Consider the following 115343-nt stretch of genomic DNA (forward strand, 5'->3'; position numbering starts at 1 on the left):
CGCTGGACCGCACCGACGGCAAGGTCCCGCGCTGGCCCAGCTTCGGCATCACCGTGACGGCCCAGCGACCGGCTCAGGGTGACGGCGACCCGAGCCCAGGGCTGGCGCCGGTGATCGATCTGCCCGGCGCTCCGCGCCTCCTGGAGAATCTCATCAACACCGCATTGCTCGGTCACGACCAGACTTATCTCCGACAGCCATCGGTCGCGGCGCGCACGATAGTGGTCGACGCGGCCGGCATCGGGTATCTGAATTTCGACATTTCCCAGGCCGATCGGAAGCGGCTTTATGACAACGGCTACGCCGCCGCAAACGAATTCCTGAATACCTGGGACTGGCCCGCTTACCTACACCGATTTCACGCGGGTTCAGCGTGAATTCAGGTGCCATGTCAATAGCGGGGGCGGGGCACTCCGTCCGCGCCGATGTTCAGGCCGGGGCACAGGTGCACCATCGCCATGTCCATCACAAAAGTGGCGGAGGCCTTGTTCACCTTCAGGGACTTGGAGATGTCGTTCACGGCATCGCCCGTCGGCTGACCGGCGTACACGAACATGTTGCAGGTCAAGCGCCCGGTCTTGAGCAGATCGGCATCGCTGCTCTGCATCCGGCCGTGCAGCTCGGTCAGATAGGCGAGCTCCGCGGCGTTGGCAGCGGCATTCGTCGGCACGCAGTCGAGCGGGTTGCCCCGTTCGGCGCACGCCGCCATCTGGCCCGTTCCGACATCAGCCGACGCGGGGGCAGAAATGCCTAGAACAGCCACCGCCAGAGCCGCCAACAACTGACCGGTGATCACACGCGCAGTCATCGCAACGACACCTCCCGACCGCCATATAAGACGCTTCCGTCAATTAATGCCCGGCACTGCCCCCGCAGCGTCCGTAACGGAATAATAAAGATTGTTCGGGCATTGCGATAACCGAACGGGAAATGAAGCTTTAACGACCTATGGCCGTAATACCGGCGAAACGGTCAGACCGCGCTCGGGGCGACAATCTGCTCGGCGAGCTGGGGCACCAGCCCGGCGGCGACCATACCCAGTTCCCCCGACGGGTCGAGCGCGTCGGGCCACGGCCCCGAAAGCGCATCGAACTCCACTTGATGACGCCCCACCGCCCGCTCCACCGCGCGCAGCGACACACTGCAGTCGCGGGCCCGACGGCCACACGCGCACTGCTGACCAGGGTGCTCGGCGCAGCCGGCCACATAACGATCGACGGCGGCGCGAAGCGTCGGATGGACAGGACGGGCCAACGCGATGCTGCGCACCTGGCCGCGGCGGCCGATCCAGCTGGCCACCACGTCTTCACCCATGTCGTCGAGGGCCTGGACGTACGCCTCCAACTCGGCCCGGGGCGTCGGGTCACCGGCGGCGGCAGGGCCGACGATTTCGATCACCGCGTGGCCCTGCCAGTCCATCGGCCGGAACCGCAATGTCCGTCGGCCGGACCGCATGACCTGACCGCCCGCGCTCACCATCGCGCCGTCCGGTTGGGCCGTGTCGAACAACCACCGCATACCGACGAGCAGTTCGGGGAGATGCCGAGTCACGACGCGCTCCGGCCGCTTCGGACCGAGCCCCTGACGTACCTCGGCCCGAGTATGTCGGCGCGGGGTGCGCAGTCCACTGGAATCCATCGTCATAGCAACCTCCCAGCAAATCCCTCTTGTCCGCCAAAGACCGACGTCCACCCCCATTAGAGCACGGGCGAAGGTGGCCGGACGATACGTCAAACGACTGACATTGGGCAGTTCTCGCTAATCTCATAGGCCTGCTCTTACGTACCGCCTGAAACGTCCGCCCCACGGGAAACGCGGGTAACACGTAAGCGTTTACCAGGCATTATTGACCATCACTACACGTAATTGCCCAGCACGACGCAATTGATCCCGTCGGTGACGCGCTGGCACTCAGCTAATAGTCCAAGAAAGTACATACCCAAGGTATGCTGCGCGCCGACGATCATCTCACCACTCGCCCGCCACCGATATTTACGTTGTCGGCAAACCACGTCCGGGACACCGGCGCAAACGGCACCGCGTCACGGCGCACACGAGCACCGCCGCGTGCGTTTGCGTGTTGGCAGCGCCTTTCCCCGGGGCAGATGCGAGACTCACGACGTGCACCCGATCCGTTCGCGCCGCAGCTTCCTGGCACTGGCCGCCGGTGCGGCCGGCGCCGCGGTCGTCGCCGCGTGCTCCAAGCCGCCGGCCTCGGGCACCGTCGCCGGCGACGGGTCGGTCACGATCAATCACGCGTTCGGCTCCACACGGGTTCCGGCACCACCGAAGAGCGTGGTGTGCGCCGGCCTCACCGGGCAGGACGAACTCCTTGCCGTCGGCGTCGTGCCGATCGCCGTGACCGAATGGTTCGGAAACCAGCTATTCGCGGTGTGGCCGTGGGCCCAGCCTGCGCTGGGGCCGGCCCAGCCTGCCGTCCTGAACCTCAACGACGGCATCCAGGTGGACAAAATCTCCGCACTGAAGCCCGATCTCATCATCGCCACCAACGCCGGACTGGACGCCGACACCTACAAGAAGCTGTCGGCGATTGCCCCGACAATCGCCCAGTCCGGCCAGGACGCCTTCTTCGAACCCTGGAAAGAGCAGGCCACCGTCATCGGCCAGGCCGTCTTCAAGGCCGACGACATGAAGCGGCTCATCGACGGCGTCGATGCGAAGTTCACCGGCGCAGGCCAGGCCAACCCGAGACTCAACGGCCGAAAGATGTTGATCGTCAACGGTCTTCCGACCGCGGACGGCATCGAGATCACACCGGCGGGCTGGCGCACCGACTTCCTGACCGAGATGGGCATTTCGATCCCGGGCGGCCTGGATTCGTTCACCAAGGGGCAACACGCTTTCGTGCCCCGCGACCAGATCGCCACGGCGCTCCGCGACGCGGACGTACTGATCTGGACGCTCGATGCCGACGAACAGCGGCCCGCGGTGCTGGCCGACCCGACGGTCGCACAATTGAGCCAGGCCAAGGCCAACCGGATCGTCTTCCCCAACAAGGACCTGTCCGCGGCGATCACGTTCGCCTCGGTGCTGTCCTACCCCGCCGTGGCCGATCAGCTGCCGCCCTTGCTGACCGCGGCGCTGGCCTGAGGTTGCACTCGCTGCCCTGCCTGCCAAGATGTTCGACGTGACCGTCGCCGAGCGCCCCGAACAGCACGCCCGCTTCGCGCAGGTCGGATCGGCCTACTATCCGATCCTGATCGCGGTGTTCACGGCGCTGGTGATCATCTCCAATGTCACCGCCACCAAGGGTGTGGCCTTCGGTCCGATCATCACCGACGGCGGCTTCATCGTCTTTCCGCTCACCTACATCATCGGCGACGTGCTGTCGGAGGTTTACGGCTTCAAGGCCGCGCGGCGCGCGATCTATCTCGGCTTCGCCATGAACATCCTTGCCGCCCTGACCTTCTGGGCGACGATCTATCTGCCGGCCGCAGACTTCTACCCGAACCAGGCGCACTTCGAGAACGTCGTGCACTCGTACACGCAGCTGATCATCGCCGGGCTCGCCGGCTTCATCGTGGGGCAGACCATCAACGCGTGGGTCGTGGTGGCCATCAAGGAGCGCACCAAGGAGAAGCACCTGTGGGCGCGGCTGGTGGGCTCGACGTTCGCCGGGCAACTCGGTGACACGCTGGTGTTCTGCGCCATCGCCGCCAACGCCATCGGCATCAGCACCGTCCACGACTTCGTCATCTACACCGGACAGGGCTGGCTGTACAAGACCGCCGTCGAGGTGATCTTCCTGCCGGTGACGTACCGGGTGATCAGCTACATCAAGCGCCATGAACCGACGTACGAATTTGCTGTCTGAGCGCTCGTTAAGGCTCTTCTGGCGAGTGCTTAAGGACGCGTTAATTAGCGGCTACCCGCGGGTAGGTTAGGGTGATGACGGTCACAGTTCAAGACGTTGACACGGCAACATCGCCAACGCTCGGCAGTATCCGCGACTACGGCGACCAGGCGCTGCTCCTGGAATTCAACAGCACCGCCGAGGTGCTGGCGTGGACCGACACGCTGAGAGCCGCGAATCTGCCCGGCATCCTCGACATCGTTCCGGCGTCGCGGACCATCCTGGTCAAAGTTGCAGCACCGCGATATCGCATACCCACCGAGCAACGGCTGTCGAAGCTACACCTCAAGGAGCTCGACAACTCCGAGGCCAGCGCCCCGCAGCAGCCCGACGTGACCATCGACGTCGTCTACGACGGGATGGACCTCGAGGAAGTCGCCAAGCTGACCGGGCTGGCTCCGGACGAGGTGATCGCCGCCCACACCGGATCGCTGTGGCGCGTCGCGTTCGGCGGCTTCACGCCCGGCTTCGCCTATCTGGTCGGTGGCGACGAGCGACTGCAGGTGCCGCGGCGCAGTGAACCGCGCACCCGGGTCCCGGCCGGCTCGGTCGCGCTGGCCGGAGAGTTCGCCGGCGTGTACCCGCGGGAGACCCCGGGCGGCTGGCAGTTGATCGGCCGCACCGACGCCACGCTGTGGGACCTCGAGCGGGAGCAGCCGGCGTTGCTGATTCCGGGTATGCACGTTCAATTCCGGGCGATCGGTTAGGAGCGCGACCATGACCGCAACACTCGAAATCCTGAAGACCGGCCCGCTCGCGCTGGTCGAGGATCTGGGCCGGCCCGGCCTGGCCCACATGGGCGTCAGCCGCTCGGGCGCCGCCGATCGCCGCTCGCACGCGCTGGCCAACCGGCTGGTGGCCAACCCGAACGATCGCGCCACCATCGAGGTGACGTTCGGCGGCTTCTCCGCCCGGGTCCACGGTGGCGGGAAAGAGGGCGTGGCGGTTGCCGTCACGGGCGCCGACGCCGACCCGTCTGCGAACGGAAAGCTCTTCGGCACCAACAGCATCCACTACGCCCATGACGGTGACGTCATCTCGCTGGGTGCACCCCACACCGGCATGCGCAGCTATGTGGCGGTCCGCGGCGGTTTCAAAGTGGACCCCGTGCTCGGATCCTGCAGCTACGACGTGATGTCCGCGATCGGCCCGCGGCCGCTGCAGGTCGGAGACATGCTGACCATCGGTGAGCACACCGCCGAGTTCCCTGAGCTGGATCAGGCGCCCGTGGCGGCCATCGCAGAGGACCTGTTGGAACTGCTGGTGGTCCCCGGTCCGCGTGACGACTGGTTCGTCGACCCCGATGCCCTGGTGCACACGGAGTGGATCGTCACCGATCGCAGCGACCGCGTCGGCATGCGGCTGAACGGCCGGCCACTGCAACACCGCTGGCCCGACCGTCAGCTGCCCAGCGAGGGCGCGACAAGGGGCGCAATTCAGGTGCCGCCCAACGGTTTACCGGTGATCCTCGGACCTGACCATCCGGTCACCGGTGGTTACCCGGTGATCGGCGTCGTCGCCGACCACGACATCGACAAGGTGGGGCAGATCCGGCCCGGACAGCACGTGCGGATGCACTGGTCCAGGCCGCGCCAACCGTTCGGTGCCTGAACCCGTACAGGCACCAGCGCGGGCTGCGCAATCCTGGTAGAACGAGGGGGTGCACCCCACGGATCTCACCCGCGTACACAACGTTCACACGGCGCGACTGGTCCACACCGCTGATCTCGATGCCGAGACCCGCGAAGGCGCGCGGCAGATGGTCATCGATGCGTACGACGGCGATTTCTCGGACGCCGACTGGGAGCACTCACTGGGCGGCATGCACGCGTTGGTCTGCCGTCACGGCGCGATCATCGCGCACGGCGCCGTGGTGCAGCGCCGGCTCATGTACCGCAACACCGCGCTGCGCTGCGGCTACGTCGAAGCTGTCGCGGTCCGCGAGGACTGGCGGGGCCAGGGGCTGGCCACGGCGGTCCTGGATGCCGTCGAGCAGGTGATCCGCGGCGCCTACGAGATCGGCGCGCTCAGCTCGTCGGATGCGGGGCGCCCGATCTACACCGCGCGCGGCTGGCTGCCGTGGCGGGGCACGACGTCCGTGCTGGCGCCGGCCGGTCTCAATCGCACGCCCGAAGACGATCACTCGCTGTTCGTGCTGCCGGTCTCGGTCGAGGTCGATACCACCGCCGACATCACCTGCGACTGGCGTGAGGGCGACGTGTGGTGAGGCCTTGCGAGGGTTTTGCGCGCAAATCCCCAGTTCAGCGCGGCGTGTGACGCAAACGTCACCGTTTCCGGGTTGGCGACACCGCTGAGCAATGGCTGGGTAACCAGCCGGAAACACGTTGTCCCTTCACTTGACGCATGAGTGATCCCGAACGGGCCCCGCTCACCGGATTTCGGGTGGCGGTGACCTCCGCACGACGTGCCGATGAGCTGTGCACCCTGCTGCGCCGCCGCGGCGCGACGGTGATTGCCGCCCCTGCCATCTCGATGGTGCCGCTGCCCGACGACGACGAGCTCCGCACCAATACCCAGGCGCTGCTCGAAGTGCCGCCTGACATTCTGATCGCCACGACCGGCATCGGATTCCGCGGCTGGATGTCCGCCGCCGACGACTGGGGTGTGTCGGGCGAACTGACCGAGGCCCTCAGCCGCGCCCGCATCGTCTCGCGCGGCCCCAAGGCCACCGGCGCGCTGCGGGCAGCGGGCCTGCCCGAGGAGTGGTCACCCGATTCCGAGTCGTCCCGCGAGGTGCTGGGCTATCTGCTCCAGGGTGGCATCTCCGGCATGCGGATCGCCGTTCAGCTGCACGGCGCCACCGATGAGTGGGACCCGTTTCCCGAGTTTCTCGATGAGCTGCGCCGTGCCGGCGCCGACGTCGTCCCGATCAGGGTGTACCGGTGGCAGCCGGTGCCGTCCGGCGGTGCCTTCGACTCGCTGGTCAGCGATATCGCCGAGCGCCGGCTCGACGCCGTCAGCTTCACCTCGGCGCCCGCGGTGGCGGCGACCCTGATGCGCGCCACCGAACTCGGCATCAATGATCAAGTGCTGGAAGCGTTCCGGAGCCAGGTGCACGCCATGTGCGTCGGCCCCGTGACAGCGCGGCCGCTGGCCCGGTTGGGTGTGCCGACCTCCGCCCCCGAGCGCATGCGCCTGGGTGCGCTGGCTCGTCACATCGCCGACGAGCTGCCCGTGCTGCAGACCCGGAAGCTGCGGGCCGCCGGACACGATCTCGAGATCCGGGGCACCTGTGTCGTGGTCGACGGTGTGGTCAAGGATCTTTCGCCGGCCGGGATGTCCATCGTGCGTGCGCTGGCGCTGCGGCCCGGCGCGGTAGTGTCACGGCAGGAACTGCTGGCCGCGCTTCCGGGTAGCGGTTCGGACACCCATGCCGTCGAGACCGCGGTGCTGCGCCTGCGAACCACGTTGGGCGACAAGGAGATTGTCGCGACGGTGGTGAAACGCGGCTACCGGCTGGCGGTCGACGACTACTCGGCGGGTGCGCTGTGAACCCCGTCCTGGTCGCGCACGGCACCCGCAAGGGTTCCGGTGTCGCGATGATCGGCGATCTGGCCGAGCGGGTCAGCGGATTGCTGGACCGCCGGGTGCACACCGCGTTCGTGGACGTCCTCGGACCCACACCGGCCGAGGTGCTGTCGGCGCTGCCGCCCGGCCCGGCCGTCGTCGTTCCGGCTTTCCTGTCGTCGGGCTACCACGTCCACAACGACATCCCCGCCGGTATCGCCGAAAGCGGCCACCGGGACGTCACAGTGGCGCCGGCGCTCGGGCCCTCGACCGCGATGGTCCGGGTGCTCGCCGACCGGCTCATCGAATCGGGCTGGCGGCCATCGGATTCCGTGGTGCTGGCCGCTGCCGGAACCTCGGACCCGCGCGCCGCCGGCGACCTGCGCCGGACGTGCGCCATGCTGTCGGCGACGCTGGGCAGCCGCGTCGAGCTCGCGTTCGCGATCAGTGGCACGCACTGGGTGGGCGACGTGGTGGCCCGGTTGCGTCGGCGCGGTGCCGAGCGGGTGGCCGTGGCGTCATACCTGTTGGCCGACGGACTCTTTCAGGACCGGCTGTACACGTGCGGGGCCGACGTGGTGACCGACCCGCTGGGCCGGCACCCGGGCGTCGCCAAGCTGGTGGCACACCGGTTCCGGACGGCCCGGTTGTCACTGGCTGCGTAGGTTTTCGGCCGAAACTCAACGGGTACCGCCCATTCGTGGGGGATATCGCGGCCCATACTGGAGACATGGCCAAGCGGACGGGCAATAACGTAGCGCTGGACACCTACCGCTTTCTGCGGGGCGGCATGGTGGTCATGGCCGTCCTGCTGGGCGCGGCGCTCGCCGTCGAGCGCGCACACGCCACGTGCTGGCAGACCTCGATCAGCGCCTACTACTTCACCACCGCGCATGCCGTGTTCATCGGCGTGCTGTTCGCCATCGGCGCCATGCTCATCGTTTACCAGGGTGCCAGCGATACCGAGAACACCCTGCTCAACCTGGCCGGCGTGCTGGCCTTCGTGATCGCCGTCGTCCCCACCACGCGGCCCGTACTGCAGTGCGGCACAGCTGATCCCGTGGCGGTGCAGACGGGATCGGCCGTGCTGTTCAACGTGTGGACGGTCGCGGTGGTGCTCGCCGGTTCGCGCGCCGCGTCGTGGTTGTTGTTCCGGCCCAAGCGGGCCGGCACCCTGCTGGGCGCCGCCGCGAGGTGGCTGCAGCGCGCGGTGCTGGGGACCGGTGTGGCGGTGCTGATCGTGGCGCCCGACTGGTTCCGGATCAACGCCCACAGCATTGCCGCGGCCGTCATGTTCGGCGCGATCGTGCTGACGGTGTTCAGCTCGGCTTTCGGCACCGCGCCGGCGTGCGGAAGTCGTTACCGTGGCGCGTACCAGACGATCTCACTGCTGATGGCCGGCACCTTGGTGACCGCCGTGGTGCTGCACCTGACCCTCGACGGCTTCAATCACGCGGTGCTGATCGCCGAGATCGCGTTGATCCTCGAGTTCACGGCGTACTGGGTATTGCAGACCATCGAGGACAACGGCTGCTCGCGCTGACCAACGCCGAAACGGCATTCCAGCAGGCGTCTACTCGGACTTTTCCTGCTGGAATGCCGTTTCGGCGGGAAAACTAGGCGGCGGCGTCGACTCCGAGCGGGCCGATCTCGACCAGCCCGGCCCACACCCGGATCGGGTAGACCGGCAGGCTCACCGAGGGATCATCAAGGCAGACACCGTCATCCAGCGCGAACGCCTGCTTCTTGATGGGGCTCTGCACGCAGGCCCGGCCCGCGCGGTCACCGACGAGTCCACGCGACATCACGGCAGCACCGGAGAACGGGTCGATGTTGCCGACGGCGTACAGCGAGCCGTCGTGCAGGCGGAACAGGGCCGCCTGCGTGCCATCCGGCAGCAGCACGCCGGCCCCGCGCCCCGGCACCAGCCGGTGGTACGAGCAGACCGCGGTCCACTCCGAACGGTCCTGGTACTGGGCAACTTCGGAAAGGTCGTTGAGCGTCATCGTGTCCTCCTGATCAGCTCTTGGCGGGCGGGACGGTGGGCATGCCGATCGGCACCTTGCGGCCGTTGCGTTCGGTGAACTCGATGGTCGGGTCGGCGACATCGGGAGCGTTGACGAACGAGACGAACTGCGACAGCTTCGCGCGGTCGTCCAGCACGCCCTTCCACTCGCAGGAGTAGCCGTCGACGTGCCGTTCCATGGCGGCTTCGAATTCGCTTGCCAGACCGAGAGAGTCGTTGCACACGACGTCGCGGACGTGGTCGAGGCCCATCTGGTCGACCCAGGGGGCGGTGCGCTGCAGCCGGTCCGCGGTGCGGATGTAGAACATCAGGAACCGGTCGATGTAGCGGACGAGCGTCTCATCGTCGAGATCGCCGGCCAGCAGCTGCGCGTGGGCGGGCGTCATGCCGCCGTTGCCGCCGACGTACAGGTTCCAGCCGGTCTCGGTGGCGATGACGCCGACGTCCTTGCCGCGCGCCTCGGCGCATTCCCGGGCGCAGCCGGAGACGCCCATCTTGATCTTGTGCGGCGACCGCAGGCCGCGGTAGCGCAGCTCCAGATCGATGGCCATCTGCACCGAATCCTGCTGTCCGTAGCGGCACCAGTCGCTACCGACACAGCTCTTGACGGTGCGCAGCGACTTGCCGTACGCCTGCCCGGATTCCATGCCGCCGTCGACCAGTCGCCGCCAGATTTCCGGCAGCTGGTCCACCCGCGCACCGAACATGTCGATGCGCTGGCCACCGGTGATCTTGGTGTAAAGGCCGAAGTCCCTGGCGATCTCGCCGATCAGGATCAACTGCTCCGGCGTGATGTCCCCGCCCGGGACGCGCGGCACGACCGAGTAGCTGCCGTTCTTCTGGATGTTGGCCAGGAAGTGGTCGTTGGAGTCCTGCAGGGCGGCCTGTTCGCCGTCGAGGATGTGGCCGCTGCTGGTCGACGCCAGGATCGAGGCGATGGCGGGTTTGCAGATGTCGCAACCCTTTCCGGTGCCGAACTTCTCGATCAGGCCGGAGAACTTCCGGATCTCGGTGGCCGAGATGATCTCGAAGAGCTCGGCCCGCGACTGCGGGAAGTGCTCGCACAGTGCCTTGGACTGCTCGACGCCCTGCGCTTCCAGCAGCTGCTTGAGCAGCGGAACACAAGAGCCGCAGGACGTTCCGGCCTTGGTGCAGGCCTTCAGGCCGGCGACGTCGGAGCAACCGCCTTCGATCGCACCGCACAGGTCGCCCTTGGTGACGTTGTTGCAGGAGCAGATCTGGGCGGCGTCGGGCAGGGCGCCCACACCGAGAGCGCTTGCGCCGTCACCGGAGCCGGCCGGGGCGATGAGCGCCAGCGGGTCGCCGGGCAGCGCCTCACCGACCATCGGGCGCAGCACACCGTACGCCGACGCGTCGCCGACCAGGATGCCACCCAGCAGGGTCTGGGCATCGTCGGACAGCACCAGCTTGGCGTAGGTCTGCTTCACCGGGTCGTTGACCACGACCTGCAGGCAGTCGGGCGTAACGCCCTGCGCGTCACCGAAACTCGCGACGTCGACGCCGAGTAGCTTCAGCTTGGTCGACATGTCGGCCTCGGGGAATTCGGCAGCGCCACCGAGCAGGCGGTCGGCGACCACCTCGGCGGTGGTGTAACCGGGGCCGACCAGGCCGTAGCACCGGCCCTCGACCGCCGCGACCTCACCGATTGCGTAGATGTCGGGATCGCTTGTCACACAGGACAGGTCCGTCAGGACGCCGCCGCGCTCGGCCAGCTCCAGGCCGGCGTCACGGGCCAGCTCGTCGCGCGGACGCACACCGGCGGCGAAGATGACCAGGCCGGCGTCGATCAGGGTGCCGTCGCTGAGCAGCACGCGGATGCCCTCGTCGAGCGGCTCGATGGCGTCGGTGCCGACATCCAGGTGCACCGAGATGCCCAGCTTGCCGATCATGCGGGCCAGCAGCGCACCGCCGGCGTCGTCGAGCTGCTGGTTCATCGGACGGGGCGCCCGCTCGACGATGTGTGCCTGCATGCCGAACTGACGCAACGCATTCGCCGCTTCCAGACCGAGCAGACCACCACCGATGACGACACCGGTGTTGTTGCCGTGGTCGGCCGATCGCTGCATGGCGGCGCGGATGCCGTCGAGGTCGTCCAGGGTGCGGTAGACGAAGCAGCCGTCGAGTTGGTGGCCGGGCACCGGCGGCACGAAAGCGTAAGAGCCCGTGGCCAACACCAGTTTGTCGTACGCGATGCCGCGGCCCGACTCGGTCACCACCGTCTTGGTGGCGCGGTCGATACCGCCGACCTTGTCGGCCAGCACGAGGTCGACGAGCCCGTCGCCGTCATAACCGTTGCCCGGCAGCGCCAGCTTCGACCGGTCCCAGTGCTCGGTGTAACCCGTGAGCCCCACCCGGTCATACGCGGCGTCCGCTTCTTCGGACAGCACTGTGATGCGCCATTGGCCCGCGGCATCCCGCGAGCGCAGCGCCTCGACGAGGCGGTGGCCGACCATTCCGTGGCCCACGACCACAAGGTTCTTCGCGTCCATGCCCCAAAAGGTAGGGAGCCGATATTGCGAATTGTTTTGCCGCGTGTGAATCGACCGTCACGCTCTTCTCACAGGCCTCGGCAAACGCCCGTGAAGTGAGTGGTCCGGGTCACAGACCTGCGGAAAGCTACCCGACGCCGGCGGGCGGGACCGTGGTCGCCGTCGTGTACGGGTTGTAGATCGTGGTCGTGGTGGTGGTCGTCCCGTAACCGGACGTGCTCGACGGCGTGTACGTGCTGGTGGTCGTCGACGTATCGTCCGTCGTCGACGTCTCCGACGTGCTTTCCGTCGTCGTCGTTGTCGTCGTCGTGGTTGTGGTCGTCGTCGTGGTGGTGGTTCGGGTCGTCGTCCGCTTGGTGGTCGGATACGTCGTCAGCACGGTGGAGTCACCGACGGGACCCGACGGCTGCTCGGACTCCTCGGAGGTCTGGACCACCTGGTAGATGAGGATGATCAGCAGGATCGCGGCGGCAACGCCGGCGGCCCACCACAATCCGTAGTTTTCGTCGGCACCGCGCTCGTGCTCGGAGTCGCTCACTGCCACCGCGCCAGCATGTCGGCGGCCACCGTGCCCAGAGCCCGCTGCAGGAACGGCCCGAAGCTGATGCGGCCGACGCCTAGCGGACCGAAGGACGCGGGATCGTCGGACTCCGGGATCGCGATGGCGTTGATCGGCAACGGCAGGTCGGCGGCCAGCCGGCGATAGGTGTCGTCGTCGTGGCGGCCCACCGGATACAGCGAGTCGGCCCCGGCATTGGCGCACAGCTTCAGGCGCTGCACAGCGCGCTCGTACCGGTCGGCTTCGTCGCCGATCTGGCGCAGGAACAGGTCGGTGCGGGCGTTGATCACCACGTGGACGCCGGAAGCGTCTGCCGCCCTGCGCAATTCACCGACCAGGTCGGCGTGCTCCTGCGCGTCGCGGATGCGGCCACCGTCCTTGTGCACGGTGTCCTCGATGTTCAGGCCGACGGCGCCCGCGGCCAGCAGTCCGGAGATCAGACGGCTCGGGGCCTCACCGTAACCGGATTCGATGTCGACGGACACCGGCACGTCGACGGCCGCGGTGATCTGGCTGACGCGCGTGGTGAGGTCGTCGAACGACATGCCCTCGCCGTCGGGCTTGCCGACCGAGTCGGCGACGGGGTGGCTACCGACCGTCAGCGCGGCGAATCCGGCGGAAACCGCGAGCGTTGCCGACCAGGCGTCCCACACGGTCGGCAGGACGACCGGATTTCCCGGCTGGTGCAGGGCCAATAGAGCTTCGGCGCGCTGCGCCAGAACCGCGTCGGACATGGTCACACCGTACCGACAGCCACTGCGGCGACATGCCGACACCGTCCCGACAAACGTGACCTGTCTCACTTTCATCTCCGGATCTGACTAGCATCCGGTGTCGTACTGTGATTTATGACACCCTTCAGCCCAAGGAGGTCGCACGATGTCCACCACCACTGAGCTCACCGAACTGCACGAGTTGATCGGCAGTTTGCGCCGGTCCGTCAGCTCGCTGGCCGCCAAATACGGGGACTCCCCCGCCACCCGCCGCATCGCGAATGACGCCGAGCGCCTGGCCGTCGACATCGAGCGGCTGGACATCGACATCGAAGAACTGGAATTCAGCCGCGGCATCAAGCAGCAGGGCCCGGCCAAGGAAAAGATCGTGATCCCTGACCACGACTACTCCAGCGAGTTCTGGCACGACCACGACGGTGGCGTCGGCGGCTGACCGACATGGGCACGACGGACCGTCGTGCCCATCACCGGCCCGTACCCACAACTTCATAGGTAGACCCTGCCCCCAACCGAAATCGAGGCTGTCTTCGTGAGCGCACCCGCCGCCAACCGTCCCGGGACCGGCGTCTTCTCCCCCACTCGTGCGCAGATACCGCAGCGCACCCTGCGGACCGATAACTGGCTCAAATCCCCGATTCTCATCGACCTGGGTTTCGCCGCGTTCGTCATCTACGCGACGGTGCGCGCCTTCCAGCGGGACCACTTCTACGTCGCGGACTACCACTACCTGACGCCGTTCTACTCGCCGTGTCTGAGCGTCAAGTGCGGTGCGGCCAGCGAGTTCTGGCCCCAGATCCTGCCGGCCGACGGACCGCTGTCACTGCTTCCCTTCGCGGCGCTGTCCCTGCCGTTCCTGCTGCTGTTCCGGCTGACGTGCTACTACTACCGCGGCGCCTACTACCGCACGGTGTGGCAGTCCCCGACGGCCTGCGCCGTCGCCGAACCGCACGCCAAGTACACCGGCGAGACGCGGTTCCCGCTGATCATCCAGAACACCCACCGCTACTTCTTCTACATCGCCGGCATCATCTCGGTGATCAACACATACGACGCGATCATCGCCTTCCAATCGCCACAGGGCTTCGGCTTCGGCCTGGGCAACATCGTCTTGCTCGTCAACGTCGTGATGCTCTGGGTGTACACGCTGTCCTGCCACTCCTGCCGCCACGTCACGGGTGGCCGGCTCAAGCACTTCTCGAAACACCCTGTGCGGTACTGGATTTGGACGCAGGTCAGCAAGCTCAACACCCGGCACAAGTTGTACGCCTGGATCACCCTCGGCACGCTGATGTTCACGGACTTCTACGTGATGGCGGTGTCGGCCGGGTGGTGGGGCGACCTGCGCTTCGTGGGATGAGCTTCGTGGTCAACGAAACGTTCTGATTTTCAACGCTATTCACGACAATTTGGAGTTATTTCATGGCTGAACTCGAACGGCACGAATACGACGTCGTCGTAATCGGAGCCGGCGGGGCGGGGTTGCGTGCGGTCATCGAGGCCCGGGAGCAGGGCCTGCGGGTCGCGGTGGTGTGTAAGTCGTTGTTCGGCAAGGCCCACACCGTCATGGCCGAAGGCGGCTGCGCCGCCTCGATGCGCAACGCGAACTCCAAGGACAGCTGGCAGGTGCACTTCGGTGACACCATGCGCGGCGGCAAGTTCCTGAACAACTGGCGCATGGCCGAGCTGCACGCCCGCGAAGCACCGGACCGCGTGTGGGAGCTGGAGACCTACGGTGCGCTGTTCGACCGCACCAAGGACGGCCGGATCAGCCAGCGCAACTTCGGTGGCCACACGTACCCGCGGCTGGCGCACGTCGGTGACCGCACCGGCCTGGAGATCATCCGCACCATGCAGCAGAAGATCGTCTCGCTGCAGCAGGAGGATTTCGCCGAGACGGGTGACTACGAGGCCCGCATCAAGGTGTTCCACGAGTGCACCATCACCGAGCTGGTGAAGGACGGCGACCGTATCGCCGGCGCGTTCGGCTACTGGCGCGAGTCGGGCCGCTTCGTGCTGTTCGAGGCACCGGCCGTGGTGCTGGCCACCGGCGGCATCGGCAAGTCGTTCAAGGTGTCGTCGAACTCCTGGGAGTACACCGGCGACGGGCACGCCCTCGCACTGCGGGCCGGCGCGACGCTGATCAACATGGAGTTCATCCAGTTCCACCCGACGGGCATGGTCTGGCCGCCCTCGGTGAAGGGCATCCTCGTCACCGAGGGTGTGCGCGGCGACGGCGGAGTGCTCAAGAACTCCGAGGGCAAGCGCTTCATGTTCGACTACATCCCCTCGGTGTTCAAAGGCCAGTACGCCGAGACCGAGGAAGAAGCCGACCAGTGGCTCAAGGACAACGACTCCGCCCGGCGCACCCCTGACCTGCTGCCGCGCGACGAGGTGGCACGCGCCATCAACTCCGAGGTCAAGGCCGGTCGCGGCACCCCGCACGGTGGCGTCTACCTCGACATCGCCTCGCGCATCCCGACCGAAGAGATCAAGAAGCGCCTGCCGTCGATGTACCACCAGTTCATGGAGCTGGCCGAGGTCGACATCACCAAGGACGAGATGGAGGTCGGTCCGACCTGCCACTACGTCATGGGTGGCATCGAGGTCGACCCCGACACCGGCGCGGCCCGGACGCCCGGCCTGTTCGCCGCGGGCGAGTGCTCGGGCGGTATGCACGGCTCCAACCGGCTCGGCGGTAACTCCCTGAGCGACCTGCTGGTGTTCGGCCGGCGCGCCGGTCTCGGTGCCGCGCAGTACGTGAAAGCGCTGCCGGCGCGGCCCGTCGTCTCCGATGAGGCGCTGACCACCGCCGCGCGGGAGGCACTGGAGCCGTTCGACGAGCACGTCGGCGCCGAGAACCCGTACACCCTGCACACCGAGTTGCAGCAGTCGATGAACGACCTGGTCGGCATCATCCGCACCAAGGAAGAGATCGAGCAGGCGCTGCTCAAGCTCGACGACCTCAAGCGCCGGATGCACAACGTCACCGTCGAGGGCCACCGGCAGTTCAACCCCGGTTGGCACCTGGCCATCGACATGCGCAACATGCTGCTCGTCAGCGAGTGCGTCGCCAAGGCCGCGCTGGCCCGCACCGAGAGCCGCGGCGGCCACACCCGTGACGACTACCCCGAGATGAGCGCCGACTGGCGCAACATCCTGCTGGTGTGCAGCGCCGGCGGTGGCGACCCGATCGTCCCCGACGTGACCGTCACCCCCGAGCAGCAGGTGCCCATGCCCGCCGAACTGCTCGCCTGCTTCGAGCTGTCCGAGCTCGAGAAGTACTACACCGACGCCGAACTGGCCGCCCATCCGGAACGGAGCTAGCGATGAGCAACAGCTACCAAGCCAATCTGCGGGTCTGGCGCGGGGACGACACCAGCGGCGGTCTCGACGACTTCAAGGTCGAGGTCAACGACGGTGAGGTGGTGCTCGACATCATCCACCGCATCCAGGCCACGCAGGCCCCGGACCTCGCGGTGCGGTGGAACTGCAAGGCCGGCAAGTGCGGCTCGTGTTCGGCGGAGGTCAACGGCCGTCCCCGGCTGATGTGCATGACGCGCATGTCGACGTTCGACCCGGCCGAGACCGTCACCATCACCCCGCTGCGGGCGTTCCCGATCATGCGCGACCTCGTCACCGACGTGTCGTTCAACTACGAAAAGGCGCGCCAGATCCCGTCTTTCGCGCCGCCGAAGGACCTCAAACCCGGCGAGTACCGGATGCAGCAGGAGGATGTCGAGCGGTCGCAGGAGTTCCGCAAGTGCATCGAGTGCTTCCTGTGCCAGAACACCTGCCACGTGGTGCGCGACCACGAGGAGAACAAGCAGGCGTTCGCCGGACCGCGCTTCCTGATGCGGGTGGCCGAGCTGGACATGCATCCTTTGGACACGCTCGACCGCAAGGACATGGCACAGGACGAGTTCGGCCTGGGCTACTGCAACATCACCAAGTGCTGCACCGAGGTCTGCCCCGAACACATCAAGATCACCGACAACGCGCTTATCCCGATGAAGGAGCGCGTCGCCGACCGCAAGTACGACCCCATCGTCTGGCTGGGGAACAAGCTCTTCCGGAGGTAGGGCAGGTCCCGGGCGTGTCGCCGCCTCCTGACATGTTCGATCTGAAGCCGTCAACTTTCCTTGACGGTCAAGGAAAGTTGACGCCTCTGACCCGAACATGCCAAGAGAGTCCGGCCGGTCCGGCAGTTCGGCTTCACATGCAGATCAGGCGGGGACGGCGATGTTTCGGCGTAGGCTCGGAAGGGCAGCCAATCCGTGACGAAAGGCAGCCAGATGGGCCAATCAGAAACGCACAGCGTCAACGACATTCGGACCGCCATCCGCGAGCTTTCCCTGCGCGCCGAACTGGCCCGTAAGGAAGGGCGGCCCGACGACGCCGCCGAACTCGAGGCGCGGGTCGCGAAGTATCGGCAGGAACTGGCCGCCAAGCCCTGAGGGATTTGTGCACGATTTTCCGCGCCACCCGCGAAAAATCGTGCACAAATCGCCAGGTTTCAGGCCTCCAAGCGGCGGAATGCGCTGCGGTGGAAGACCATCGGCTCGACATCGGGGTTGATGACGATGTCGCTGATCGCCAGGACCACGATGGTGTGATCACCGGCGGGCACCAGCTGGTCGATCGACGTCTCGAGCCACACGCTGGTGCCGTGGATGAACAGGGCGCCGTTGTCGCGAGCCTCGGTCTCCATGCCGGCGAAGCGGTCGCCGGTCTTGGCGGCCAGGGTGCGCGCCGCGGCGTCGTGCTGCTGGCCCAGCACGCTGATGCCCAGGGCCGGCAGGTCCTTGAGCTTCGGCCAGGTGGTCGACGTGTTCTGCACACAGAATGAGACCAGCGGCGGCTCCAGCGACACCGGAACGAAGGTGCTGGCGGCCAGGCCGATCTTCTCGCCGTCGGCGTGGGCCGCGATGGCGACGACGCCGATGGGGAAGTGGCCGAACGCCGCGCGCAGGGATGCCGGGCTGAGATCTGTAGAGCTCATAGTCCGTCCATCTTCACACGGCGCTCCCGGGCGCACCCAAGCAAGCGCCCGCTTGGCGGGAATGCGCTGTTACCGACCCAGGTAGCGCGACAACGAATCGTCGGCTGCCGCGGGTTTGAATCCCGTTGACTCCAACTTCTGGTTGTCGAGCACGCTGTTGCGGGGCCGCGGGGCCACCGCACCGGTCGCCGAGGCGAAATAGGCGTCGGTGCTGACGCCCGTGACGCGCGCCGGGTCGTGGCCCGTCAGCTCGAACACCCGACGGGCGATGTCAGCCCACGACATTGCCGGACCCGAACCGGTGACGTTGTACGTCCCGTAGGGGGCGCCGGTCGCGGTCAGGTGCCGGATGGCCCGCGCCAGCTCGGAGGTGAACGTCAGCCGCCCGATCTGGTCGTCCACCACCGACGGGTCGACGCCACGTTCGGCCAGCGACGCCATGGTCCGGACGAAGTTGTGGCCGTCCCCGATGACCCACGACGTCCGCAGGATGTAGTGCCGCGGCACGGTCGCGACGAGCTGGTCGCCGGCGGCCTTGGTCTGGCCGTACACCCCGAGTGGGCTGACGGCGTCGTCCTCCCGGTACGGGGACGCGGACGTGCCGTCGAAGACGTAGTCGCTGGACAGATGCACCAGCGTGAGGCCGCGGGCCGTCGCGATACGGGCCAGCGCCGCCACACCGGTGACGTTGACGGCCCAGGCGTCGACTCGCCCACTCGGGGTCTCGGCCGCATCCACCGCGGTGTACGCGGCGGCGTTGATGACGGTGTCGTAGTCCTGCCACCGCCGTGCCTTGTCCAGATCACCGGCCAGGTCCAGCTCGTCCCGCGTGGCGAACTCGACGCTCGGATCATCACCGTATTCCGCGCGCAGCGCCCGGCCGACTTGGCCATTCGCCCCCAGCACCAACGTCTTTCGCGGTGCGACGGGTTGGATGTCCGCCAGCGCGGGATGGGCCCGGTCCTTGGCCGACAGCTCGGCGCGGTCGAGCGGAATCGGCCAGTCGATGGCCAGCGTCTCGTCGGCCAGATTCACCGAAACATATTGCGCGCCAATCGAATAGTGGTCGTTGACCAGATAGACGTACGCGGTGTCGGGCAGCAGCGTCTGGAACGCGTTGCCGACCCCGCGCGGCACGAACACCGCACGTGACGGGTCCAGCTCGGCGGTGAACACCGTCCCGAACGTCGGACCGTCGCGCAGATCGACCCAGACGCCGAAGATGCGGCCCGTCGCCACCGAGACGAACTTGTCCCACGGTTCGGCGTGGATACCGCGGGTGGTGCCCGCCGCGTCGTTGAACGAGATGTTGTTCTGCACGGGCCCGAAATCCGGCAGCCCGAGCGCCGTCATCTTCTCGCGCTGCCAGTTCTCCTTGAACCAGCCGCGGTTGTCGCCGTGGACCGGCAGCTCCCAGATGGTAAGGCCGGGAATCGGTGTGGCATTGGCGGACAACGGTTTTCCGTATTCGGTCACAGGTTGTCCATCGCTCACTGGCCCTGACCGGCGTAGCGCGCCTCGGTGGCATCCTTGACCGGGCGCCACCAGGCCTCATTGTCGCGATACCAGGCGATGGTGGCGCCCAGCCCGTCGGCGAAGTCGACATACTTTGGCTGCCAACCGAGTTCGGTGCGCAGCTTGGTCGAATCGATGGCGTAGCGCAGGTCGTGACCGGCCCGGTCGGTGACGTGGTCGTAGGCGTCGGCCGGCTGCCCCATCTGCGCCAGGATCATCTCGATGACGGTCTTGTTGTCTTTTTCGCCGTTGGCGCCGATCAGGTAGGTCTCGCCGAGGCGACCCCGCTCAATGATCGTCAGCACGGCGGACGAGTGATCGTCCACGTGAATCCAGTCCCGCACATTGCGGCCCGCGCCGTAGAGCTTCGGCCGGATACCGCACAGCACGTTGGTGATCTGCCGCGGAATGAACTTCTCGACGTGCTGGTAGGACCCATAGTTGTTGGAGCAGTTGGAGATTGTGGCGCGGACGCCGAACGAGCGCACCCAGGCCCGCACCAGCAGATCACTGCCGGCCTTGGTCGACGAATACGGCGACGACGGGTTGTAGGCCGTGCGTTCGGTGAACTTCGCGGGGTCGTCGAGTTCGAGGTCGCCGTACACCTCGTCGGTCGAGATGTGGTGCAGCCGGGTGCCGTGCTTGCGGACCGACTCCAGCAGCGTGAACGTCCCGACCACGTTGGTGTGCAGGAACGGTTCTGGATCGCGCAGCGAGTTGTCGTTGTGCGATTCGGCGGCGAAGTGCACCACGACATCGGTAGTCGCCATCAGCTCGTCGACCAGCGCGGCGTCGGCGATATCCCCCAGGACGAACGTCATCCGCTGTTCTGGCAGGCCCGCAAGGGATTCGCGATTGCCCGCGTAGGTCAGCTTGTCCAGCACCGTGACGTGGTGATCGGTGTGGTCCAGGACGTATCGGACGAAGTTGGCCCCGATGAACCCCGCGCCCCCGGTGACCAGCAGCCGCGCCATCAGTATCCCCTGTCCAGCAGGTCCAGCAGGTACGTGCCGTAGCCGGACTTCACCAACGGCTCGGCGCGTACCCGCAGCTCGTCACCGCTGAGATAGCCACGCCGCCAAGCGATTTCCTCGGGCACACCGATCTTCAGACCGGTGCGACGCTCGATGGTGCGCACGAACTCGGCGGCATCCGTCATCTGGTCGAACGTTCCGGTGTCGAGCCATGCCGTCCCGCGGGGCAACACCTGCACCCGTAACCGGTTCTGCGCCAGATACGTTCGGTTGATGTCGGTGATCTCGTATTCGCCGCGGGAGCTTGGCTTCAGCTCACGCGCGATCGACACCACGTCATTGCTGTAGAAGTACAGCCCCGGCACGGCGTAGTTGCTCTTGGGCACTGCCGGCTTTTCCTCGAGCGAAACCGCCTGCCCGGCATCGTTGAATTCGATGACGCCGTACGCAGAGGGCTCGGCGACCCAGTAGCCGAAGATCGCGCCGCCGTCGACGTTGTTGAACCGCTGCAGCTGTGTGCCCAGGCCCGGGCCGTACAGCAGGTTGTCGCCGAGGACCAGCGCCACACTGTCGCCGCCGAGGAAGTCCGCGCCGATGGTGAAGGCCTGTGCCAGCCCGTCGGGCGACGGCTGCTGGGCATAGCTGATCGAGACGCCGTACTGCGATCCGTCGCCGAGCAGCCGCTCGAAACTCGGCGCGTCGAGCGGTGTCGTGATGACCAGGATGTCGGTGATCCCCGCCAGCATCAACGTGGACAACGGGTAATAGATCATCGGCTTGTCGTAGACCGGGATGAGCTGCTTGGACACCCCGGCGGTGACGGGGTGCAGTCGCGTCCCCGCGCCCCCTGCCAGGATGATGCCTTTCACCCGGCCATCCTGACATACGCGCACCGCGTCAGGTGCTCACCGAGCAGACTCCACCGCGGGCTCGGACGCCAGCGTCTTGCCGTTCTGCACGATTTCCAGGCCTGACGAGGTGACGTGGTACTCAGCCGAATCGGGATCGTTGAACGCGACGAAGCCGTCGCCGGATTCATTCACGGTCCCCAACCGGATGGTCGCGTCGTCGGACAGCCGATAGCCCAGGTAATACAGCACCCCGACGCTGCTGCGGCAGATCACGACAGCCGACTGAGCGGTACGCAGGATCATCGCGGCCTCGTCCGCTCCGGTGCACCGGGCGGCGCCGTTGTAGGTGGTGAAGCCGTGGGTGTCGGCGTCGGGCAGCACCATTCGCGCTGTCGTGGGTACCAGCGAGGTGGGCGTCTCCGGCTCGGTGGACTCGACCGACGTCACCGTCACGCCCGTCGTCTCGGGCGCGGTCGTCGTGACGTCCACCGAAGTCGTTGCGCCGCTGCGGCCGTCATGCCCACGCATCAGCACGACGCCCACGAAGACCAGGGCCACCACCAGCAGGATGCCCACCCCGGTCAGCGCCCAGGCCGTCGGGCTCATGCCGGATCGTGCCACGGCCGGCGGATCTGGTTGGCGCACAAGGCCCATGGGCGCGGCGGGCGGCGCGGACCGCAAGGTCGGCGCGCCGGGCACCGCTGGGGCCGAGGCGACGGGCGGCAGCGTCGCCGCCGCACCACGTGCCAGCGCCGCGGCGAAATCCGAACACGACGCGAAGCGGTCGGCAGGCCGGCGGGCCATCGCGATCGCCATCACGGGATCCAAGTCGGCAAGGTCCGGGCGGACCTCCGCCAGCCGCGGCACCACACCGCTCACGCGTTGACTGATGAGCACCACGGGCGTCGAATCGCCACCCGGGGGCCGGCCGGTCAGCAGCTGAAAAGCGGTGGCGGCCAAGGCGTACTGATCCGACCGACCGTCCAGCTTCTCACCCAGCAGTTGCTCCGGCGCCGCGTAGTTCGGCGTGCCGAGCGTCATGTTGGTGGACGTCAGTCCGTCGAAATCGTCGACGCGCCGGGCGATCCCGAAATCGGCCAGCAGCACCCGGCCACGGCCGGGCCCCTGCCCGCTCAACAGGATGTTCGCGGGTTTGACGTCGCGGTGCAGCAGGCCGCGGCTGTGCGCGTGATCCAGCGCGTCGGCGATCGCGGTGACGATGGCGATCACCTGGTCCCGCGGCATGCCACCGGGGCAATGCGCCCGGAGCACGTTTCCGGCATCGGAGCCGTCGACGTAGTCCATCGAGATCCACAGTCGCCCGTCGTATTCGCCGCGGTCGTGCACCCCGACGATGTGCTGATGCCACAACGTCGCCGCGGCATCGGCCTCGCGCTCGAAGCGCCGCCGGTATTCGGCGTCGGCCGACAACGATGCCGGCAGGACCTTCAGCGCGTCGGTGCGGGGCAGCCGCGGGTGCTGCACCAGGTAGACCTCGCCCATGCCGCCGGCCCCCAGTTTCCTGACCACGGTGAATCCGGCGAAGACCGATCCATCGGGTAGCGACATGGTCGGATCGTAACGGCCGAAACGCGAAAGAGCGGCCACCCGAGATGATCTCGGTTGGCCGCCTCTCGCTGAGCGGTCTAACGCTTGTCCAGGATTCCCTCGATGTTGGCGACACCGTGGATGCCGGACGTGGTGTTGCTTTCCAGGACCACGAACCCCTTACCCGCGGGGTTGCGGGTGACCAGCAGGGTTTCGTGCGCCATCGCAGCGGACTTGCCCTGCTTGTTCAGCGGCGTGACGATGTCGTCGTTCAGCTTCTTGAAGAAGTTGGCGTCGACGCTGTCCGTGATCCAGGCCCGGTACTGGTGCTTGCTGTCCTGCCACTTGTCGTTGTGGCCGGTGACCTCGACGACCTGGTCGACCCACTTGTGCTCGTCGGTGCTGACCTTGCCGGCCTTGACCGCCTGGGCGATGTCGTCACGTGCCGGGGCGTACAGCCGGGTCAGGTGGATGTGGAGCTGGTTGAGCCGACGGGCATCCGCCGAGTTGATCCCGAGCGCCCAGTCCGGGCCGCCTGTCATGAAGTGGATCGACTCGTAGGCGTGCTTGAAGTAGTTCGGCGCGTCGTTGCGCAGCAGGTTGTCGCATTCGATGCCGGTCTCGCGGACGGTCGGCACCACCAACAGGTCCTGGGTCGTCTTCATGTCCACGCCCGGATGCACAGCCCAACCGCGCGTCGAATCGTGGCCGGGCCACTGGATGTCGAAGTTCCGGCCCGGGTGCTTCGGCGAGTGCTCCCCGACGCCGTGCGCCGGCGGCTTGACGCCGTCCCAGATCGGATCGTCCTTGTGGTCGTCGCAACCCTGGTAGTGCTGCGTGCCCGTCTCGGCGTGGGCGGCAGGCGAGAGACCGAAGGCCAGCACCGGCGCTACCACCAGGGCGGCGGCGGCCGCGATACGGCGGGTGAAGCGGGAGCGGGTGGTGGTCGTGTTGGTCATGTCTTCTCCTGAAGGTTTAGGGGGTGTGCCTTGCGGCGTTGAAATAACCTTCGCGGAATCGACGCCCCAGGTCAGTCCGCTGATCGGGCCCTCGACCGGACGAAATCGGCCTCCCCCGATCGGGGGACACGCACTCCTCGGCTCGCTCGGCTCCGCTGGGCGGCGGCCCACAGCTTCTCCTGCACCCGCAGCACCACGGGTCCGGGGCTTCCTCGACCTTCCGCCGTCGACTTCGTCACCCAGATGACGCTCCATCCCCGCGATTCGAGCTCCGCTGTATGGCTGTGCACCCACTCGCGGTATCCCGGGATATCCGCGTCCTCGTCACACTCGACGGCTACCTTCCACCGCGGCCAACCCAGTGCCGCCCGTGTGCAGACCAATCCCCATTCGTCGTAGAACGGGATCTGCGTTCGCAGTCCTGGAATGCCTGTGCTGCGCAGCAACAGCCGGGTCTGCGTCTGCAGCGGAGACTCAGACCCGCCATCGGCCTGCCCCAGCGCAATCCGCAGTCGATCGACACCCCGAATTCCCCGATTGGCCGCGGCCAACTCCCACACGCGTTCCGGGTCCAGGCCGGTCGCGTTCAACAACGCATCCAGGGTCGGTACCGCCTGGTTCTCGGGCAGGAGCCGGCCAAGGTCGAACGCCGTCCGCGCCACAGTCGTCACCCGCATGCCGCCGCCGACCTCTCTCACCTCCTCTGGAGCGAGCGCATACGAATGCACGGTGAGCCCGGTCGGCGAGTGCCGGTTGGTCCGCACGACCTCGGCCGGCGCGTTCACGTCGAGCCACTGGGTGCCGTGCACGGCCGCCGCCGACAGCCCGCACAACACCGCATCGGGGCCCGCGAACAGCCACGCCGCCTCGGCGCGCAGCCTCGCCGTCAACGCCACCTCGTTGGCGAGGTAGACACCCCGGTAGATGGCGCGGTACCCGGTACGCAGCTCTCGTCTGGTCAGCAGTCCGGCGTCCAAGGCTGCGCTGCCGAGAAACGGTCGCTTCATGCGGTGAGCATGGCTGCGCCCACCGACAGATCGGATACCTCTGCCGGTGGTTACCCACAGGAATCTCACGGCCGAACACCGCGCGGGCTGCTCTCCACAACCATCCTGGTCGCAGTGCTACGACGAATGTGCATGTTCGGGTTGAGATTTCGCGGTTTTTCGGGTCAAACCTGCACATTCGTCGTAGCAGTCCGCATCGCATGCCGCACCTGACCGGCAAACCAGGTACCACCGGTCTCATGTGAGTTGAGTAACCTGGCGCCATGTCCGATGCGTCGATCCTGTCCGTGCTGCGCGAGCGCGCCGGTGCGACTCCCGACGACGTGGCCTACACCTTCACCGACTACGACCACGACTGGGACGGCGTCACCGAGAGCGTGACGTGGGCCCAGCTGTACCGTCGCACGCTCAACGTGGCGCACGAGCTCCGCATGCACGGTGTTCCCGGCGACCGCGCGCTGATCATCGCGCCGCAGGGGCTGGCCTACATCGTCGGGTTCCTGGGCGCCATGCAGGCGGGTTTCATCGCGGTGCCGCTGTCGGTGCCGCTGCCGGGCTCTCATGACGAGCGGGTCAGTGCCGTCATCACCGACACGTCGCCGACGGTCGTGCTGACCACCGCGGCCGCGTTCGACATCGCCGCGCAGAACGTGGACGACGGCGCCTCGATGGTCGCGGTGATCGCCGTCGACACCCTCGACCTGGACGCGGACCGCGACTTCGACGAAGAGGTCCCGCCGGGGCCCGATATCGCCTACCTGCAGTACACCTCCGGGTCGACGCGGCTGCCGGCCGGGGTGATGATCTCGCACCGGAACCTGCGGGTGAACGTCGAGCAGTTGCTGGCCGACCTGCTGTCGCAGCACGGTGGAGAGCTGCCGCCGGGGTCGACGCTGGTCTCGTGGCTGCCCTTCTACCACGACATGGGCCTGGTGCTCGGGATCGCGGTTCCGATCTTCTCCGGCCACAAGGGCGACCTCATGAGCCCGATCGCCTTCCTCACGCGCCCGGTCCGTTGGCTGCAGGCGCTGTCGCGGAACAACCCCGCATGGTCGGCCGCGCCGAACTTCGCGTTCGACCTCGCCACCCGCCGCGTCACCGACGAGGAGATGGCCGAGCTCGACCTCAGCGGCATTATCGGCATCAACAATGGCGCCGAACGCATCCACCCGCCCACTCTGATCAAGTTCGACGAACGCTTCGCGGCCGTCGGGTTCCGGCCCGAGATGATGGTGCCGTCGTACGGCCTGGCCGAGGCGACGCTCTACGTGGCCAGCGGTGCGCATGGCCGGCCGCCGGAAGTGGTCGAGTTCGCCGCCGACGAACTCACGCAGGGCATCGCGTTGCGCAAAGCGGGTGGGACGCCGCTCATGCGGTACGGCCGGGCGCCGTCGCCGCTGCTGGAGATCGTCGACGCCGACACCTGCCAGCTGTGCCCCGACGGCGTCGTCGGCGAAATCTGGGTCCGTGGCGACAACGTCTCCGCCGGGTACTGGCGCAAGCCCGAGCAGACCGGGTCCGCCTTCGACGCAACACTGGTCGATGCCCCCGAAGGCACGCCCGAGACGGGCTGGCTCCGGACCGGGGACCAGGGCTTCCTCTCCGACGGCGACCTGTTCATCGTGGGCCGCATCAAGGACATGCTGATCGTGCGCGGCCGCAACCACTACTCCGACGACATCGAAGCGACGGTGCAGAAGATCAGCCGCGGCCGGGTGGCGGCGATCGCCGTGACCGACGACCACACCGACCAGCTGGTCACCATCATCGAACTCAAGTCGCGCGCCGACGCCGCTGCGCTCGATGGGCTGAAAAACGATGTGGTCGCGGCGATTTCGCGGGCGCACGGGTTGCAGGTCGCCGACGTCGTGCTGGTGGAGGCCGGGTCCATCCCGACCACCACGAGCGGCAAGATGCGCCGGTCGGCCTGTGCCGAGCAGTACCGGCAAGGGCAGTTCGTCCGGTTGGACGGCTAGCCCGCGCCCCCTATGTGGATCACCCTGCTGGTGATGGCGGTCGCGGTCAGCCTGGAGCCGTTCCGCATCGGTATGTCCGTGGTCATGCTGAACCGGCCCCGTCCGCACCTGCAGCTGGCCGCGTTCCTGTGCGGCGGTTTCCTGATGGGCCTGTCCGTCGGCGCGGTGGTGCTGTTCTTCCTCGAGTCGCGGTTACCCGCTTGGGCCTCAGCACATTTCAATCTGCCGACGGTTCAGATCGTGATCGGTGTGCTGGCCCTGGTGGCCGCGTTGCTGCTGGCCGTCACGAAGGGGCGCGAACGGACCGTCCCGGACTGGCTGACCCGGCTGCTCACTGGCCGGTCGCTGTGGGTCGCCGGCGTCGCTGGCCTGGGCATCGCGCTGCCCTCGGTCGACTATCTCGCGGCGCTGGCCGTGATCGCCGCCGCACACCTCGAGGCCGGGGTTCGGATGGGTGCGCTGGTGACGTTCAACGTGGTGGCGTTCTCGTTGGTCGAGATACCCCTGCTGGCCTATTTGATCGCCCCGCAGCGCACGCGGACCGCAATGAGCAACCTGCACAACTGGATTCGCGCCCGCCAGCGGCACGAAGTCGCGGGCCTGCTGGCCGCGGTGGGCGTCGTGCTCGTCGCGGCGGGCGCGCTGGGGATCTGAGGTCCCGTTGTGGCCGCGAGTGTGCAGCCAGCGCGCCTCCAAGGCGGCAGATTCAAGCGGTCGCCGCAACAAATGTGGACGGGTCTGACAGTAGCCGGTCGAGTTCCTCGGCCGGGGTGCGCCAACCGTGGCGTTTACGGGATCGGGCGTTGAGTTCAGCGGCGACCTGGTCGAGCCATCCGGGTCCGTAGAACGACAGGTCGGTCCCTTTAGGAAAGTACTGGCGCAGAAGACCGTTGGTGTTCTCGTTGGTGCCGCGCTGCCAGGGGCTGTGCGGATCGCAGAAGTAGATCGGCAGGCCGAGGGCTTTGGTGATGTCGGCGTGCTTGGCCATCTCGCTACCTTGGTCCCAGGTCAGCGAGCGGCGCAGGATCTCGGGAATCTCCGGGATTTTGGCGCTCATCGCGGCGGCCAACGTCGCGGCGGTGTGATCGCCCGGCAGGTGCAGCAGCACCACGAACCCGGTGGTGCGCTCCACCAGGGTGCCGATCGCCGAACCTGATGCGGTGCTGCCCAGGATCAGGTCCCCTTCCCAATGCCCCGGGACCGCCCGATCATCAGCCTCTTTCGGGCGGTCGCTGATGCTGACCATGTCTTTGATTTTGCTTCCGGTTTCGTTGCGGCCCTGCGGTTTCCGTCGAACCCGGCCCGTGCGCAGGGCTTCTTTGACGATGCGGGCCAGCTCACCGCGCGGCTGTACATACAGCGCTTGGTAGATCGTTTCGTGGGACACCCACATCTCCGGATCGTCGGGAAAATCAAGGCGCAGTCGGCCCGCGATCTGCGCCGGGCTGTCGTGCTTTTCTAAGCGTGCCACGACCTGCTCCAGCAGGGCAGGGTTGGACTCCAACTTGCGAGCCTTGGGTCGCTTGGCGTTGGTGGTGGCCACCTCCTGAGCCACCCAGGCCCGATATCCGCTGGTGGTGGCTCCACGTTTGCGTTCCTGGTGGATCGTGGTCCGGGACCGCCCCAGAGCCGCTGCGGCCTCGGTGACGGTCGCGCCGGCGGTCAGCAACTGCTCGAGGCGCCACCGCTCGATAAACGACAACGGCCCCCGCGAGACCCCGGGATCGAGTTCGACCACGGCGCATGACGGATCATCGGTAGGAGCGGGGGTTTTCGGCACGAATCCAGCCTGAGCGACCCACCGCCGGCCCTGGTTCTCTGACACGCCCGCGACCACTGCGGCGTCGGCCACAGTGGCACCGGCATGCATCTCCTGCCAGAACGACGCTTTCACCGCACCCGAATACCGCGTGCCGCAATGCCGCGGATCGGTTTGATACCCAGCTTCTTTGGCCCATCGCCGACCCGTCGCACCACTCACCCCTGCCACGGTTCCAGCCGCCGTCGGTGACAGCCCCGACCTCAACGCCGCATCGAAAGCATCCCGCACCGACTGCGGAACACCATAACTACCCAAATGACTCCAACGCCTCGGATGCATCGAACAACACCTCTCAAATCAGGTGTTGTGACGACCCCTTGAATCTGCCGGCGATTTAGACGCCCTGTGTGCACGCTCGGTGCGCCGCGCCGAAGCCGCCCGGCCCCTAGTGCGCGCTCGGCCCGTGGCTCAGCACGTAGTTGATGCCCGACATCAGCTGTGACACCGGGTCGGCGGCACCACCGAAGGCGGCCTGGGTGGCCGGGGCGGTGGCTGCGGCGGGGTCGTAGCCGTTGACGGGATCGACGGTGACGGGTGCGGTCGCCGGGTCGTCGTTGCGCGAATATCCGGCATCCACCATGGGTTTCATCACGGCGTCGAGGTGATTCATGTCCGCTTCGGACATGCCGAGGTACTTGAACGGCACGACGAGCGGCAGGTGCTGCTCGGGGATCATGTACGTCGTCGTCGTCGCGCCGCGGGAGTTGACGGTCTTGATGACGTTCTGCGGCGGCACGTTCTTCGGGTTGGTGAACGCCACCGCGGTATGGCCGGTGGCCAGGCCGACGACGGCGTTCGCGAGCGCCATCAGATTGTCCGGGCGGTCCGGCCAGTCGGCGATGCTGTCGTACGCGGAGATGAATTGGTAAGTGTCGTACTGACTGTCGACCACCGGCGGCATCAGGAAGTCGAGCGCGGGGACCGTGCTGCCGACGGGGTAGGTCTGCCGCAGGAAGCTCTGCGTCCACGGGTTGATGGCGAGCGGGTCACCGTAGGTGGCGAACGACAGCTCGTTCGGTGGCGGCGCGGCCGGGTCGTACGCGAGCCGGTCCTGCACGGCGTGCACGACCATGGCGCCCTCGGACAGGCCGATCACCGTGCCGGGGCCGCCGGCCTGAACGCGGTTGATGACGTTGTTCTTACCGACCTCGACGGACTCACCGATGCTGGGTCCGTTCAAGCCGATCTCGGGCATCTTCTGATGTAGCTCGTCGATGCCCGGGATGACGCTGAGCACGTGGCCCTGCACCTGGCCGGCGGGGTAGTCGACGATCTCTCGATTGAGACCCGGGAACCAGTCGGCGCCCGTACGACGGATGTACTCGTCGTACGGGATGCCCATGACGTGCGCGCCGCCGAGTGCGTACCCACGGCCGGGGGTGCCGATCGGCGGGATGGCCGGCACGAGCGGGCCGCCGGAGCCGGCGTCAGAGCTGGAACCGGGACCGGTCCAGGGCTCGTCGGCCGTCGCGATCCAGTCGGCGAGGGGCCCGGAAGCACCGACCGTCAACAGCGTGGTGGCAATCGCCAACGAGCTGGCAAGTCGCTTGTTCATACGTTGCTCCCCTGCGGTTTCGGGCGGGACGGCCACCAGTTCGCTTCTCCGACGAGCGTGGCCATGGCAGGCACGGTGATGGTCCGCACCAGGAAGGTGTCCAGCAGGATGCCGGCGCCGATGACGAAGCCGCCCTGGATCACGGTACCGATGCTGGAGAACAGCAGACCCCACATGGAGGCCGCGAAGATCAGGCCGGCCGCGGTGATGACGCCGCCGGTCGACGACAGCGTGCGGATGATGCCGTACCGCATGCCGTGTGGCGATTCGTCACGCATGCGCGAGACGAACAGCATGTTGTAGTCGGCGCCGACCGCGACGAGCACCACGAAAGCCAGTGGTGGAACGGTCCAGTGCAGCGGCTGGTGGAACAGGTACTGGAACACCACGACGCCGATGCCGAGCGCCGCGAAGTACGAAAGCACCACGGAGCCAACCAGATACAGCGGCGCGATCAGCGACCGCAGCAACAGCATCAGAATCAGCAGCACCACCGCGACGGTGACGATGATGATGAACCGGATGTCGTTCTGGTAGTAGTCGCGGGTGTCCTTGAGCGCCACGGGATAGCCGCCCATCGACACCGTGGCATCCGACAGCGACGTGTTCGGCTGGGCGCCGCGGGCGGTGTCGCGGATGGTGTTGACCTGGTCCATCGCCGCGGCGCTGAACGGGTCGAGTTTGGTGAGGACGAGGTAGCGCACCGAGTGCCCGTCGGGCGAGATGAACATCTTGGACGCCGACTTGAAGGCCTCGAGCTGCAGCACCTCAGGCGGGATGTTGAAGCCAGCCTGGGTCGGGCCGCCCGCGTTCTGTTTCATCGACAGCAGGAAGGCCCCGGCCTGGTCGAGGCCCGATCGCATCAGCTGGATCTGTTCGACGACCTCGTCGACCCCGTTGGCGACTTCGCGGCTGCCGCTCGCCGACCTATCGGCGCCCTGGCGGAGCTTGGTCAGATTGGCCTGCGCGCCCGCGGGACTGTCCATCCCCATGGTGCGCATGACCTTCGTCAGGTTGGTCATCGCACTCTGGAGTTGCTGCACCGATGCGTTGAGCGTCTTCTGGTCCTGCATGGTCTGCAGCTGTCCGGCGAGCTTGTTGATCTCGTCGATGGTGCCGTCCTGGCGCGCTTCTTCCAGACGCTGGAAGTGGCCGCGGGTTTCGGCGCACGACAGGTCGAGGTCGCACACCGCGTTGTTCTGCAGCGCCGCCAGCACCGGGCCGACCCAGCCGAACATGTCTTTGGCCGCCGTGTAATTCAGCCCCAGGGTGTTGCCCAGCTTGCTGACGCTGTTGACGAGCTTGGCCGCGACCTCCACGTTCTGCACCAGCTTGTTGCCGCCGTACTGGCTGCGGATCGCGGTGAAGGCGTCGAGCGTCGTCTGCAGTTGCGTGGCGATCTGGCCGACCTGGCCGCGCACGTCGGCGAGGTTGGTCGCGAGGGTGTCGGCGCCCTTGGCCAGCCGGTTGATGTCGTTGGTGCGCTGGCCGATCATGCCCGCGCCCTCGGTCAGCCGGTCCCCGACCAGACCCGCCTGGAAGGTGGCCCGGAACTCCGGCGGCACCTCGCCGAGGGGGCGGGTGATGCCGCTGACCATGGCGACGTCCGGCAATTGGCTGATGCGTGACGCCATCTGCTCGAGGTCGGCGAGAGCCTGCGGGGAGCGCAGGTCGCGCGGCGATTGGACGAGGACGTACGACGGCACCGATTGGTTGACGTTGAAGTGGCTCTCGAGCGCGGCGTACCCGATGGAGCTCGGGGCCGACGCTGCGACGGCCTTGCGGTCGTCGTAGTTGAACTTTGCGAAGCCCGCGGCGCTGGCCAGCAGGAGCAGCACCAGCAGGCTGGCCACCAGGTGCAGCCGCGGCCGGCGGACGATGCGCGCACCGGACCGGCGCCACAGCTGCGCGGTGATCTCGTTGCGCGGCTTGATCCAGCCACGCGGCCCGACGAGCGTGATGATGGCGGGCAGCAGCGTGACCGCGGCGAGGAACGCCACCAGGATGCCGATGGCCGACGAGACGCCGACCGTGGAGAAGACGCCCATCTTGGCGAAGCTGATGCCGAGGAAGGTGACGCCGACGGTCGCGGCCGACGCCGTGATGACCTTGCCGACAGAGCCCAGCGCGCGCCGCACGGCGTCGGTGGATTCCAGGCCCTGCCGCACATAGTCGTGGTAGCGGCTGATCAGGAACACCGCGTAGTCGGTGCCCGCGCCGAAGATCATGGCGCTCAACAGGATGATGGCCTGGTTCGACACTCCCAGCCCGGTCAGCTGGGACAACCCGGCGACCGTCGCCTGCGCGATCACCAGCGACATGCCGATGCCGGCGAGCGGCAGCATCATCGTCACGGGATTGCGGTAGACGACCAGCAGCACGAGCAGCACCAGGACCGCGATGGCGATCTCGATGGGCATCCGGTCCTTCTCACCGGCGACGGTGAGGTCGGCGACGGTGGCCGCGGGTCCGGAGAGGTGGATCTTCAGCGGGCTGCCGGCGGTGCTGTGCCGCACGATGTCGGCCACCCGGTTGTAGGCGGCGTACGACTGCGGTGTCCCCAGCGCGCCGGCCAGGCCGACGGGCAGCACCCAGGCCTTCTTGTCCTTGCTGGTCATGAAGTTGCGCAGCGGCGGGGTGCTGATGAAGTCCTGCATCATGACGACGTCGTGCGGGTCGTCGCGCAGAGCGTCCACCAACTTGCGGTAGGTGGCTTCGTCGTTGCGATCCAGGCCGCGGTCGTTGATCAGGACGACGAGCAGCAGGTCGTCGGTACCGGGTTCCTTGAAGGCCTCGGTCATGTGCCGGGCGGCGACGTTCGACGGCGCATCGGCGGGCAGCATCGCCAGTGGATGCTTCTGGGCCATCTCGTTGAGGCTGGGGACGGCCAGGGGCAGGGCCACCGCGAGCGTGATCCACAGGCCGATCACCGCCCAAGGCCACCGCACCACAAAATCGGCTAGCCGTCGCAAGTGGTCACCAGTTCCCGCCGTCGGCGATCCGCGTGCAGACCGACTTCATCGCCTCCAGGTACCGGGTCACGGACTTCTTGGCGATGGGGTTGTCCGGGTACATGACCTCCATGACCGTGCCGCCCTCGTAGCGGAAGACGTAGATGGTCAGCTGGTAGGAGTACCGGCCATCGGAGTAGATGCCGATGTTGTTGGCGTATCCCATCTCGGTGGCGGCCAGGATGGTGTTGAGCGGCGCCGCGCCGCCGTGCAGGAAGTTCGACACCGGGAAGTTGGGCCGCGGCCAGTCCAGCCACGGTGCGAGCTCCAGGACGCGGTAGTACGGAACCCGCGCCATGTTGAGGTTGCCGTCGAACGACTCCTGCGCCGCCCAAGCGGCTTCGTTGAAGGTCGCCGCGGCGATCGGCACGGTGATGGGCACCAGTCCCGTGAACCAGCCCTGCGTCATGAAGTTGTCCGACGTGCGCCGGGTGTCACGCGGGGTGAGGCCGTAATACGTTGCAGCACCGGTCAATTCGTGCTCGACCTGGGCCATGCAGGCGAACAGGCCGCCGACGAAGCGGGCGCCGGCCGCCTCACAGGCAGCCTCGAACCGCGCCGTCTGCTCGGGGTCCATGAGCGATTCGCCGACCATGTCGCCGACCGACGGCTCCATGGCGTTCCCCAACGGCAACGGGAACTCCGGCATGCTGTTGTTGTTGTTCTCAGCAAACTCGATCCAGGCCTGCACCTCGGGAGAGTCGACGGTCAGCGCCGAGGTGCGCTCGTGCTCCTGGACGCACCATTCGTCGAAGCTGCCGGCGTCGGGCAGAGCAAACGCTGAGCCCCCTGTTGTCAATGCTGTGTACCGGCCATGAGCCTCCAGCATCGTGATGCCGATGAGCGCCGCGTCGCCGTGGACGTGGTCGATGGCCGCGTAGAAGTTGAAGCTGTCTTCGCTCTGGACGATGCCGAAGGAGAAGCAGCCCCACTCGAGCGGCGTGGGGATGTCCACGAGGTGCTTGCGGACGTCCTCGACCGCCAGTTCACCGTGGTTGACGGGCTCGAACTCGAGGTCATCGGGGTCGGTGAGGGTGTGCCGGAGGATGTCGCCGTCGCCGGTGTACTCGAACCAGCTGCGGTAGGTGTCGTGCCTGCGCAGATAGGAGTTCAGCGCTTCGTTCATGGCCGCGATGTCGCACTGACCAGGGACTTCGCACGTCGCGATGATCTGCCGGGAGTACTCCAGGCCCGAGCCCGTGCGCTCGACGACACCGCGGATGTGCTGGCCCTGCATGTAGCTGACCGGCACCGAACTCACAGGTGCCCGCCGGGCCACTTCGCGAGCCGCCTCGGTGGGGTGCCAGGAGGTCAGAACACCTGGGATCGGCGTCCAATCATCGATCTTTCCGATCGTGATCTTCCCGATTCGCAATTACTTTCCTCCCAGGTTTGGGCACACAGAGGCCCGGCAACACTGTTGGCGCCATCAACATACCCCGGCAACCTTTGCCGGCGCCGTTACGCCTGGTGGGGCGGTCCGCGCTGACCAACCACCACCGGCGCACATAATCCTCGTGCTTCAGCAACCTACATGTAATACTGGCCCGCAGAAGATGAGCTGGCCGTGGCCGTTCGGAAGATCAACTGGCCATTCATGACTGAGCCGGCCGTCAAGTAGATCTGCCGACCAATCGTCGAGGCCGGCCGTTCGCAACATAAATTCTGGCGCTGAACACGGTCTCCTGCGCGGGATCGGACGTCACCGGCAAAACGCGGAGGACAGCTTTTTCATGGCAACGATCGAAGGTCCGGAAACGTCCAGCTTCGCGATCGTCGGGTACGCCGCCCGCTTCCCCGGAGCCACCGACGCCGAATCCTTCTGGGAGATGCTGCGCGAAGGCCGGGACGCCGTATCCGAGGTGCCACAAGACCGGTGGGACGTCGACGAGTTCTTCGATGCCGACCCGGACGCCCGCGGCAAGATCATCACGCGCCGCGCCGGCTTCCTCGATGACGCCGTCGGGTTCGACGCTCCCTTCTTCGGGGTGTCCACCCGCGAAGCCAAGATGATGGACCCGCAGCAGCGGTTGCTGCTGGAGATGGCGTGGCGCGCCGTCGAACACTCAGGCACGGCGCCGTCCGCCCTGGCCAACACGCAGACGGGCGTGTTCATCGGTCTGGCAACGCACGACTACCTGGGCATGGCCTCGGGCGAGCTGACCTACCCGGAGATCGAGGCCTACATGGCCATCGGTACCTCAGGCGCCGCGGCAGCCGGCCGCATCAGCTACCGGCTGGGCCTGCAGGGTCCGGCCGTCACCGTCGACACCGCCTGCAGTTCGTCGCTGGTGGCCGTCCACCAGGCGTGCCAGGCGCTGCAGCTCGGTGAGTGCGATCTCGCGCTGGCCGGTGGCGCCAACGTCATCCTGAGCCCGGCGACCATGATCACCTTCTCGCAGTCGCGCATGCTGGCCCCGGACGGCAAGTGCAAGACGTTCGACGCCTCCGCCGACGGCTATGTGCGCGGCGAGGGCTGTGGCGTCATCGTCGTGAAGCGACTGGAAGACGCGGTGCGCGACGGCGACCGGATCCGGGCCGTCATCCGCGGCAGCGCCATCAACCAGGACGGCGCCTCGGGTGGCCTGACCGTCCCCAATGGTGTTGCGCAGCAACGTGTTATCGCCGAAGCGCTGGAGCGCGCGGGCCTGTCGCCTGCCGACGTCGGCTACTTGGAGGCGCACGGCACCGGCACGTCGCTGGGTGACCCGATCGAGGTGCAGGCCGCGGCCGCGGCCTACGGCACCGGGCACGACGCCGACAACCCGCTGCTGATCGGCTCGGTGAAGACGAACATCGGGCACCTGGAGGCCGCCGCGGGCGTCGCCGGCATCATCAAGGTCATCCTGTCGCTCGAGCATCAGGAACTGCCCAAGCACCTGCACTTCAAGAACCCGTCGCCGCACATCCCGTGGGACCGCATCCCGGTGAAGGTCGTCGACGAGGCCACCACCTGGGAACGCGGCGACCGGCCGCGCGTCGCGGGCATCAGCTCGTTCGGCTTCTCCGGCACCAATGCCCATGTCCTGCTTGAGGAAGCACCCGCCGCCGCGCCGGCGCAGGCACCGGCCGAGGAGCCTGACGACCGGCGCTTCATGGTGCTGCCGCTGTCGGCCCGAACCCCGGCCGCGCTGCTGCAGTCGGCCGAGGACTACCGCACCTGGCTGACCGCGCACCCCGAGGCCACCCTCTCGGACGTCTGCATCACCGCGGGTGCGGGCCGCGCCCACTTCGAGCACCGTGCCGCGCTCGTGGTCAATTCCCTGGATTCCGCGCGCGAATTGCTCGGCGCGCTGGCCGACGACCGCCCGGCGCCGGGCCTGGTGCGCGGCACGTCCGCCGACAAGCCGAAGACCGCCTGGCTGTTCCCCGGTCAGGGCAGCCAGTTCGCCGGCATGGCCAAGGAGCTGTTCGAGACCGAGCCGGTGTTCGCCGAGACCGTGAAGCAGTGCGCGGCCGCAGTCGCCGATGTGCTCGAAAAGCCTTTGCTGGACGTCATTTTCGAAGGTCCGGATGAGACGTTGCGCCTCACCAGCTACGCCCAGCCGGCGATCTTCGCCGTCGAGATGGGCCTGGCGCGGCTGTGGCAGTCGTGGGGTTTCGAGCCCGACGTCGTGCTCGGCCACAGCGTCGGCCAGTACACCGCGGCCTGCGTCGCCGGGGTGTTCAGCCTCGAAGACGGCATGCGCCTGCTCGCCGAGCGCGGTCGCCTGTTCGGGAACCTGCCCCCGGGCGGCCGGATGGCGGCGATCTTCGCCGCACCCGAGCGCGTCGAGCGGCTGACCGACGAATACCCCCGCCTCTCGGTCGCCGCGTACAACGGCGCCAACACCGTGCTCTCCGGTCCGGGCGCCGACCTGGAACGCGCTGTCGCCGGGCTGACCGGTGACGGCATCCGCTGCGACTGGCTGGAGACCAGCCACGCCTTCCACTCGGCGCTGCTGGACCCGGCGCTCGACGAATTCGAGTCGTACGCAAACCAATTCACGTTCAATGCGCCGCAGCGCATCCTGGTGTGCAACCGCACCGGTGACACCCTGGGGCGCACCGCCAAGCTCGACGGCCAGTACTGGCGCCGGCACGCACGTCAGCCCGTCGAGTTCTCCAAGGGCGTCGAGACGCTCGCCAAGCTCGGTTGCGCGGTACTGCTCGAAGTCGGCCCGCAGCCGATCCTGACCGCCGCGGCCCTGCGCGCCTGGCCCGACCCGACGAGCGCACCGCGCGCCATTGCGTCGTTGCGCCGCAAGGGCGCCGACCACCGGCAGATCACCGAGGCGCTGGCCACCACCTACACCGCCGGCCACCTGCCCGACTTCGCCGCCGTCCGGCCCGGCTCGGCCCACAATGTCGATCTGCCGACCTACCCCTTCCAGCGCAAGGCGTACTGGTTCCGCGACGAGCGCGTCGCACCGTCCGCCACGGCGCACATGGGCGGGGCGACCACCGAGGCCGTCCGCCTGCTCGAAGACGGCCGCATCGATGAGCTCGCCACCTTGCTGGGCGGCACCGATGAATCGACGACCGCAGTGCTGAACAAGCTTGCGGCCCAGCACAACCGGCAGCGCACCGCGCAATCCGTCTCGGACGCCCGGTACGAAATCCGCTGGGACAAGATCGCGGCCGGAGCGCCCGCGGAGGTCGGCGAGGGCTCCGCGTGGGTCGTCATCAGCGACGACGCGGCCGTGCTCGCGCCGCTGACCGAGGCCCTGACCCGGGCCGGCCACCGGCACCGCGTTCTCGGGTTGCTGAGCTCCGACGCCGACGAGCAGCAGCTGGAGGCCGACCTGCGCGCGGCTGTCGAGGAGGAGCCGACGCTGCGCATCCTGCACGTCGCCGGGCTCGATGCCGACCGGGCTTCCATGCAGGCCGTGCTGCGGGTGCAGCACCATGTCCTCAGCGGCACGCAGCGCCTGTTCCGCGCGGCGGCCGCCGCCGAGCTGCGGGCGCCCATCTGGGTGATCACCCGTGGTGCACAACGCGTTACCGACACCGACACCGTCGCACCCGAGCAGACGGGTCTGTGGGGCTTCGGCCGTTCGGCAGCGCTGGAATACCCCCAGGTGTGGGGCGGTCTGGCCGACCTGGCCGAGGGCAGCACCGAGGAATGGTCGCGGTTGCTCACCCAGGTGATCGCGGCGCCGCGCGGCGAAGACCAGATCGCGCTGCGCGCCGAGGGGGTGCACGTGCCGCGCCTGGTCCGCCGTACCGGGCAGCCGAACCCGACTCAGCTGGAATTGCGCACTGACGCAACGTATCTGGTGACCGGTGGCCTGGGTTCGCTCGGCCTGGAGATCGCGGGTCACCTGGCCGCGCACGGCGCCCGGAATCTGGTACTGACCAGCCGGCGCGCGCCGAGTGAGGCAGCGCAGCAGCGCATTGACGCACTGCGCGAGCAGTACGGCTGCCAGACGCGTGTCGTCACCGCCGATGTCGCCAATCCGCACGACGTCGCCCGCCTGATGTCGACCCTGCGCGCCGAACTGCCGCCGCTGGCCGGTGTCGTGCACGCCGCCGGCGAGAACAGCACCACGCCGCTGGCCACCCTGGAAGACGCCGAGCTGGAGCGCGTCTTCTCCGGGAAGGTCTGGGGCGCTTGGTACCTGAGTGAAGCCGTCACCGACCTGAAGCTGGACTTCTTCCTGTCCACGTCGTCGATCTCGGCGGTGTGGGGCAGCTACGGCCAGACCGCCTACAGCGCCGCCAACGCGTTCCTCGACGGCCTGACCTGGCGCCTGCGTGAGCAGGGCGTGCCCGGCATGAGCGTCAACTTCGGCCCTTGGGGGGCGGGCGGGAACGGCCACGCCGCCGGTATGGCCGACCCCGATGCCCGCGCCCAGTTGGAGCGCCGCGGCGTCCGCACCCTGTCCCCCGCCGACGCCCTCACCGGCATGGCCGACGTCATGGTGGCCGGTGGCAACCCCGCGGAAGCCGTTGTGGCACGCATGGATTGGGCCAAGTTCCTGCCGATCTACTCGCAGGCCGGGTCCCGGGCCCTGCTCGCCGAGGTCGCGCGCGAGGTGCCCGAATCCGCGACCGCCGGCGCCGTCGGCGCGTCCGGCAACACCCGACTGGTCGAGCAGCTCATCGCCGCGCCGGTGCAGCAGCGCAAGAAGCTGGTCCTGGAGTACCTGCGGGACGCCGTCGCCGAGGTGACGCGCATCGAGGCCTCCGAGATCCGCGAGGAGACCGGGTTCTTCGACCTCGGCATGGACTCGCTGATGGCCGTCGAACTGCGTCGCCGCCTGGAACAGGGTGTCGGCAAGGAACTTCCGGCGACCCTCGCCATGGACCACCCGCGCCTCACTGACGTCGCGGACTACCTGCTCAGTGACATCCTCAACCTCAGCGAGAAAGCCGGGACCAAGGCCGTCACCGAGCTCAAGTCGCTCGCCGCTGCCGACGAGCCCATCGCCATCGTCTCGGTGGCGTGCCGTTTCCCGGGTTCGCCCGATCCGGATGCGTTCTGGCAGGTGCTTTCTCAGGGTGTCGACGCCATCAGCGAGATCCCCGAGGACCGCTTCGACGTCGACGAGTTCTACGACCCCGACGCCATGACGCCGGGAAAGATTTACACCCGCTCCGGTGGCTACCTCGACAGCGTCGACACCTTCGATCCGGAGTTCTTCGGCATCTCGCCGCGCGAGGCCGTGTGGATCGACCCGCAGCAGCGGCTGATGCTCGAGATCGCCTGGGAAGGCCTCGAGCGAGCCGGCTACGCGCCGGCGGCGTTGCGCGGCAGCCGAACCGGCGTGTTCATCGGCGTCGGCGCCAACGAGTACTCGCACCTGCTGTCGGGCGGCTCGGTCGAGAATCTCGAACCGCACTTCATCACCGGTAACGCGCTCAACGCCATCGCCGGTCGCGTGTCGTTCACGCTGGGCCTGGAAGGTCCGGCCATGGCGGTCGACACCGCCTGCAGCTCGTCGCTGGTCGCGGTTCACCAGGCCGTACAGGCCCTGCACGCCGGTGACTGCGACATGGCTCTGGCCGGTGGCGTCAACGTGCTGCTGAGCCCGGCGTCCATCGTCGCGGCGTCCCGTGCGCGGATGCTGGCGCCCGACGGCCGCTGCAAGACGTTCGACGCCGCCGCCGACGGCTACGTCCGCGGTGAAGGCTGCGGTGTCCTGGTGCTCAAGCGGCTCAGCGACGCGCAGCGCGACGGCGACCGCATCGCCGCGGTCATCCGCAGCACCGCCGTCAACCAGGACGGTGCGTCCAGCGGCCTCACCGTCCCCAATGGTGGTGCGCAGCAACGACTCATCAACACCGCGCTGGCCCGGGCCGGTCTCAGCGGCGGCGACGTCGACTACCTCGAAGCCCACGGCACCGGCACCCCGCTCGGCGACCCGATCGAGGTCCAGGCCGCGGCCGCCGCGTACGGCGCCGGCCGTGATGCCAACCGGCCGCTGCTCATGGGCACCGCCAAGACCAACATCGGGCACCTCGAATCCGCGGCCGGCGTCGCCGGTCTGGTCAAGGTCGTGTTGTCGCTCGAGCACGAAATGCTCCCGCAGACCCTGCATTTCAACAAGCCGTCGCCGCACATCCCGTGGGACTCGCTGCCCGTCCAGGTGGTCGACAAGCCCACCCCGTGGCACACCGACGGCCGTCCGCGTCGCGCCGGTGTGAGCTCCTTCGGCTTCACCGGCACCAACGCGCACGTGCTGCTGGAAGAGGCACCGGTGATCACCGCCGATGACGACGTCACGGATGAGACCACACCGGAAACCCCTGCCGCCGAACCGATCAGCGTCCTGCCGCTGTCGGCGCGCTCGGCCCAAGGCCTGACGGCGCTCGCCCAGCGGTACCGCGACTGGCTCGAAGCGCACCCCGACGCCTCGATCGCCGACGTCTGCTTCACCGCCGGTTCGGGACGTTCGCACTTCGAGCACCGCGCCGCGGTGGTCGCGAACACCGTCCACGACGCCAAGAACCTGCTGGAAGACCTGGTGGCGAACAAGCTGCGGCCGGGCGTGCTCAAGGGCGAATGCACCGAACCGCCGACCACGGCGTGGTTCTTCCCCGGCCAGGGCAGCCAGTACCCGGGCATGGCGCGCGAATTGTTCGACACCGAACCCGTTTTCGCCGACGTGGTGCGCCGGTGCGCGCAGGCGGTCGATCCGATCCTGCCGCGCCCGCTGCTGGAGGTCATGTTCGGCAACGATCGGGAAGCGGCAGAGACGCTGCGCAACACCGCGTTCGCGCAGCCCGCGATCTTCGCCGTCGAGATGGGCCTGGCCCGGTTGTGGCAGTCGTGGGGCATCGAGCCCGACGCGGTGCTGGGCCACAGCGTCGGTCAGTACGCGGCGGCCTGTGTGGCCGGCGTGTTCAGCCTCGAGGACGGCGCCCGGCTGATCGCCGAGCGCGGCCGGCTGTTCGCCAGCCTGCCGGCCGGTGGTCGCATGGTGGCGGTGTTCGCCGATCCCGAATACGTGGAACGCGCCGCCGAGGCGTACCCGCGAGTGTCGGTCGGTGCGTACAACGGCCGCAACACCGTGCTGTCGGGCCCGGCCGAGGATCTGGAGCAGATCGTCACCGCCTGCAGCGAGGACGCCACGCGCTGCACCTGGCTCGAGACCAGCCACGCGTTCCACTCCGAGCTGCTGGATCCGGTGCTCGACGAATTCGAGTCCTTCGCAACGCAGTTCCAGTTCGCGACGCCCACGTTGCCGCTGATCTGCAACCGCACCGGCGCGGTCCTCAACGCCGAGACGCCGATCGACGCGCTGTACTGGCGGCGGCATTCCCGTCAGCCCGTGCAGTTCACCGAGAGCGTCAAGACCGTGGCGGCGCTGGGGTGCTCGGTGCTGATGGAGATCGGTCCGCAGCCGATCCTGACTGCGGCCGCGCTGCAGTGCTGGCCCGAGGGCGCCGAGACCCCGCGGGCCATCGTGTCCCTGCGCAAGGGCGCCAACGCGCAGCGGCAGATCACCGAAGCGCTTGCCACGACGTACATCTGCGGGCACCGGCCGGACTTCGCGGTGAAGAACCGCGGAAACCGCGTGGAGCTGCCGACGTACCCGTTCCAGCGGCGCCGCTTCTGGCCCAAGACCGCGAATGTCGTGGGCATGAGCTCCGGCGGGGCGGCGGCCACGTCCGGAATCCTGGGCAGTGCCAAGGATCTGGCCACCGGCGACACGATCTACAGCAATGTGTTGTCGGTCAAGACGCAGCCGTGGCTGTCGCATCACGTCATCTACGGCACCGTCGTGGTGCCGGGCGCGACGTACGCGGCCATGGCCCTGGCGTCGGTCGGCGCACCGGCGCGGGTGAAGGAAGTCTTCTTCTACGAGCCGATCATCCTGCCCGACAAGGCGTCTCGTGAGACCCAGCTGACCATCCGCACCCTCGAGGGCGGCGAAGGCTGGAAGTTCCAGGTCCACAGCCGCCCGAACGGCGTGCGGGAAGCCGAGTGGTCGCTCAACGCCGACGGCACCCTGCTGGCCGGCGCCGACGAGGCCGACGCGTCCGACAACATCCCGGGTTCGATGGAGGACGTCGTCGAGCGCATGGAGCGGCTGCGTCCGCAGCAGCTGTTCGAGACCTTCAACGACATGGAATTGGCCTGGGGCCCAACGTGGTCCACGTCGCTCAAGTCGCTGTGGGTGCGTGACGGCATGGCCATCGGTGACGTGTCGGTCGGTGACGAGCTCGCCGAGCACCTCAGCACCGAGCCCATCCATCCCGTCCTGCTGGACCTCTGCACCGGTGTGGCCTTCCCGGCCTTCCCGGCGCTGCTGGCCGCCGAGCACGGCATGCACGACCTGTTCCTGCCGCTGCGGTACGGCCAGGTCGAGCTGCGCGAGAAGATGCCGCGGCGCTTCTACGCGCGGGCACGCTGGCACACCAGTGAGTTGACCAACGAGACGCAGGTCTTCGACATCGACTTCCTCGATCGCGACGGCAAGCGCCTCGGTGGCATCACCGAGTTCACCGTGAAGCGGGCACCGCGTGAGGCGCTGATGCGCGGGCTCGGTGGCGACACCACCCGCCTGCTGTACACGCTGGGCTGGCAAGAAGGTGCGGCACCAGCCGCTGCCGACGAGGCCGAAACCAAGACCACCGGCACCTGGCTGGTCGCGGGATTCGACGAGTTGGCCGCCGGTCTCCCCGGCGCCGTCAAGCTCGACCAGACCCTGGACGCCGCCGCCTGGCAGCAGGCGATCACCACGGCAGCCGAGGCGGGCGCGCCCGTCGCCGGAATCGTCTGGCGCGCTTCGGGCTACGAGGACGCCGACGTCGCGGCCCGCCTCGAGACCGAGGTCGGCACCGTGCTGGCGGGCATGCAGACCGCACTCGCCGAGGAGAAGCTGAACCTCACCGGCGGCCTGTGGATCGTCACCGAGCGCGCTGTGGCCACCGAGCCCGGCGAGCCCGTCGACCCCGTGCAGGCCGCACTGTGGGGCCTGGGGCGCACCGTCATCAACGAGCAGCCGACCCTGCGGCTCAAGCTCGTCGACCTCGACGGCGCCGACGACAACGCCACCAACTGGCTGACCGGCATCCTGGGCACTCCCGTCACCGAGTCCGAATTCGCACTGCGGCAAGGCAAGTTCCTCGTGCCACGGCTCATGCACTGGGCGCGCAGCGGCCACCTGCCGATGCCGCGTTCGGACGACTACGTGCTGGCTCCCACCGAGCGTGGCGCGATCGACAACCTGCGGCTGACCGAGAAAGACGTGACGCCGCCGGAGCCGCACGAGGTGCAGGTCCGGATCGAGGCCGCCGGCCTCAACTTCCGCGACGTGCTCAACGTACTGGGCCTGTACCCGGGCGATCCGGGGCCCATCGGTGGCGACCTGTGCGGTGTCATCACCGAATTGGGTTCGGAGGTCACCCGATTCGAGGTCGGGCAGCGGGTGTTCGGCTCCATGCAGGGCGCCTTCTCCAGCCGGCTCAACGTGCCGGAGCAGCTGCTCGCCGTCGTCCCCGAGGGCATCAACCCGGTCGACGCGGCGACGCTGCCCGCCGCCGCGCTGACGGTCCGGCTGGCGTTCGACTGGGCGCAGCTCAAGCCGGGCGACCGCGTGCTGATCCACGCCGCCAGTGGTGGTGTCGGGTTGGCCGCGGTGCAGATGGCGCGCCAGAAGGGCGCGATCGTCTTCGCCACCGCCAGCACCTACAAGCGCGCGACGCTACGCAAGATGGGTGTGGAGCACGTCTACGACTCGCGCACAACCGATTTCGCGGATCAGATTCTCGCCGACACCAACGGCGAGGGCGTCGACGTGGTGCTCAACAGCCTCACCAACGAGGGCTTCGTCGAGGCCACGGTGCGCGCGACCGCCCAGGGCGGCCGGTTCGCCGAGATCGCCAAGCGCGACATCTGGACCCCCGAGCGCATGGCTGAGGTCCGGCCGGACATCAACTACGAGATCGTCGCGCTCGACGTCACGATGATGACCGATCCGGCGCACATCCAGCGGCTCATGGAAGAGGTCGCCGACGGACTGGCCAAGGGTGAGTGGACTCCGGTGCCTGCCGAGGTCTACCCGCTGACCGAGGCCAAGACCGCGTTCCGCCGCATGCAGCAGGCCCGGCACATCGGCAAGATCGTGGTGCAGATGCCGAAACCGCTGCAGCCGCACGGGGATCGGACCTACCTGGTCACCGGTGGCCTCGGAGCGCTGGGTCTGCACACCGCGGCGTACCTGGCCCAGCTGGGTGCCGGCGACATCGTGCTGACCAGCCGGCGCGAGCCGGATGCCGACGCGCAGCGCGCCATCGACGCCATGATGGAGCGCTTCCACTGCCGGGTGCATGTCTTCTCCGGCGACGTCGGTGACGAGGCCTCGGTTGCGGCGTTGCTCGACCGGATCCGCACGGAACTGCCGCCGCTGGCCGGTGTGGCGCACCTGGCGGGTGTGCTCGACGATGCGCTGCTCCCCCAGCAGGATCTGGAGCGCTTCCGGAAGACACTGGGCCCCAAGGCCTATGGCGCGCTGCACCTGCACAAGTTGACGCAGGACGACGATCTGGACTTCTTCATCGTCTACTCGTCGGCGTCGGCAGTGCTCGGTTCACCGGCGCAGGGCAACTACGCCACCGCCAACGCGCTGCTCGACGGCCTCGTCGCGCACCGCCGGGCGCTGGGTCTGCCGGCGACGGCCGTGAACTTCGGTCCGTGGGGCCGGGGCGGCATGGCCAGCTCGCAGGCCGCCACCGCGAACCTCAGCGCGCAGGGCATGATGCCGCTCGAGCCGTCGGCGGCCCTGGCCGCCCTCGGCGAGGTGATCCGGCACGGCGCCGCGCAGGCGACGGTCCTCAAGGCCAACTGGCAGCGGGCCGCCAAGATGCTCGGCGGCATCCGTCCGCCGCTGCTCGACCAGGTGTTGCCGACCAGCGACGCGGCAGCGACCGGCGACAGCGAGCTGCTCCGCCAGCTGCAGGAGATTCCCGACGCCCAGCGCGCCGGGTTCATCACCGAGTTCCTGCAGAAGGAGGTGCAGGGCTTCCTGCGCCTGGCGCAGCCGCCCGCGGCCACGAGCCGGTTCCTCGATCTGGGCACCGACTCACTGATGGCAGTCGAGCTCCGCAACCGGTTGTTCGGTCAGTTCGGCGGCAAGTTCGACATCAGTCCGACGGCGATCTTCGACTACCCGACCCTCGGCGAACTCGCCGGGCACCTGGCGTCGCAGCTGCCGCCGTCGGATGCGCCGGAGGTGGCGGTTGAGGCGTCGGCTGAGGCGGATTCGACCGCGGAGGTTGCGGCGCCTGCCGAGGCCGTCGGCGAGGCCGAGCCCGAGGCGCCTGCCGCACAGGAGTGACAACTGTGACGGGTGTGCACGCGGTCTGACCCGGCCGCGTGCACGCCCTCCGGCCGCGCCGTTAGCCCCGCCAGACCTGGTCAGAAATTGTCCACACCCGCGTCAATAAGTTATTGACGTGCACCGCCAATTCTGTCACACTCCTATGAGGATCGATCTCATCGGCGGAAGGCTCGGACCATGTCTGTTCTCGCGATGCATGTTTCGAACACCAAGACCAAGCTGCAGGTCGGCGCTGCCGCTTGCGCGGTCGCTGGGGCCGCCGTCCTGACTCCGGTAGCGCAAGCGGATATCTCCGCGCCGGCGCCGCTCGCGCCAGTGACACACATCCTGGACAACATCGCACAGGCGCCGCTGGTCTTCGCGCCACAGGACCTCAACACCTGGTGGCAGAACGATCCGTGGTGGTGGATCGGACCGGGATCGAACCCCAACCCGGGGGCGCCCATCCTGGTGGGGACATTCACGCCCCTGTCGATCATCCCCGGTTTCCTGCAGGATCCGTGGAAGCGGCTGACGCAGAACATCAATTTCTCGGCGTGCTTCCTCGGCGCGGGATTGAAAGTCGGGCCCTACGGCACGGTCACTCTTTCCCTGACACGAGGCTGCTAGACGCAGCGGGGACGCCAGATAACGGTGATTCACCCTAAATACCTCCTGCGACTGTTCGCCTGCGCCCCGCTGAGGAAAGTGCCAATGAGTGCCGGACAACGCTGACTCCGCGGTGGCTGACGCCCCGGAAACCCCCAACCACAGGAAATGGTTGCAGCGACATCGCCGCTCGGTCGTCTTGACGGTGTTGACACTCGGCTTGTTGTTGGGCCTCGTGAGCTGGTTGGCAGTGGAAGCCTTCTCGGCAAAACAGAATTTGCAGCAAGCGCGGTCGGAAGCAATGCAGGCTAAAGACGCCCTGTCGAAGGGGCATGCCGACGCAGCTGTGCAGCATGCCAACGCCGTACAGGCTCACGCCCGGAAAGCCAGCGATGCCACAGAGTCCATTCCGTGGGCGTTGGCCGCCAAACTGCCGTGGTTGGGCAGCCCTTTCGAAACCGGCCAGCAGATGTCGAAAGTCATCCTCGGATTTGCCAATGACGTGTTGACACCCGCCTCACACATCGGGCTGGCCCTGGCACCGGACAAGCTATTTGCAGGCAGTCGTCTGGACGTACACACGCTGCGGAACGAAGAGCCCACGCTTGCCAGATTATCGTTGGAAGCCAAACGATTTGACGCGGAGGCAAAGGCAGTCACCAAGCCCGCATATCTCTCCGAAGTCGCCGACGCCCGAGACAAACTACAAAGTCAAATCTCCACGGTTGCGAGGATTCTGGATACCGCCGCGCTCGCTGCACGTATAGCACCGGCGATGATGGGCGCAGATGGTCCTACCACCTATTTCATGGGATTCCAGACGAACGCTGAGGCCCGTGGCACGGGCGGCATTACAGGCGGTTTTGGCATCTTGCACTTCGACGACGGCGCACCAAGCGTCAGCACACTCGGCCCTGACAACGATCTTTCCGGCCTATTCCAGCCAGTCGACCTAGGGCCCGAGTACTCGGCCGAATATGCGTGGGCCAATGCCGGCACTGACATCCGCAATAGCAATATGAGCTCGCACTTTCCATACGCGGCGCAGATTTGGCGGTCGATGTGGGCACAGAAGTCGGGATCGAACGTTGACGGCGCAATCGCGATTGACCCCGTCGCATTGAGTTACATCCTCGGCGCCATCGGCCACGTCACGATGCCTGACGGCGAAGAAATAACGAAAGACAACGTGGTCCAGTTGACGGAGTCGACCGCCTACAGCCGCTTTCCTTTGGACCAGAGCGCGCGCAAGCAGTACCTGCAGGACATCGCCGCCGAAATCGTGAAGAAGATGACTTCTTCCATACAATCGCCACACCAGCTGCTCGCCGCTCTCGGAAAAGCGGTGGGCGAACGGCGGATCGCAGTCTGGAGTTCCTCCGAGATCTCTCAGGCACTCCTAGAGCAGACGCCCCTGGCACACCAGATTCCCGATGACGCAGCACCCTACGCTGAGTTCGTTGCCAACAACCTGGCCGGCAACAAGATGGACTACTACCTGAAGAGAGAGATCACCTACACGGCCGATCAATGCGGAGGGCCCACGCGAAACTCCACCGTAACACTCAAATTGACAAATGACGCCCCCGACACGGAATTACCGGATTACGTTGCAGGCGTTGGAGGTCTGAGCTCTAACGTCAAGCTGACGATGCCAAGGGGCTCAATGCTGACTTCTATCAAACTGATAGCGACAAAAGGTTCCAAGTTGGAGACCGCATTCGCGAACGGCCAATTGGCGCCGGTCTTCGCAGGCGTCGAGCGCGGGCATCCAGTGTTCGAACTTCAAGTAGTCATCCCTCCCAAGCAGTCTGGGGTCCTCACCTTTCACCTAACCGAGCCGACATCCCCCGGCGCCGCACGGGTTCCAATTCAGCCACTTATCGACCATGTCGTTCCCGACGTTCGTGTACCTAACTGCCGTTAGCTCTACCGCTTGACGAGGAACAGTCGTCCCTACGGTCGACAGCCGCTGCGCCCGCAGTCAATTCCCTTGGCCAACACCGAACGGCGCGCCCACACCGCCACGAGCAGAGCAGGAGCGCCATGCAATCTGTCACTAGGGCCTGCGACTGAAGCACTTGCGCCGTAAAGACCCGGCAAGCACACATGACTGCACAAATCGACCTCTTTCTGAGCCGAGTTCCTGAATGATAAAACCGGGCACGGCCCGTGAGTCAGTTCAGATTTCACCAGCACATGTTGCTCGGACAGAAGCCGAAGGAATCAGATGGCGATCAAGTCACCGCGACTACGCATGATGTTCGCGGTAGCCGCTGCCGTCGCACCCCAGCGGGTAAAGCACTTCATCTACCGACAGGTATTCGGCTGGGACATTCACCCCACTGCACGCTTCGGACTGTCCGTGATCAACGTCGACCACCTGAGCGCAGCGGAGGGCGTCGAGATATCGCACCTGAACATGATCAAAGGATGCGACCACGTGCTCCTGGGAGTGCGAGCGACGATCGGGCCGCTGAACTGGATTACCTCGCCACCCCGGTCGGCCGGCTTCTTTCCCGCCTCGCCTCAACGGCGACCGGGACTAGACCTAGGCGACGAGGCCGCGATCACAACGCGGCACATCTTGTACTGCTCTGACGAGGTTGTGATCGAGCCGTACGCAATCCTGGGCGGGCTGCGGAGCCTCGTAGTCACACATGGGCCGGACTACATAACCTGTCGCCAGCTGACGGCGCCGGTCCGAATCGGCCACCACTCCATCGTTGCCGCCAGCTGCACATTGCTTGCAGGGAGCTCCGTCCCACCGCGCTGCATTGTGGCCGCTGGCACGACTGTGCCCAGGCCGCTGGAAGATGAATTGACCCTCTATGCGGGGACACCTGCCCGCAAGGTCAAGAAGCTGCCCGAGGATGCCGGGCTCTTTCATCGCAAGCTGGGACGCTTTCTCTAGGCGATCGCCGCTCACGGAAACGGGCTCAATAGACGCCGCCGCTTCCTCCAAATGAGTATTGACGCCATCGATAAAAATTTCGGCGAACCGCCTTCGCCCGCCAGTCTGGCGACGTAGCATCGGCCCATGCCAATGCCCCGCGTGGCCCGGCAATCGGCCTCAAACCGGGCGATCTCACCCAGCGGCCGTAACCACATATTCGGAGGTGCGCCGTCGTGAAAGCTTCTTCTCACCGCCGCGCCGCGGCGATCGCTGTTCTCATGACAACTGCCGGGGCGTCGCTCATTGGCGGCGGTATCGCCTCGGCAGGAGATCCCCTCGTCGGGATGAACTGGGCCGATGCGTCGGCCCAAATCACTAAGTGGAAAATGCACCCCGTTTTCTCGACCGTCGTCGGCGACGTGGTAGCACTTGATAAATGCATCGTGACGTCGTGGCGAAGAGATCTGAAGGCGGCAAAGGTATTTTTAGCTTTGGATTGCAACGAACAAGTCGCGACAGCAACTAGCCCGGGCCGTTCAGCAGGAACGCCAACCGGCAGCGCGATAAAAAAACACAATGCAATCGTGCAAGAGCTACGAGCCCACCCAGAGCTATGCTTGAAATTACGGGACCAGCAACCAGACTTGTTCAAAGGCGACAAGCGCCCAGAAGGGTGCGAGGGCACTCCCTAGGCGCGATGGCATGTACGCTCATGCACTTAAGAGAATCCGCGAGGACGATGCCATCTTGAACAGCCGCGACTTATTGCATCGCTTTTATCCCGAGTCTAATGTGAGCGGATTCAGCCATGCCGACGGCATGGTGACGTTTTACGCCCAAATCGCTTCTGTCCTCAAACCGACTGACATTGTCCTCGATTTCGGATCTGGCCGCGGCGAACCATTGCTAGACGATGAGGTTGCCTTCCGTCGCAACCTGTCAAACCTTCAGGGAAGATGTGCCCGTCTGGATGGCTGCGACATCGACGATGCAGTGCTTGAGCACCCATTCCTTGATGCAGCCAAAGTGATACAGGTTGGCGCTCCGCTTCCTTATTCGGATTCGCAGTTCGACTTGATCGTCGCCCGCTGGGTATTCGAGCATATTGACGATCCGCTATTTACGGCTCATGAATTGATTCGAATCCTGAAGCCCGGGGGCCTCATCGCCGCGATTACACCGAACAAGTTTGGATATCTCGCGCTTTCCGCCAGATCGGTACCGAATAAGCTACACACTCGAACGTTGGCAGCTGTTCAGCCTGGGCGCAAGCCTCAAGACGTGTTCCCGACCCGCTACAAGCTGAACAGAAGGTCGACGCTGCAACAGACATTTGGCGACTCCGCCGATGTTTTCGTTGCGTACGGCTCGTCAGAACCCGCATATCATTTTGGCAATCCATTTCTCTATCGAGGCGTGAAGTGGCTCGACAAACATCTGCCGGAAACCTTCCAGCCGATTCTTTTTGCATACATTAGGAAAAAGCCGCGAGCCTAGTTCGAAGCGCGTTAATGGCTGCGGCCGCTGCCATCTGGCTCAATACGGGGCTTAAACAAATCCGTGTCATTCGGACTTTCTCAATAATCCGAGCTAGCCTGGTGCAGTGCGCCGCGACGACTCGCTCAACGACCAGCCTGGCCGATCAGGGTTGTCCAGGCGGATGGTCTTCACGTCGGGTATAGCCGCGGCCTTCGGAAGTGCGATTGCGAGTTGCACCAAACCCCGCCCCCCTTCTGAACCGCCACCCACACTTGATGCCACGAGTGGGCAGATCTCAATCGGCGGCCAACCCGTGGCCGGATTCGCGGTTGTCACGGACAGGCAATTCGAAGGTGGAGCCGATCCCCAAGCGAAAAGAGATTCGGGACCGGCGATCCGCGCGGCAGTTGCCACGGGCAAGCCCGTGTATCTACCACCCGGCGCATATCTTTACAGTGGACCGGGCATCGATCACCACTCGCCGGTCATTGTTGGTGCCGGGCAAGGTTCGACGACCGTCACGTTGTCACCGGATACCCATTTCATCGACTCGAACCAGCGCTGGTTACGTCTCAACCTGACTGGTATCCGCTTTAACGGCGGAATCGGCCATGTGCGCAATAGGTACCGCGATTCGAACGTCAACGATTTTCATGTGGTCTCAGATTGCGCCTTCATCGGCTACAGCGGTTGCAGTATCTCGACGAACAGCGTCGATAATCCGTACTGGAAGATCAACCGCAACATCTTTCGGGCGGCCAACTTCGGCACATCGATGGGAATCGCGCTTTCCGGACTCACCGATGGAACGTCCATCGCCGATAACTCATTTCTCTCGAACCGGGTGCACATCAAACTTTGCGAGGGCGGCAACAACACCTACATCACCAACAACGACTTCCTCCGATTCGGCCCTCCCGAAGGATTCCCTCGCACAGACGTTTGGTTCGTACCCGCGCAGACTGATGTGAACGCCGGCGGCGGAATGGTCTTGAGCCGCTGCAAGTTCGGCAATGAAAACCTCGACTCCCATGATCACCACATCGTCTACGCGGACGAGTCGTCTGGTGACTGGAACGGTGGCCGCTGGCCCCTCCTCGAGCAGGCATCTGCGCGCTGGATCACCGGCCATACCATCACTGACGTCTATTCGAACGGCATTGGTGACAACGCCCGCATTCCCCTTATCCGATCTACGACGTCGAACATCGTCGGAGGTTCGTACGGCCCCATCACTCAGGGCGGTAACTCCGGAGCCTCGATATTGTCCACAATTGAACCGCTGCGCGATAACGGCATCAGTAATCGTTTCGGTCCGCTATTACGCGCCAATAGCATTTTGGGCCCCCTTCCGGAACTTGTTGTTTCCGACCACAACTGATGCTGCAGTGCGGCATTCGCCGCGTCGGCATTCACGCGAACCACTCGATGTGAGCGTCGTGCCGAGTCTCGTCGTCGCCCAGATGATCAAGCAGGAGAACGATCTTCCATTTCGACTCACTGAGTGGCTCACCCGGGTCCTGACCCCAAGTGTTGGACACGCTGAATCCCGCAAGATTGGCGGGGGAAGCGAGATGATCGACACCGATGGCAAGGAAGAATTACCCGGACGAGTTCAAGCGGGATGCGGTGGCGCTGTACCGAGACACTGAGGGCGCGACGATCACCGCGATCGCTGACGAGCTCGGCATCAGTGGGGTGACGCTGTCGGCCTGGTGCAAGGCCGCTGGGGTGCCGATCCGGCACCGTAGCCCGAGTTCTGCCGGTGAGCCGGCACCGGGCGAGCAGACCCCGGACCAGGAGCTGGCCCGGCTACGCGCCGAGAACAGGGCGTTACGCGCCACCGAGGCCCGGTTGGCCACCGAGCGTGACATCCTGCGGTCGGCGGCCAAATATTTCGCCGGGGAGACGAACTGGTGAGCCGCTTCCAGTTCGTCGCCGACCACCTGCACACCTACCCGGTGAAGTGGCTATGCGCAGTCGTCGAGATCGCGCGTTCCTCGTTCTACGCCTGGTTGGCCGCTGCCGACGGCCGAGCCGCCCGCATCGCCGCTGACCAGGAGCTGGCCGCACGTATCCGCACCGTGCACGACGAAGACAACACCTACGGGGCACCGCGGATCACCGCCGAACTCAACGACGGTGCACCCGACGGTGAGCGGGTCAACCACAAGCGGGTGGCCCGGGTGATGAGGGTGCCGGGATCGCCGGCTACCGCCGGCGACGACGCGTGAAAACGACCACCCCGGATCCGGCGAATCAGAAGGTCCCGGACCTGCTCGGGCGGGACTTCACCGCGACCGCACCCAATGTGAAGTACGTCGGCGACATCACCTACCTACCCTTGGCCACCGGGGCGAATCTGTATCTCGCGACAGTGATCGACTGCTTCTCCGGCCGGGTCGCGGGGTGGGCGATCGCTGAGCACATGCGCACTGAACTGGTCGAAGATGCCCTCAAAGCCGCTGACGCGTTACGGGGCTCGCTGGCCGGTGCGATATTCCACTCAGATTGTCGCTTGCCAGGGTGATGGGACCACCTGATTGCCAGGGGGATGGGACCACCGTGGCGCGTTATTGAGGATGCTCGTCGGCGGGGTCTGGGTCAAGCTGAGGGCGGGTCCGTTGGCGGTAGGACGGTCCTTCGATGACCAGGGTGTGCGCGGCGGAGGTCAGTCGGTCGATGGCTGATTGGGCGAGCAGGGTGTCGGCGGTCATGGTCAGCCATTCGGCGGGCTCGCGGTTCGACGTCATGATCGTGGTCTTGGCGCGGTGGCGCTCGACGACGATTTCGTAGAAGTCGCTGGTTTCGGTGGCGTCGAGGGGGCGTAGCGCGAAGTCGTCGATGATCAGAACGTCGACGGCGGCCAGGCGGCGGATCTCGGCGTCGACGGTGTGGTCGAGGCGGGCGGCGCGCAGCCGGGTGAACAGTTTGTCGGCGCGGCCGAACACGACGGTGTGTCTGCGTCGAATAGCCATGTTTCCCAATGCTGTTGCCAGATGCGTCTTGCCAACGCCGACGGGCCCGAGGACGATCGCGGACTGGCCGGCATCGAGGAACCGTAGCGAGGTGAGATCACCGAGCAGGGTGCGGTCATAGCGCAGGTCGCCGTGGGCGGTCCAGGTATCAAACCGCATGCTCGGATCGAGTCCGGCTTTGGCCGCTCGTAGTGCCGCGGAGCGGGATTCGCGTCGGGAGACCTCGTCAGCCAGCAGTGTTTCCAGGAAGCCGATGTGGCTGAGTTTGTGTTGTCGGGCCAAGGCGGCGCGTTCGGGCAGGGTGTCAGCCAGTGCACCGAGCTTGAGGGCTTTGAGCAGTCGGAGCAGATCAGCGCCGATCGGGTCGGTAGCTCCACGGGCGGTGGTAGTCATGTCAGCGGTTCTCCTCGGAAACGATGGTCAATGATGTTGGGGTGGAGTTGAATTCGGAAGGATCACGGGCGAAGCGGGTCGCGGTGTGACCGACCGCTTTCGGCAGGGCCGGGGAGCTGGTCTCGGTGGCACGCTCGAGCATGGAGGCGATCTTGTTCACCGAGACGACATCGAGATCCAGCGACAATGAACAGGCCTGTTCGACCCGGTCGGCGCCGTAGCGGCGCACCAGACCCAGCAGCCGGTAGACGGTACGCATCTTCGTCCAGGGCAGCCGGTCATCGAGGATGCGTTCGGCGTAGATCCCGACGTTGGGGCCGTGCGCGGCGCAGGTGGCGATCAATGTCGTCACATCGCGCAGCGCGTAGCCGGTCTTGTGTTCGGGCAGATCAGCGGGGTCGGTGCTGCGCCCACCGGCCGGTTGGCGGGGATGGACCTTGACCAGCACGCCGCGGCGATAGAACTTCACCAGCTCGGTGTCGGCGCGCACGTCCAGGTACTGACCGATCCAGCATTCGGGCAGCGAATACAGGGCCTTGGCGACCTCGGCGTGGAAGTCGCGGTGGACCTTGACCGTCTTGAACACCGGCACGTCATAGACCTGCGGCACCGCCAACAGCCGGGGCTGCTCTTCGTCGGTGAACACCTCCAGCGGGCGTGCGCAGGTGGTGCCGTGGGTGCGGGTGCCCGCAGTGTCACGACACCACGCTGTGGCGGCGTCCTGCGCCTGCTGCAGACTGGTGAATGTTTCTCCGTCCCAGAAGTTTCGCCGCACGTACTGCACGGCGCGTTCCACCCGTGGCTTGTCTTTCGGCGAGGCCACCCTGGCGGGGTCGGTCAGAAACCCGCTATGCCCGGCGTAGTCCAGCCAGCCCTGGCTGAACTGCGGGTTGACCGCGTCCGCGGCGGCGATCACCGGTTTGAGGTTGTCGGGGATCAGCACGGCGAACACCCCGCCGAAGAACTCCCAGGCCGCCTCGCAGCCGGCGATCACCGCGGCCAGGGTCTGCGAGTACGACAACCACACGAACATGTGCCGGGAGTACACCGCGGTGAAGATCAGCGCGTGCACCTTGCGGCGGCGCCCGTCAGCAGCGTCGGTGAGCATCCCCAGGTAGCCGAAGTCGACCTGGCACTCCACTCCGGGATCGCCATCAGCGACCCGCACCGTGAGGTCTTTGCGGCCGAAACCGCAACGCTGGCTGGCGAATCGGTGCAACGTCCGATACGGCACCACACACCCCTGCCGGGCCAACAGGGTGTGGATCTTCGTGACCGTCAACGGCCGATGCTCACCGGTGCCGGCCACCCAGGCGGTGATCTGATCTTCGAAGCCCACCAGCTGCTCCCACGCCGCCCCGTGGCCATCGGGGCGCACCGGACGCACCGCCTCGGCAACCATCCCGATCAACGCATCATCGACCGCGCTGACGTCGGCGTCGCGACGCAAACCCGCCGCCTGGGCGGCCTCGACGTAGCGGCGCACCGTCTTGCGGTCCAGGCCGCAATGCGCGGCAATGCTGCGGTACCCCGGCGCCGGCAGTCCCACCACCCCCAGCCACACCCGCAGCACTTCCCTGATCTCATTCACACTGACCTCCCGAAAAGCCATGCCCGCCGACCTCCGTGACCTTGAGCCGTCACGGCGATCGAACGAACAAATGAAAAGACCACCGACGCGACGCGCCGGTGGTCCCATAACTGGCAATCCAGGTGGTCCCATCACCCTGGCAAAAATCAGGTCACACTGGTCCCATCCTCATGGCAGACGACACTCAGATCACGGAAGTCAGTACACCTCAAAGGATTTCGCGACACTCTGCGCAGATCTGGGCGTCGTCCAGTCGATGGGTGGGGTGGGGTCAAGTGCCGATAACGCGCTCGCCGAATCGTTCAACGCCTCCCTCAAACGCGAGATCCTGCAGGACCGCAGCCAGTGGCCCGACGCTGCTACCTGCCGCCGTGAAGTGTTCCGCTGGCTGGTCCGCTACAACCTGAAACGGAGGCACTCCCGCTGCCGCTATTCCAGCCCGGCCGGCTACGAAAACACCCACACATTCGTTACGCTGCCAGAAGCTGCTTAATCCAAATCCCGTGTCCACCATCCGGGGTCAAGGCCCCCCTGCAACAATCGATCAGTCCACGAAAGGAGGCGCATTGACTGAGAACAAGTTTCAGGATCTGACCCTGTTCAAGTCGCCAGACAGTCAACGAGGACGTCCAGCCTGGTTCGTCCAGTTATGGTGGATAGTCGATGCGTTACTCGTACGTCCCACGCCACAATTCTTGTATGCGTGGCGGCGTGGCGTGCTTCGCCTGTTCGGCGCAACGATCGGGAAGGGTGTCCTGATCCGCCCGGGCGTCCGCGTCACCTATCCATGGAAACTCATTGTGGGAGACCACTGTTGGATCGGCGACAATGCCGTCATCTACACCATTGACCAGGTCACCTTGGGTGATCAGGTCGTTGTCTCCCAAGAGGCATATCTATGCGCTGGCACTCACGACCCTCGTGATGTGTCGTTCCCCGTCGTTGCGTCGCCCGTCACCATAGAACCCGAGTGCTGGATCGCCGCCCGTGCCTTCGTCGGACCTGGCGTACGTATCGGAAGAGGCGCGGTAGTCGGCGCCTGTTCTGTCGTTCAGTCCGACGTCCCACCAGCCACAGTCGTCGCGGGATTCCCAGCTCGCGCCATACAGAAACGCAAGCCACGCCTTCGGCCGGCGGACAGCTTCGACAAAAAACCCAACGGACTACGGACAGCAGACACGAAATGAATGCAGATGAGCTACTTGCGGCCCTGAACCTTCCACCGCGATCGGACACCAACTTGCCGTTCGATGAGCTTGGCGTCGACAGCTGGAATCTCGTCGAGTTGCGCGCGACGCTGGAGACACGTCACGGAATCCGGCTCTCCGACGAAGATTGGCTGGAGATCGAGAGCCCGGGCGACGTACTACGGCTACTACGGTGAACCGAACTGTCAAGGTAGGCATGCCACAGATGGCGTTGGGATGCCTATCCGAGAACTGGCTTCTCAAGGAACTGGGCGATCTGCACTGGGACACGTTGTGTAGTTCACTGAAGAGCACTTCGCGCGATCTGGTCGATTCCCAAGGCCGTCGGCTATACGCAACCTTTGTCCGTATCCGCATCGACCTAGATGGAACTCTCAGGGATTTTGGTGAAGGCGACGAAATCAGCTTCTGCGCCGAGATGATGCGGTTCGGTCGCTCCACAGTCCAGAGTACGATCGCCATCCAGGGCCCGAAATCATCCGGTACAGCGAGCCTTCTGACAACATTCTCAGTGCGTACGAGAGCTGACAGCAATGCCCTTCTGAAGAGCGAGCCAATGGGGGATTACCACGACATTGAGGCTGCCTCAGATATCAGCCCCTTCTTCAAGGAATACTCAGCAGTCCGTGCCGAGTTCGGTCGATACACCGGACACCCTCAGCCGGGCCCCGAGGACACGTACCAGATCAACCCATTCGTAGACTCCAATGGCGCAAACCTGCTCTATTTTGCTGCATACCAAAGTATTTCGGATCTCCTCACATTGAGAAGCCATCCCGAGGAGACAAATGTGTCGACCAGCAGTCGTGACATCTATTTCTTCCGCAACACTGATCTGGGCGACACCGTGTACCGACTGCCGGTGGCACGTATTCTCCGCGGATCGGGCAGCGTAGACAGTGCACACCTTCTCATCCGCTCCGATGGCCAGTGCCTCGCCTATGTGAACACCGTCAAGGAGCCCTGACCGCCGGCTCGCGCCCGTACAGTTGCTCAAGTTTCCGGGCCACAGAGTCCATGCTGAACTCGCGCACCGCAGTCGATCTCGCCTTGTCACCCATCGAGATGCGGCGTTCCTGATCTTCGATGAGGCTGCGCAACGCGGCCACTAACGACTGCTGGCTGTCGTCCACCACGATGCCGCACCCGGTCCGCTCCACCATTTCCGCGAGTCCGCAACTCTTGGTGATCACAACCGGTAGTCCGACCGACAGAGCCTCCAGAACTGACATCGGGTATGGCTCGTCAACCGACGGCAAGACGTAGATGGATGCCCGTTGCATTCGGCGAACAGTCTCGCTCGGTGGTGCGGCGCCCTCCCACCGAATTCTGTTGGCCCGCTGCGCAACCGCTATCGATGTTTGGACTCCTTCGAGTTCACCCTCGTCCGGTCCCACCAGAGTGAACACCGCGGGTATTCCTTCGTCGAGCAACTCAACTGCGGCGGCGACGAACGCTAATGGCCTTTTCCTCTTGTGTAGACGTGCCAGGTACAGCACCTCGATGCGGTCGCCGGGAGCGGTTTCCGCTAGTTTGCCACCGTACTGAGGTACTCCATTGGCGAGGTGCTCTGTGCGGCAACACTTCTGTATATGCAGGAGCTCCGTTCGTTCGGCTTCGGTCAGGTACAGCACTGCGGCAGCTTGACGAAGCACACGTTTGGTCAGCAGAACATCCAGAAGCCTGGCCAGGGTGCGACGCGAGCGGTCTATCATGCCGTGCGTCTGAAGTACAACGTGCTTTCCGAGGAGCATGGCTAATGCTGCTGCAGGCAGCGTCACGCAATCCCGTGCCGCATGAACGTGCACAACATCAAACGTCCGCCGGTTCCGGATCATCCACATGAACGTCGCCGGCGCGGCTAACCCGGCGAATCCAACGCCGGGTAGGACGGTACGCGCCTTGCTCAGGTGGACCGGTGTGCCTTCAATACAGTCCGGTGGCACGTCATATCCGCGATAGCTTCCAACTATCCGTACCTCGTGCCCCCGGGCCCGCAGCTGGCGTGCCTGGTTGAACGCGACACGGACCGGTCCACCGTACGCGCCATCAGCACTAACCAGCGTGACGATCTGGAGGATGTTCATAGCTACTTTCTCGGCCTTCGGTGCTATCGACCGCGCGCGGTGCCGGTCAGTACTTCTGTGATCCGTGGGGCAATTCGCTCGGCAAGATAAACGGCACCGGCGTCGGTGGGATGAATGTGGTCCGCGCCGATCAAATCAGGTCGATTGGTGAACCATCCCTCCTGAATCGGATCAACAAACACAGCCCCGGCGTTTAGCGCGTGGGCCCTTATGACGTCGCGCACAGCCAGAACTGCACGCTCGGGGTTTCGGCCTGGCCACACTGGGCCGATGACAACGAGCCTCGCGCGTGGTGCACGCTCGTGGACCAGTTCGAATGCCTGCCGCACGGCAATCGACACTTCGTTGATCGGCTCACCTGTGTCATTCATTCCCCCAAAAATGACCACCACCTTGTCGTCGGGTCGGACGGCCTCCTTGATGAGGTCTGAAAAGGCAGCCTGAGTCAGTCCCTTATGAAGGTATCCGGTACCTCCGACCGCGCTGATTTCAGGCGCAACCCTTACGCCTTGCTCTCGCATAAGGCGCCACGCCACCTCCGGCCAACTGTATTCACCAACCCCGCCTTGAGAGCTCCCCTGCGTATACGAATCCCCGATCACGGCCACCGCCGGTACTCGATATGACGCCCACCCAGCCAGCACCAGCGCCACCAACGCCAACACCACCACCGATGCCCCGGCTAGCGTCCACCCGAGGCCCGGCCTTTGGTCGAAGGTCCACTTCAACGCAACCCGGCCATAACATCCGCGCCAGCATGTCCTGAGAGGTTGCTGACATCTGGCGAGCTACTCTCCACGCGATTCCGCAACAGAAACGAGGCAAATAGCGCGAACAAGGCGACTGAAAATACACGCCACACCATTCGCGACGAGTACTCCATCGACAGAACGGAAATCAGCAGCGACAGCGCCAGCGGTACGAACACCACAGATTGGAATCGGCTGCGTTGCAAGTTGTATGAGCAGTAGCAACACACCCAGCTAAACAGCATGAATAGTGCCATTTGTCCGGCCGCGCCGGTAGCTCCGAACCAGCTTCCGGCGAAGGACAGCGGAACCCAGTCGTACGGCCAGTAGCGCTCCAGCTCCATCGGCAAGCCAGTACCAGGAAGGATGTTCGCGTTTCCGATCAACACCGGAAGCCCAACATCGTAGATGACCGAATGCTCCGCCAATGGATACGAGGTGAAAATTGAGGCCAAAAGTTGTTTCATCGGCACAAGTAGAGAATCCGTTGAAGCGACCGCGTCTTGAACGAACGCAGCGGCCACCGACGGCAAATTGATCAGACCATGCGGCACGTATCGAGCCTTCAGCACAACGCCGAAAGTGAAAATCGCCAGAGCAATCAATCCGCTGGCGACCGTTAGAGCCATCGGTCTGAGCTGGCGTTCTTTGAAGCATCGATTGATGATGAGCACGGCACCCAACAGCGGAAAGGCCAATGCGGTACGGCTACCGACGCCCGCGAGACCGATGAACCATACGGTGGACATCACGTATATCGCGATACGCCATCTGCGGCGCCGCTCTATCGTCGATTGTCCGAGTGCAACCAGCCCCAGAACTAGACCAACAGGAAATGCCGCACGAAGTAGAAAGAGATTGCCGTCGGACTCAAGGTAATACTGGCGACTAAAGAAGCTGGGCCCACTGCCGATTACAAACAGCACGAAACTCACGACCACTGCCACCAGAGTTATGACGGTAATTCGCTCTGACGGATTCGTATCCTCCTTGAGCTCTCGCAGTGAGTCCGGCATTCGAGGAACTAGAAATGCGGACACACCGCTCCCGATGCACGCCCACAGAAAGGCCTTCACCGCTAACGAATCGGCAAACGGTGCGGCATCGATATCGGCGGGCAGGCCAGCTCCGCCTACGTACTTTGCCCACTCCCACACTGGTCCGCCCAAGGATGCGATCAACATGACCACCGACATGGCCACTGCAGGTGCGGCCGCCGAGGTTCTGACCACGATCGCCCATATGGCGGCACAGGTCGTGGCCACCGCGATCACGAACAGCAGACTATTGGGCATTAGGCTTGCCGCCGGACGGATCGGTCGGGCGTCCAGACAAGGCCCCATCGAGTTCCGAGACTTCCCCCGACTCGTTCTGCACCAGCGAGTTTGGCGATTTACGACCGTCATCTTCCAGCACGTCGATGACGGGCCATGGATTCGGAGAATGCGTAGCGGAGGCGGGTGCCGATGACCTTTTTGAGGTCCACCGGCCACGGACGATCAGCAGCCCATCGGCCGCGTGGCCGTTGAGATTGAGGAGTTCATTGACTTCGGCAACGGACCGAACGCTAGTGAAGTTGCGGCGTCCGACGATGACGGTCTCAAACGTATGTCCGCGAAGCGCCGTCGCCTCGACCGGATTATCCAACAGCGCCGGCGCTTCGATGAGTGTGATCCCCGGTTCGTCGAGAGCTTCCCCATCGACATCCACCAATTGGACCACCCGGACAGGGATCTGCCGGGCGCGGGAAGCCTCGGCAAGCTTGTCGACGAATTCGTGGCACCCGTCCGCCGGCGTAGCTGAAGTCAGCAACACCCGGCCGTCCGTCCCGCTCCGGCGGTGAAGCAACGCCAGTATCCGCTGGAGGTCATTCGATCCGGTCTTCATCGAGATCGCTTGTACATAAGGGAGATGGAGCAGCTTCCGAACGGCGCGCGGTGAAGTCACAACCGGGTTTCGTCGCCGGTACCAGCCGATGAAAGCGAGTCCGATGAGGCCACCCGCAACTGTGGTGGCGATGACCACGTACCACGGTGCCAGTCCCTTCCGCTCTGCGGTAATGGCATCAGGCGGGCCGAGCATGGTCAGCGTGGGACCCTGACGTAGGCCGCTCTGATCCTCCACAGACTTCGCGAAATCCGGTAGAACGCGCACATATGCCCGGGCGCCCGACAGCGCCGCTTCGGGAGTCGGCCCGCTTACTTCGAGCTCGACCAGTGGCGTGGCGTGGACACCCTTCGCTTTGACGCGACGCCTGAGTGTGTCCGCGGAAACCTGTTCATTCATTTCGGCAGCGGCAGCGCGCGCTAGCGGTTCACTTTCCATCAATGACAAATACAGCTTCGCCCGGTTTTCGGCATATTGCGTTCCCATAACCGCGTCAGATGTACTACTCGCCCTTGGAGGTGCAGCGTAAAATACTGCCTTGGCGACATACTTGTTCTCGGGGATGGCAACGATAACGATCCCGGCGGCGAATCCGAGAATAAGCCCTACCAGTAGCACCAGCCATGTAGTGCCCAACAACTGACGAACTCGATTTCTCATGAGGCCGCTCCCCTGCGCGTTTCGGTCAAAATCCTAGATTCGCTACCCGGCCGGCGGTGCACCTGGAATCACCCCTTCGTTCGGAGATGGCGTAATTGCATCAGCTTGCGCAGTCCCAGACACCGGTCGATCGAGCACGCTCGACACAAGGGGCGCCAAAGCGGCGGCGATCGTCTGATGTCCCTCATCTGTCGGGCGGGACCCGTCCGAACCCACCAAACCGGGCTTGTCGAACCAGTGATCCGAGATTGGATCGACGAAGGTTGCGCCGCCCGCCTCGGCGGCAGCCTTCACCGCGTCGCGCGCTTGTAGTAGCTGCAGGGGTGGTTGGTCGTTGAGCCAGGATGGTCCAACTACCAACAACGCAGCTCCGGGCGCCTTCTGGTGAACGGTCACATAAGTGTCTGCCGCCGCGGTGAGAATGTCGTGCGGCGTCGCGGTCATGTCATTGCGGCTACCGGCAATTACAACGACCTTTGCTTCAGGCGTCACCATCGTTCGCACCTGGTCGGGGAAAGTCGCGAGACCGCCCCTGATGACGTAGCCCGAACCTCCGGAGTTTTCGGTCACTACCCGAATCGGATGATCTGCTGCCAGTAATGCGGCAACTTGGGCAGTCCAGTTCTTCTCGCCCTCACCACCTTGGTCTGATCCCGCAGTGAAATCTCCGATAAACACAACAGTGGCCAGTCCGGCCGGCAACGACGGTGCCGTTGATGTACCAACGGCTATGCCCGGAAAACGTTGTGGGGCTTTGGTTTCCTTCGCCCATCGATCCACCGCCACGGCCAGGATCACGACGGTGATGACCAGGAAGATCACCGCGGCATTGCCGAAGGCTTTTGACATCAGCCCACCTTTTCCAAACGGACGGCCGTGCTAAGTCTCGGCATCGCACCTTTATCCCTCACCTGCGTTCGCCTCACAATCGCAATCCCATACAGCGCAGTGATGAACGCACTCCCGGCCAGTCCCCAACCGATGGCAGTCGGCCTGGTGAAGATAGCCCCCACGATTGCGCAAGCGCCCAGTTGAAGGCCTAGCTGAATTGCCTTGACTCGGGCCAGTATCGCGCTCAAGCCGCGCGCCTGCAGATAGCTGAAGACGCTCACCACCCAACACAACATTGCGGACTCGCAACCGATGTAGGGCACCAAGTCGGTCGCGGGCTGCCAGTTCGATCCGAGGATCGCCGCACCTATCGTGGGAGGAGTCAGCACAAGCACACCCGTGGCGATCAGGGTCAGGCCCGACATCACAAATGATGTCTTTCCCAACAAGCGCCATTGGTCGCCGGCCGAGCTAGCCGCCCGGCGCGCATGCGGTACGAACACTAAGGGCAGTGCACCCACCAGCATCCCGATCGGGCCGAACAGAGCCCAGGCGCCACGCAGACCCGCCGCCGCGGTGGAACCCACCAGCGCAGTCGCAATGACCAAGACCAGTGCGACGCCAAGTTGGTTGGCTGCCCAAACGCCCCCAAATCGGACTCGGGCACGCCAGTACGTCAACCACCAGCCCACAAGCCTCCGCGATCGAAACGTTACACCCGTTGCGGCCAAGGGGATAGCAACCGCAATGACCGCGCCGATCCCCCAGTAGCCGACAGCCCATAGCGGTGACACTTTGGTACTGAGCAGATTTGCGACAAACAAGGCTGCCATCCAGGCGACCCAAAAGCCATCCGACAGCACGCCGACGGCCGGCCGGCCCAATGCTATGCAGGCCATCCTCAGCACATCCTGGATCAGTGCGAAAGGAACGGCGAGGGCGTATGCCAGCGCAATGGTCCATTCGCCTACAACCGCCCCCGTTACCAACAACGCGGGTGCCGCAGCGACGACGGATGTCAGAACTGCCCACGACATGGCATAGCCGGATTCGGCGAGAATCGAATGCCGATCCATGTTGCTTACCAACAGCACTGGAGTCCCGAGTCCACCACGGTTGAAGCCAAGGAATGTGGATACGATAGCTACCAGAATTCCTATTTTGGCGAATTGGTCCACACTCGAAACCTGGCCGAGCACAAAGAGCATCAGGGCATTGCTGGCACTCGACAGAATCTGGTCGATCGTGGTGAGCGCAGCCGCGCCGCCCCCAGCGAGTGGAGGTGCACCATGACCGGAATGGCGGCCCACGGTACCAACGTGGCCGATTGCAGCATTCATTGGTCGGCGGCGGCAACCGGGGCACGAACAGGATTCGCCGGCATCGATTCGGTCGTAGCCCGCTGGAGGGCTCGCAGACTCTCCTCGGTCACCACTACTACGCCAGCCAGCCGGCATTCGAGCGCGTCCAGTGTCATCGAGGCTTCTACGAGATCTGAAAGTAAAGTGGATCGTAGAGTCACTACGAGCAAGCAGGCGTCGACGAAACCACTCAAGGCAGCACTGACGGGCGATGTAAGAATGGGCGGCGCCGCCACGACCAGCTGGCCGTCATCTCCACCGATCGGCAATTCCAAACCGGAATGGCTGGCACGAATCAGCAATTCGTCCAGGCGTGCCCCGTCTGATCCGACTGAGACACTTTCTGCGTTGCGGACTTCCGTTGAGTGCAAGCAGGCTTGCCACGACGAGGTTCCGGCAAGAAAGTCAGACAATCCGGACCCTTGGTCGTCTTGCCCCTCAGAGTGAATCGCGTTTACCAGTACGGTTGCTCGGCCATACGATGCGAACCCTCCGGCAAGCCCTCGCACCACCGCCAGTGTCGGCGCTGACGCGTCGACACCGCTAACCATCAATCGGGCTCCTCCAAGGTCCTCGTTTGTGATGCACTCGACAGCTAGTTTCCTAAAGCTCTCCTGTGCGTCCCGCCCATCGGCGCCGTCGAACGCAACAACGCCGCGGTACCGCATGCCGACTCTGGCGAGCTGACCCGGATTGCGCAGGACCTGGTCCATTCTGTCCCGATAGAGAGCGATCACGATTCCCACCGCCAAGCCAGCCAAGGCGGCCAGCGCTGCTGCGGTAATGGGATTGTTGGCCCTGCTCACCTCTGGCGGGTCGCTGGTCAGCCGGACCGCAGTCAACGATCCATCCCGGCCTGGCTGTTCGATCTCTTTGACATAGTCTGCGAAGACCTGCGCGACCATTGTCACGATCCGCGCTGCATCGTCAGGGGTTTTGGCTTTTGCCGTCAGGACGACCATAGGTACAGCGGCCGAGATGCGGGCATCTAGTGAGGTCTCAATCAATTCAGGCGTGAAGCGCGGACCCAGTGCGGTCGCGGCCCGTGCGGCGATCTCCGGGCCGCGCAGCAGCTGCGCGTAGGTGGGCGCGCGGAGCTGGGCGATCCGTTCACCGTTGTAGGCGTCCATTGCGGTGCCCAAGCTGCCGAACGTCGAAATCATGATGCGTGCCTGCGCGCGGTACTGGACAGGCCCAGCAAGGGTCCATGCGAGCGCGAGTGACACCGCCAGCAGAACCGCTGACACAATCACACGCCATCTCTCACCTACGATTCGCCAGATTTCCTGGACTTCCATCTTTCACCTGCCTCACTGCGAATGCACGTCATGTTTACGGAGTTCATCCCGCTTCGACGTACGTAAAGTACGAACGATCATCGGTGGCCGCATTTTTTTGGTAAACCTCGAAACTCACGATACTGCCGCGATTCGAAGAAATCCGAGGATCACTATGCACACGTGAACGCCCATCCGGTCCCGAAACCTTGGCGATTCCGGTCTCGTAGTTTATTTCGATGTTCACTTCGTATTCTTTGCCGAAATCGAGCGGCTTATCAAATTTGACGCTATCCAAAGTATCCAGCCGACTGTCATTGATCACGCCGAAGTCGATGTTCGTCGGAGTAATTGCCACATGGCAGGGCGAGGTTAAGTGCGCCATCGGATTGCCCGACTTAGGTGGGGGGTCGGTGTGAACCAGAATGATCGCTGCACCGTTGCCCGTTCTGGAGTCCGAACCACCCGGCGTTGAATCTCCGTCAAAGAAGCCAAATTTGGCGGTAATCGTCGTCACGGCGCCAGGAAGGTCCGCGGACAGATACCCGGCAGCGGTACCATCAGCAAGGGCTTTGTTGGTTAACTTGCCATCGATTACGTCCAGGCTGGCACCCGCAGCACCGTTGCTCGAACGGGACCATTCACGGCCATTCTCTGCCTTGGGTGTCGCGCCATTCGGTGTCGCAGCGAAGTTCCCGATGAGCGCTGGTGCGTGCTTTTGATCGTTCGGCAGGCGGCTGATTCCCCACACGGCCACCAGCACCACCACGACCGAAATCGCGCCAAATATGTACCCGACCGCTAAATCACGCGAAGACCACCTTGAAATCTTCGTCATGCCGCTGAACCTCTCGTTGGTGTGCGGTCAAACTTTATCGCTACATCGCTCGGGCGATATAGCTTTCGACGATTGGACGTCACCAGGTCAGCGAGAGCCATGGTCTGTCGGAAGCGTCTGCAAATAGGATTCATCATTTGCAGTTTCCAATAGCAGACACATCGTCGGAAGTATCGACTACCCTCGTCAGGGCTAATTCGATCAAGCGTGTGTCGAACTGCGACTCATAAAACGACGCGCTCAGGTGCAGTTGCGCGCCCACTCGGTTCGTAGCGAGCGTAATTTGGTTGGAGAACCCGACCGGCGCAAAACGCAGATAGAGACGGTCATGGTCGGACTGCCAGCGGATTTTCTGCGCCGCTGCCAGTTCACCGTGATCAGTTACGACAAGTTTTGCGAACCGATTCGCACACCGCTGGACGACAGGGCCTCGCGACGAATGCAGCATGTCGGCGACAGTTGCCATGCCGAACCTCACGAGTGACCGACATCCAGTTGTGTACTCCGCCATTGCGGCAGCAATCGAGGAGGCTAGGAACGGTGGCGACACAGGAATCGAAGCGACCCCGACAAAGTTCGAAAGCGTGCCGACTCCTGCAGGAAGGTGACGACTTAGGTCCACCATCACACCGATGTCGGGATCCGTCCGGATGCCTACCGAATTCAGCGCCCGCAAGATCGACGCCGTAACCAGCGCCAAGATCGTGACGCCGGGCGATGTGGCGTCGCGCTGAGCACGGAGTTTCGTCAAAAAGTCGACTTCGCTGCGCGCGTATACAAGTTGCCGAGGCTCATCGAATGTTCCGTTGGTAACTGGTGGGGTCGGTCTCCGGCGTAGTTCATCCATGGCGCGCGCCATCGCAGCGGGGTGCGTACGCACCTCATGGGCGAAGGCCCGCAAGCCGACCCTGTGAGCCATGTAAGCGGGCGGCGGATCGGCGAAGCCCGGCGAATCGGAGGTAATCGCCGCTATTAATTCTGTCATCAGGCGCCCGCCACCGAGGCCATGATCGAACTCGAACAAGAGGAACGGCGCGGCCAGGTGTATATGCATCGGGGTGAGTCGTGACGTCGGGACCGGAAAGTCGGCAATGACCCGCGCAGTTCCCTGACGTCAAGGCGCGGGCCTTCAGTAACTACCACGGTCTCGGCTGTACGGTCGAACGCCCAACTTACGTCCGACGGATCGGGAATCAGACCTATTCGGCTCTGCGGACCGCGAGAAGCAATAACCTGCAGTCGTTTCCGAAGAGCCGGCAGGTCATCCATGTTGTCGAGCGGTCCGACCAAATATCGGGCGCGATGGCCTGCATACAAGCGATCGTTGCGAGTCACTCTGACGTTCATGACTGGTCACCACAGCCAGCGGAAGCCGGCACACCGGTGAAACGATCGCGAATCCAGTTCCAGATGACATCGGTATGACCCAGATTCGAATGACCGGCGCCTTCAATCTCAAGATGCCGGATATGACCGCCAAGCTTGCAGCTTCGCTCCACTGCAGCGTTCACCCACGCCGGCGGTATGGATTCATCCTTCGATCCGTTCATTACCAGCATCGGAACCGCAAGGGGCGCTTGAGGTAGCGCGATGCGTCGAAGCGCGTCTCTGAGCGCTGTCGCATCTGCAGCGGTCGCTGGTCGCACATCGTCAACCTTTGTGTGCAACCGCGCCGACGTTGCGTCAGGACCGCACCCAGTGATGACCGCCAGGTCTCGAGCCGCTTGGCCACGCAAGTAATGATCGCCGACCACCGTGCTGTCATATCGCGACAATCCATCGATGACGTACGGCATTAGCGAGGTCTGCCACGGCGTCAAGGTCCGACTCAAAGCGCGATCAGCTAGGCCGCTCATGTTGACCGCTGGAGACAACGCCACTGTGCCCACCAATTGCAGGCCATCACCGTAGCGGCTGTTCAACTCGTTCACCGCCCACGCTGCTTGTCCCCCCTGAGAAGGACCCACGGCCACCCATTGATCCGACTCCGCGCCATACAGGTCCCGCAGCCCACGGACTGAGTCGATGACGTTGAACGCCGCCGTCCGCGGCTCAAGATACGGGTGTATTCCCTGGTCGCCCAGCCCTTCGTAATCAGTGGCAGCGACGGCGTACCCCTGCTTCAACAGGCTGGCCACCATTCCAACCTCGCCGTCCAAATCTGGGCTGTCGGAAGGGGCGCAGCCGTGCTGGGTACCAGTTGTTCCATGCGCCAAGGCGACAACCGGCCAACCAGACGCGGGTGGTTGGCCCAACGGCTCAAAAAATGCCCCAGATACTTCGGTGCGCGCTCCATTAATTCCCGAAGTTGACTGATAGATCGCGCGCCGCGCTCTACCTGCGTGGGCCGCCAAGGCCGCCGGCAAAGCTTCGAACGCAGAATCAGAGAGAATTCGGCCTCGGCCATCACGCACCTGATCCGAGATCACAGGTACCGCGGCTACAAGCGGCGCGTCGTCGGCAGAGGTGGTGACACGAGCGCCGACGTCGCCAGACGTACATCCACTACTGAATGTGGCGACGGCGGTCACCACCACCGTGACGGCGCACCACAACCGCACGCCTCGGCGAGGTCGCGGACTCGCGGAATACCCAGCAGTTGCCGCTTTATCCTCAGGTACTGCAATGGGTTCCGCGCTCACAGCTGACGATCGCTCCCTGACCCTGTTTCCGAACGCCGCTGTTCCAACTGGCGCGTGCGTCGCTTTCCGCAATCTGCGGTGGCTACCACTCAACGAGCAAAATGTACGCATTATCAGTCGCTCATCTCACCGAACTGGCGCACCGCTAGCGAGTAAGAACCAATATGGACGAACCTCCAAGGAGCCTCACAGCAAAGTCCTCGTTGATTGCGCGCAGAGCACGCCGCGGCGCGTTGAGCATTCGCGTACGCAATCGGCGCCTAGTGCCTGGAAGGACCTCTGCGCCATGGGTGTATTTCCAATCAACAATTTCATATCCGCAATCCGCGAGAACCGCCAATGCTGTGTCTTTGAAGAAGTAGTGCAGATGGCCGATGAGTTCTCGTGCATATAGGATTGGTTTTCCCCGCAGCAGACCCTGGACCGACAAGTCCAGCGGGATGTGAAAAACTTTCAGCGGGGCTAGCGGCCTGATCGCCTTGAGAAATGCCATGTAATCTTCAACGTGTTCAAATACGTCGATCGCCATGATCAGATCCGGAGATACCGTCGAAGAAGTCAGGTAATCCGCATGATGAAATCGGACCTGGTCGCTCGCTTTGCCCGCCGCAATTGCATAAGCCTGCGGCGAGATATCGTAGCCCTCCAGAAGTGCTGAAGGGAATGTGTCGCGCAAATTGACCAGGATTTCACCTGAGCCCATGCCGATCTCCACAATGTGTTCGGGCACAACATCATTGCGCCCGAGGAGGTCCGCTATCCATCGCGCCTTGATCGGACCGTCTTCGGCATGCCAATCCGGAATATGTTCGAGATACTCACCACTCGTGTAGAAATTCTCAGTCACTCTGTGTCTGCCATCGTCGACCGGACTCCCATGCCGGCGCGGACAGGTCAGGCTGCGCCTATCGCAGTTTAGCCCGCCATCCTCGTCGGTACGCAGAATCCGTCGACTTCGCCGAGGGTTGCGGGCTGGTTCCTCCACCGACTCTCGAGAGTCGCATGGGGCACACTGGCCCAAACTGTCACGTGCGCAACTATCTGAGAGCACGGTGCCTCGAATAACGTCTGTAGTTCTCCGAGCATCGACGGTCGTCTCGGTGGTCGATTCGGTCCTCGACGCCTCTCCACGAATCAATATGCCCCCTCGGCACGCGCAACAGCACCGACGGTCTTGAGAATGATCCCGACGTCGGTGATCATCGACCAGTTGTCGACGTAGGAGAGATCGAGACGCACAGACTTCTCCCAGGAGAGGTTCGATCGCCCGCTGATCTGCCACAGCCCGGTCACTCCTGGTTTGACGAGGAGCTTCCGCTTGATATCGCCGTTGTAGGACTCGACTTCACGGCGCAACGGCGGCCGGGGGCCGACTACGCTCATGTCCTGTTTGAGCACATTGATGAACTGAGGAAGTTCATCAATGCTGTAGCGGCGCAACACCCTACCGATTGGGGTCACTCGGGGGTCTTCACGCATCTTGAACATAACCCCGCCATCGATCTCATTGGATGCGAGGTAATCACTAAGGCGGGCTTCCGCATCAACGACCATGCTTCGGAACTTGATCATGGTGAACGGCTTGCCATCCAGACCGATGCGTTCTGCTCGGTAGAAGACCGGGCCCCGGCTCGTCAGCTTGATGGCGATCGCCGCAAGCAAGAGTAGGGGTGCAGTGCCTATCAGCGCGGCCAAGGCGAATCCAAAGTCGAATGCCTTTTTCTGGAAACGCTTGGCGCCGCGATATTGTGGCGGCTCGACATGGAGCAGCGGCATCCCCGCCACCGGCGTCATCGCCAGACGCGCACCGGCCACATCGAGTAGTCCGGGCGACACCACCAAGTCGACGTCACGCTCTTCGAGACGCCAAGTCAGCCTTTGGATTCCGGAACATCCGAAGTGTTCTGCGTCGGTCAGGGCGACGGTATCGGCAGCACACGTGGCACCGAGCGCGTCCAACGCATCGATCTCGTCACCAAGAACTGGTACTACCGTGTCGCCGACCGTGATGAGATCACCGCGGGAACCGGGCTCGCCCGGCACTCCAGCACCAACCACCACGAACCCGTCGCCAGGGTCGTTCATGAGCGCGTCAGCCAAGACGGCTACTGCCTGCCGATCGCCGATGGCGAGAACCCGGGTTTGGCAATCGCCGGAAAGTCGTCGGGCGCGGACTCTCCGCCGCCACAGTTTTCTTCCTAGGAGGAGTCCACACGTCCCCAGCGGAAACGCGAAAGCGAGGTATCCCCTTGCAATATCCACTCGCGAGAGCAACGCGACAATCGCAACGGCGCCAAACGTCCAGAACGATGCCGCGACGACTCGTCGATACTCCTCGATCCCACTTCCGAGTATTGGCCCAGAACGGGCGTGATACAAACTCAGCGCACCAAGCCACAGGCTGGCCAAGAGCACCGAATACACCGTCAAATACGCCGAAGCCACAGGGGCGTAGGCGCTCTCGCGACCGAACCGAGCCCATTGGGCGAACAACACGGCCAGAACTACCGCCGCTGTGTCGGTCATCAGTACGCGGCGAGCCAAAGAGTGCTGCCACACGGGACGCGTGTTCAACTGCTGTGTACGCGGACTCGTAATGCCCACGACGGGTTTGGGAGTTCGCGTGAACGCGAACGTCGAGAGCGTCATCGACCACCCCACATATCCAACCCCCGGTGCTGATTGCCGTTGCAGAATCTAGAACGCCGCAATCCTCAGCCGGCGGCCAATGTGATGAGGCGCCGACGCCGCGGTTGCCCCCATCAAAACTCCACACCAACCCTCGTACGCATCTATCGCTGCCTCCGGTTGCAGAGTGCGACGCGCGAACGCCTGGCCGGCGGCACCAAGGCGGGCCCGGAGCGCAGGGTCCGCTGCCAGCATCTCGACTCCATGCACCAGAGCCTCCGGATCCCCTCCACTGACCACGACCCCACCTGAGGAGGTATTGACCTCACACGCCGTGGCACTTCGCGATTCCGTAGCAGCCAAAACCGGCTTGCCTGCAGCAAAGTACGACGTGAGCTTGCTCGGTACCGCCATCTCGGCTATGCCTGGAAGCTCGTTCACCAACAGGATGTCTGCTGCGCTCAACAGCGCCCCGAACTTGTCATCTGAGACCGGCGGGATGAATTGCACGGTGGGCACGTCACAGGCCAGTTCCTGCAACGCAGCCCGACGATTTCCATCACCTACGAGGACAAAGTGTGGCGCTCTTTCCGCCGCTTGCCGATGAGCCAGACGCCCAGCCGAGATGACTGACTCCAACCCCTGCTTAACACCCATGTTCCCGGCATGCATGACGATGACTTTGTCTTCACACCAACCGAATTCGCGTCGGATGTCGGCGCTCCGGTAGGCCGTCGGGCTATTGTCCACATGGCTCCAGTTGCGGATCACCGTGATTTTATCCTCGCGGATTCCCAACTTCTTTATCGATTCGGCAAATCGGTCGTGAATCACACTGACACCGTTTGCGTTTCGTAAGACTGAGGACTCAAGGTCCATCGTCATCTTTGCCGCGCGACCGCCCATTTGAGAGGTTTCGACAACAGCGTGGCTATAGATATCCTGGACGATTACGCCGACTGGAATCCTCGCGGCGCGCGCTTTAGCGACGACGGCAGCGGCGGACAACAACGCGGGACTGACAGCGATGACGACGTCAGGGTGACCCCAGTGACTTGCCATTGCCATGCGCGAGAACGACAGTTCCATGTGCACTCGAGCGCCAGCTGTTGGCAGGCTAGGAACGAAATGAGGCACTCGCTTGACGCGGACGTTGCGAAGGACGGCGGTCTCACCGCGGCTACCACGATACTCGTCGGCTATCCGCCAGGCCGGGTAGTGCGGCAGTCCCGTCAATACCCTGACGCTGTGCCCTCTTGATGCCAGTCCCTCTGCCAAACCCGTTGTGTACGGCGCGATGCCGGTCGTTTCGGGCCAGTAGTTGAGACCGACGATGAGAATTTTCATACGAGCCACTTTCAGAGCATCACGAAACCAGAGAGTCCGCCACGCGTATTCGCAATACGCAAGCGTCGCAGTCACATTCGCTGCAGGTCGGGGCTCACTGCGCGATATACCAGCCCGAAGTCATCGTTGCCCCGTCACCGATCACCATTCGAACGAAGTGGCTGCCTCACCTAGCTCGAGCTTGGACACCGTGTGAGCTCGAACTCTGTTGGCACCAGCCACAACTCACACGTGGTTTCCCTGCACCGTGTCGTCATCCACAGGCCACAGCCACTAGCCGGCTTGCCTCCTCCCGACAGGACCGGTGGCAATACCCCTACGGGGGCGCCACCCGCGTCTCCAATGTATTGACCTTAGCGTTATTTACCCGGTCCGGGCCGGTTTTGAGCAAGGGAATTGCCGCTACTCGCGCCGCAGTCAGCTCCGTAGATGCTGCAGGTTCTTGCGGTACCAGTCGACAGTGGACGAGATACCTTCCCGGAGGCCGATGCGCGGGCTCCACCCGGTCTCACGGAGCAAGGACACATCGAGAAGCTTCTGGGGCGTGCCGTCGGGCTTGGTTGTGTCCCAGCGTGTTTCACCGGTATAGCCGACGGTCTCAGCGACTATCGAAGCGATTTCCGCAATCGTGCAGTCCTCACCGGTGCCGATGTTCACCTGCAGGTCGCCGTCGTAGTTCTCCAACAGATGCAAGCAGGCGGACGCCATGTCGTCGACGTGAAGGAACTCCCGGCGCGGCGATCCGGTGCCCCAGTTGGTCACCGTTGCCACCCCGGCTCTGACGGCCTCGTCGTACCGACGTATCAGCGCTGGCAGTACATGCGAACCTTGTGGAGAGAAATTATCTTCTGGCCCATAGAGATTCGTCGGCATGGCTGAAATCCACGGCAGCCCGTACTGACGCCGGGCCGATTGGACGTGGATGATGCCGGCGATCTTCGCGATCGCGTACGCGTCGTTGGTTTCCTCGAGAGGCCCGGTAAGCAGACAATCCTCGTGGATGGGCTGGGGGGCCATTCGCGGGTAGATGCACGATGAGCCCAGGAACAGCAGGCGCTGCGTTCCAGAGGCGGCCGCCGCATCCAGCACGTTGACCTGGATGCGCACGTTGTCGGACAGAAAGTCCACGGGAAAGGTGCTGTTCGCGAGGATGCCACCCACCTTGGCCGCCGCGAGGATGACAACTTCCGGTTTGGCATCGGCAAAGAAGTCGAACACCGAATCGCGTTCACGGAGGTCGAGTTCGTCGGACCGCTTACCGATCAGGTTCGTAAATCCCCGATTTTCAAGCGCCCGCCAGAGTGCTGAACCGACCAAGCCGCGGTGTCCGGCCACGAACAGTGGCGCATCACGATCCAGTGCTGCCGGCGCGAACGCACCAGTCACTCCGGGGCTCCCCATCCGTCAAGTTTCACCCGGTCGACCCACGGAGTGCCGCTGTGGGCGACAGATTCGATATCGGCGTCCACCATTATCTGAGCCAGCTCGCGAGTCTTCACCCTGGGGGTCCAGCCGAGCACCTTCTGCGCCTTGTCCGCACATCCGATCAACGAGTCGACCTCGGTCGGACGCAGGTAGCGATCATCGAACTCGACGTGCTCTTGCCAATCCAACCCCGCATGCGCGAACGCGAATTCGACGAAATCACGCACCGTGTAATCGGTGCCGGTAGCAAGCACGAAATCTTCGGGCTCATCGGCTTGCAACATGCGCCACATACCTTCGACGAATTCCGGTGCATAACCCCAGTCACGCACCGCATCCATGTTCCCCAGGTACAAGTGACGCTGCCTGCCGGCCTTGATGTTTGCGACAGCACGCGTGATCTTGCGGGTCACGAACGTTTCGCCTCGGCGGGGGGATTCATGGTTGAACAAGATGCCGTTCACCGCGAACATGCCGTATGCCTCACGGTAGTTGCGAGTCACCCAGTACGAATAAACCTTCGCTGCGCCATACGGCGACCGCGGATAGAAAGGAGTCTCTTCATTCTGGGGCGGCGGGGCGGCACCGAACATTTCCGAGCTGGAAGCTTGGTAGTACCGACAATCCAAGCCGACCTTGCGTACCGCCTCCAGCAGACGCATCGATCCGAGACCCGTGGTGTTTCCCGTGTATTCGGGATCGTCGAAACTCACCCGCACGTGGGACTGCGCTCCGAGGTTGTACACCTCATCTGGTCGAATGTCCTGCAGCAGCGTGGCCAGACGACTGCCTTCTGTGAGGTCTCCATAGTGCAGGAACAAGCGGGCTTCAGGATCGTGCGGATCTCGGTACAGGTGCTCTAGGCGGACCGTGTTGAAGGTCGACGCCCGCCGGATCAGCCCATGAACTTCGTACCCTTTATTCAGCAGGAGTTCCGCCAGGTACGAACCGTCCTGTCCGGTGACACCGGTGATCAATGCCTTCTTCGTCACGTCGGACTTCCCATCGGTTCCAAGAGCGGGAATTTGCTGAGGCCAGGCATTAATTGCGGCTGCTTGGTCTCTGGGTCGCAGCGTAGCCAGACTTCAGTGACGTGGTCGTAAATTTGAAATACTCGTCATTTGCGCTGGTTGAGACCACACCGACAGGCCTTGACGCGCGCTTAGGTAGAGCCCTCGTGAGCCGGTCGCGCAAGCGCCTCGACGGGCACAGGGTCGCCACATCAAGCCGACTGCCAATCCCCTGCCACCGCCTCCGTCAGCAAATCGACCAACGTGCGGGGATTGTTGCGCAGTCTCACCGCGGATTTACCGCTGCTACGTCGCCTGAGTACACAAAGTGCCGCTCAACCGAGACACGGAACCGTACGAGCAAACTTGAAAGATGGCCAACCGGGTGGTTGCTGACGCGATCTTCAGCTAAGCTGACGGAAACCACATGGACGCCCAACCCACCTGCGGACGTCGCAGAGCGCCAAACGGCTTTGAATTTCTGACGAGGCTACAGGAGTGCTACGAGTGAAGAAGATCGCAGCTTCTACGTCGATGCTCTTGGCTGTAAGAAAAGGCCTGATGCGCGTCCCTGCAATTTCGGCGGCAGTCGCCGACTACGAGGCTCGTTCCGATGCGATGGAACGCAACCGGCGCACCGAACTCGAGTGGTGGCCTGAATCGACTAGCGCGCGTCGCTCCGTGCAGCTAACCCCAACCGGTGTCCTGGTCAGCTAGCCCCTTCGAGTAGAACCGTTCGCGAGCGCAAGGCTCGCAGACAGGCAATCCTCACCCCGGACCTACTCACGCCCACCGCGTCGCCTCGACCTTGGCCGGCAGCGGCGCATGCAGCGGCACATCGAGTCCGTCGTAGATGCCCGGCTTCTGGGTCGCAAGCCACTCGATCGCGCCGAGCAGCCGGTTGGCCGCCGTGGTGTTGCCGCCGTCGGCACGCGTGCCCCCGGGCACGTCGGCGCGGACCACGATCGTGAGCTGCGGATCGCCGTCGATGATCACGCGGTGATCGCCCACGCCCTCGTCAGGCTGCGGCCAATCCGGCGCGCAGGACGGGTCGATACGGGTGATGTGTTCGATGATCACGCGCTGCGCACCCTGCGACCATCCGATGACCTCCAGCCGGAACGCGCCCTGGGTGCCGGCTTCGAAGCGGCCCATGGCGTTCTCGACGGCTTCGGTCAGCGGCAGCCGCTCGCAGGTTTCGGTGATGTCGTCGATCTCGATGCCCAGCCCACGGCCGATCAGCCGGACGTTGCCGCCCCACACCATGGTCGGGATGGTCGGGATCAGCATCAGCGGCGTCTCCTCCATCGAACCGCCGAAACCGCAGCGCACGCGTACGGCTTCGGGCTGGTTGTACGTGGAGTAGTCGAAGATCTCCTGGCACCGGATGGTCTTGATCCGGGTGCACAGGCCGGCCGCCGTCACGGCGAGCGCGTCGTTGCCCCAGCCGGGGTCGACACCCGACACCAGCAACGAGGCGTTGCCGGTGGCCGCCGCGTCGGAGAGCCGCTCGGCCCATTCGGCCGGCGCCGAAGCGGGGTCATACAGGGAGTACAGCGACGGCGTCACGACGTGCTTACCGGCCCGCAGACAGCGCTCGATATCGGCGATGGCCTCCTCCGGGCGGATGTCTCCGGAAGACATATAGGCGACGGCGTCGCAGTCCGCGAGGGCCGCGTCGATGTCGGTGGTGGCGACCTTCCCGGTCGCGGTGTCGAGCTTGGCGAACGTCGCCGCGTCGCGGCCGGCTTTGTCCGAACTGGAGGTGATGACCGCCGTCAGCTCGAGCCCCGGGAACGCGACCGCCGATCGGATCGCCGTGGCCCCCATGTTGCCTGTACCCCACACCGCTACCCGACGCATACCTCACATAACCACGGCATGGTGACCCGCCTCACAGCGACCCCCCAGGATTGTCGTCGGACCGCGGTCTTCCGAGGCTGGGATCGCGGCGATTGCAAGCCTTCGCATCCACCACGAAGACGCCACAACACGGCTCCCATTGACCCCAACTGACACGTCCTCCCCAGTTCCGGAAGTTTCCGGTGGCGGACATCACATTCGGACTAAACTGCAGGTCAGCGGCCATAAACCGGCTTCGAAACCACCCCGTTCAACCACTGGGTTGGTTAGCTACGAAAAATTTGCTCTTGACTGCTTTGCGATGAAGTTACCCGGCGGTATAGTTAGCCCCAGTTACTGGTGGGTAACTTAGCCCTGAGTACCCAACCCCTACAGTCCATCTCATCGAGGAGAAATCGTGGGCCACTACAAGAGCAACGTCCGTGACCAGGTGTTCAACCTGTTCGAGGTCTTCGGCGTAGACAAGGCGATGGGTGAAGGCAAGTTCGCCGACCTGGATGCCGACACCGCCGGTGAAATGCTCAACGAGATCGCGCGCCTCGCCGAGGGCCCGATCGCCGATTCGTTCGCCGACGGCGACCGCAACCCGCCGGTCTTCGACCCCGCGACCCACACCGTCACGCTTCCCGAGCCTTTCAAGAAGTCGATGCGCGCGCTGCTCGACGGCGGCTGGGACAAGGTCGGTCTGAAAGAGGAGCTCGGCGGCATGCCGATGCCCCGCGCACTGCAGTGGGCCCTGATCGAGCACGTACTCGGTGCCAACCCCGCCGCCTACATGTACGCCATGGGCTCGGGCATGTGCGAAATCTTCTACAACAACGGCACCGACGAGCAGAAGAAGTGGGCCGTCCTCGCTGCCGAGCGCGGCTGGGGCGCCACCATGGTGCTGACCGAGCCCGACGCCGGCTCCGACGTGGGCGCCGGCCGCACCAAGGCCACCCAGCAGCCCGACGGCACCTGGCACATCGACGGTGTGAAGCGATTCATCACCTCGGCCGACTCGGACGACCTGTTCGAAAACATCATGCACCTGGTCCTGGCCCGCCCCGAGGGCGCCGGCCCGGGCACCAAGGGTCTGTCGCTGTTCTTCGTGCCGAAGTTCCACTTCGACCCCGAGACCGGTGAGCCCGGCGAGCGCAACGGCGCCTTCGTCACCAACGTCGAGCACAAGATGGGCCTGAAGGTTTCGGCCACCTGTGAGCTCACGCTCGGCCAGCACGGCACCCCCGCCGTCGGTTGGCTCGTCGGTGAGGTGCACAACGGCATTGCGCAGATGTTCGACGTCATCGAGCAGGCCCGCATGATGGTCGGCACCAAGGCCATCGCGACCCTGTCGACCGGCTACCTGAACGCTCTCGAGTACGCCAAGACCCGCATCCAGGGTGCTGACCTGACCCAGATGATGGACAAGACCGCTCCGCGCGTCACGATCATGCACCACCCGGACGTTCGTCGGGCGCTGCTGACCCAGAAATCCTACGCCGAGGGCCTGCGCGCCGTGTACCTGTACACCGCGTCGTTCCAGGATCCCGAGGTCGCCAAGGCCGTTCACGGTGTGGACGCCGAGCTGGCCTTCAAGGTCAACGACCTGATGCTCCCGATCGTCAAGGGTGTCGGCTCCGAGCGGGCCTACGAGAAGCTGACCGAGTCGCTGCAGACCTTCGGTGGTTCCGGCTTCCTGCAGGACTACCCGGTCGAGCAGTACATCCGTGACGCGAAGATCGACTCGCTGTACGAAGGCACCACCGCCATCCAGGCGCAGGACTTCTTCTTCCGCAAGATCATCCGCGACAAGGGCCAGGCCCTGGCGTTCGTCGCCGGCGAGATCGAGCAGCTGATCAAGAACCAGGACGGCAACGGCCGCCTGAAGGCCGAGCGCGAGCTGCTCGCCACCGCCCTGGGCGACGTCCAGAGCATGGCCGCCAGCCTGACCGGCTACCTGATGGCCGCTCAGGAAGACCCGAAGTCCATCTACAAGGTGGGCCTGGGCTCGGTGCGCTTCCTGCTGGCCGTCGGTGACCTGGTCATCGGCTGGCTGCTGCTGAAGCAGGCCGCGGTCGCCATCAAGGCGCTCGACGAGGGCGCCACCGGCGACGACCGCGCGTTCTACGAGGGCAAGATCGCGTCGGCGTCGTTCTTCGCCAAGAACATGCTGCCGCTGCTGACCAGCGTTCGCTCGGTCATCGAGTCCGTCGACAACGAGGCCATGGAGCTGGACGAAGCGTCCTTCTGATCCTCACCAAGAACAGCAGCCCCCGGCATTCGCCGGGGGCTGCTGTTTTTGGCTGTGCGCCAGCGCAGAACTCTTGCGAGTCGGCGCCTGCGTAGACGCACACCCAACGCGAGGGCGTCCCCTCGTCCCGTTGACCGTGCGCCACAGCAGAACTTCTATGAGTAGCCGTCTGCCAAGACGCACAGTCAACGCATGAGGTCCAGCGGAGGCCCTGGAAAAGGCGGCGTGCGCCCGGCAACTCCGAGTCCTGGCCGCCAGAGGCGATTCCACTCGCGCTCCACCCGCGCAATCACGGACGCCTTGCGATGCCCTGCGGCAACCCTGACATGGGTCCACCCGACTTGCGCGATGTAGTCGGCACGCTCGATGTCGTAGGCGAGCGACTCAGCATGTTGCGCACCGTCGTACTCGACCGCAAGCATCAGTTCCTCCCAGCCCATGTCGAGGAAATACTTCGGGTTGCCGTCGGGCCCAGGTACCGGTATCTGAGTCTGAGGTTTGGGAAACCCCGCGCCGATCAACGTCAATCGCAATCGAGTTTCCTGCGGCGAATGGCCGCCGGGGTCGAACAAGCCCAGCGCCGGCTCCAGTTGCCTCAAGCCCCTGGCATGCGGGTGGCGCGTAGCCAGCGCCAGAACATCGTCGGCCGTGAATCCGGTAGCTCGAGCCAGGGCGTCGAGGCGCGCCACAGCAGATCCGATCAGCTCCCGACGGCCAAGGTCGAACGCCGTCCGCTCCACGCTGGTGACGAGCAACCCGTCGACGCGGGTGACCTCGTCGCCGTAGACCAGGTCGCGGCGAGTGACCACGCCGCGAGGTGCGCGGATTTTGGCGCTGATCAGTTCAATGCGAATGTCGTCGGCCACCCAACTCGCGCCATGAAGAGCTGACGCAGCGGCTCCCGCGACGACGCCTTCCCGACCCGTCCACAACCACGCGGCTGTCGTGCGCTGCTGGAGCGACAGCTCTGTCCGCTTGTCCACGTAGATCTTCGGCATGAGCAGCCGGTAGTAGCGGCTGAGCTCGTAGCGGTTGAGCATGCCGGAGGCCAGGGCCTCGCTACCGACGAATGGTTCGGTCATAGCGACACCGTCTCCGCGGCCGCAGACATCTACTGCAGTGTCAGCCACACCGGAGGCGGCGCTTGTGGACGGATCGCGAACTGTGGATAGCCTGCGCCCGCGTGATGCCGGACGCACACTCGATCCCCGGCCATCTCCGCACCGGTTGACTGTGCGCCACAGCCGACTTTCTGCGAGTGGAGGCCTGCCAAGGCGCACGGTGAACTCCCGGGATCATTGACTGTGCGCCACAGCAGAATCTCTGCGAGTAGCCGTCTGCCAAGCCGCACGATCAACGCCTCGGCGCCCCGCGAGCCGAGCCGCGACCCGAGCCCCGCCCAGCCCGGCCCGGCCCGCGAGCCCCAACTACTCAGGCAGGCGCTGACTGATCTCGAAGGCCAAGCACAGCTCGGCGACGTCGCGGGGGCGGGACAGGGACCGTCCCGTCCGCTCCTCGATGCGATGCAGCCGGTGCCGAATAGTGTTGGGGTGACAGAAGATTGCGGCGGCGGCTTCATTGGCGGAGCCGCCGGCGTCGAGCCACGCCTGGAAGGTCTGGGACAGCACGGCCCGCTCCTCGGCGGGCAGCCCACGCAGCCCGCCGAGTACCGATTCCTCGATCCGGTTCATCACCTCCGGCGCACTGACGGCGGCGAACGCCAGTGGCGCGTCGTCGAAGGCGCAGACGAAGCCATCACGGCTCGGCCGGCCGGCCACCGCCAGCCGGGCCAGACGCAGGCCCTCACCCGTCTCCGCCAAACTTGCGAACGCCGGGCTCAGGCCGACGCGCGCCGTCGCGATCTTGCGCAGCACCTCGACCAGCACGCCGTACGTCGCGTCCTGCCGCAGGTGCACGACGCCGACCTGCAGGTCGGGCAGCAGGCGCCAGGCCGAGCGGATGTCGCGGGCCGCGAGCTTGCTCGCGATCTCGGGTAGCCCGAGCTTGCCGATGGCCGGAATCTCCGCCGCCGCAACCACATACGGACCCGTCGTGGGCAGTCCCAGCAGATCGGCTGCCTCCCAGAGACTCTGGTTGTCGGTGATGCGCCCGAGCAGCACCGCCTCGACCAGAGCCGACCGCTCCTCTTCCCGATCCATGATCTGGCTGGTGAGCTGCTCGCGGTAGGCGCCGGTCATCGCCTGGGTGAACTCGTCCTGGCTCAGGAAGATGCGCGCACTGGCCTCGAGGATGGATTCGGTCGGGATGCCGGCCTCCCGCGCGGCGGCGACGCTGCTCTCCCACATGAAGCGGAAACCGATGCGATAGGCCGTCATCACCGCGGCCAACGGGATGCCCTCGACGGCGCGTTGCCGGCCGGTCGCTTCCGCCGGCGACAGGTCGGCCTCGCCGTCAGCGCAGAGGGTGTGGAACACGAAAGTCATGTTGGCGACGCAACTTTCGCGCACGTTGTCGCGCGCCGACGGGGTGGTGCGGTAGCCGTCGATGCGGCTGTAGATGCGGTCGGCCAGTTGCTCGCCGAGAGTCTCCACGCGCGTCAGCATGATCCGGCTGAGTTCCCGCATGTGCTCCTCGACCCCGGCCATCAGCCAACCTTAGGCGAGGCGCCGATTGTGGCCGGTCACATTTGGCGGTGGTCACTGTTGTTCCCGCCACCATCGCCTCTGGGACCGCGCGGAATCACGCTTGATACATGACCAACCTGAGCCAGAACCTCGTCGCCAGCGCCACCCGCCGCCCCGACAGCGTCGCGCTGCGCTGCGACGACCAGACCTACACGTACGCCCAGTTCGACGACGCCGCCGCCCGCGTCGCCACGCTGCTGCGGCAGGCCGGCATCGAACCGGGTGACCGCGTGGGCGTCATGCTGCCGAACGGTCCGGCCTTCGCCGCCGCGTTCTACGGGATCCTGTACGCCGGCGCCGTCGCGGTGCCGATGAACCCGCTGCTCAAGGCGCCCGAGATCGAGTTCTACCTCTCCAACACCACGGCGAAGGCCCTGTTCGCCCCGCCGGCCTTCGCCGACGAAGCGCGGGCCGGTGCCGCCGCGGCGAGCGCGGGCTGGTGGATCGTCGACGACGCCGGGTTGGCGGCGCTGATCGCGGACCTCCCGGCCCAACCGGCGCCGGTCGAGCGCGCCGGCGACGACACCGCCGTCGTCCTGCACACGTCGGGTACGACGGGCAAGCCCAAGGGCGCCGAGCTGACCCACGGCGGCCTGGGCCGTAATGCCGACGTCTGCGTGCGGACGCTGCTAAACATCGGGCCCGACGACGTCGTCATGGGTTGCCTGCCGCTGTTCCATGTGTTCGGCCTGACGTGTGGCCTGAACTCGGCAGTGCTGGCCGGTGCGACGCTGAGCCTGCTGCCGCGCTTCGACCCGGCCCGGACGCTCGAGTTGATCGAGCGCGACGGCGTCACCATCTTCGAGGGCGTGCCGACCATGTACTCGGCACTGCTGGCCGCGGCCGGCACGACGTCGACGGACACGCTGCGGATCGCCGTCTCGGGCGGCGCCGCGATCCCGGTACAGGTGCTGCAGGACTTCGAGAAGACTTTCGACTGCCCCGTGCTGGAGGGCTACGGCCTGTCCGAGACCTCGCCGGTGGCGGCGTTCAACCACCCGAACCGGCCGCGCAAGCCCGGTTCGATCGGTACGCCGGTCGAGGGGGTCGAGATGCGCGTGGTCGACAACGACGGCGCCGAGGTGGCGCAGGGCGAGCCCGGCGAAATCCAGATCCGCGGACACAACGTCATGAAGGGCTACTGGAACCTGCCCGAGGCCACCGCGGAAGCCATCAACGCCGACGGCTGGTTCGCCACCGGCGACATCGCCCGTACCGATGAAGACGGCTACTACTACATCGTCGATCGCAAGAAGGCGCTCATCATCCGTGGCGGTTTCAACGTCTACCCACGCGAGATCGAAGAGGTGCTGTACACGCACCCGGCGGTCGCCGAGGCGGCTGTCGTGGGCATCCCGCATGACTCGCTCGGCGAGGAGGTCGGCGCCGCCGTCAGCCTCAAGCCCGGCATCGAGGTCGCCGCCGACGAACTCCGCGAGTTCGTCAAGAGCCAGGTGGCCGCCTACAAGTACCCGCGACGCATCTGGTTCCTCGACGACCTGCCCAAGGGCCCGACCGGGAAGCTCCTCCGTCGCGAAATCACCATTCCCGCAAGCGAAAGCGACAACTGACATGGCAACCCTGCACCCCGACGAGCTTGCGGCACCACTCGACCTGCTCCTGACGAGCGCCACCAAACCGTTCGCCCGCCGGATGCTGCCCGACCAGACGTGGGCCCGCATGGCCGTCAGCCTGGCCAAACAGCCCGGCACTCTGCTGGAGCGTGGCAAGGAGCTGGCCGGCGAGCTCGGCAGCATCGCTTCCGGGGAGTCCGACCGCGCCCCACAGCGCGCCGACAAGCGCTTCAGCGACCCTGCGTGGCAACAGAATCCGCTACTGCACCGCATCATGCAGGGCTACCTGGCCGCGTCGGACACCGCCGAGAAGCTGTTCTCCGACGCCGACCTGGACTGGCGCGACGAAGCGCGGATGCGGTTCGTCTTCGACAACGCCATCGAAGGCCTGGCGCCCACCAACAACCCGCTGATCAGCCCGCTCGGCTGGAAAGCGATGATCGACACCGGCGGGCTCAGCGCCGTCCGCGGCCTGAAAGCCTTTGCCCGCGACATCATGTCGTCGCCGCGGGTGCCCGCCATGGTCGAGCCGGACGCCTACACCGTCGGCGAGACGGTCGCCGTCACCAAAGGCGCTGTGGTGCTGCAGACCCGGATGTTCGAGCTCATCCAGTACGCACCCCAGACCCCGACCGTGCACACCGTGCCGCTGCTGATGGTGCCGCCGGTGATCAACAAGTACTACATCATGGACATCGCTCCGGGGCGCAGCATGATCGAGTACTTCGTGCAGCAGGGCCAGCAGGTGTTCGCGATCTCGTGGCGCAATCCGCAAGCCCGGCACAAGGATTGGGACATCAATGCCTATGGCGCGGCGATCATCGAGGCCATTGACGCGGTGCGCGCCATCACCGGCGCGGCCGGCACCCATCTGATGGCGAGCTGCTCGGGCGGCATCATCACCGCCATGACCGCGGCACACCTGGCCGAGAGCGGCGACGGCGACAAGGTCGCGAGCCTCACGCTGGCCGTGACGGTGCTGGACCAGGACCGGGCCGGATTCGCCTCTGCCGCAATGAGTGACCGTGCGGCGCAAGCCGCCATCGCCACGTCGGCCCGCAAGGGCTACCTGGACGGCAAGGCCATGGCCGAGATGTTCGCGTGGCTGCGACCGACCGATCTGGTGTGGCGCTACTGGGTGAACAACTACGTGCAGGGCCGCAGCCCCGCGGCGTTCGACGTGCTGTTCTGGAACGCCGACACCACCCGCATGACGGCCGCCCTGCACCGCGACATGGTGATGATGGGCCTGCACAATTCGCTGGTGACTCCAGGCGCGGTGAGCATGCTCGGCACGCCCGTCGACCTGTCCAAGATCACCTGCGACGCCTACGTCATCGGTGGCATCGCCGACCACATCTCGCCGTGGCAGGCCACCTACCGCAGCGCGAAGTTGTTGGGCAGCAAGGACAACCGCTATGTACTGTCCACCAGCGGCCACATCGCGGCACTGGTCAACCCGCCGGGCAACCCGAAGGCGTCGTACCGGATCGGCCAGGTCGCCGACGGAACGCCGGAGGAATGGCTCACCGAGGCCGAGAAGTCCAGCGATTCTTGGTGGCCCGACTACGTCACGTGGCTGGCCGAGCGCAGCGGCGACCACGTCGACGCCCCCAAGACGCTGGGCGCCGATGGCTTCCTCGCCACCGGTCCGGCGCCCGGCACGTACGTGCTGCAGAAATGACGGTCACCGAGCGGTACGTGTCGGTCTGCGGCCAGCGCCTGCGGGTTCGCGTCGACCGCGGTCGCGACATGGGCGCGGTTCCTCTGGTGCTGTGCAACGGCATCGGCGCGAGCCTGGAGGTGCTCGACCCCTTCGTCGAGCACTTGCCGGGCACCGTGATCCGGTTCGACGTGCCCGGCACCGGCGGGTCGCCAACCTCCTTCGCGCCCTACGGCTTTCCCTACCTGGCCTGGGTGCTGGGCCGGCTGCTGAACAAGCTGGGGTTCACCGTGGTCGACATCCTGGGCCTGTCCTGGGGTGGGGCGCTGGCGCAGCAATTCGCATTCCAGAACCCGCGCCGCTGCCGGCGGCTGGTGCTGGTGGCCACCGGGACGGGCGCGGTGATGGTGCCCGGGCATCCGCGCGTGCTCGCGAAAATGGTTACGCCGAAGCGGTTCTCGAATGCCGCGTACGCCGCCTCGATCGCCGGTGAACTCTACGGTGGCACCGTGCGGCAGCACGGCGACGACATCGCCAAGCTGTTCCTGCAGCAGCTGCACGCCGGCTCGAAGGTCGGCTACGTGCATCAACTGCTGGCCGGCGCGGTGTGGACGAGCATCCACGCGCTGCCTGCGGTCCGTCAGGAAACGCTGATCGTGGCGGGCACCGACGACCCGATCATCCCCGTCGCCAACGCCCGCATCATGAACTTCCTACTGCCGCACTCGCATCTGCATTTGCACTCCGGCGGGCACGTCGACCTCATCACCAATGCCGGCGAGCTGGCGCCGGTGATCACTCAGTTCCTCAACGAGCCCGGGGCACGCGCCTGACCGGGTGCCGCGGCGCCGCCCGGTGGAGCTCTCTCCCTCGGCACATGCGATCTGGAGCGGTCAACTTTCCTTGACCGTCAAGGCAAGTTGACCGCTCCCGGCGAGAGTTCTGTAGAGAGACAGTCCCTCCGGCCCCGTCCCCTCGGCAAACCTCAGCCGGCCCGGTCTCGGAACCGGCTGTGCAGCGCCTGCTTGGAGACGCCGAGAACCCTCGCTATCTCGGGCCACGTCCACCCAGCAGCCCGAGCCCGAACGACGGCCTGGTCGTAGCGCTCCTTCGCGGCGTCCAGCCCGTCGCGCGCTTCGGCCAACGCGCGCAAGCTGTTTCCACTGTAGAAATCGGCCAGCACCGGATCGGGTTCGGGTTCGGGCTCCTCGAACACGTCGTCATCGGGCACGTCGTCGTAGATGCCATTGAGGGCGCGGTAGGCATCCTCCTCGCCCAGGAGATTCACCAGCGCACGACGACCCAGCTCACGCATGTACGGGTCGTCACTCGGTCCACCCATGTTTCCCTCCCCAGAGATGTTCGGGAAGTATGCGCCCGGGCACCGACAGCTTCTGCGGACGAGCACCTGTCTCTGGGACATGTTCGATCTGGTCCGGTCAACTTGCATTGACGGTCAACGAAAGTTGACCGTGCCAAATCGCATGTGCCGCAGGAGAGGCGACACGCCAATGCCCGACACGCCGACGACCGCAGGCAAAGGCGGTGGGCGGATCGGACAGGCTCAGGCGGCGCGGGCCGGACAGGCTCAGGCGTCGGTCGGGGGGCGGGGCTCAGGCGACGACGCCGCCGACGAGATGGCCGACGAGGTAGGTGGCACTCAGGGCCAGCGCACCACCGATGACGTTGCGTGCCACGGCCTTTCCGACCGGCGCACCGCCGAGCCGGGCCGACACCACGCCGGTGATCGCCAATGCCAGCAGCACCGCGAACATGGTGACCGGAACGCGGAGCGCCGTCGGGGGCAGCAGGATCGCCACCAACGGCAACAGCGCGCCGATGGTGAACGACACCGCCGACGAGAAGGCCGCCGCCCATGGGTTGGCCAGATCGCCTGGCGTGATGCCCAACTCGACGACCGCATGCGCGGCGAACGCATTGTGGTCGGTCAGTTCCTCGGCCGCGGTGCGGGCCGTCGACACCGACAGTCCGCGCCCCTCCAACAGGCCGGCCAACTCATCGAGTTCGGCGGCGGGGTCTTCCTTGAGCTCGCGCTTCTCCTTGGCCAGCAAGGCCTGTTCGGTGTCGCGCTGCGAGCTCACCGACACGTACTCGCCCAACGCCATCGATATCGCGCCGGCCACCAGCCCGGCCATGCCGGCGGTGAAGATCGGCCCTCGTTCGGCCGTCGCGGCCGCGACACCGACGACGATGCCGGCAGTCGACACGATGCCGTCATTGGCGCCGAGCACGCCGGCGCGCAACCAGTTCAGCTTTGACGCAACCGAACCCGCGTGGGGCTCTGCTTCATGGGACGAGATCGCCATTCCTGCAACGCTATGCGGGCGCGCGGCGATCCGCCAGCCAATGAAGCCTTGCCAAACCTGCTCAGGATTCCAGTTTTTTGAGCACCGCGCGGGTGCGGGCCCGGCCTTCGGCCGACGGATCGAAGGTCACGCCGACGTATTCGTCGACACCGGCGGCTTCGAGTTCGGCCAGCCGATCACGCACCGTCTGCTCGTCGCCGATGATCGCGATGTCCTCCGGACCGGCGTAGCCCTCGCGGTCGAGCATGGCCCGGTACGACGGCAGGTAGCCGTACATCGCGAACTGCTCGGCGGCCTGCTTGCGGGCGCCGTCGACGTCGTCGGTCACGGCAACCGGAATGGCGGCGACCACCCGCACCGCGTCGGCGCGACCGGCGTCGGCGGCGGCTTGGCGCAACGTCGGACCGACATGGCCCGCAAGGGTTTTCGGCCCGGTCATCCAGGTGACGGTGCCCGAGGACCGGCGCCCGGCGATCTGCAGCAGCTTCGGCCCGAGCGCGGCGATGTACACGGGCGGCGTCGGTGCCCCGGGGATCATCAGCGCGCCGCGCGTGGTCACCGTCTCGCCGGTGGCGTCGGCCTTCTCGCCGCTCAGCAGCGGCAGCAGGCCGTCCAGGTATTCGTTGAGCCGGCGCACTGGCTTGTCCCACGGGATGCCCCACATGCCCTCGGTGACGGCCTGGTGCGTCATCCCGAGCCCGAGCAGCAGTCGGCCGCCCGCCATCTGGCTGATGGTCAGCGCGCGCTGCGCCAGCAGCATCGGAAGCTGATTCTGAATCGGCAGCACGCCGGTGCCGACCTCGATGCCGTCGACCTCCCGCAATCCGACCGTCAGCACGGTGAGAAGGTCTGGCTCGTAAGGCATCTGGGCGAACCAGGCCCGGCGGAAGCCCTCGTCACGCAGCTGGGCGAGGTACGCGACGGTGTCGTCGACAGGCGATTTGAGACCACTCAACGAACCGAAAATGCTGATCTGCACGGGATGCTCCTTGAGGCCGGATTGGGTCACCTGTTTGTATCGAACCATGACTTCCCAGCGAGTAGTGAAGGCGGATCACGCATGAGTACGGATGCGCCCGAGACTGCCCGGCTGCAATATTTCGGGCCCAACTGGTTCGCCTCGGTGATGGGCACCGGCATCGTCGCCACCGCGGCCGCGTCGCTGCCCGTGCACCTGCCGGGCCTGCGGGGCTTTGCCGAAGGCGTCTGGGTGATCGCCACCGCTCTGCTGGTGCTGCTGATCGTCGCGGTGTCGGTGCAGTGGGTGCGCCACCCGACGGTGGCGCGCAGCCAGGTGCGCAACCCGCAGATGACGCACTTCTACGGCGCGGCGCCGATGGCGCTGATGACCGTCGGCCTCGGCGCGCTGTTGATCGGCAAGGACCTGATCGGCACGCGCTTCGCCGTCGACCTCGACTGGATCCTGTGGACCGCGGGCACCATCGGCGGTCTGTTCACCGCGATGACCATTCCGTTCCTGATGTTCACGCAGCTGGAAGTCGGGCCGGACGCCGCATTCGGCGGCTGGCTCATGCCCGTCGTGCCGCCGATGGTGTCGGCGGCGTCGGGGGCGCTGCTGCTGCCGCACCTGCCGTCGGGCACCGCCCGCACCACGATGTTCTACGGCTGCTTCGCGATGTTCGGGCTGTCGCTGATCGCGGCGCTGATCATCATCACGATGATCTGGAGCCGGCTCGCGCACTACGGCACCTCGGGATCGGCGCGCGTGCCGACACTGTGGATCGTGCTGGGCCCGCTGGGGCAGGGCATCACCGCCGCGGGACTGCTGGGGACGGCGGCGGCTTCGGCCATCAGCCCGGAGCTGGCGTCGGGCATGAACATCTTCGCGGTGCTGTTCGGCGTTCCGGTGTGGGGTTTCGCGGTGCTGTGGATCAGCCTGGCCAGCGCACTGACGGTGCGGACCATGCGGCGCGGCATGCCTTTCGCCCTGACGTGGTGGAGCCTGACGTTCCCCGTCGGCACGTTCGTCACGGGCACATCGCAACTCGCCGCACACACCGGGCTGCCGGCCTTCCGCGTCGCCGCGGTCCTGGCGTACGTCTTCCTGCTGTGCACCTGGGCGCTGGTTGCGGTACGGACGCTGCGTGGCAGTGTCGGAGGCAGCCTGTTCACCCCGCCACCTGCCCCGGCAGCCATCCACAAGGACCCGAAATGATCGACACTGCTCGGGTGTACGACCCGGTTGATCCCGCCCAGCCGCCCCGGGTGACGGTGGACCGCTTGTGGCCCCGGGGAATTCACAAGGAAGACCCCCGGGTCGGCACCTGGATGCCGCACGTCGCACCCTCGAACGAACTGCGCAAGTGGTATCACGCGCATCTGGACCAGTACGACGACTTCGCGGCCCGCTACCGCGAGGAGCTCGCCGACTCAGAGGACTTGGCCAAGCTCCGGGCGATGGGACCCGTCACGCTGACGACCGCTGCCAAGGACGTCGCCATCAGCCATGTGCCGATCTTGGCGGCGCTCCTCTGAGCCTTTCGCGCCGCGGTCAGCAGGTGTCGCCGGTGGTGCCCCCGTAGGTGGCGATCTTGTATTCGGTGGCGGCCAGCGAGAGGGTGAGTTCGCGGATCTGGCGGCGGATGGTGTCGCGATGTTCCAACAGCATGTCCAGTCGTTCGGGCACGGTCTGCTCGCCGCTGTCCACGAGTGCGATGTAGTGCTGCAGATCGCGAATAGCCATGCCGGACAACCGCATCCGGGTGAGGAAGACAAGCCGACGTACCGCCTCGGGTTGGTAGCTGCGGTGGCCGCTGCTGTCGCGGTCGACCTCGACCAGGCCGGCACGCTCGTAATAGCGCAGGGTGTGCGCGGAGACGTCGAGCAGATCGGCAACTTCGGTGATCGTCATCGGCTTGCTGACGCCGTCGGTGTCCGCGAGCCGGTGGATCACCTCGATCGACATCGGGCCGTCCATCTCGCCGAGCGCGGCGAGCGCCCTGTTCATCAGGTCGTCGGTGGAGGACATACTCGATCCTAGATCGGCCGCGCTGACGCGGAGACGTCCGCGAAGTCGGCACTGCGGGCCAGCTCTGCCCACCGGCCGACCTCGTCCAAACCGCGTTGGTAGGTCGCCGTGAGCCGCTCGACGGCCTCGGCGCCCAGCGGCAGCCGCAGCGGCACGTCCTCGGAGCGGACCAGGGACACGATGATCCGTGCGGCCGCGACGGGGTCGCCTTCCTGCTTCCCGTCCGCGCCGGCCATGTCGGCGCGGACGTCGCCCAGGACTTCCCGGTAAGTCGGCGAGGCAGCGGTGAAGTCGAGCACCTCGGCGGCGTTGAAGGCGGTGCGGAACCGGCTCGGCTCGACCAGCATCACCCGGATCCCGAACGGCGCGACCTCGCCGGCCACGGCCTCCGACCAGCCCTCCAACGCGAACTTCGACGCCGAGTACGTCGAGACCCCGGGGAACGACATCCGGCCGCCCTGGCTGCTCATCTGGACGATCGTCCCGCTGCGCTGCGCCCGCATGACCGGCAACGCCGCGCGCACCAACGCAGCGGGACCGAACAGATGCAGGTCCATCAGGTCACGCAGTTGCGCGTCGGTGACTTCCTCGGCGGCGCCGACGATGGCCCGCCCGGCGTTGTTCACCAGGACGTCGAGCCGACCGTAGCGGTCGACGGTCGCCTGGATGAGCCCGGCGGCTCCGCTCACGTCTCGGACATCGAACGCAACGGCGGCGAAGCGGTCGCCGTAGGTGGCGCTCAGCTCGGCCACGCTGTCCGGGTTTCGGACCGCGGCGACGACGTGGTCGCCCTCCGCCAGGGCGGCCTCGGCCAGTGCGCGTCCCAGCCCCTTCGAGGCGCCGGTGATGAGCCAGGTCCGTGGTGACGTAGAAGTTGTCATGGCCGCGACGCTAAGAGTTCGAGCGCGCTCGAACGCAAGCCCTGGCGGCCCTGCCGAGGGATTTGTGCACGAAAATCCGCGGCCGGCGCGGAAAATCGTGCACAAATCCCCACGGGAAACGAGAGTGCCCCGTGCCTCCGTCAGGTCGGGGGTCGGACGGAAACACGAGGCACTAGGGGTATCGCTACGACTTCGCGTGGCGTTACAGGCCCGCGGAAAATTATGGAAATGGCCGCAAAACCGCTGGTTCGGCGGCCATTCCTACATCGCTCAGGCTTCCAGGATTGCCGTGACGCCCTGTCCACCTGCGGCGCAGATGGAGATCAGGCCACGAACCGGCTTGCCGGTCTCCTTCTTCTTCTCGGCGAGCTGCTTGGCCAGCTGGGCCACGATGCGGCCGCCGGTCGCGGCGAACGGGTGGCCCGCGGCCAGCGACGAGCCGTTGACGTTGAGCTTCGACCGGTCGATGGAGCCGAGCGGCGCGTCCAGGCCGAGGCGGCCCTTGCAGTACTCCGGCGATTCCCAGGCCGCCAGCGTGGCCAGCACGACGGAGGCGAAGGCCTCGTGGATCTCGTAGAAGTCGAAGTCCTGCAGCGTCAGGCCGTTGCGGGCCAGCAGGCGCGGCACGGCGTATGTCGGGGCCATGAGCAGGCCGTCCGTGCCGTTGACGTAGTCGACGGCGGCGGTCTCGGAGTCGACGAAGTAGGCCAGCACCGGGATGTTGTGCTCAGCGGCCCACTCATCGGTCGACAGCAGCGCCACCGAGGCGCCGTCGGTCAGCGGGGTCGAGTTGCCGGCGGTCATGGTGGCGTCGCCCAGCTTCACGCCGAAGACGGGCTTGAGCTTGGCCAGCTTCTCGGTCGACGAGTCGGCGCGCAGGTTGTTGTCGCGGTACAGGCCCAGGAATGGGCTGACCAGGTCGTCGAAGAAACCGCGGTCATAGGCGGCGGCCATGTTCTGATGGCTGGCGGCGGCCAGGGCGTCCTGGTCGGTGCGCTTGACGCCCATCTCCTTGGCGGTCTGGGCGGCGTGCTCGCCCATCGACAGACCGGTGCGGGCCTCGCTGTTGACCGGGATCTCGACGCCGACGGCGGCGGGCAGCTTGCCGACGAGCTTCAGGCGGTCGACGTTCGACTTGGCGCGGCGCAGGCTCAGCAGCACCCGGCGCAGGTCGTTGCCGAGAGCGATCGGCGCGTCCGACGCGGTGTCCACACCACCGGCAGCGGCCACCTGGTAGCGGCCGGCAGCGATGCCGTCAGCGGCCGCGATGGCCGACTGCAGGCCGGTGCCACAGGCCTGCTGCAGGTCGAAGGCCGGCGTGTAGGGCGACAGCGAGGTGCCGAGCACACATTCGCGCATGAGATTGAAATCACGGCTGTGCTTGAGGACGGCGCCGCCGATGACCATGTCGAGCTTCTCGCCCTTGAGGTTGAAGCGGTCGATCAGGCCGTCCAGGGCCGCGGTGAACATGTCCTGGTTGGAGGCGTTTGCGTACGCACCGTCGGATCGTGCGAAGGGAATGCGGTTACCACCCAGGACGGCCACACGGCGGCGGCTGTTGGTCTCGGCCACGGTATTTCTCCAGTTCGTTGACGTTCGATGACTGAGGCAAGATGTTGCTTGACGCCTATATTACCCACCGTTCTTACTCTGGAGTAAGTTCGTCTCTGACAAGACGGTTCCGTCTATACGACACACGTCCGCAGAAAGGTCCGCAATGGCTGACGTCCTCTCCCAAGTCCTCACCTCTGGTCCGGGTTCGTTCCTGGCCAAGCAGCTCGGCGTGCCGCAGCCCCAGCCGCTGCGCCGCTACAAGGCGGGCGAGCCCGCCCTGGCCGGTCCGCTCCTGATCGGCGGCGAAGGCCGCGTGGCCGAGCCGCTGCGCGCCGCCCTCGCCGACGACTACGACCTCGTGGGCAACAACGTGGGCGGCCGCTGGGCCGACTCGTTCGGCGGCCTGCTGTTCGACGCCACCGGCATCACCAAGCCCGAGCAGCTCAAGCAGCTCCACCAGTTCTTCACCCCGGTCCTGCGCAACCTGGCCGCCAACAGCCGCGTCGTCGTCGTCGGCACCACGCCTGACGAGACCGACAGCATCGACGAGCGCATCGCCCAGCGCGCCCTCGAAGGCTTCACCCGCTCGCTCGGCAAGGAGCTGCAGCGCGGCGCCACCATCGGGCTCGTCTACCTGTCGGCCAAGGCCTCGCCCGCCGCATCGGGCATCGAGTCGACCGTCCGCTTCCTGCTGTCGGGCAAGTCGGCGTACGTCGACGGCCAGGTGTTCTACGTCGGCGCCGCCGACTCCGTCGCCCCGGCCGACTGGGACAAGCCGCTGGCCGGCAAGGTCGCGCTGGTGACCGGCGCCGCCCGCGGCATCGGCGCCGAGATCGCCCGCGTGTTCGCGCGGGACGGCGCGGCCGTCGTCGCCATCGACGTCCCGCAGGCCGCCGACGCGCTGGCCGAGACCGCCGCCGCGGTCGGTGGCACCGCGCTGGCTCTGGACGTGACGGCCGACGACGCAGTGCAGCAGATCGTCGCGCACCTCACCGAGCACCACGGCGGCAAGGCCGACGTCCTGGTCAACAACGCCGGCATCACCCGCGACAAGCTGCTCGCCAACATGGACGACGCCCGCTGGGACTCGGTGATCGCCGTGAACCTGCTTGCGCCGCAACGTCTTGCGCAGGGCCTGGTGGAGAACGGCACCATCGGTGAGGGTGGACGCATCGTGGGCCTGTCCTCGATGGCCGGTATCGCCGGTAACCGCGGCCAGACCAACTACGCCGCCACCAAGGCCGGCATGATCGGCATGACCGACGCGTACGCCGAGGTGTTCGGCGAGAAGGGCGTCACCATCAACGCCGTCGCGCCGGGCTTCATCGAGACCAAGATGACCGACGCCATCCCGCTGGCCACCCGCGAGGTGGGCCGTCGCCTCAACTCGCTGTTCCAGGGCGGCCTGCCGGTCGACGTCGCCGAGCTGATCGCCTACTTCGCCAGCCCCGCGTCGAATGCCGTCACCGGCAACACGATTCGGGTCTGCGGCCAGGCCCTGTTGGGAGCCTGAAATGTCGCAGCCCAGCGGTCTTGTGAACATGGCACGAGCGGTGGCGGGTGCGCTGCCGTTCGTGTCGCGCGGCTCCACCCTGCCGGCCCGCACCGTCACGGTGTCGGGCCTGACCATCGACCCGAAGAATGTCGCCGAGTACGCCGCGGTGACCGGGCTGCGGTTCGGCGACACCGTGCCGCTGACCTACCCGTTCGCGCTGACCTTCCCGACCATGATGTCGTTGGTCACCGGATTCGATTTCCCTTTCGCCGCAATGGGTTCGGTGCACATCGAGAACCACATCACGCAGTACCGTCCGATCAAGGTGACCGACGAACTGGACGTGGCGGTCCGTGCGGAAAACCTGCGCGAGCACCGCAAGGGCCTGCTCGTCGACATCATCACGGACGTCAAGGTCGGCAATGACCTGGTGTGGAACCAGATCACCACGTTCCTGCACCAGCAGCGGACCAGCCTGTCGGGTGAGCCGAAGCCGGAGCCGGTCAAGCAGCCGAAGCTGCCACCGCCCAACGCGGTCATCAGCATCACACCGGGGCAGATTCGCCACTACGCCGATGTCGGCGGCGACCACAACCCGATCCACACCAGCTCCATCGGCGCCAAGCTCTTCGGCTTCCCGACCGCCATCGCGCACGGAATGTTCAGCGCCGCAGCGGTACTGGCCAACATCGAGGGTCAGCTGCCGGACGCGGTGAAGTATTCCGTGAAGTTCGGCAAGCCCGTGCTGCTGCCGGCCAAGGTGGGGCTGTACGTCGAGCCCATCGACGGTGGCTGGGAGCTGGCGCTGCGCAACCTGTCGAAGGGCTACCCGCACCTGACGGCGACGGTCACCGAGCTGTAGCTCGCCGCGGGTGCTTTGTGCGCCCGGGCGTGTCGGCTCTCCTGTGGCACTTGCGATTTGGAGCCGTCAACTTTCCTTGACTGTCAGGGAAAGTTGACGGCTCCGGGCGAGAGATGTGGGTAGGCAGCGGCCGAGCTCGCGCCGGCCCCCTCACTCATACCGACCGAACCCGCGGATGCCGGGATCGTCGGCGATCCTGAAGGTCGACAGCCCCACGTTGGTGCCCTCACCGCCGCCGACCGTGGTGAGCGTGCCCTTGTCGTTGACGAGCACGATGTTGACGTGCTGGCCCTTCGGGCTCGGCTTGTCGTAGAGCACCATGTCGCCGGGCAGTGGCGAGTAGTCCGTCGGCTCCCAGCGTCCCTCGGCGCGCAGGTAGTCAGTGAGGGTCATGACACCCGGGATGCGCCAATGCCCGGAGTTGGGATTGGTGAAGGGTCTTCCGGATTCCCGCATCACCCAGCTGGTGAAGTCCGCGCACCACGGCTCGTCGTTGCCCTCGGAGTACTTGGACATACCCGATTGGGCTGCGTACTCCTGCGCCAAAATGTGCACGACGGCCGCCCGACCAGGGCTCAGCGTCGAGGTGTCCACCGCTGGGAAGTCCGGACGCGCGACATGCTCGCGGTAGCCGCGATACCCGGCCAGGGCGCCGACGCCCGCCAGCACCAGGGCGGCGACGACCAGCAGGATGCGTCCCGCCTGTTTGTGCATGCTTTCCAGATTAGGTGACCGAAGTGAGGCTGCCCGTCGGCAATTTCAGGTCTTCGCGAGTTACGGCGGCAGGAGCTGGACCGACGGGCGGCCGGTGTCGTCGACCGAGACGTCTGCCGCGACACCGTAGACCGACGAAATGAGTTCGGCGGTAAGCACTTCGGCGGGTGTGCCGGCCGCGACAACCCGTCCCTCGTCGAGGATGACGAGCCGGTCGCAGAACAACGCCGCGAGGGTGAGATCGTGCAGCGTCACCACCGCTGTCACGGGCAGCGCGCGGATGAGCGCAAGCAACTCGAACTGGTGCCGGATGTCGAGGTGGTTGGTGGGTTCGTCGAGCAGCAGTTCGCGGGGCTCCTGCGCGAGTGCCCGGGCGATCTGCACGCGCTGCTGCTCGCCGCCGGACAACGTGCGCCAATCCCGGTCGCGCATGGCCGACGTCTCGGTCTGCTCCAGGGCACGCTCGACCGCGCGCTGGTCGGCAGCGGTGTCACCAGACCAGATGCCGCGGTGCGGAATTCGGCCCAGTCGCACGATCTGTTCGACGGTGAGATCCAGCTCCGTGCTGACCTGCTGTTCGACCACTGCGACGCGTTGTGCCACAGCGCGCCGACGATGGTCGACGAGCGGGCGCCCGTCGAGCAGGACGGCGCCACCGTCGGGCCGTCGCAGGCCGGCGAGCAACCGCAGCAGCGACGACTTGCCGGCGCCGTTGGGTCCGAGCAGCCCGAGTGTCTCACCGTCGGCGACGGCCAGCGACACCCCATCGATGACCAGCTTCCCGCCGGCCGACCAGCTGACCGATTCCGCGGTCAGCGCGCCCTTCATCGAATCCTCCTGCGCCGAGCCAGAATCCACATGAAGATCGGCACCCCGACGAGCGCCGTCACCACGCCGACCGGCAACTCCTGCGGCGCGAACACCGTGCGGGCCGCGGCGTCGACCCAGACCAGGAAGATGGCGCCGGTGATCGCGGTGACCGGAAGCAAGCGCCGGTGCGACGGTCCGACAATCATCCGCGCCGCATGCGGTAGCACCAGTCCGACGAAACCGATTGCGCCGGCGGCACTCACGAGCACGGCCGTCAACAACGCCGTCGTCATGAGCAGGATGATGCGGACCCGCCGCACCGAGACACCGAGCGCGGCGGCCGCATCACGACCGAACGCGAACGCGTCCAACGCATCTGACTGCAGCCAGCAGACCGCCAGGCAGGCCGCGCAGACGAGGCCACACAGCGCCACCTGAGACCAGCCGGCCCCGGCCAGCGAGCCGAGCAACCAGAACAGCACCCCGCGGGTCTGCTGCGCGTCGGCTGACGAGAACACCACGATTGCCGTTGCCGCCGAGAACAGCTGGGTGCCGGCGACTCCGGCCAGCAATACTCGGTCCTGCCCACCGCCGGACACCGCGGCGAGAGCGAGGACCAGAGCGAACGCGAGCACGGCGCCGACGAATGCACCGCCGGACAGCGTCAGGGCGCCGCCGATACCCGTCACGACGACCAGCACTGCTCCCGTCGACGCACCGGAGGATATGCCCAGCATGAAGGGGTCGGCCAACGGGTTGCGCATCAGCGACTGCAGGATCGCCCCACAGATACCCAGCCCCGCGCCACAGATCGCGGCCAACAGGGCGCGTGGCAGCCGCAACTCCCATACGATACCGTCGTCGATCGGCGCGATGTTCGCCTGACGACCCCAAACATGTTGCGCGACGACGGCATACACGTCACCGAAGCCGAGCTCGGCCGGCCCGATGATCATGGCCGCGGCGACCGACAGCGCCAGGAGCCCGAAACCGAGCATCACCATTCCGGCGGCGCGCACAGCTGTCAGGACTTCCCGCCGAGCCCGAACGAGCGCAGCCCGGAAGCGACGGTCTCCATCGCGTCGACGTTGCGCAGCGACGGATCCATCGCGCTGGCCGGCAAGACGATCCACCGCCGCTCCCGCACGGCCTTCAACTTGCTTGCCGCCGGGTCGGTTTCGAGGAACTTGATCTTGTCAGCGACGCTGTCACCGTCCTTGCCCCGGGTGAGATCGGCGAGGACCAGCACGTCGGGGTCGCGCTGCAGGATCGCTTCCCACGAAATCTCCGGCCACAGCTGCCGGTTGTCGGCGAACGCGTTGTGCGCTCCCACCGCCGTGGTGATGATGCCCGGCGCTCCACAGCAGCCCGCGATGTACGGCGTTCTGGTACCGGCGTACCACCACATCAGGGTGACGTCGTCGGCCTTGAGTCCGCTGGTCGCTGTCGCCATGCGCGCCCGCAGCGTCGAAACCAGCTTGTCACCACGCTCAGTGACGCCGAAAACCTTCGCAATATCACTGATTTCGGCATACAGGTCGTCGAGCGTCAGCGCGCGTTGTTGCGCCGCGTCCTGGCCGCCGCACTCGCTGGAGGACTGATACGTCGGCACTCCGAGCCGCTCGAACCGATCCCGCGGGGCCACACCTTGATCGGTGAACGACCAGTCGAACGTCGCGTACACGAAGTCTGGTTTCTCTGTCAGCACCCGCTCGAACGACGGGAAATCCCGGCTCAGCACAGGCACTTTGGCGTTGTCGGCGGCGAGGTCGGGCCGGACGTCGTCGCTCCAGGACGCGGTGCCGGCCATCCGGTCGGCGAGCCCGAGCGCCAGGAGCAGCTCGGAGGCCGGCTGATTGATCGAAACCGCGCGCCGCGGTGGCGCTTTCACCGTCACCGTTCGCCCGCAGTTCTCGAGGGTGACGGAATAGCCGGCGGTTCCGGCGTCGACAGTTCCGGTCGCTCGCGGTCCGCCACATGAGCAGACGAGTGAAACGAGCAGTGCGACAAGCACAATGGTGCGTCGAGACACGGCGGCGCCTTCCGATCCGGGACTCGGTTCGCGGAGTCCATGCGTGGGCGGGTCCTCGCGCCGCCAGGCCGCGAGAGCCCGAGCCAGCAGGTCTTCGGACTCGGGATCATCCAGGCCGGAGCGCCTTCCCAGCCCACGTGGGGCCAGTGGCCGTTGCTCCGCCTGTCCCCCTTACCGCTGCGCGTCAGTTCCGGGTTCGCACCGGATTCCCTGACCCAACCGCGTTGGGTTCGACTGGCTCGAATCGGACCATACCAGCGCCGCGGCGGGGCCGCGCCGGCGTGTCGCTGCCGGCGGCGTGTCGTCCTCTCCTGTGGCACATGCGATTTGGAGTGGTCAACTTTCCTTGACGCGTCAGGGAAAGTTGACGGCTCCCGGCGAAAGGTGCCAAGGGAGAGAGCCCCGGACGGGCTGACGGTCCGCGAATGTGCGACAAACCTACGACTCGGCGCGCTTACCCTTCAGGCCACGCCAGAAGAGGTTGATCATCAGCTCGGTGGCATCGTTGACGTCGGTGTCGCCGGCGCTGACGCGGGACGCGATGGCCTCACCGGCACCCACCAGGGCCACGGCCATCATCTCGAAGTCGCTGTCGGGCTCCGGGTTTCGGGTACCGGCGCTGAGCAGCCGCGCCACCAGGTCGATGATCTTCTCGCGGCCCTCGCGCACGGTGTGGGCGAACGCCTGCGAGCTGGTGGCCTGTGTGTAGAGCACGATCCACGATGCCCGGTTGCGGTCGATGTACGTCATGAACGACAGCACCGCGTTGCGCAGCAGGTCACGCGGGCTCTGGGCGAAGTTGATGTCGGCCCGGACGGTGTCGACGAACCGCGTGAGCTCGCGGTCCAGGCACGCCGCGAACAGCTCTTCCTTCGAGCCGTAGTAGAGGTACAGCATCGGTTTCGAGATCTCGGCCTGCGCGGCGATCGCGTCCATCGAGGTCTCGTGATAGCCGTTCACCGAGAACATCTGCACGGCGGCGTCGAGCATCTGCTGTTCGCGGACGGCCCGCGGCAGCCGCTTGGTTCCACCTGCCATCAGAACAGGGTATGCAACGAGCAGCTCACTTCACGCATTTCGCGCCCGGCCCCTTCATGGCCGCCACCCGCAGCACCGACTTGTCGATCTGCGCCTGGTCCAGCTGCCCGGCCTTCGCGGCCGCCTCCAGCTTGTCCAGCACGTCGGAGATGCCGTCGGTCGTGATCCACAGGGCGACGTCGGCGCCGGCCTGCAGTGCCTTGAGCGCCGCGTCGGCCACGCCGAAGTGCTGGGTGATGGCGGCCATGCCGGTCAGATCGTCGGTGAACACCACACCGTCGAACGGCGGGCCGCCGTACTCACCGCTGCGCAGCAGGTCGTAGGCCGGCTTGCTCAGGCTCGCCGGGTCGTCCCCGAGCGTCAGGCCCGGCACCTGCAGGTGACCGACCATGACGGCGACGGGCTCCTGCGTCGTCAGCGTCCGGTACGGCACCAGGTCGTTGTCCTTCAGCGCCTCCAGCGGCGGCGTCTTCACGCCACCGGTGTGCGAGTCGCCCGAGCCGTGCCCGTGCCCCGGGAAGTGCTTGAGCACCGGAACCAGCCCCGCCTCGCGCAGGCCCGCGGCGTAGGCGCCGGCGTACTCGGTCACCTTCTGCGGGTCCGCGCCGAAGGAACGGTCGCCGATGACCTCGTCGTCGGGTTCTTCGGTGACGTCGGCGTCGGGCGCGAAGTCGACGGTGATGCCGAACTTGTCCTTCATCTGCAGCCCGCGGTCCTTGGCGATGGCCTGCACCTCGGCGGGGGTCTTGGTCGCGGCGAGCACGCGCGCCGACTCCTGCGGGCCGATCAGCTTCTTCAGCCGGGACACCCGGCCGCCCTCCTCGTCGATGCTGACCGCCAGCGGCAGCGCGCCAGATGCGGCCTGCAGCGCGGGGATCGAACCGTCCGACAGCATCGACAGGTCCGTCCAGCTACCGATGAAGATGCCGCCGACCTGCTGCTGCGTCACCGCGGCACGGGCATCGGCGGCGTCCTTGACGCCGACCATCAGCAGCTGCGCCAGCTTCTGCCGCAGCGTGAGGGTGCTGAGCAGCGCGTGCGGATCGCACGGCGGGGCGGTCGGTGCGGGCGCGTCCATCGGCTTGCTCGACGACGCGGTGCTCGAGGCCGCGCTGGTCGTGCTGGATGCGGCCGGCTTGTCGGAGGACGACGAGCAACCGGCGACCAATCCGGACACCAGTGCGAGCGCGCCGAGGGTTCGGGTGAGGGACATGGGGTCCGAGCCTAGCCGTGCGACGAGTCACGCAACCGGGGCACATTGGTCCCGCGATGACCTGCACGCAGGCCGGCGAACACGGAAGCAGGCAGGTCGCCATGCTAGTTTGGGCGCCATGGACCGCTTCCTCGTGCCCGCCGGAGCCAGCATCGTGGTCGGTCTGTTGCTCGGCGCCGCAGCGGTCTTCGGCACCACGCTGATGCTGGAGCAGGACACCAAGCCGACGCTGCAATCGGGCGATCCAGCGTCATCGGTGCTCAACCGGGTCGAATACGGCAACCGCAGCTGATCCCGCAGCGCCGCTCTCCCGGCGCTGCTTATGGGTCGTCAGCGCGGCCGCACTGGTCCTGACGTTCGCCCAGTCACCGGGCCGGGTCTCGCCCGACACCAAACTCGATCTCACCGCCAACCCCGCACGCTTCCTGGCGCGGGCGGCGAATCTGTGGAGCAGCGACCTCCCCTTCGGCCAGTCGCAGAACCAGGCCTACGGCTACCTGTTCCCGCACGGCACGTTCTTCCTCGCCGGTGACGTCATCGGCCTGCCCGGCTGGGTGACGCAGCGGCTGTGGTGGGCGTTGCTGCTCGTCGTCGGCTTCTGGGGCGTCATCAGGGTCGCCGAGGCGCTCGGCATCGGGAGCCGGTCGTCGCGCGTGCTCGCCGCCGTGGCGTTCGCGCTGTCCCCGCGGGCGCTGACGACGCTGGGCGCCATCTCCTCCGAGACCCTGCCGATGATGCTGGCGCCGTGGGTGCTGCTGCCGGTGATCCTGGCGCTGCGCGGTGACTCGGGGATTTGTGCACGATTTTCCGCGGTGAGCGCGGAAAATCGTGCACAAATCACGCCTGGAATCCGGCAGCTGGCCGCGCGCTCGGCCGTCGCCGTCGCGCTGATGGGCGCGGTGAACGCCGTCGCGACGCTGACGGGCTGCCTGGCCGCGATCATCTGGTGGGCCGCGCACCGGCCCAACCGGCGCTGGTGGCGCTTCACGGCCTGGTGGTTCGGCTGCACGCTGCTCGCGATCCTGTGGTGGGCCGTGGCGCTGCTGCTGCTCGGCCGGATCAGTCCGCCGTTCCTGGACTTCATCGAATCGTCGGGCGTCACGACGCAGTGGCTGTCACTGACCGAGGTGCTGCGCGGCACCTACGGCTGGACGGCGTTCGTCGCGACCAACGCGACGGCCGGTTCGTCGCTGGTGACCGGTTCGGTCGCGGTCCTGGCCACCACGCTGGTGGCCGCCGGCGGCATGGCGGGCCTGGCGATGCGGGGCATGCCGGCCCGCGGGCGGCTCATCTCGATGCTGCTGTTCGGGCTGCTGCTGCTCGCGGTCGCGTACGCGGGCGGGCTGGGCTCGCCCATCGCGCACCAGGTGCGGGCCTTCCTCGATGCCGGCGGCACCCCGCTGCGCAACGTGCACAAACTCGAACCCGTGCTGCGACTGCCGCTGGCGCTGGGCCTGGCCCACGTGCTGGGCCGGATTCCCCTGCCGGGCACCGCGCCGCGGCGGGAGTGGATCAACGCGTTCGCGCACCTCGAGCGGGACAAGCGGATGGCCGTGGCCGTCGTGCTGCTGACGGCACTGGTCGCCGGGACGTCGTTGGCGTGGACGGGCCGGCTCGCCGCGCCGGGTGCCTACCGCGCCATCCCGCAGTACTGGCACCAGACCGCGGACTGGCTCGACGCGCACAACGCCGAGACCCCGGGCCGCGTGCTTGTCGCGCCGGGCGCGCCGTTCGCCAACCAGGTCTGGGGGAACACGCACGACGAGCCGCTGCAGGTCCTCGAACGCGGCGCGTGGGGTGTGCGGGACTCGATTCCGCTGACACCGCCCGAGACCATCCGGGCGCTGGACTCCGTGCAACGCCTGTTCGCCACCGGGCGGCCGTCCGCCGGATTGGCCGATACCCTGGCCCGCCAAGGCATTTCGTTCGTCGTAGTGCGCAACGACCTGGACCCCGACAACTCGCGGTCGGCGCGACCGCTGCTGGTGCACCGGGCCTTGGAAGGTTCCCGGGGGCTCACGAAAGTCGCGCAGTTCGGCGATCCCGTCGGCCCGGGCACGCTGGACGGGTTCGTCTCCGACAGTGGCCTGCGGCCGCGCTACCCCGCCGTCGAGATCTACCGTGTGACGGGCGGCGCCACCACCGTGCCGTACCTCGCCGACACCGACACCATGGCCCGCGTCGACGGCGGACCCGAATCGCTGCTGCGCATCGACGAACGTCGCCGCCTGATGGGTCGAAACCCGTTGGGCCCCATGATCTTGACGCAGGACGCGCAACGCGCCGGACTGCCGGTGCCCGAGGTGACCGTCACCGACACCCCGCTCGCCCGCGAGACCGACTACGGACGCGTCGACGATCACTCGTCGGCAGTGCGCGCTCCCGACGACCCGCGGCGCACCTTCAACCGCGTCATGGACTACCCCAGCCCCGGCGCCACGACCGCGTACGGCCAGTGGCCGGGCGGACGGATCACCACATCCAGTTCGTCGTCCGACTCCACCGCGCTGCCCAACGTGGCGACGGCGGCCGGGCCAGCCGCGGCGATCGACGGCGACACCTCGACCAGCTGGGTGTCGAGCTCGCTGCAAACCGCTGTGGGGCAATGGCTTCAGGTCGACTTCGACCATCCGGTGACCAACGCGACCATCACCCTGACACCCAGCGCCACCGCCGTCGGCGCCCAGGTACGCCGCATCGAAGTCGCAACAGCCAACGGCACCAGCACAATTCGCTTCGATCAGCCCGGCAAGCCATTGACCGCGGCCCTGCCCTACGGCGAGACATCCTGGGTCCGGTTCACCGCGACCGGCACCGACGACGGCTCGCCCGGCGTGCAGTTCGGCATCACCGACTTCTCCGTGACGCAGTACGACGCGTCCGGCTTCGCCCACGCCGTGAGCCTGCGGCACACCGTCGACGTACCCGGCCCGCCGGCAGGATCGGCTGTCGCGCAATGGGATTTGGGCAACGATCAGCAGGGCCGGCCCGGCTGCGCCCAGGGCCCGAACGGGGTCCGGTGCGCCGCCACCATGGCGCAGTCGCCCGAAGAGCCCGTCAACATGAGCCGCACCCTCACCGTGCCGACGCCGACGGCCGTCGTCCCCACGATCTGGGTGCAGGCCCGGCAGGGGCCGCACCTGGCCGACCTGGTGAGCCAGCCCGGCACCACCCGGGCGTCCGGCGATTCGGATGTCATCGACGTCGAGGGATCGGCCTACGCCGCCACCGACGGCGATCCGCGCACCGCCTGGGTCGCGCCGCAGGGCATCGTCCAGTTCCGGGCCGGCGCCAACCTGACCGTGCACCTGCCGGCGCCGACGACCGTCAGCGCCCTGCGACTCACGCCCAGCGCCTCCGAGCTGCCTGCGCATCCGACCGTCGTCGCCGTCGACCTCGGCAACGGACCGCAGGTGCGACGCATCGGCGACGGCCCGCAGACCATCAAGCTCAGCCCCGCGAAAACCGACACCATCAAGCTGTCGATCCTCGACTGGCACGACCTGATCGACCGCACGTCACTGGGATTCGACCAGGTGAAGCCGCCCGGCCTCGCCGAGGTCACCGCCCTTGACGACCGCGGCGCGCCGATCGCCCCCGCCGACGCGGCCGCCAACCGGCGCCGCGCCATCACGCTGCCGTGTGGCCGCGGGCCGATCGTCGCGATCGCCGGCCAGTTCCTGCAGACCTCGGTGCACACCACCGTCGGCGCGCTCCTGGACAGCGAGCCCATCGCGGCCCAGCCCTGCCAATCCGCGCCGCTGCAACTGCCCGCCGGGAAACAGGAGCTGCTGATCAGCCCCGGCCCGTTCTTCACCGTCGTCGGCGCCCGCCTGACCGGCCCGCTCGCCGCCCACATCCACAGTGCCCCAACGACTCCCGCGCAGCTGAAGACATGGACCTCCGATCACCGCGAGGTGGACGTGACGCCGTCTCCGGCGCAGCGGGTGCTCGTCGTGCCCGAGAGCGTCAACCCCGGCTGGACCGCCCACACCGCCAACGGCGCCATCCTCACGCCGGTGACCATCAACGGCTGGCAGCAAGGCTGGGTGCTGCCGGCCGGCACCGCGGGCATCGTCACACTGACATTCGGGCTGAACACCCCGTACCGCATCGGGTTGTTCGGCGGGCTCGCACTGCTACCGCTCCTGGCGCTCCTGGCGCTGCTACCGATGCGGCGCCGCGTCGATGACGAGCCGACGCAGACCTGGCAGCCGGGGCCCGCGCTCGTCGGCGTGGCCCTCGTCGGATTCGGTTTCCTGGTGGCCGGATTCGCGGGTCTGGCGACCGTCGGGGCAGCCATCGGCATCCGATACCTGCTGCGGTCGCAGGAGCGGTGGCTCGACGGCTGGACCGTCATCGCCTCGGCGAGCGGCCTCATCGGTGCCGGCGCGGTGCTCAGCGCGTACCCGTGGCGCTCGGTGGACGGCTACGTCGGGCATTCGCCGTGGGTGCAGTTCCTGGCGCTCATCTCGGTGGCGACGCTGGCGGCGTCGTTGTGGGATGCGCCTATCCGACCGCGGCGGGCTCCGGAACGTCGGTGATCGCGCTGTCGCGCGGTGACGGGGCGTGCCGGGATTCCCAGCGGCGCAGCAGCTCACGGCAGGGTGACTCGATCAGCCCGTAGCTGACGGCGGCGATCGCGAACCCGAAAATCCAGGTCAGGATCAACACGATCGGCATGTGGCCGTTGAACGGGAACTCGCCGATCACCGGGAACACCATGGCCAGCGCCGCCAGGTGCCAGATGAACAGACCGTAGGACCAGCGGCCCAGCGTCACCATCGTGGTGCTGCCGAGGATGCGGTGCGGCGTCCCGGGTGCGTCCAGCACCAGCGGTGCCAGCAGTGCCCCGGCGACCACGGCGCCCATCGCCGTCTTGACCACGACCTGGCCGACGGTGCCCGGCGCGAGTCCGATGTTGCCGGCCAGCGGCGTCGCCGCGATGACGAACGCCACCCCGGCGATGGCCGCCATCACCCAGCGGCGCCGGGCCAGCTGATGCATGCGGCCGACAGGCATGACCGTCAGCTCCGCCAGCAGCATGCCGGCGGCGAACCACGAGAACAGCGCCGGCAGCCAGTTCATCTGGTTGACGCCGAAGGGCAGGTGCCACGGCAGCGCGGGCCACGCGAAGCTCGCCACCGCCAGCGCCGCGATCGCGGGCACGCGCCAGTCCACCGGCAGCCGGCGCGCCAGCAGTGCCAGCAGCGGCAAGACGAGATAGAAGGAGACCTCGACGGCCAGGCTCCACATCTGCGTGAGCCCGGCAGTCAGCGTCAGGGGTACATAAACCTGGGTGAGCGTGAGGTTGGCGAGCCACACCGTGAGGTCGGCGTGGGCGTCGGGCAGCAGCGCCAGGATCACCACGACGGCCACCAGGTAGCCCGGCATGATGCGGACGATGCGCGAGCGCAGGTAGTGGCCCGTCGGCGGCCGGTGCCGCAGACCCCGCGCGGCGGCGGCGTGCCCTCGCCACAACAGGAAGCCCGACAGCGCGAAGAACACCGCGACCGCCAGGTCGAAACGGGTGAACAACCGGCCGTACCAGCCGCTGCTGTTGGCGGTCTGGAACGCCACGTGCGTGAGGACGACGCCCATGGCGGCACAGGCGCGCATGCCCTCGACGGCGGGCAGGAAACTGCGGGTGCCGCTCACCTCAGCACTGCCCGCGGTGTCGTGTCCCTGGTCGCCCACGACCCCAGTGTGCCGGGTGCCCGGTCTCGTCGGCGAATCTCACGCTGACCCGCACACCACTCTGAGGGTGTGCCTTAGTAAGGGCTGTTAGGGTCAGTCGGGTTGCTGTGTGGCTGGCAGACAAAGTAAGGAGCACGGGTTGAACCGCGCTGTGGGGTTGCGAATCGCGGCATGCGTGTTGATGGGGCTCGGCGCTGCCCTGCTGATTGCTGCTCTGCTGTTGACTACTTATACGTCGGGCAAAATCGCCAAGATTCCGCTCGACATCGACACCACGCTGGTCAGCAACGGCACCGGGACCGCGCTGGACCCCGCGTCGCTGCTGGGCGAGAAGTTCGTCGTCAACAAGAACGTGCCGCTGGTGCTGCAGCGCCAGATCAGCGTCGAGAACCCGGCGAACGCCGACGTGGTGACGCTGCAGGTCGGTAACACCGTGCGCCGCACCGACAAGCAACAGGACAACGGCCTGCTGCTGGCGCTCGTCGACACCGTGACGCTCAACCGCACCACCGCCGCCGCGGTGACGGGTGCGGCCGGCTCGGTGCAGAAGCCGCGCACCATCGAGGACCAGAACCCGCCGACCAACATCGCGCTGCCCCACACCGGGCTGAGCTACCGCTTCCCGTTCAGCACGGAGAAGAAGACCTACCAGGTATTCGACCCGATCGCGCAGAAGGCGTACGACGCCAACTACGAGGGCGAAGAAGACGTCAACGGCCTCTCGGTCTACAAGTTCACCCAGAACGTCGGCTTCGACGCCGACGGCAAGCTGGTCGAGCCCATCAAGTATTCGTCGCTGTACGACAAGGACGAAGACGGTTCCGTGACCGCCCGCGCCGAACTGTGGGGCGTGCAGTCCGCCGAGCCGACCGACCCGATCACCATGCAGCGCTACTACGCGGCTGCGCGCACCTTCTGGGTGGACCCGGTGTCCGGCACCATCGTCAAGGAGAAGGACCGCGGCTTCCACTACTACTCGCGCGACGCCCTCAAGCCCGAGGTGACGTTCGCCGACTACACCGTCACCTCCAACGAGCAGACGGTCGAGTCGCAGGTCGCCGCCGCCCACGACGAGCGCGACAAGCTGGCCCTGTGGGACCGCATCCTGCCCATCACCTTCGGCGGTCTGGGACTGGTGTTCCTGGTCGGTGGCGTGCTGCTGGCCGGCTACAGCCTGCGGTCGCAGGCCGCGCTGATCGATCCGGGCCTCGACGCCGCCGGGCATGGCTTCTTCGGCCGGCGCGACACCGATTCCGGACCGATGCCCGCCGCTGAGGCCATGACCGAGAAGCTGCCCACCCAGCGGCCGACCGACCTGCCACCGGACCGGATCTGATCGCTTTTCGTCGTGCCCTGCCGGCGCTGTACGCGCTGGGGCTGACGCTCGCTGTCACCGCGCCACTGCTGGCGCCCGGTTATCTGCTGCTGCGTGACGCGGTCTCGACGCCGCGGTCCTACCTGTCCGACGCTGCCCTGGGCCTGTCCGAGGCCGCACCCCGGGCCCTGCCGCAGGACTTCTTCCTGGCCGTCCTCTCGCCCGTCGTCGACGGCGGCGTGCTGGTCAAGGCGCTGACGATCCTCGGCTTGTGGTTCGCCGGCTGGGGCGCGGCGAAGCTGGCCGCCGCCGTTCTCGACGCCGGTCTCGGCGGACAGCTGGTGGCCGTCACCGTCGCGGTGTGGAACCCCTACGTCGCCGAGCGCCTGTTGCAGGGGCACTGGAGCCTGCTGGTCGGCTACGGCTGCCTGCCGTGTGTCGCCCTCTCCAGTGATTTGTGCACGATTTCTCGCGGTGAGCGCGGAAAAACGTGCACAAATCCCTGGGGCCTGGTGTTTTGGGTGGCGCTGGCCGGGCTGACGCCGACGGGTCTGCTGCTGGCGCTGGTCGTGGCGCTGGTGTGTTCGCGGACCTGGCGCGGCGTGTGGGTGGCGTTGGCCGCGTCGGTCGGAGCCGCGCTGCCCTGGCTGGTGGCGACGGTCGTCGCCCGCTCGGTGCTGCCGGTGGCGAGCGCCGGTGTGCCGGCGTTCGCGGCGCGGGCAGAGCCGGGACTCGGGACGCTGGGCAGCCTGGCCGGGCTCGGTGGCATCTGGAACGCGGGCGCGATACCGGCGTCCCGCACGACGCTGTGGGCCCTGGTCGGGACCGTCGCGCTGCTGGCCGTGGTGGCCTGTGGCGCGCGGAAGGCGTGGTCCGTGGCCGCGGCGCGGCCGCTGCTGGTGCTCGCGGTCGTCGCCGTGGTGGTGCCCGCGCTGCTGGCGACCGATCCCGGGTCGGCATTCCTCGACTGGCTGATCCGGACCGTGCCCAGCACCGGTGTGCTGCGCGACGGCCAGAAGTGGGTGGCCCTGGCGATGCCGGGCTATGCCCTGGCCGGAGCCGCCGCGGTGGCGGTGCTGCGACGCTGGCTGCCAACGGCTTTCGCTGCCGCGGGCTGCTGTGTGGTGGTGCTGGCGGCACTGCCCGACCTGGCCGGGGGCGTCGGCGGCCAGCTGCGGTCGGTGCAATACCCAGCCGGCTGGTATTCGGTTGCGGCACAGATCAATTCCGACCCGAAACCCGTTGCGGTGCTGCCGCCCGACGTCATCCGGCAGTTCCCCTGGGCCGGCCCCGCCGCGGTGCTGGACCCGCTGCCCCGCTGGGTTTCCGCCGACGTGCTGGCGACCGGGGACCTCGTGATCGGCGGACGGACCGTGCCCGGCGAAGGCGTGCGGGCTCGGCGCGTGCAGGACCTGCTGTTGCGGGGCGCCGACGTGCACCAACTGGCCGCGGCTGGGGTTGGCTGGGTGGTCGTGGAGGGCTCAGCTCCCCCGCTATCGCTACCGATTGTCTACCGGGACAACGACATTGCGTTGTACCGCGTGGGCGGGACGACGACCGCGGCGTCTGGTCGGGCGCTGCTGGTCGCCGCGCACGTGGTGTGGTTGGGCATGCTGATCGGCGCCCTGGCCGCGATGGCCGTTCAGCGGTGGCGGGGACTCAGTACGCCCCGTCGCCGCGTGCCACCACCGTCAACGTCTTGAGGATGATCCCGACGTCGGTGAGCATCGACCAGTTGTCGACGTACGAAAGGTCAAGGCGCACAGCCTTGTCCCACGTTAGGTCGGACCGGCCGCTGATCTGCCAGAGCCCTGTCACGCCCGGTTTGACGAGCAGCTTGCGCCTGATGTCGCCGTTGTAGGTCTCGACCTCCCGGCGCAGCGGCGGCCGGGGTCCGACGACGCTCATGTCCTGCTTGAGCACGTTGATGAACTGCGGAAGCTCGTCGATGCTGTAGCGGCGCAACACCTTTCCGACCAGTGTCACCCGCGGATCGTCGCGCATCTTGAACATGACACCGCCGGCCATCTCGTTCGACGGCAGCAGGTCGTCGAGCCGCTCCTCCGCGTCGACCACCATGCTGCGGAACTTGATCATGGTGAACGGCTCGCCGTCCAATCCGATGCGTTCCGACCGGTAGAACACCGGACCACGGCTCGTCATCTTGATGGCGATCGCCGTGAGCACGAGCAACGGCGCCGTCCCGATCAGCGCCGCCAGCGCGAATCCGAAGTCGAACGCCTTCTTCAGGAAGCTTTTGGCACCGTGGTACTGCGGCTTCTCCACGTGCAGCAGCGGCATGCCGGCCACCGGCCGCATCGCCAGCCGCGCGCCCGCCACGTCGAGCAGGCCGGGCGACACCACCAGGTCGACGTCGGACGCCTCGAGCCGCCAGGTGAGCCGCTGGATTCCGGCGACACCGAAATGTTCAGCGTCGGTCAGCGCCACGGTGTCGGCGGCGCAGCGGTCGCCGAGCGCGCCGAGGGCGTCGTTCTCGTCGCCGAAGATCGGGATCACCCGGTCCCCGATCCTGATGACGTCACCGCGCGCGCCCGGGTCGCCCGGGATGCCGGCGCCGACCACCACGTAACCGTCGCCGGGATCGTTCATGAGCTCGGTCGCGAGGACCGCGATGGCGTCCCGATCACCAATGGCGAGAACAGATGTCAGGCATTCGCCCGCATGCCGGCGGGCACGAACCCGGCGCCGCCACAGCTTGCGGCCGATGAGCAGCCCGATGGTGCCCAGTGGGAAGGCCAAGGCCAGGTAACCGCGTGCGATCTCGAGCCGCGCCAGCAGGGCCACGATCGCGATCACGCCGAACGTCCAGAAGGACGCGGCGACCACGCGGCGATACTCCTCGATGCCACAGCCGAGGATCGACGCGGAGCGGGCGTGATGCAAGTTCAGGACGCCCAGCCACAGGCAGGCCAGCACCAGCGAGTACCCGGTATAGAGCATGGAGGCCGAAGGGCCGTAACCCGCTCCGCCGAATCGGACCCATTGCGCGAACAGCATCGCGAGGACGATGGCCACGGCGTCGGTGATCAGCACGCGACGCGCGTAATGCGGCTGCCAGACCGTGCGTGAACTCGGAAGCCGGGTGAGCCCGAACGTCGAAAGCGTCATCGGCAACTCCACATGCTCAACTCCTCAGACCTGGTGGGACATCGATGGAGCGGAATATCCAATTACATTGAATGAGAACGGAGTTCGAACGCACTGCATCACCGGACCCAGTTGCCTGGATCCGCAAAATTCGAGGGACACCCGAAAGCCGGAACCCGAAGGGCGGCCCTCATTGCTATTAAATTTGACTTGGCCGTCAGTTTATGCGGCAGGGCGATGTCCAACAGCAAAACGGCAGATTTGGCTCGTCGTCACGAAGAATTTCCGGAATTGCCGTTGACGTCGGGCGACGGCGCCGCGAGACGGTTCAGACGATCCCGTTGACGAACTTGCCGTCGCGGACGGCCTCGGCAACGGTCCGCATCGCGGAAGCGCTTTGCGGCCACGAGAATTCGGCGGCCCGCACCTGCGCCTTGGTGCCCAGCTGATCGCGCAGGACGGCGTCGGTCAGTAGGGTCTCGAGCGCCGTCACCAAACCGCGGTGGTCGTCGACCAGCAGACCCGTGACGCCGTCGACGATCGAGTCGGTCAAGCCGCCCGAGGAGCGGTAGCCGATGGTCGGCACGCCGTGCTGCGCGGCCTCGATGACGGCCAGCGCCCAGCCTTCCTTGCGCGACGGCAGCGCGTGCACCCAAGCCTGTTGCAGCACTTCGTGTTTAGTGTCTTCATCGACGTGGCCATGGAACGTCACCGCCGAGCTGATGCCCAGCCGCCGGGCGTGCGCGACCAACCGCTCGTCCCACCAACCACCGCCGACGACGTCCAGGCGCAGCCCGGGCACCACCGGCGCCAGCAGCGCGACGGCGTCGAGCACGTCCTCGATCTGCTTGTGCGGCACCAACCGCGACAGCACCACGATGCGCGGCTCCGCCGCCCGGGGCAGCGACAGGGACGCCGCGGGCGCGAGGTCCACACCGTTGCGCACGACAGCGATCCGCGAAGCGTCGACGCCCAGATCCACGAGGTCCCGGGCCGACGGCAGCGACACCGTCACGTACTGGTTGTTGCGGTGCAGCCGGGGCGAGAGCCGCGACTCCACGAACCACCCGAACTTGCTCATCACGCGCCCAGCTACCGGCCACTGGTCGCGGTGGCAGTGATGTACCAGCACCATCGCGCGCCGGCCGTAGGCCAGGCGAGCCAGGAAGGGGATGCCGTTCTGCGAATCGATCACCACATCCGGCCGGACGCCGCGCAGCGGGCCCAGCCCGACGCGGGCCAGCACCATCGCCAGCCCGGCCCAGATGTAGACCGACAGCCGGCCACCGCCGCGGCTGATCCGGATGCCGTCGACGACCTCGGTGCGCGACGCCCCGCGATAGCGGGCGGTCCGCAGCGTCACCCGCACGCCGGACTCCGCCAGCTGTGCGCCGATGCGCTGCAGATACGTCTCGCTCCCGCCACCCTGGGGATGGCCGGTGTCGCGCCAGCAGAGCAGCAGCACCGACCGGATCTCGTCAGGAGATCCAGCAGGCTGCTGGGGGTGGTCTGGCATCGAATGAAGGGTACCGGTCAGTAGGGTTGCGGAGTGAATCGCCGGGCAGCCAAACGACTGGTCACCACGCGTAAGCGGGCCACCCTCGCGCGCTCGATCCGACTGCTCGGCGAGTTCCGTTTCGAGCAGAGCGACCCGGCCCGCTTCTACGGCGGCCTCGCCAGCGACACCGTCGCGCTCGTGGACGGTCTGTGGCGCGACCTCAACGGCACCGCCCCCGACGGCATGACGGTGCTCGACGTCGGCGGCGGCCCGGGCTACTTCGCCACCGAATTCTCCAGCGCCGGAATGACATACATCGGCGTCGAGCCCGACCCTCGCGAGATGCACGCGGGTCCGGCCGCGCAACCCGATGGCGCCGGTAGCTTCGTGCGCGCCTCGGGCATGGCGCTGCCGTTCGCCGACGACAGCGTCGATGTCTGTTTGTCGTCGAACGTCGCCGAACACGTCCCCGAACCGTGGCTGATGGGCCGGGAGATGCTGCGGGTCACCCGGCCGGGCGGGCTGGTGATCCTGTCGTACACGGTGTGGCTCGGGCCCTTCGGTGGGCACGAGATGGGGCTGACGCACTACCTCGGCGGCCGGCGGGCCGCCGAGATGTACACCCGCAAACACGGCCGCCGGCCGAAGAACGACTACGGATCGTCGTTGTTCGCGGTGTCTGCCGCAGCTGGGCTGGAGTGGGCGCGCAGCACGGGGGCGCTGGTCGCCGCATTCCCCCGCTACCACCCGCAATGGGCCTGGCGTGCGACTTCTGTACCGGTGTTACAGGAGTTCTTGACGAGCAACCTGGTGTTGGTGCTCCGGCCCAGCTGAATGACCTAATTGGAACATGTTCTCGTTTGGCCGAAAACTCGGTAGTGTGACGGCCATGACACAGAGCACGGCTTTCAAAACCGAGTGGGATCAGCTGTTCATCGGCGGTCAGTGGACCGCACCCGCGACGTCGGACGTCATCGCGGTGCACTCCCCGGCCACCGGCGAGCTCGTCGGCAAGGTGCCGCTGGCCTCGAAGGCCGATGTGGATGCCGCCTGTGCCGCCGCCCGCAAGGCGTTCGACGAGGGCCCGTGGCCCAAGATGTCGCCGGCCGAGCGCGCCGCGGTGATCGCCGAGGCGTCGCGCATCATGACCGAGCGCGCCGATGAGCTGAAGTTCCTGCTCGCCGCCGAGACCGGCCAGCCGCCGAGCATCGTCGACATGATGCAGTACGGCGCCGCCATGTCGTCGTTCAACTACTACGCCGGCGCCGCCGACAAGTTCCAGTGGAGCGACATCCGCGACGGCATCTACGGCCAGACCCTGGTGACCCGCGAGCCCATCGGGGTCGTCGCCGCCGTCGCCGCGTGGAACGTCCCCTTCTTCCTGGCCGCCAACAAGCTGGGTCCGGCACTGCTCGCCGGCTGCACCGTCGTGCTCAAGCCCGCAGCCGAGACGCCGCTGTCGGTGTTCGCGATGGCGCAGGCCTTCGCCGACGCCGGCCTGCCCGAGGGCGTGCTGTCGATCGTGCCGGGTGGCCCCGAGACCGGCCGCGCGCTGACCGCCAACCCCGAGATCGACAAGTTCACCTTCACCGGCAGCTCGGCTGTCGGCAAGGAGATCGGCAAGGTCGCCGCTGAGCGCCTCAAGCCCTGCACCCTGGAACTCGGCGGCAAGTCCGCGGCGATCATCCTCGAGGACGCCGACCTGGACTCCACCCTTCCGATGCTGCTGTTCTCGGGCC

General features: G+C 66.1%; 93 protein-coding genes, 2 pseudogenes and 1 riboswitch (2 of these 96 running past the window's edge). Of the genes and pseudogenes, 43 read left to right on the forward strand and 52 right to left on the reverse strand.

Annotated features, from left to right (window positions below):
* On the forward strand, positions 1–377 hold the final stretch of the coding sequence (locus G6N46_RS16540) for a patatin-like phospholipase family protein (RefSeq protein ID WP_061001473.1). The gene continues 682 nt to the left of window position 1, outside the view; 377 of the gene's 1059 nt are visible here — the last part of the coding sequence; its start codon lies beyond the left edge, outside the window; the stop codon is at positions 375–377.
* Positions 378–391: 14 nt separating this feature from the next.
* On the opposite strand, the gene G6N46_RS16545 is transcribed toward G6N46_RS16540, so the two are convergent.
* Both G6N46_RS16545 and G6N46_RS16550 read right to left on the reverse strand, forming a co-directional pair.
* Positions 392–796, reverse strand: a complete 405-nt coding sequence (locus G6N46_RS16545) for a DUF732 domain-containing protein (protein WP_162563373.1) — start codon at positions 794–796, stop codon at positions 392–394.
* A 176-nt stretch (positions 797–972) separates the two neighbouring features.
* Complete coding sequence (locus G6N46_RS16550) at positions 973–1644, reverse strand: hypothetical protein (protein ID WP_138247718.1); 672 nt, start codon at positions 1642–1644, stop codon at positions 973–975.
* A 477-nt stretch (positions 1645–2121) separates the two neighbouring features.
* On the opposite strand from G6N46_RS16550, the gene G6N46_RS16555 reads away from it, so the two are divergent.
* The 8 genes from G6N46_RS16555 to G6N46_RS16590 all read left to right on the forward strand — a co-directional run bounded on the left by G6N46_RS16555 (position 2122) and on the right by G6N46_RS16590 (position 8945).
* Entirely contained in the window at positions 2122–3111 is a 990-nt protein-coding gene (locus tag G6N46_RS16555) for an ABC transporter substrate-binding protein (protein ID WP_061001470.1), read from the forward strand.
* Between the two features lie 28 nt (positions 3112–3139).
* Entirely contained in the window at positions 3140–3835 is a 696-nt protein-coding gene (locus tag G6N46_RS16560; RefSeq protein ID WP_061001469.1) for a queuosine precursor transporter, read from the forward strand.
* A gap of 74 nt (positions 3836–3909) precedes the next feature.
* Positions 3910–4581, forward strand: a complete 672-nt coding sequence (locus G6N46_RS16565) for a 5-oxoprolinase subunit B family protein (RefSeq protein ID WP_061001468.1) — start codon at positions 3910–3912, stop codon at positions 4579–4581.
* Between the two features lie 10 nt (positions 4582–4591).
* Positions 4592–5485, forward strand: coding sequence for a 5-oxoprolinase/urea amidolyase family protein (locus G6N46_RS16570; protein WP_061001467.1), 894 nt, complete (start codon positions 4592–4594; stop codon positions 5483–5485).
* 49 nt (positions 5486–5534) lie between these two features.
* Positions 5535–6101, forward strand: a complete 567-nt coding sequence (locus tag G6N46_RS16575; protein WP_061001466.1) for a GNAT family N-acetyltransferase — start codon at positions 5535–5537, stop codon at positions 6099–6101.
* Between the two features lie 137 nt (positions 6102–6238).
* Positions 6239–7387 (forward strand): uroporphyrinogen-III synthase, encoded by a 1149-nt coding sequence (locus G6N46_RS16580; protein WP_138247717.1) that lies wholly within the window; start codon positions 6239–6241, stop codon positions 7385–7387.
* Positions 7384–8067: a sirohydrochlorin chelatase gene (locus tag G6N46_RS16585; RefSeq protein ID WP_138247716.1), complete on the forward strand. Its 684-nt coding sequence runs from the start codon at positions 7384–7386 to the stop codon at positions 8065–8067. Before G6N46_RS16580 ends, G6N46_RS16585 begins: the two co-directional genes overlap by 4 nt.
* Before the next feature lie 65 nt (positions 8068–8132).
* Positions 8133–8945, forward strand: coding sequence for a hypothetical protein (locus tag G6N46_RS16590; protein WP_163692827.1), 813 nt, complete (start codon positions 8133–8135; stop codon positions 8943–8945).
* 73 nt (positions 8946–9018) lie between these two features.
* On the opposite strand, the gene nirD is transcribed toward G6N46_RS16590, so the two are convergent.
* The 4 genes from nirD to G6N46_RS16610 form a co-directional block, all read right to left on the reverse strand.
* Positions 9019–9408 carry a nitrite reductase small subunit NirD gene (nirD, locus tag G6N46_RS16595; protein ID WP_138247714.1) on the reverse strand — a complete coding sequence of 130 codons (390 nt, stop codon included), beginning with the start codon at positions 9406–9408 and terminating at the stop codon, positions 9019–9021.
* A 13-nt stretch (positions 9409–9421) separates the two neighbouring features.
* The gene (gene nirB / locus G6N46_RS16600; RefSeq protein ID WP_138247713.1) at positions 9422–11938 is read right to left on the reverse strand and encodes a nitrite reductase large subunit NirB; all 2517 of its coding nucleotides are present in this window, start codon (positions 11936–11938) and stop codon (positions 9422–9424) included.
* A gap of 127 nt (positions 11939–12065) precedes the next feature.
* Positions 12066–12482 carry a hypothetical protein gene (locus G6N46_RS16605; RefSeq protein WP_162563371.1) on the reverse strand — a complete coding sequence of 139 codons (417 nt, stop codon included), beginning with the start codon at positions 12480–12482 and terminating at the stop codon, positions 12066–12068.
* Positions 12473–13231, reverse strand: coding sequence for an isocitrate lyase/PEP mutase family protein (locus tag G6N46_RS16610; RefSeq protein ID WP_138247712.1), 759 nt, complete (start codon positions 13229–13231; stop codon positions 12473–12475). Before G6N46_RS16610 ends, G6N46_RS16605 begins: the two co-directional genes overlap by 10 nt.
* A 145-nt stretch (positions 13232–13376) precedes the next feature.
* On the opposite strand from G6N46_RS16610, the gene G6N46_RS16615 reads away from it, so the two are divergent.
* The 5 genes from G6N46_RS16615 (at position 13377) to G6N46_RS16635 (ending at position 17685) form a co-directional block, all read left to right on the forward strand.
* Complete coding sequence (locus G6N46_RS16615) at positions 13377–13664, forward strand: Rv0250c family protein (RefSeq protein ID WP_061001457.1); 288 nt, start codon at positions 13377–13379, stop codon at positions 13662–13664.
* Positions 13665–13760: 96 nt separating this feature from the next.
* Complete coding sequence (locus G6N46_RS16620) at positions 13761–14588, forward strand: succinate dehydrogenase subunit SdhC (protein WP_138247711.1); 828 nt, start codon at positions 13761–13763, stop codon at positions 14586–14588.
* A gap of 62 nt (positions 14589–14650) precedes the next feature.
* Positions 14651–16555, forward strand: a complete 1905-nt coding sequence (locus G6N46_RS16625; RefSeq protein ID WP_138247710.1) for a fumarate reductase/succinate dehydrogenase flavoprotein subunit — start codon at positions 14651–14653, stop codon at positions 16553–16555.
* A 2-nt stretch (positions 16556–16557) separates the two neighbouring features.
* On the forward strand, positions 16558–17310 hold the full coding sequence (locus tag G6N46_RS16630; RefSeq protein WP_138247709.1) for a succinate dehydrogenase/fumarate reductase iron-sulfur subunit: 753 nt from the start codon (positions 16558–16560) through the stop codon (positions 17308–17310).
* A gap of 195 nt (positions 17311–17505) precedes the next feature.
* Entirely contained in the window at positions 17506–17685 is a 180-nt protein-coding gene (locus G6N46_RS16635; RefSeq protein WP_061001454.1) for a hypothetical protein, read from the forward strand.
* 59 nt (positions 17686–17744) lie between these two features.
* Here the strand turns inward: G6N46_RS16635 and G6N46_RS16640 are convergent, their stop codons facing one another.
* The 7 genes from G6N46_RS16640 to G6N46_RS16670 form a co-directional block, all read right to left on the reverse strand.
* Positions 17745–18230 (reverse strand): flavin reductase family protein, encoded by a 486-nt coding sequence (locus G6N46_RS16640; protein ID WP_138247708.1) that lies wholly within the window; start codon positions 18228–18230, stop codon positions 17745–17747.
* 69 nt (positions 18231–18299) lie between these two features.
* Positions 18300–19706 (reverse strand): sugar nucleotide-binding protein, encoded by a 1407-nt coding sequence (locus G6N46_RS16645; protein WP_138247707.1) that lies wholly within the window; start codon positions 19704–19706, stop codon positions 18300–18302.
* Positions 19707–19720: 14 nt separating this feature from the next.
* Positions 19721–20719, reverse strand: coding sequence for a dTDP-glucose 4,6-dehydratase (rfbB, locus tag G6N46_RS16650; protein ID WP_138247706.1), 999 nt, complete (start codon positions 20717–20719; stop codon positions 19721–19723).
* A complete protein-coding gene (rfbA, locus tag G6N46_RS16655) occupies positions 20719–21588 on the reverse strand; it encodes a glucose-1-phosphate thymidylyltransferase RfbA (RefSeq protein ID WP_138247705.1) in 870 nt (289 codons plus the stop codon). The genes rfbB and rfbA overlap by 1 nt, the downstream gene beginning before the upstream one ends.
* Before the next feature lie 36 nt (positions 21589–21624).
* Positions 21625–23139: a serine/threonine-protein kinase gene (locus G6N46_RS16660; RefSeq protein WP_138247704.1), complete on the reverse strand. Its 1515-nt coding sequence runs from the start codon at positions 23137–23139 to the stop codon at positions 21625–21627.
* Positions 23140–23216: 77 nt separating this feature from the next.
* Complete coding sequence (locus tag G6N46_RS16665) at positions 23217–24077, reverse strand: CDP-diacylglycerol diphosphatase (protein WP_138247703.1); 861 nt, start codon at positions 24075–24077, stop codon at positions 23217–23219.
* A gap of 71 nt (positions 24078–24148) precedes the next feature.
* Positions 24149–25084 (reverse strand): type IV toxin-antitoxin system AbiEi family antitoxin domain-containing protein, encoded by a 936-nt coding sequence (locus G6N46_RS16670; RefSeq protein WP_174814057.1) that lies wholly within the window; start codon positions 25082–25084, stop codon positions 24149–24151.
* Between the two features lie 263 nt (positions 25085–25347).
* Between G6N46_RS16670 and G6N46_RS16675 the strand changes: the two genes are divergently transcribed.
* Both G6N46_RS16675 and G6N46_RS16680 read left to right on the forward strand, forming a co-directional pair.
* Positions 25348–27060: an AMP-binding protein gene (locus tag G6N46_RS16675; protein ID WP_138247702.1), complete on the forward strand. Its 1713-nt coding sequence runs from the start codon at positions 25348–25350 to the stop codon at positions 27058–27060.
* Between the two features lie 12 nt (positions 27061–27072).
* A complete protein-coding gene (locus G6N46_RS16680; protein ID WP_138247701.1) occupies positions 27073–27714 on the forward strand; it encodes a GAP family protein in 642 nt (213 codons plus the stop codon).
* A gap of 52 nt (positions 27715–27766) precedes the next feature.
* On the opposite strand, the gene G6N46_RS16685 is transcribed toward G6N46_RS16680, so the two are convergent.
* The 4 genes from G6N46_RS16685 to G6N46_RS16700 all read right to left on the reverse strand — a co-directional run bounded on the left by G6N46_RS16685 (position 27767) and on the right by G6N46_RS16700 (position 34823).
* Positions 27767–28930: an IS30 family transposase gene (locus tag G6N46_RS16685; RefSeq protein ID WP_234880499.1), complete on the reverse strand. Its 1164-nt coding sequence runs from the start codon at positions 28928–28930 to the stop codon at positions 27767–27769.
* A 337-nt stretch (positions 28931–29267) separates the two neighbouring features.
* Positions 29268–30437 (reverse strand): acyltransferase PE, encoded by a 1170-nt coding sequence (gene pe / locus G6N46_RS16690; protein WP_133425846.1) that lies wholly within the window; start codon positions 30435–30437, stop codon positions 29268–29270.
* On the reverse strand, positions 30434–33409 hold the full coding sequence (locus G6N46_RS16695) for an MMPL/RND family transporter (protein WP_138247700.1): 2976 nt from the start codon (positions 33407–33409) through the stop codon (positions 30434–30436). Before G6N46_RS16695 ends, pe begins: the two co-directional genes overlap by 4 nt.
* 4 nt (positions 33410–33413) lie before the next feature.
* The gene (locus G6N46_RS16700; RefSeq protein ID WP_138247699.1) at positions 33414–34823 is read right to left on the reverse strand and encodes a condensation domain-containing protein; all 1410 of its coding nucleotides are present in this window, start codon (positions 34821–34823) and stop codon (positions 33414–33416) included.
* Positions 34824–35181: 358 nt separating this feature from the next.
* On the opposite strand from G6N46_RS16700, the gene G6N46_RS16705 reads away from it, so the two are divergent.
* From G6N46_RS16705 to G6N46_RS28685, 8 genes and pseudogenes are all read left to right on the forward strand, one after another.
* Positions 35182–46215 (forward strand): type I polyketide synthase, encoded by an 11034-nt coding sequence (locus G6N46_RS16705; RefSeq protein ID WP_138247698.1) that lies wholly within the window; start codon positions 35182–35184, stop codon positions 46213–46215.
* Positions 46216–46395: 180 nt separating this feature from the next.
* Positions 46396–46827, forward strand: coding sequence for a hypothetical protein (locus tag G6N46_RS16710; protein WP_234880496.1), 432 nt, complete (start codon positions 46396–46398; stop codon positions 46825–46827).
* A gap of 88 nt (positions 46828–46915) precedes the next feature.
* Positions 46916–48733, forward strand: a complete 1818-nt coding sequence (locus G6N46_RS16715) for a DUF4012 domain-containing protein (protein WP_234880494.1) — start codon at positions 46916–46918, stop codon at positions 48731–48733.
* 303 nt (positions 48734–49036) lie between these two features.
* A complete protein-coding gene (locus G6N46_RS16720) occupies positions 49037–49720 on the forward strand; it encodes an acyltransferase (RefSeq protein ID WP_138247697.1) in 684 nt (227 codons plus the stop codon).
* Between the two features lie 215 nt (positions 49721–49935).
* Positions 49936–50394, forward strand: a complete 459-nt coding sequence (locus tag G6N46_RS16725) for a hypothetical protein (protein WP_138247696.1) — start codon at positions 49936–49938, stop codon at positions 50392–50394.
* Between the two features lie 55 nt (positions 50395–50449).
* Positions 50450–51199: a class I SAM-dependent methyltransferase gene (locus G6N46_RS16730; RefSeq protein ID WP_234880493.1), complete on the forward strand. Its 750-nt coding sequence runs from the start codon at positions 50450–50452 to the stop codon at positions 51197–51199.
* 106 nt (positions 51200–51305) lie between these two features.
* Positions 51306–52562 carry a glycosyl hydrolase family 28-related protein gene (locus G6N46_RS16735; protein ID WP_138247694.1) on the forward strand — a complete coding sequence of 419 codons (1257 nt, stop codon included), beginning with the start codon at positions 51306–51308 and terminating at the stop codon, positions 52560–52562.
* A 206-nt stretch (positions 52563–52768) separates the two neighbouring features.
* A pseudogene (locus G6N46_RS28685) lies at positions 52769–53693 on the forward strand (IS3 family transposase); the annotation flags it as partial.
* A 61-nt stretch (positions 53694–53754) separates the two neighbouring features.
* Here G6N46_RS28685 and G6N46_RS16755 read toward each other — a convergent pair.
* Both G6N46_RS16755 and istA read right to left on the reverse strand, forming a co-directional pair.
* The gene (locus G6N46_RS16755) at positions 53755–54552 is read right to left on the reverse strand and encodes an ATP-binding protein (RefSeq protein WP_138247680.1); all 798 of its coding nucleotides are present in this window, start codon (positions 54550–54552) and stop codon (positions 53755–53757) included.
* A 1-nt stretch (position 54553) separates the two neighbouring features.
* Positions 54554–56164: an IS21 family transposase gene (gene istA / locus G6N46_RS16760; protein ID WP_138247679.1), complete on the reverse strand. Its 1611-nt coding sequence runs from the start codon at positions 56162–56164 to the stop codon at positions 54554–54556.
* Between the two features lie 160 nt (positions 56165–56324).
* On the opposite strand from istA, the pseudogene G6N46_RS16765 reads away from it, so the two are divergent.
* The 4 genes and pseudogenes from G6N46_RS16765 to G6N46_RS16780 all read left to right on the forward strand — a co-directional run.
* Positions 56325–56636 (forward strand): annotated as a pseudogene (locus G6N46_RS16765) (transposase); the annotation flags it as partial.
* 73 nt (positions 56637–56709) lie between these two features.
* Complete coding sequence (locus tag G6N46_RS16770) at positions 56710–57330, forward strand: WcaF family extracellular polysaccharide biosynthesis acetyltransferase (RefSeq protein WP_138247678.1); 621 nt, start codon at positions 56710–56712, stop codon at positions 57328–57330.
* Positions 57327–57527 (forward strand): acyl carrier protein, encoded by a 201-nt coding sequence (locus tag G6N46_RS16775; RefSeq protein WP_138247677.1) that lies wholly within the window; start codon positions 57327–57329, stop codon positions 57525–57527. Before G6N46_RS16770 ends, G6N46_RS16775 begins: the two co-directional genes overlap by 4 nt.
* Complete coding sequence (locus tag G6N46_RS16780) at positions 57524–58318, forward strand: Pnap_2097 family protein (protein WP_138247676.1); 795 nt, start codon at positions 57524–57526, stop codon at positions 58316–58318. Before G6N46_RS16775 ends, G6N46_RS16780 begins: the two co-directional genes overlap by 4 nt.
* On the opposite strand, the gene G6N46_RS16785 is transcribed toward G6N46_RS16780, so the two are convergent.
* From G6N46_RS16785 to gmd, 15 genes are all read right to left on the reverse strand, one after another.
* Positions 58305–59438, reverse strand: coding sequence for a glycosyltransferase (locus G6N46_RS16785; RefSeq protein WP_138247675.1), 1134 nt, complete (start codon positions 59436–59438; stop codon positions 58305–58307). The two genes, G6N46_RS16780 and G6N46_RS16785, sit on opposite strands and share 14 nt — an antisense overlap.
* Before the next feature lie 23 nt (positions 59439–59461).
* Entirely contained in the window at positions 59462–60091 is a 630-nt protein-coding gene (locus G6N46_RS16790) for an SGNH/GDSL hydrolase family protein (protein ID WP_163692833.1), read from the reverse strand.
* Positions 60092–60162: 71 nt separating this feature from the next.
* On the reverse strand, positions 60163–61461 hold the full coding sequence (locus tag G6N46_RS16795) for a hypothetical protein (RefSeq protein ID WP_138247673.1): 1299 nt from the start codon (positions 61459–61461) through the stop codon (positions 60163–60165).
* 10 nt (positions 61462–61471) lie between these two features.
* On the reverse strand, positions 61472–62734 hold the full coding sequence (locus tag G6N46_RS16800; protein ID WP_138247672.1) for a YveK family protein: 1263 nt from the start codon (positions 62732–62734) through the stop codon (positions 61472–61474).
* A gap of 42 nt (positions 62735–62776) precedes the next feature.
* Positions 62777–63583, reverse strand: coding sequence for an SGNH/GDSL hydrolase family protein (locus G6N46_RS16805; RefSeq protein ID WP_138247671.1), 807 nt, complete (start codon positions 63581–63583; stop codon positions 62777–62779).
* Positions 63583–64875 (reverse strand): MATE family efflux transporter, encoded by a 1293-nt coding sequence (locus G6N46_RS16810; protein WP_138247670.1) that lies wholly within the window; start codon positions 64873–64875, stop codon positions 63583–63585. Before G6N46_RS16810 ends, G6N46_RS16805 begins: the two co-directional genes overlap by 1 nt.
* Before the next feature lie 26 nt (positions 64876–64901).
* Positions 64902–66224: a hypothetical protein gene (locus tag G6N46_RS16815; RefSeq protein ID WP_138247669.1), complete on the reverse strand. Its 1323-nt coding sequence runs from the start codon at positions 66222–66224 to the stop codon at positions 64902–64904.
* Between the two features lie 43 nt (positions 66225–66267).
* On the reverse strand, positions 66268–67041 hold the full coding sequence (locus tag G6N46_RS16820) for a hypothetical protein (protein ID WP_138247668.1): 774 nt from the start codon (positions 67039–67041) through the stop codon (positions 66268–66270).
* Between the two features lie 133 nt (positions 67042–67174).
* Positions 67175–68095 (reverse strand): hypothetical protein, encoded by a 921-nt coding sequence (locus G6N46_RS16825; protein ID WP_138247667.1) that lies wholly within the window; start codon positions 68093–68095, stop codon positions 67175–67177.
* A 289-nt stretch (positions 68096–68384) separates the two neighbouring features.
* Entirely contained in the window at positions 68385–69179 is a 795-nt protein-coding gene (locus G6N46_RS16830) for a lipase family protein (protein ID WP_163692835.1), read from the reverse strand.
* Between the two features lie 649 nt (positions 69180–69828).
* Positions 69829–70530, reverse strand: coding sequence for a methyltransferase domain-containing protein (locus G6N46_RS16835; protein ID WP_138247665.1), 702 nt, complete (start codon positions 70528–70530; stop codon positions 69829–69831).
* Positions 70531–70817: 287 nt separating this feature from the next.
* A complete protein-coding gene (locus G6N46_RS16840) occupies positions 70818–72332 on the reverse strand; it encodes a sugar transferase (RefSeq protein WP_138247664.1) in 1515 nt (504 codons plus the stop codon).
* 48 nt (positions 72333–72380) lie between these two features.
* Entirely contained in the window at positions 72381–73658 is a 1278-nt protein-coding gene (locus G6N46_RS16845) for a glycosyltransferase family 4 protein (protein ID WP_138247663.1), read from the reverse strand.
* Positions 73659–74075: 417 nt separating this feature from the next.
* Positions 74076–75044: a GDP-L-fucose synthase family protein gene (locus G6N46_RS16850; protein WP_235688649.1), complete on the reverse strand. Its 969-nt coding sequence runs from the start codon at positions 75042–75044 to the stop codon at positions 74076–74078.
* Complete coding sequence (gene gmd, locus G6N46_RS16855) at positions 75041–76075, reverse strand: GDP-mannose 4,6-dehydratase (RefSeq protein WP_064859339.1); 1035 nt, start codon at positions 76073–76075, stop codon at positions 75041–75043. The genes G6N46_RS16850 and gmd overlap by 4 nt, the downstream gene beginning before the upstream one ends.
* 525 nt (positions 76076–76600) lie before the next feature.
* On the opposite strand from gmd, the gene G6N46_RS16860 reads away from it, so the two are divergent.
* On the forward strand, positions 76601–76810 hold the full coding sequence (locus G6N46_RS16860; RefSeq protein WP_138247661.1) for a hypothetical protein: 210 nt from the start codon (positions 76601–76603) through the stop codon (positions 76808–76810).
* 66 nt (positions 76811–76876) lie between these two features.
* On the opposite strand, the gene G6N46_RS16865 is transcribed toward G6N46_RS16860, so the two are convergent.
* Complete coding sequence (locus G6N46_RS16865; protein WP_138247660.1) at positions 76877–77956, reverse strand: NAD(P)H-dependent amine dehydrogenase family protein; 1080 nt, start codon at positions 77954–77956, stop codon at positions 76877–76879.
* Positions 77957–78353: 397 nt separating this feature from the next.
* On the opposite strand from G6N46_RS16865, the gene G6N46_RS16870 reads away from it, so the two are divergent.
* On the forward strand, positions 78354–80189 hold the full coding sequence (locus tag G6N46_RS16870) for an acyl-CoA dehydrogenase (RefSeq protein ID WP_138247659.1): 1836 nt from the start codon (positions 78354–78356) through the stop codon (positions 80187–80189).
* Between the two features lie 185 nt (positions 80190–80374).
* Here the strand turns inward: G6N46_RS16870 and G6N46_RS16875 are convergent, their stop codons facing one another.
* Positions 80375–81271, reverse strand: a complete 897-nt coding sequence (locus tag G6N46_RS16875; protein WP_064859343.1) for a DUF559 domain-containing protein — start codon at positions 81269–81271, stop codon at positions 80375–80377.
* Positions 81272–81616: 345 nt separating this feature from the next.
* Positions 81617–82795 (reverse strand): PucR family transcriptional regulator, encoded by a 1179-nt coding sequence (locus G6N46_RS16880; protein WP_138247658.1) that lies wholly within the window; start codon positions 82793–82795, stop codon positions 81617–81619.
* Positions 82796–82902: 107 nt separating this feature from the next.
* Here G6N46_RS16880 and G6N46_RS16885 point away from each other — a divergent pair, with 107 nt between their 5' ends.
* Genes G6N46_RS16885 through phaZ form a run of 3 tightly spaced genes read left to right on the forward strand, consistent with a single transcriptional unit; the run spans position 82903 to position 86904 of the window.
* Positions 82903–84405 (forward strand): long-chain-fatty-acid--CoA ligase, encoded by a 1503-nt coding sequence (locus tag G6N46_RS16885; RefSeq protein ID WP_138247657.1) that lies wholly within the window; start codon positions 82903–82905, stop codon positions 84403–84405.
* Between the two features lies 1 nt (position 84406).
* Entirely contained in the window at positions 84407–86092 is a 1686-nt protein-coding gene (locus G6N46_RS16890; protein ID WP_138247656.1) for a PHA/PHB synthase family protein, read from the forward strand.
* A complete protein-coding gene (gene phaZ, locus G6N46_RS16895; RefSeq protein WP_138247655.1) occupies positions 86089–86904 on the forward strand; it encodes a poly(3-hydroxyalkanoate) depolymerase in 816 nt (271 codons plus the stop codon). Before G6N46_RS16890 ends, phaZ begins: the two co-directional genes overlap by 4 nt.
* Before the next feature lie 152 nt (positions 86905–87056).
* Here the strand turns inward: phaZ and G6N46_RS16900 are convergent, their stop codons facing one another.
* From G6N46_RS16900 to G6N46_RS16910, 3 genes are all read right to left on the reverse strand, one after another.
* Complete coding sequence (locus tag G6N46_RS16900) at positions 87057–87413, reverse strand: helix-turn-helix domain-containing protein (protein WP_234880481.1); 357 nt, start codon at positions 87411–87413, stop codon at positions 87057–87059.
* 271 nt (positions 87414–87684) lie between these two features.
* A complete protein-coding gene (locus G6N46_RS16905; RefSeq protein ID WP_138247654.1) occupies positions 87685–88398 on the reverse strand; it encodes a VIT1/CCC1 transporter family protein in 714 nt (237 codons plus the stop codon).
* A gap of 61 nt (positions 88399–88459) precedes the next feature.
* Positions 88460–89425 (reverse strand): TIGR03564 family F420-dependent LLM class oxidoreductase, encoded by a 966-nt coding sequence (locus G6N46_RS16910; protein WP_174814058.1) that lies wholly within the window; start codon positions 89423–89425, stop codon positions 88460–88462.
* A gap of 33 nt (positions 89426–89458) precedes the next feature.
* Between G6N46_RS16910 and G6N46_RS16915 the strand changes: the two genes are divergently transcribed.
* Both G6N46_RS16915 and G6N46_RS16920 read left to right on the forward strand, forming a co-directional pair.
* Positions 89459–90574 carry a TDT family transporter gene (locus G6N46_RS16915; RefSeq protein ID WP_135357722.1) on the forward strand — a complete coding sequence of 372 codons (1116 nt, stop codon included), beginning with the start codon at positions 89459–89461 and terminating at the stop codon, positions 90572–90574.
* Complete coding sequence (locus tag G6N46_RS16920; protein WP_064859351.1) at positions 90571–90894, forward strand: DUF488 domain-containing protein; 324 nt, start codon at positions 90571–90573, stop codon at positions 90892–90894. The genes G6N46_RS16915 and G6N46_RS16920 overlap by 4 nt, the downstream gene beginning before the upstream one ends.
* Positions 90895–90910: 16 nt before the next feature.
* Here G6N46_RS16920 and G6N46_RS16925 read toward each other — a convergent pair whose 3' ends face one another.
* From G6N46_RS16925 to G6N46_RS16935, 3 genes are all read right to left on the reverse strand, one after another.
* The gene (locus tag G6N46_RS16925; RefSeq protein WP_138247652.1) at positions 90911–91387 is read right to left on the reverse strand and encodes a MerR family transcriptional regulator; all 477 of its coding nucleotides are present in this window, start codon (positions 91385–91387) and stop codon (positions 90911–90913) included.
* Between the two features lie 8 nt (positions 91388–91395).
* Positions 91396–92268 carry an SDR family NAD(P)-dependent oxidoreductase gene (locus G6N46_RS16930; protein ID WP_138247651.1) on the reverse strand — a complete coding sequence of 291 codons (873 nt, stop codon included), beginning with the start codon at positions 92266–92268 and terminating at the stop codon, positions 91396–91398.
* Between the two features lie 270 nt (positions 92269–92538).
* On the reverse strand, positions 92539–93840 hold the full coding sequence (locus tag G6N46_RS16935) for an acetyl-CoA C-acetyltransferase (protein ID WP_020103466.1): 1302 nt from the start codon (positions 93838–93840) through the stop codon (positions 92539–92541).
* A gap of 145 nt (positions 93841–93985) precedes the next feature.
* On the opposite strand from G6N46_RS16935, the gene G6N46_RS16940 reads away from it, so the two are divergent.
* Together G6N46_RS16940 and G6N46_RS16945 are read left to right on the forward strand one after the other, a co-directional pair.
* Positions 93986–95335, forward strand: a complete 1350-nt coding sequence (locus G6N46_RS16940; protein WP_138247650.1) for a 3-oxoacyl-ACP reductase — start codon at positions 93986–93988, stop codon at positions 95333–95335.
* A 1-nt stretch (position 95336) separates the two neighbouring features.
* Positions 95337–96179: a MaoC/PaaZ C-terminal domain-containing protein gene (locus tag G6N46_RS16945; protein WP_138247649.1), complete on the forward strand. Its 843-nt coding sequence runs from the start codon at positions 95337–95339 to the stop codon at positions 96177–96179.
* Positions 96180–96329: 150 nt separating this feature from the next.
* On the opposite strand, the gene G6N46_RS16950 is transcribed toward G6N46_RS16945, so the two are convergent.
* From G6N46_RS16950 to G6N46_RS16975, 6 genes are all read right to left on the reverse strand, one after another.
* Positions 96330–96893 carry a CHAP domain-containing protein gene (locus tag G6N46_RS16950; RefSeq protein ID WP_138247648.1) on the reverse strand — a complete coding sequence of 188 codons (564 nt, stop codon included), beginning with the start codon at positions 96891–96893 and terminating at the stop codon, positions 96330–96332.
* A 60-nt stretch (positions 96894–96953) separates the two neighbouring features.
* Complete coding sequence (locus G6N46_RS16955) at positions 96954–97721, reverse strand: ABC transporter ATP-binding protein (RefSeq protein ID WP_138247647.1); 768 nt, start codon at positions 97719–97721, stop codon at positions 96954–96956.
* Positions 97718–98707 (reverse strand): FecCD family ABC transporter permease, encoded by a 990-nt coding sequence (locus tag G6N46_RS16960; protein ID WP_138247691.1) that lies wholly within the window; start codon positions 98705–98707, stop codon positions 97718–97720. The genes G6N46_RS16955 and G6N46_RS16960 overlap by 4 nt, the downstream gene beginning before the upstream one ends.
* A gap of 20 nt (positions 98708–98727) precedes the next feature.
* The gene (locus G6N46_RS16965) at positions 98728–99735 is read right to left on the reverse strand and encodes an ABC transporter substrate-binding protein (protein WP_138247646.1); all 1008 of its coding nucleotides are present in this window, start codon (positions 99733–99735) and stop codon (positions 98728–98730) included.
* 68 nt (positions 99736–99803) lie between these two features.
* Positions 99804–99989: riboswitch (cobalamin riboswitch) on the reverse strand.
* A 184-nt stretch (positions 99990–100173) separates the two neighbouring features.
* Positions 100174–100773: a TetR/AcrR family transcriptional regulator gene (locus G6N46_RS16970; protein WP_020103459.1), complete on the reverse strand. Its 600-nt coding sequence runs from the start codon at positions 100771–100773 to the stop codon at positions 100174–100176.
* A 25-nt stretch (positions 100774–100798) separates the two neighbouring features.
* Complete coding sequence (locus tag G6N46_RS16975) at positions 100799–101986, reverse strand: glycoside hydrolase family 3 N-terminal domain-containing protein (protein ID WP_138247645.1); 1188 nt, start codon at positions 101984–101986, stop codon at positions 100799–100801.
* 118 nt (positions 101987–102104) lie between these two features.
* Here G6N46_RS16975 and G6N46_RS16980 point away from each other — a divergent pair, with 118 nt between their 5' ends.
* Together G6N46_RS16980 and G6N46_RS16985 are read left to right on the forward strand one after the other, a co-directional pair.
* Positions 102105–102278 (forward strand): DUF2613 domain-containing protein, encoded by a 174-nt coding sequence (locus tag G6N46_RS16980; protein WP_020103457.1) that lies wholly within the window; start codon positions 102105–102107, stop codon positions 102276–102278.
* Positions 102229–106530: an alpha-(1->3)-arabinofuranosyltransferase gene (locus G6N46_RS16985; RefSeq protein WP_174814135.1), complete on the forward strand. Its 4302-nt coding sequence runs from the start codon at positions 102229–102231 to the stop codon at positions 106528–106530. Before G6N46_RS16980 ends, G6N46_RS16985 begins: the two co-directional genes overlap by 50 nt.
* Here the strand turns inward: G6N46_RS16985 and G6N46_RS16990 are convergent.
* The gene (locus G6N46_RS16990) at positions 106496–107605 is read right to left on the reverse strand and encodes an acyltransferase family protein (protein ID WP_234880490.1); all 1110 of its coding nucleotides are present in this window, start codon (positions 107603–107605) and stop codon (positions 106496–106498) included. The two genes, G6N46_RS16985 and G6N46_RS16990, sit on opposite strands and share 35 nt — an antisense overlap.
* Before the next feature lie 217 nt (positions 107606–107822).
* Between G6N46_RS16990 and G6N46_RS16995 the strand changes: the two genes are divergently transcribed.
* Positions 107823–109019 (forward strand): cell envelope lipid trafficking protein PgfA, encoded by a 1197-nt coding sequence (locus tag G6N46_RS16995; protein ID WP_138247642.1) that lies wholly within the window; start codon positions 107823–107825, stop codon positions 109017–109019.
* A 17-nt stretch (positions 109020–109036) separates the two neighbouring features.
* Positions 109037–110701, forward strand: a complete 1665-nt coding sequence (locus G6N46_RS17000; RefSeq protein WP_234880489.1) for an MmpA family trehalose lipid delivery protein — start codon at positions 109037–109039, stop codon at positions 110699–110701.
* Here the strand turns inward: G6N46_RS17000 and G6N46_RS17005 are convergent.
* Complete coding sequence (locus G6N46_RS17005; protein WP_226520376.1) at positions 110658–112127, reverse strand: sugar transferase; 1470 nt, start codon at positions 112125–112127, stop codon at positions 110658–110660. The genes G6N46_RS17000 and G6N46_RS17005 overlap by 44 nt on opposite strands.
* 307 nt (positions 112128–112434) lie before the next feature.
* Complete coding sequence (locus G6N46_RS17010) at positions 112435–113622, reverse strand: glycosyltransferase family 4 protein (protein ID WP_138247639.1); 1188 nt, start codon at positions 113620–113622, stop codon at positions 112435–112437.
* A 57-nt stretch (positions 113623–113679) separates the two neighbouring features.
* Here G6N46_RS17010 and G6N46_RS17015 point away from each other — a divergent pair, with 57 nt between their 5' ends.
* On the forward strand, positions 113680–114438 hold the full coding sequence (locus G6N46_RS17015) for a class I SAM-dependent methyltransferase (RefSeq protein WP_061006844.1): 759 nt from the start codon (positions 113680–113682) through the stop codon (positions 114436–114438).
* A 55-nt stretch (positions 114439–114493) separates the two neighbouring features.
* On the forward strand, positions 114494–115343 hold the 5' portion of the coding sequence (locus G6N46_RS17020) for an aldehyde dehydrogenase (protein ID WP_163692837.1). The gene runs 623 nt beyond the window's last position; the window shows 850 of its 1473 coding nt (coding positions 1–850); the start codon lies at positions 114494–114496; its stop codon lies off the right edge, out of view.

This window comes from Mycolicibacterium phocaicum, assembly GCF_010731115.1.
GTDB lineage: Bacteria > Actinomycetota > Actinomycetes > Mycobacteriales > Mycobacteriaceae > Mycobacterium > Mycobacterium phocaicum.

Excerpts from the sequence above, each read along its gene's own strand:
- G6N46_RS16975 (WP_138247645.1), bottom strand. The coding sequence starts at position 101,986 with ATGTCCCTCACCCGAACCCTCGGCGCGCTCGCACTGGTGTCCGGATTG.
- G6N46_RS16755 (WP_138247680.1), bottom strand. The coding sequence starts at position 54,552 with ATGACTACCACCGCCCGTGGAGCTACCGACCCGATCGGCGCTGATCTG.
- G6N46_RS16970 (WP_020103459.1), bottom strand. The coding sequence starts at position 100,773 with ATGGCAGGTGGAACCAAGCGGCTGCCGCGGGCCGTCCGCGAACAGCAG.
- G6N46_RS16925 (WP_138247652.1), bottom strand. The coding sequence starts at position 91,387 with ATGTCCTCCACCGACGACCTGATGAACAGGGCGCTCGCCGCGCTCGGC.
- pe (WP_133425846.1), bottom strand. The coding sequence starts at position 30,437 with ATGAACAAGCGACTTGCCAGCTCGTTGGCGATTGCCACCACGCTGTTG.
- G6N46_RS16930 (WP_138247651.1), bottom strand. The coding sequence starts at position 92,268 with ATGACAACTTCTACGTCACCACGGACCTGGCTCATCACCGGCGCCTCG.
- G6N46_RS16805 (WP_138247671.1), bottom strand. The coding sequence starts at position 63,583 with ATGTCAAAAGCCTTCGGCAATGCCGCGGTGATCTTCCTGGTCATCACC.
- G6N46_RS16815 (WP_138247669.1), bottom strand. The coding sequence starts at position 66,224 with ATGGAAGTCCAGGAAATCTGGCGAATCGTAGGTGAGAGATGGCGTGTG.
- G6N46_RS16665 (WP_138247703.1), bottom strand. The coding sequence starts at position 24,077 with ATGACCAACACGACCACCACCCGCTCCCGCTTCACCCGCCGTATCGCG.
- G6N46_RS16705 (WP_138247698.1), top strand. The coding sequence starts at position 35,182 with ATGGCAACGATCGAAGGTCCGGAAACGTCCAGCTTCGCGATCGTCGGG.
- G6N46_RS16660 (WP_138247704.1), bottom strand. The coding sequence starts at position 23,139 with ATGTCGCTACCCGATGGATCGGTCTTCGCCGGATTCACCGTGGTCAGG.
- G6N46_RS16610 (WP_138247712.1), bottom strand. The coding sequence starts at position 13,231 with ATGTCCGACGCGGTTCTGGCGCAGCGCGCCGAAGCTCTATTGGCCCTG.
- G6N46_RS16885 (WP_138247657.1), top strand. The coding sequence starts at position 82,903 with ATGACCAACCTGAGCCAGAACCTCGTCGCCAGCGCCACCCGCCGCCCC.
- istA (WP_138247679.1), bottom strand. The coding sequence starts at position 56,164 with ATGGCTTTTCGGGAGGTCAGTGTGAATGAGATCAGGGAAGTGCTGCGG.
- nirD (WP_138247714.1), bottom strand. The coding sequence starts at position 9,408 with ATGACGCTCAACGACCTTTCCGAAGTTGCCCAGTACCAGGACCGTTCG.
- rfbB (WP_138247706.1), bottom strand. The coding sequence starts at position 20,719 with ATGGCGCGGCTGCTGGTCACCGGGGGCGCGGGGTTCATCGGGGCCAAC.
- G6N46_RS16845 (WP_138247663.1), bottom strand. The coding sequence starts at position 73,658 with ATGAAAATTCTCATCGTCGGTCTCAACTACTGGCCCGAAACGACCGGC.
- G6N46_RS16825 (WP_138247667.1), bottom strand. The coding sequence starts at position 68,095 with ATGCATATACACCTGGCCGCGCCGTTCCTCTTGTTCGAGTTCGATCAT.
- phaZ (WP_138247655.1), top strand. The coding sequence starts at position 86,089 with ATGACGGTCACCGAGCGGTACGTGTCGGTCTGCGGCCAGCGCCTGCGG.
- G6N46_RS16675 (WP_138247702.1), top strand. The coding sequence starts at position 25,348 with ATGTCCGATGCGTCGATCCTGTCCGTGCTGCGCGAGCGCGCCGGTGCG.
- G6N46_RS17005 (WP_226520376.1), bottom strand. The coding sequence starts at position 112,127 with ATGACGCTTTCGACGTTCGGGCTCACCCGGCTTCCGAGTTCACGCACG.
- G6N46_RS16680 (WP_138247701.1), top strand. The coding sequence starts at position 27,073 with ATGTGGATCACCCTGCTGGTGATGGCGGTCGCGGTCAGCCTGGAGCCG.
- G6N46_RS16775 (WP_138247677.1), top strand. The coding sequence starts at position 57,327 with ATGAATGCAGATGAGCTACTTGCGGCCCTGAACCTTCCACCGCGATCG.
- G6N46_RS16570 (WP_061001467.1), top strand. The coding sequence starts at position 4,592 with ATGACCGCAACACTCGAAATCCTGAAGACCGGCCCGCTCGCGCTGGTC.
- G6N46_RS16630 (WP_138247709.1), top strand. The coding sequence starts at position 16,558 with ATGAGCAACAGCTACCAAGCCAATCTGCGGGTCTGGCGCGGGGACGAC.
- G6N46_RS16955 (WP_138247647.1), bottom strand. The coding sequence starts at position 97,721 with ATGAAGGGCGCGCTGACCGCGGAATCGGTCAGCTGGTCGGCCGGCGGG.
- G6N46_RS16550 (WP_138247718.1), bottom strand. The coding sequence starts at position 1,644 with ATGACGATGGATTCCAGTGGACTGCGCACCCCGCGCCGACATACTCGG.
- G6N46_RS16945 (WP_138247649.1), top strand. The coding sequence starts at position 95,337 with ATGTCGCAGCCCAGCGGTCTTGTGAACATGGCACGAGCGGTGGCGGGT.
- G6N46_RS16875 (WP_064859343.1), bottom strand. The coding sequence starts at position 81,271 with ATGACCGAACCATTCGTCGGTAGCGAGGCCCTGGCCTCCGGCATGCTC.
- G6N46_RS16900 (WP_234880481.1), bottom strand. The coding sequence starts at position 87,413 with ATGGGTGGACCGAGTGACGACCCGTACATGCGTGAGCTGGGTCGTCGT.
- G6N46_RS16950 (WP_138247648.1), bottom strand. The coding sequence starts at position 96,893 with ATGCACAAACAGGCGGGACGCATCCTGCTGGTCGTCGCCGCCCTGGTG.
- G6N46_RS17010 (WP_138247639.1), bottom strand. The coding sequence starts at position 113,622 with ATGCCAGACCACCCCCAGCAGCCTGCTGGATCTCCTGACGAGATCCGG.
- G6N46_RS16990 (WP_234880490.1), bottom strand. The coding sequence starts at position 107,605 with ATGCGCGCCTGTGCCGCCATGGGCGTCGTCCTCACGCACGTGGCGTTC.
- G6N46_RS16960 (WP_138247691.1), bottom strand. The coding sequence starts at position 98,707 with ATGGTGATGCTCGGTTTCGGGCTCCTGGCGCTGTCGGTCGCCGCGGCC.
- G6N46_RS16580 (WP_138247717.1), top strand. The coding sequence starts at position 6,239 with ATGAGTGATCCCGAACGGGCCCCGCTCACCGGATTTCGGGTGGCGGTG.
- G6N46_RS16685 (WP_234880499.1), bottom strand. The coding sequence starts at position 28,930 with ATGCATGCCGGTGCCACTGTGGCCGACGCCGCAGTGGTCGCGGGCGTG.
- G6N46_RS16800 (WP_138247672.1), bottom strand. The coding sequence starts at position 62,734 with ATGAGAAATCGAGTTCGTCAGTTGTTGGGCACTACATGGCTGGTGCTA.
- G6N46_RS16910 (WP_174814058.1), bottom strand. The coding sequence starts at position 89,425 with ATGGTTCGATACAAACAGGTGACCCAATCCGGCCTCAAGGAGCATCCC.
- nirB (WP_138247713.1), bottom strand. The coding sequence starts at position 11,938 with ATGGACGCGAAGAACCTTGTGGTCGTGGGCCACGGAATGGTCGGCCAC.
- G6N46_RS16560 (WP_061001469.1), top strand. The coding sequence starts at position 3,140 with ATGTTCGACGTGACCGTCGCCGAGCGCCCCGAACAGCACGCCCGCTTC.
- G6N46_RS16920 (WP_064859351.1), top strand. The coding sequence starts at position 90,571 with ATGATCGACACTGCTCGGGTGTACGACCCGGTTGATCCCGCCCAGCCG.
- G6N46_RS16615 (WP_061001457.1), top strand. The coding sequence starts at position 13,377 with ATGTCCACCACCACTGAGCTCACCGAACTGCACGAGTTGATCGGCAGT.
- G6N46_RS16785 (WP_138247675.1), bottom strand. The coding sequence starts at position 59,438 with ATGAACATCCTCCAGATCGTCACGCTGGTTAGTGCTGATGGCGCGTAC.
- G6N46_RS16865 (WP_138247660.1), bottom strand. The coding sequence starts at position 77,956 with ATGCGTCGGGTAGCGGTGTGGGGTACAGGCAACATGGGGGCCACGGCG.
- G6N46_RS16880 (WP_138247658.1), bottom strand. The coding sequence starts at position 82,795 with ATGGCCGGGGTCGAGGAGCACATGCGGGAACTCAGCCGGATCATGCTG.
- G6N46_RS16840 (WP_138247664.1), bottom strand. The coding sequence starts at position 72,332 with ATGACGCTCTCGACGTTCGCGTTCACGCGAACTCCCAAACCCGTCGTG.
- G6N46_RS16625 (WP_138247710.1), top strand. The coding sequence starts at position 14,651 with ATGGCTGAACTCGAACGGCACGAATACGACGTCGTCGTAATCGGAGCC.
- G6N46_RS16980 (WP_020103457.1), top strand. The coding sequence starts at position 102,105 with ATGGACCGCTTCCTCGTGCCCGCCGGAGCCAGCATCGTGGTCGGTCTG.
- G6N46_RS16890 (WP_138247656.1), top strand. The coding sequence starts at position 84,407 with ATGGCAACCCTGCACCCCGACGAGCTTGCGGCACCACTCGACCTGCTC.
- G6N46_RS16590 (WP_163692827.1), top strand. The coding sequence starts at position 8,133 with ATGGCCAAGCGGACGGGCAATAACGTAGCGCTGGACACCTACCGCTTT.
- G6N46_RS16640 (WP_138247708.1), bottom strand. The coding sequence starts at position 18,230 with ATGAGCTCTACAGATCTCAGCCCGGCATCCCTGCGCGCGGCGTTCGGC.
- G6N46_RS16565 (WP_061001468.1), top strand. The coding sequence starts at position 3,910 with ATGACGGTCACAGTTCAAGACGTTGACACGGCAACATCGCCAACGCTC.
- G6N46_RS16915 (WP_135357722.1), top strand. The coding sequence starts at position 89,459 with ATGAGTACGGATGCGCCCGAGACTGCCCGGCTGCAATATTTCGGGCCC.
- G6N46_RS16905 (WP_138247654.1), bottom strand. The coding sequence starts at position 88,398 with ATGGCGATCTCGTCCCATGAAGCAGAGCCCCACGCGGGTTCGGTTGCG.
- G6N46_RS16670 (WP_174814057.1), bottom strand. The coding sequence starts at position 25,084 with ATGAAGCGACCGTTTCTCGGCAGCGCAGCCTTGGACGCCGGACTGCTG.
- G6N46_RS16820 (WP_138247668.1), bottom strand. The coding sequence starts at position 67,041 with ATGACGAAGATTTCAAGGTGGTCTTCGCGTGATTTAGCGGTCGGGTAC.
- G6N46_RS16720 (WP_138247697.1), top strand. The coding sequence starts at position 49,037 with ATGGCGATCAAGTCACCGCGACTACGCATGATGTTCGCGGTAGCCGCT.
- G6N46_RS16710 (WP_234880496.1), top strand. The coding sequence starts at position 46,396 with ATGTCTGTTCTCGCGATGCATGTTTCGAACACCAAGACCAAGCTGCAG.
- G6N46_RS16940 (WP_138247650.1), top strand. The coding sequence starts at position 93,986 with ATGGCTGACGTCCTCTCCCAAGTCCTCACCTCTGGTCCGGGTTCGTTC.